This window comes from Kitasatospora sp. NPDC048545 (genome assembly GCF_040651155.1).
Lineage (GTDB): Bacteria > Actinomycetota > Actinomycetes > Streptomycetales > Streptomycetaceae > Kitasatospora.
On the sequence record NZ_JBEZIQ010000039.1, the window covers coordinates 1 to 96,640 of the forward strand.

A 96,640-nucleotide genomic window follows, 5' to 3' on the forward strand; every position below is an offset into this window, starting at 1 on the left:
GGCAGGCCCCCCTGGGTCTGCCACCGACCGGGGTGCCTGCGCCCCCTTCGGGGCGCAGGTGGGGTAAGGACTCCTTACCCCACAACTTGCTCCGCCAGGAGCCTGATCACGGTCACTTTCCGGTGCCTGCGTGGTGCCGTCCTGGTCGGAGGCGGTCACCGGCTCGCCTCGCTGTCGCGCTGGCGGACGTCGAGGAGGAGGTCCTCGACGAAGTCGAGGGCGAGGACGGGATGGTGGAGGGTCCAGGGGCGGGAGTTCGGGCCGCGCTGGATGCTGCGGGCACCGTCCGGGTTGGTCTCGACGCGGTCGAGGTGTCCGCGCTGGGTGAGGACGGCGAGCCAGGAGTCCGCCTCGGCCCAGGTGGCGGGGGTGGTGCGCATGGTGGGGTGCTCCCGGATGGTGGTGGTGCGGGCAGGTGACCGGCCGGGGTGACCTGGTCGGTCACCCCGGTGCTCGGGTGTCGGTCAGTTCCGGTCGGTGGTGACCGGCTGACCGGGTTGCGGCCGGAGCTGGGCCATCAGGTCGGTCAGCGTGGCGCTGGACAGGGGGATCTTCTGACCTCGGATCGCTTCGGCGACCACCTTGCGGGTCAGCCTGCCGTTCTCCGGCGAAGCCTGCCGTGCGATGGCCAGCAGGTCATCGGTGTCCAGGTCAGGACGGCGGTCACTGTCCCGGTCAGTGACCGGCGGGTCGGTCACCTCGGCGAGGCTGACCGTCGCGGTGGTGACCGGCATGTTGTCCACCGGTCGGCCCGTGACCGGTTGACCGCTCAGGTCAGAGGGTTTGCCCAGACTGACCGCGCTGACCGGGGTCAGCGCCGACTGACCACCGGCTGCGGTGGCCCGGCGGCCGACCGGCCGCTCTGCACCGGGGTGACGCCCGCTGCCCTGAGCGCCGGTCAGCACCGCCAGCCGCTCGGTCAGACCGGCCTCGACGCTGACCTGACCGAGGTCAGGGGTGACCTGACCTCGGTCGGCCTCGGCCAATCGGTCACCCTTGCCGTCCCGGCCGGCGGGGCTGACCGGTCCGCGGGCGATGAGGATGTAGAGGTGGACGGCGCCGGCCAGGGCGAGCGGGGCGATGGTGGAGAGGACCGCGACCACCGAGTCGCCGAGGCGCAGGCCCGTGGTGGCGCTCTGCTCGTTGAGCCGCACGGCGTGCAGGGCGTTGGCCCACAGGCTCGCTCCGGTGGCGGTGCCGAAGAGCAGCCAGACGTACATGCGGGCCCGCAGCGGGGCATCCCGCATCACGAGCAGGGCGCGCACCCCGTAGGCGATGAAGCCGTCGATCACGAGCGGGAACACGTAGGTGAGAAGGCCCCGCACATGGATGGCAACGGCCATCTGCTGCAGCGCGTCGTAGCTGAGCGCGCAGCCCGCGCCGCCGAGGGCGATGACGACGGCCCGGTCCCAGCCGGTGACGTGCGCGGGGTTCGGGGTGGTCGCGGTGGTGGCGCTCATGCGGCCGTCCCGAAGTCGTCGCGGTGCAGTTGGTCGGTGGCGCCCTGGTCAGCCGAGGCGGTGCGGGTGGCCTGTTCGGCGATCTGGCGGTGGCGGATCGCGCGGCGGGTCTCGCGGTAGAGCTTGAGGGCGTGCTCCGGGCTGATCTTGAGGAGCCAGGCGAGGCGCTCGACCGGCACGTCCTGGCGGTATCCGGCGAGGACGACCGCGCGGCGCTCGGCGCGGGTGATGTGGATGTCGCGCCCGGCCAGCACGGCGTTGACCCGGCTGTAGTCGAGGCGTTCATTGAGCCTGGTGTGCAGGGGTTCGCGCTCCTCCTCGGTGAGGCCGCCCCGGATGCCGTGGGTATCGCCCGTCTCCAGAGCGGCGTCCAGGCAGGCGCGGGCGGCCGGGCACTGGGCGCACAGGGCCTTGGCCGTGGTGATCGCGGCCGTGTCCTCCGGGCCGGGGAAGAAGACTTCGGGGTCGACGGGGTTGTACTCGGTCGGGATGCAGACGGCCTGGTCCTGCCAGGTCTGGTCGCCCAGTGCGCGGTGGCGGACAGGACGGGTCGTGGTGGTCATGCGGGGTTGCTCCGATCGCTCTCCGCGCGCAGGGCGGCGTCGGCGGAGAGGGCGCTGGGTCGGTGAAGGGTGGGCGGCTCGCCGTGGGGCGGCCGGGCGCGGCGGCGGCTCAGGCGGCACGCTGGAGGCGTCTGCGGTCGATCGGCTCGAAGCTGACCCGGGTGGTCATCTGTGCGAGCCGGGAGGTGACGCGGTCACCGAGGCAGGTGCGGAGGTCCTTGATCGGCAGGTTGCTGGTGATCAGGGTCGGGAGCATGTAGTTGTAGCGGCGGTTGATCAGCCGGTACGTCTGCTCTTCGACGAACTCGCTCGACTTGGCGGCGCCGAGGTCGTCGAGGATTAGCAGCGGCACCCGGCTGTAGGCGGCGAGGACCCGCTCGGCGTCGGTGTCCGAGCCGGGGCGGAGTTCGGCGTAGAGGTCCGCGGCGGTGGTGGCGCGCCAGCGCACACCGATGCCGGCCTCGACCAGGCGGCGGACCGCGCCGTACGCCTCGTGGGTCTTCCCGGCGCCGACGACCCCGGCCATCAGCAGGCTGGGGCCTGTGGCGACCTGGCGTCGAGCGCCCAGGCCCGGAGCAGTGGCCTCGGCGACGACCTGCCGCACCCAGGCCAGGACCTGCCGGTTCGTGGCGACCGCTTCACGGTAGCGCGGCGGCAGCCCGGCGGACAGGGCCTCCTCCGGAGAGTAGGGTTCCGGAGCGTCCGGGAGGGCGTCGACCGTGTGCTGCTCGATGCCCCGGGACGCGAGGATGCGGGCCATCCGGTCGAGCGCCGAGGGCGCGGTGGCGAGGGTCTGCGGGTCGCGGTGGGTGCGCATCACAGCTCCTCGGCGTAGGCGGCGACGGCGTCGACCGGGTTGGTCCACGCCTGGTGAGCGGGCACGTTAGGCCGGAATCCCGGTCGCGCCAAACCGGCGCTTCGTGCGTTCATGGCGTCGTTGACCAGGCTCGGCAGCCGCGAGGGGTGGCCCTGGATCTCGGCGAAGCGCCGCAGCCCGGCGCGGACGTGCTCGGCGGCGATGCCCTCGTCCAGAAGCTTCTTGACGACCTTGCCGAGGTGGCCGAGCACGTCGCCCGGCGGACGCTCGGCGCAGGCGGCGACGTACTCGCCGATCAGCTGGCCGCCCGAGACGATGTCCGCGTCAGGCGCCTCGCGCCCCGTAGGGAAAGAAGATCCAGGATCCAAGATCCTAGATCCAGGCGCCGAGGCCTCCGGGAGGGTTCGGCGAACCTTCAGGGAGCCTTCGCCGAACGCCCTCTGACCTGCGGTTTTCCTAGGGGCCGGAACCGGCTTGCGCTCGGCCTCGACTGCCGGGACGACCGTTTCCGCAGTGCACGGAACCGTCTGCGTAGCGGGTGCCGGGAAGGACTCGTGCGGCTGCTGGAGGGCTGCCGGAGTGTTCGCCGAGGTTTCGCCGAACACTCGGAGAGCGCTCGCGGCATCGTCGAGTCGGGGCCCTCGAGTGTCAGCGAGGGCGGCCTGCTGGATGCAGGGGCCCTTGCAGACGCCGCACCGCTCCGGCTCGCAGTGCGGGCACGCGGGCAGCCTCGACAGACTCGGCTTGTCGATCTTCTGGTGGTTGCGCCAGGTCGGGTAGTGGAAGTACTTCCGGCCGTCGCAACCGACGTACCGGCAGATGGCACCGGCGGAGGCGAGCTGCCTGAGGTGTTCCTCGACGTCCGCCCTGCCAATCTCGTCACGCATCGGCCAGATGACGCCGTAGACGATCGCCGCGTTGTCGCGGTGGCGGCCGTGGTCGTCGGCGTGGTTGGTCATCCCGAGGAAAGTGACCATCGCCGGGATGGAGACTTCAGCGAGGGTCTCGCTGACCCAGGTCTCCGGCTTGATCGAGCGTATGCGCGCCACGTCAGTAGCCCCGGGCGGACTCTACGGTGCCGACGCCGGGCCGTGGCCGGCTCGGGCTCGTCGCCGGGTCGTCGTGGGTTCCGTTCGGTTTGGCAGACATGCGATACTCCGTGGTTCGTAGGAGCGCGCGGGCGGTCTCTCGTGCAAAGAAGTCCCGCTGCTCGCGCGGTAGCGAATTGGCGCCCCTGGCGCCGGCCCGGCGTCCAGGAGTTGGTAGCTCCCGGACGCCGGTCGCATTTCCGGACGTTGCGACTCGGCAGCGCGCCCATCTCCACCATTCAGCTCGCTGACCAGCAGAGACGGACTTTGGTGCGTCACATCGCGATCAACGTACACCAAAGTACGCGAGGCGGGGAGACTAAAGTGCGCCCAGCCTGCGCGACGGCACCAGGGACGCACTAGAGTGCGTGTAACGCCACACCCTGATGGAGTACGCCATGGGAGAGATCCAGTCCAGACTGAACCGCCTGTTCGAGGCCTGCCCACACCCCAGCGGGCGACAGTTCACGAACCAGGAGGTGGCCGACCTGACAGCAGCTTGGGCCGCAGCGGCCGGCAACCCGTCGGCGAGCGTCAGCGCCAGCCTGATCCAGAAACTGCGCAGCGGCGCGAAGGGGAATCCGACGGCAGGGACGCTGAAGGCCCTCGCCGCGGTGTTCAAAGTGCGGGCGAGCTACTTCATCGATGACGAAGAGCCCGCTGCCCCCACGAGCGATGCGCCGGCCACCCGGCAGGACCTGGAGCAGCTGATCAAGGACGAGGACGTCCGGAACCTCGCCCTCCGCGCCAACGGCCTGTCCAAGGAGACCCTCTCCACCCTTGCCGGGTTCATTGAGCGCGCCCGCTCCCTGGAGGGACTTGAGGACGAAAAGGCTCCGCGCAACAACTAGGGCCACCCACCCCGCTTGATCATCTAATTCGAAATCAGATGACGTTTCGATAACGCAGGGCATCACTGTCAGTAGCCCTATATCGCCACCGCGTCGTTCCCCTCGCGCCCGCGCGAGTCGCGCCATAACGCTCCGCAGTCCCATGACCTCAAAAGTTGCACCGGTCACAATCGGTTGATCCGCCGCTCGCCTATGCTTTCAGCGCCGGGCCAAAGGGAGCGAAGAAGCAATTCAGGGCGGGAAAAGGATCATGCGTAACTGGCGCAGGAAGAGCGGCGACGATGACAGGGAAAGCACTGACTTCTCCGCCGTCGCAGCAACCCTCGACATACCGCTCCCGTTCACCATCGAGAAGCTGTGCGACAGCATCGCCGGCGCCCGCGAGCGGCCGATCCACATTCACGCGATAGAACACGAAGGCTCATCGAGCAAGGCGCCCTGCGGTGCCTGGATCGCGCTGGAAAAGGCGGATCACATCTTCGTGGAGAACGCGACGAGTCCACTGCACCGGTCCCACATCATCCTGCATGAGCTGTGCCACATGCTGCTCGGCCACTCCTGCCTTCCCACGGATACACACGAGGCGTCGCCCGTCAGCGCCGCGCAGCGCCATAGCCTCGCGGAGGTCCTCTCCGTCGAGGAGTGGGCCGGATTTCCGATCAACCGGATCGTCAGCCTTCTCGGCCGCACGAGTTACACGCACGCTGACGAAAAGGCGGCGGAGGGGCTTGCCGGCGTGCTCGCACGCAGAATTCGCCAGACGGAGGAAGCCGCGCAGCGCCCCACTGACCCCCTGTCAAGTCATCTTCTGAAAGCACTGACCGAGTAGCCGGACATGACTGTAATCAATCTGAGCGTGTGCATCGCTCTCTGGGCGATCACGATATGGCGGGCGCCAGGTGCTTGGCGGAACACCGATAAGCGGTCACTGTGGGCAGCCTTCTTCGTGCTCGCCTGCGAGATGTGCTTCTCCACCGACAGCGCTTCGAGGTGGCTCGACAGGACCTTCGGAATCCACAGCTTCTCCGCATTGCTGAAGCATGCGGCCGCGGTTAGCGCTGCGGCTTTCGTCCTGGAATTCCTGGCCGACGCGGCGGCGACTTCACGGCCGACCACCGTTGCGAACCGAAAGGGGCGGATGCGCGCCGGAGTCGTCATCCCGCTGGCCACGCTCACTGTGATGGTCACGCTGTTCGCACTGGCCGACCGGCCCGACGAAGCACTCGACCTGATGACCGCCTACCCCCACGACTCCCTGGTACTGGCCTACGTCCTGCTGTGGACGACGTACTTCGGCTGGGCCATGCTGACGGCCTCACGGCTCTCGTGGCAGTGGTCTCGCGGACCGGGACCCCTGTTGCTCCACCGGGGCCTGGGGCTGATCTGCCTCGGCACGAGCATCGGAATCGTCTATGCGGCGCACCGAGCCTCCATGCTCTTCTTCGCCCGGTTCGACCTCCACCCGGTGCCGGCAGCGACGGACATCGCATTGAACGGTCTGCTCGCCCTCGTGCCGCTGCTCCTGATCTCCGTCGGTAGCACCATGCCCACCTACCCCAAGGCGAGGGCTGCCGTCCGTCGATACCGCCACCTGACCGAGCTCTACCCACTGTGGGAACACCTCAGCGAGGCCGTTCCGCACGTCCGGTACCGGCACAAGCGGCACCGGATCCGCGACGCCCTCGACGTCCGCGGCGTTCGAGACCGCCTGTACCGACGCACCATCGAGATCCGCGACGCCATGCTGATACTGAACGGCCACGCACCGACGTCCCTGCGGCTGCGCGCCGCAGACCACGTCGAGGACGCAGGACTCACCGGCCCGACTGCGGTCACGGCTGCGGACGCGTGCTGGCTGCGGGCCGCCCGCGAGGCCCACACCGCCGGCCTCGCCCGATCAGGCAGTCCCGAGGTACCGGAACAGGCAGGAAGCGATCTCGACACCGAGGTCCGCCTTCTCCTCGCGCTGTCCGACGCCTACTTCACCGACATCGCCTGCACCTTCGCCCGAGACCACCTTGAGCGGCTCGGCAGCACCCGTCCCCTCTCTGCTGGAGCCACCCCGTGACCTTTGCACCACCCGCACCACCGGCCTTCTCGGACTGCACCCCGATCCAGAAGACCGCCAAGATCATCACGGACGTCCTCGCTCCGGCCAACCTGGTCACTGCACTCCTCCTGCTCGTGGGCTGGCACAGCACTCAGTCCTGGTCCGGCCTCGGCTGGGGACTGGTGGCCGCCCTGTTCTGCGGTGTCATCCCCATCAGCATCGTGCTGCTCGGGGTCAAGCGCGGAGGCCTGACCGACAAGCACATCCGGGTCCGTCGACAGCGGGTCGTACCGATGACCCTCAGCCTCGTCTCCGTCGTCGCCGGCATCATCCTGCTGTACGTCCTGGGCGCCCCCGCCGACGTCTCCGCGCTGGTGGTCGCCATGCTCGTCGGGCTCGTCTCCTCCCTGCTGGTCACCACCGGTTGGCAGATCTCGATCCACAACTCGGTCGCCGGCGGAACCGTCATGATCCTTCTGCTGGTCTTCGGCCCCTGGATGCTCCCCACAGCCCTCGGCGCGGCCGCCATAGGCTGGTCCCGCACGGTCCTCAAGGCACACACCATCGGGCAGATCCTCGCCGGCACCGCCCTGGGCGGAACGTCAGCGCTGGCGTTCGTGCTTCTTCGCTGAGAACAACGCCCGCGCACCGAGTCCTGGCAGCTCTGCCGCCCCGGGCGCTGCCGTCGTCCGCCGACGCATCACCGGACACCTACCACTGGGGGCGCCACGAGCTCGGGTGACAGAGAGCCACGGTCAGAGGATCACCGCCGGATCGACTCCTCGACCACCGTGAGAGCCACCTCCCACGGGTACGCCTCCGGTCGTCCCTGGCCAGGGGCGTTCGGGACGAAGCCTCCTTCGCCGAGCAGTACCGAACGCCGGCCTCGCGCAGGGTGGCGACGCTCCTCGGGAACTGGGGGTGCCCGGTGAGAGCGGTGTTCGTACACGGCATCACCGTCAGCGGAATGCCCTTGGCGATCGCCTCGGCCGCGAACCCTATGACCCAGGAGGTCGTGATGCCTTGGGCCAGGCTGTTGATGCTGTTCATCGTGGCGGAGGCGAACAGGATCGCATCGGCGGGCGGAAGCAGGTCCGGGTCGCCCGGGCGTCGCTGGCCTGGCCCTGCTGCCCGCCGGCATCCTGTTCGCCGTCGTACCGGTCCCGGCTGCCGAGGTCCACGCCGCGGCGCGAACCGACCAACCCCAGCAGATCGACCGCTATCTCAGCCGCGTGCTCGGCGGGTGTTCACCCGAGACCTGCTGGCGGCGGGCCTGGTGGCCCGCAGCGGCGCGGGCGACGTCCGCGTCGAACCCGCGGACTCCCGGCACGTCCACCTCGCCCTCGGTGACGGCGGCGGGGCGGTGGCCCTGCTCCGCGTCCGGAGGGATGACATCGCCGGGTTCCTGACGGGACGGGTGCATCGCCCTGCTGCTCGACCGCGGGGGCTCCCCCGCCTCCTGAGCGCACGCCGCGGCGAGGCTGCGGCCCGCCGTGTCCAGGCCGCTCACGCCCCGCACGAGAACGTGCCGGACGGCTGCCCGGCTGCCGGCCTCGGAAACAGGGACCGCGGCCGGTCCCGGCCGTCGAGGGGCCCGAGCATCCTTACCCGCCGCGTTTCCACCCCTCCGGCCCGGGCAGCCACGACCGACGGAGCCCGATCCGTGCACGCCTGCACCGCACGCCGGTGGCACCCACGGCCACGAGCGTCTCCTCACGTTCCCGCGTCGCGCGCACGGTGGCACCGCGCCTCCCGCCGAACCGCCCACGAACACCCGGCCGGGCCCGCCGCGACCAAGCGACCGGCACGCGCCGTACATGACCCCGGCCGTCACGGGCACCCGCAGGACATGGACACACATCAGGTGGAAGCGGAACGCAAGTACGGCGGGGCCGCGCTCCCGCCGAAGCTCGACCGGGTGGAGGGCGTCAGGACCGCCCGACCTGCTGCTCCCCAGGAACTCGACGCCGTCTACTACGACACCCCGGACCTGCGTCTCCTGCACCGACACATCACCCTGCGCCGGCGCACCGGAGGCGACGACGCCGGCTGGCACCTCAAGCTGCCGCGTACCGAGGACGAACGCCAGGAGGTCCGGTTGCCGGTGGGCACCGGCGGCCCCCGTGACGTCCCGGCCGAGCTCGCCGAGCGCGTGGCCGCCTTCACCCGCGGCACCGCGCTCTCCCCGGTGGCCCACCTGCGCACCCACCGGTCCCGGCTACGGCTGTGCGACGGCGGGGGGAACACACTCGCGGAGGTCACCGAGGACCGGGTCGCGGCGCAGGTCCTCGACGCGGACCGCGCCGGCCCCGTCCCGGCAAGCACTCGACCCACAGGACCGGGCGGGACGGACCCGTCTGCCGGGACGAGCACGGACGTCCGGACGTGGACGGAGTTCGAGGTCGAGCTGGACCACGGCACGCCGGCGCTCCTGGACCGGATCGAGGCCGTGTTCACCGACGGTGGCCTGACCCGCTCGCCCTGGCCCTCGAAGCTCTCCCAGGCGCTCGACGAGGCCCCCGCCTCCGGGGGTGGGTCCCCGTCCGGTCCGGCACCCGGAACCGCCGGTGCCCTCGTCATGGCCGGGTTCCGCGCCCAGCTCGGGGCGCTCCTGGCCCTCGACGCCGCCGTCCGCACGGGCGAGGAGGACTCGGTCCACCGCATGCGGGTCACCGCACGCCGGCTGCGGAGCCAGCTCAAGGCCCACAAACGGCTCTTCGACCGCAGGCAGACCGAACCACTGGAGGTCGAACTGCGCAGGCTCGGGCGGCTGCTCGGGCGGGCCCGCGACCAGGAGGTGCTCGGCGAGCTGCTGGTCGACGGGCTGGACGCGGTACCCGCCGGGCAGCACGGGGGCGAGCTCCGCGGCCAGCTCACCGAGCGGTACGCCTGCGGCTACCGCAGCGCCTGGCGGCAGGCCGTCGCCGAACTCGACGGCACCCGCTACTTCACCCTGCTGGAACGACTCGACGCCTTCGCCGCCGACCCGCCCCTGCGCGGCCGCGCCGATCGGAAGGCCCGCCGGTACCTGTCCGATGTCCTGCGGCACGAGCAGCGCCGGACCGTCGAACGCCTCGACCACGCGCTGCACACCGCCCCGGGCCCGGACCGCGACCGGGCGCTGCACGACGCCCGCAAGGCCGCCAAACGTGCCCGGTACACCGCGGACCACGCCCAACCACACCTCCCGCGGGACCGGGCGAAGCGGGTGGCGAGGTTCGGCGCCCGGATGAAGAAGCTCCACAAGGTCCTCGGCACCCATCAGGACAGCGTGGTGGCCCGCCACGAACTGATCGCCCTCACCACGAGCGGGGACAGGGCCGGCCGACGGCACGCCTTCGCCTACGGCCTGCTCCACGAACACCATCGCCACATCGCGGAGGCCGCACAGCGACGACTTCCGAAGCTGCGCCACCGGGCCGCCCGGCGCAAACTCAGCCGCCTGCCCTGACCTGCGGCCGACCGGCGTGAGGAGGCACGGTCGCGGAGCGGGTCGAAGTCCGGAGGCTGACCGATCAGGAGGACAGCAGTTACAGCGGATCGTGCGGCGGGGCAGCACCAGCCCGGTGCGCTTCCGGCGGGCGGCGGTGCTGCTGGCCTCGGCCGGCGAGAACCGGGCCCGGTGACCGCCCAGCTGGTGCAGGCCGACGAAGACACGGTGCGGGACGTGATCCACCGGTTCAACGAGAACAACAACGTCCACCCGTGCCTCACCCCGACCAACGCCTTCCGGGCAGAAGATCGAGACGCACTTCGGACCGCCGTGACAGCTCCCCCTCGCCAACTGCAACCATCCGAACCACACCGTCCGAACCCGCGAACCCCACCGCTACCCGAGATCGACGCCAGGCACTCCGCCTGAAGATCGCCGAGGAGCCGCAACAGTCGGCGTCATCTACGTCGCCCACGGCGGCTCAGTGGCCGCGTCAGGTACGGAACGCCGTGCCGCATCCCGAGACCGCCCGACCAGGTCCCGCCGTGAACGGGACAGGCGGAGGAGTCACGTCACGCTGTCGGTCCGCGTCCCGAGCCCGAGGGAGGCCACCCGCGCGGCCGCCGGACCACGCGGACCCCGCGCGAAACCGGCGAGGGCCGTACAGATCCGGGGTTGTCGTCGTGGCGCACAGTCGGGCCGGTCCCGCGCAGACGATCGGCATTCGTTGTTCGCCGGCCGCCGGATGCGGTCAACTCGAAGGGCAGAGAAGGCCTGACAAGGCTGCGGGTGCGCGAGCGGCGGTTCGCGATCGCCGAGCACGGCCGACGCCGTGATCTCGATCCCCGCGCGCACCCTTCCCTCCTCCGTCTGCTCGTGCTGCCCGTGGTCGACCGGGTGAGGGCCCGTCAGCGCGCGGGCTCGGATTCACCGGGGTGGTGGCGGCGGCCCGGGCGCCGGACGGGGCGGCTCGGGTTCTGGAGCGGGCGGACCGGGAGGTGCAGGCGGCTCGACCGGTCCGGGAGGACCGGGGGGCTCGACGGGCTCCGGCGGCCCGGGCGGCGCTGGCGGTGGGGGCGGCGGCACCGGGGTGGTGTCGGGGTCGGGCGGGACGGGAACGGTGCCCATGAGTGCTGCTCCTAGCGGCCGAGAGCGTGTTCGAGTTCCTTCTTGTTCATCGTCGAACGGCCGTGGATGTTGCGCTTCTTGGCCTCGTTGTACAGCTGCTCCTTGGTGGGGCCCTGCGGGCCGCTGTGCGAACGCTGCCCGCCGCGCCGGGAGGACGAGATGTCGTCGAGCGAGCTGCGGCTGGCGGTCTTCGACTCCCCGTGCCGGGCACGTTCCTTGTTCACCGTGCGGGCCGCGATCTCCTCGGCGCGCTTCTCGCTCTCGCCGCGATCCAGCACACTGTCCTTGATGTGCTCGTACTGACGTTCTCGCTTCTTGTTCGAACCAGCGGGCATGGCCGCTGACTCCTGACCTTGTGACTGCTGGAGGCGGGTGTCCCGCATCCGTGAAACGAATCCTGCGAATGGGCCCGGCCGTCGAAGCGGCCGTGCGCCCCGAAGTCCCGCAGGGTGCCCACCGGGGTGAAGAGGTTTCCCGGGTCACCGGTGGGCTGCCGTTCGTCGGTCTGCTGGGAGCCGCACCCGGTGCGGGCCGGGTAGCGGTCCAGCAGGCCCGGGACTACCGCATTGGCGATCAGGGCGAGCCGGTCGCCCCGGGCGGCGAACGCCAGCCCGCAGGCGCGCCCGATCCCTCCGCTCGCGCCGGTCACGACGACGGTGCGGTTCGCGGCGTTGGCGTGATTCGTCATGGGGCGCGGCTTTCCCGGATCCGCGACCGTAAACGGGCGATCGGGTGCGGTGGTGCGTGCGGGCGCGGCCTGGGGGCCGTAGCGTCGGACCGTTCGGACTTCGGTGACGAGGAGGCGGCTGATGCCGGCCACAGCGCTGTTCGATGTCGACGGAACCCTGCTGGACACCAGCTACTGGCACACGGTCGCCTGGACCGAGGCCCTCGCCCAGTTCGGCCACTATCCGGCGATGGCTCGCATCCACGGGGCGATCGGCATGGGCGGCGACCAGCTCTTGGACCACGTGCTCGGCGAGGACCGCGACCGCGGTGAGGACGACGCCGTCAGTACGGCTCACCAGGCCCTGTTCGCCCGCCTGTGGCCCGGACTGCGGGCCTTCGACGGCGCCGCGGACCTGCTGCGGGAACTGAACCGGCGTGGCTGGCGGATCGTCCTGGCCTCGTCCGCCTCCGGTCGCGACCTGGCGGTGATGCGCCGGGTCCTGGACGCTGACGAGGTCATCGACGCCGCCACCAGCGCGGACGACGTGGACGCCGGCAAGCCAGCCCCCGATCTCGTTCACGCCGCCCTCGACAAGGCCCGTGCCGAAGCCGGGCAGGCGCTGTTCGTCGGCGACACCCCGTGGGACGTGCAGGCCGCCGCCCAGGCCGAGGTGCCCCGCATCGCCGTGCTGTCCGGCGGCTTCGGCGAGCGGGCGCTGCGCGCGGCCGGCGCCCTCGAGGTCCACACCACGGTCGCCGATCTCCTGACCGGCCTCGACGCCAGCGCGCTCGCCGACCCGAGCCGCTACGCCGGGTCCCGGTAGAACACGCTCACGTGGACGGCACATCCGACGGGGCGTACACGGTCTCGGCCGAGTTCTACGACCTGCTCCAGGCCGAGACCGATCGCCGCCGGGCGCGGCGGTGGTTCGCCGAAGCCGCCCGCGGTGCCCGGCACGGGATCCTCGACATCGGCGCGGGCACCGGCATCGTCACCGAAGTCCTGCTGGACGCGGGCACCGCGCCCGTCCACGCCGTCGAGCCCTCCGCAGCGATGCGCACCGGCCTGCTGACCCGTGTGGCCGCCCTGGGCGCCGACCGGCGCGCCCGCCTGACCTTGCACCCCGAACCCGTCGAGGCCGCCGGCCTGCACGAGGTGGCGGACCTGGCGGTGGCCTCGAACGTCATCGCCTGCCTCTCCCCCGCCGTCCGCCGCGCCGTGTGGCCCGCGGTCCGTCGGGCCCTGGTTCCGGGCGGGCTACTGCTCTTCGCCCCGCCACCCGCGGACCTGCCCTCCGGGTGCGGGGGCGGCGGCCGGCTCGGCCCGGTCCGGGTGGGCCCCGACCTCTACTCGGCCCGCATCACGCGCGCGAGGGACAGGGGCGTCGTGCGGGTGGTCTTCACCTACCGCTGTGAGCGCGACGGGCGCGTGCTGCGCGAGGAGCGGGAGGTGTTTCGCATGTGGCCGGCCGGGGCGCGGCAGATCGGAGCGGAGCTCGAAGCCGGGGGTCTGCACGTGGTGCAGGCCCCCGGTCCCGATCTGATGGCCGCGTACCGGCCGTCACGATGAGGCGGACGGACGGCCCCGGGTGGCTCTGGTTCCCGCTGCTGTCGGCGGCCGCCGGGGCGCCGCGCACCGGTGCCCGCACCGGGCACGCGACCTCGGACGGTGAGGGCCCGGCACCGGTTTCGACTCAGTAGCCGAGGGTGGGCAGGACCAGCTCGCGGTAGGCATCGAAGAAGGCGCCCTGGTCGGGGCCCACCTGCCCGACGTACACCTCGTCGAATCCGGCCCGCGCATAGGCGCGCACCGTCTCCGCGTGCTCCTCCACATCGTCCCCGCAGGTGACCGCCCGCGCCACCTGCTCGCGTGTGACCAGCTCGGAGGCCTGCTCGAAGTGCGCCGGGGTCGGAAGGAGTTGGGCGAGCTCCCCGGGCAGCAGTTCGGTCGGCCACAGCCGGTGCACCGTGTCGACGGCCTCCTCGCGGTCCCTGCCCCAGCACACCTTCACCCCGCCCACCACCGCCTTGCCCTTGCCTCCGCCCTCACGGAACGCGCCCACCAGGTCCGCGTCCGGCGTCATCGTGACGAATCCGTCGCCGATCCGCCCGGCCAGTTCGGCGGCCTTCGGGCCGAAGCCCGACACGAGGACCGGCAGCGGGCCGTCAGGGGCGGTGTAGAGACGGGCGTTGTCGACCGTGTAGTGCCGCCCGCGATGGTTGACCAGGTCGCCGGTGAACAGCTTGCGCATCACCTCCACGGCCTCCGTCAGCATGTCCGCGCGTTCCTCGAAGGACGGCCACCGGTCGCCGAGGACATGCTCGTTCAGGGCCTCGCCCGTGCCGACACCCAGCGCGAAGCGCCCGCCGAGCAGGACGCTGGACGTCGCGGCGGCCTGCGCGGTGACCGCCGGGTGCAGGCGCACCGTCGGACACGTCACCAGCGTCGTGACCGGCATGCCCACGACCTGGGACAGAGCCCCGATCACCGACCACACGAACGCGCTGTTGCCCTGCGCGTCGTTCCAGGGATGGAAGTGGTCGGAGATCGCCAACCGGGTGAACCCGGCACGCGTAGCCCGTCGGGCCTGGTAGATCAGCTCCGCCGGCGTGAACTCCTCGCACGACAGGAAGTACCCGAATTCGGTCATCGGCGCCTGCTCCTCTGCGGTTGGTTCTTCCCCCTGCTCCCTGCGGGTGCCCGAGGCGGCACGCCGCTGTCATGCCGCTCCGGCCCGCGCCGCGTGTCCGCCCCGGGGCGGCCCTGCCCGCCTGCGCGGTCACCGCCACCGCTCGTCCCCGGCCGCCCCCGGCGGGTGTGGTCGATGGTCTGGGCCAGCGCCGCGCCGAGGTAGACGGTGAATCCGACTCCGACGAACCAGGACTGGATGACCAGGACCGTGCCCACCGCCCCGTAGGACAGCGCATTGGACACGATGAGGGGCGCGAACACCAGCCGGGAGAACATCCGCAGCCCCACCAGGAACACCATGGTGGCCACCGCCCCCGGGAGCAGCGCGGCCCAGCGCACCCGCCCGGACAGCAGCAGGCGGGGCAGCCACCAGAAGACCAGCACCCCTCCCGACACGCCGGCTGTGGTGCCCAGCGCGGGCTGGGCCGCCGAACGCGGCCACAGTGTGCTGCACCAAGCGGCCAGGACGACGTACCCGGTCAGGCCCGCCAGGGCCAGGACCTGGCGCCACGCGCTCAGCCAGTGCGCGCTTCGCAGGTCCCAGACACGCTCGTAGGCGCGCTGGAGGGACGCCATCATCGTGACCCCGAAGACGGCGAGCGCCGCCAGCCCGAGAGCCGTCGTGGTGCTCAGGACCTGGCCGGGAGCCACGAACAGCTCCTTCACCCGTTTGGCGGCGCGCTGGGGTAGCCCCAGACCGTTGGTGATCCAGTCCGCGATGCCGTTGCCACGGTTCGAGGAGGCGGCGGCGATGACGATGAGCAGCGGGACGAGTGTGACGAAGCAGAGCGCGGCGAACGCCATGGAGCGCTCCAGGATCTCCGCCCGGCGGCAGCAGGCCCACATGTGCCGCCCGAATGCCGGCAGTGCGCCCTGGATGGAGTCCGAGCCCTCCGGGCCGGTCTCCGAGCCGGGATGGGCAGCCGGTCCGTCGTCCGTGGACATGGGTTCCCTGCTTCCGACGACTGGAATTCCTGGGCCACGCGGTCGTCGCTGCGGCTCCAGCTGTACGGCAACGGCCGACCGGGGTGCCTCGGACGGTGTGCGCCGGTCGCCGACGCCCGGTGTCGCCGGTCCGGCAGCGGCGAGCACACAGCCCGTGCGGGCGGTCAGCGCTGCGGGAAGCGGTGCTGTTCGACGAGGTGTACGAAGCCGTCCCAGAACGCGGGGCCGGCCTGGTCCCGCGGGCCGGCCAGGGCCACCCCGGCGAGATCGCCCGGTGTGGCGTACCCGGCGCAGCGGCACAGCTCGCTTCCGGAGCCGAGGAGGGCCACGGGCTTGCCGTGACGCAGCGCCTCGGCCAGGAACCGGACCGCGTCGGCATCGGCGGCGAGTGCTCGGTCCGCGCCGTCCGGTACCACCACGGCGTCGTACAGCACCGAGGCGGTCGTGGGCAGCGCGCGGTCCACGTCCAGGGATTCGCCGTCGGCCGCCTGGAGCCGACCGCCGCGGGAGGAGAGGGTCTCGACGACCGCGCCCGCTGCTCCGAGCCGCTCGTGGGCGGCCAGCACCTGGCCGTGGTCGACGCCTTCCGCCGCCAGCACCGCGATCTTGCGCGTGCGGATGCCGGAGGCGAGCAGGTTGTCCAGACTCAGCGCCGGGGAGGACTGCGGCCCGGTCGCCTGCGCCCGATTGTCCTGGTCCTGGTCCTGGTCGGCCGCCGGTTCGGGCACGCCGATGCGCCAGGCGACGCCCGTGGCCAGTGCACGGTCCACGTGGGTCAGGTTGGCGACCGTGCGTCGCCGTACCTCGTCGTCGGCCACCTTGCCGAGTTCGAAGGCGAACGCGGCGGTGATGTGGTCCTGCTCCCAGTCCGCCATGCTGTTCCAGAACAACGCGGCCTGGCTGTAGTGGTCGGCGAAACCCGGACTGCGCCGCCGGACGGCCGCACCGTCGATCCGCTCCTGGTAGTGCTCGAACACTCCCTCGGCGAGCCGGCCGCCGCCCAGCGTGAAGGGGCAGCCCCCGCCGACCGAGTTCGGTGCGTAGGCGGTGCCGGAGTGGATCGTCTGCTGCCCGTAGCCGTCGCGCTGGTTGTTGCGCACCTCGGCGAGTGGCCGGTTGACCGGCAGCTGGGCGAAGTTGGGGCCGCCGAGACGGATCAGCTGGGTGTCGAGGTAGGAGAAGTTGCGGCCCTGCAGCAGCGGGTCGTTGGTGAAGTCGATACCGGGCACGATGTTGGCGGTGTGGAAAGCGGCCTGCTCGGTCTCCGCGAAGAAGTTCTGCGGATTGCGGTCGAGCACCATCCGCCCGACCGGGCGCACCGGCACCAGTTCCTCCGGCACGAGCTTGGTGGGGTCCAGCAGGTCGAACGGGTAGGCGTGCTCGTCCCGCTCCGGGATCAGCTGGACGCCGAGTTCCCACTCGGGGTACTCGCCGGCCTCGATTGCCTCCCACAGGTCGCGGCGGTGGAAGTCCGGGTCGCGTCCCGCGGTCAGCTGTGCCTCGTCCCAGACCTGGCACGCCACCCCCAGCTTCGGCCGCCAGTGGAACTTCACGAAGGTGCCGACTCCTTCGGCGTTCACGAGGCGGAAGGTGTGCACGCCGAAGCCCTGCATCATCCGGTAGCTGCGCGGGATGGCCCGGTCGGACATCGCCCACATGAGCATGTGGGTGGACTCGGGCTGCAGCGAGCAGAAGTCCCAGAAGGTGTCGTGGGCGGATCCGCCGGTGGGGATCTCGTTGTGCGGTTCCATCTTCACCGCGTGCACGAAGTCCGGGAACTTGATCGCGTCCTGGATGAAGAACACCGGCATGTTGTTGCCGACCAGGTCGTAGTTGCCGTGCCGGGTGTAGAACTTGGTCGCGAAGCCGCGGACGTCGCGCACGGTGTCGGCGGAGCCGCGCGGGCCCTGCACGGTCGAGAAGCGGACGAACACCGGGGTCCGCCGGCCGGGTTCCTGGAGGAAGTCGGCGCATGTGTACTCGGCCAGCGACTCGTAGGGTTCGAAGTAACCGTAGGCGCCGGCGCCGCGCGCGTGCACCACTCGTTCGGGGATCCGCTCGTGGTCGAAGCGGGTCAGCTTCTCACGCAGCTGGAAGTCCTCCAGCAGGGTCGGCCCGCGGTCGCCGACGGTCAGGGAGTTGTCGGTGTCGTCGGCTCGCACCCCCTGGTCGGTGGTCAGCGGTCCGTCCGGATCCGGGGCCCGGAAGGGGTCCAGGGCCGTGTCCTTGGCGTCGCGTCCGGCGGCGGGCGGCCCGGGATCGTGCGGGGTCTCGGTGACCGGCGGAGCGTGCGGGCGCCCCTGGGGAGGCCCGGGGTTGGTGGTCATCTCGACGCTTCTCCGTCCTGTGTCGGGCGCCGGGCGCGCCGGTGTCGCGCGGGGCGCAATCTGCCGAATCGGCTGCCCGACGGGCAACGGTGCAAACCGGTACGGAGACCACCATTTCGAGCCGGGTCGGCGGCACGGTCCGGGAGTCGGCCACCGGTGCACCCGGACGGACGTCGGACACGGACCGCCGAGTCCCGGCGCGGTTCCTCGTGCCGTTGCGCGACCGACCGACCGCGGCCGGGTCGGCCCGGAGCGCCCGGCTCCGGGCCGACCCGGCCCAGCGCCCCGTCCGGAACCGACGCGGCCACGGCACGGCCTCCGGATCAGGGCGCCTGGGCGTCGGCCGCGGGCGGCTCGGGCTCGTCGTCGTCCTCGGCCTTGGCGCGGACGTCGCGAGGCGTGGGTGTCACGATGTTCCGCTCCTCCGCGGAGCGCTCCCGCACCTGCTCGTCATCGTGGGAAACGTCGTCCTCGTCGGGCTTGCCCATGGCAGCCTCCTTTCGTCAGGTCCAGGGTCGGTGGGTGGCACCGGAGCGGCAACACGTGCCGGCGAGCGCGCCGCCGTCCCGAGCCCACCGAGGGGCTCTCGCGCACGACGCGGGTTACGGGTTCGTCGGCAGGGCCTGACCGGGTGAGGCCACAGCCGCCCCGGCAGGTGCGCCGTACCGCCGGGAGTGTCTGCGGGCCGTGACACCGGAGGCGATGTCGTTGACCCGGATCGCAAGGCGGCGGCCCGGCCGGTCCGGTCACGGGCCGGGTCAACGTGATCCGGTTACGGCCCGCGAACCCCCGACCCCGGATTCACGTCTGGTAAAACCCGAATCCGGGTTCATACTTGTGGTATGGCCTCCGAGCACGAGCCCCGTACCGGCTGGACATTCCTGACCCAGCACGCCAGGGTCCTGCTGATGATCTCGCGCGACCCGATGGTGCGCCTGCGGGACCTCGCCCTCACGTGCGGGGTGACGGAGCGGGCGGTCCAGGCCATCGTCACCGATCTGGAGAGCGCCGGGTACCTGACGCGCTCCCGGAACGGGCGCCGCAACCACTACCGCATCACCCGCCACGCTTCCTTCCGCCACCCCGCGGAGGCCGGCTTCGAGATCGCCGACTTCCTGGAACTGTTCGCCGAACTCCCGCATGCCTCCGGCGAGGAGGACAACCGCGACAACCCGCCCCACGGTGATCACCATGAACGCGACGACGATCTGTGATCCGGTGCCCGGCCGCGTGCCGGTCGGAGCCGCCGACCTCCCTTCCTGTCGCGGGCCGCAGCCGCGGCCCGACACCCGTTGCGCGACCCGTCCCGCCCGTCACACCGGCCGACGGCATCGTGCCGCGCCCGCCCCGCGGCTACAGCTGCGGTTGCGCCGGGCACGGCGGCTCCACCACCCGGGCTCCGGGAGGTGAGACCAGTGGCCGATCACAAGGTGGGCCCGGCCGACGAGGCGGTGCCCAAGGCTGCGGGTGCCGAGCCCGTCAGGACCCCCGGCTGTTTCCCCACCCCCGCCCCTCTACGGATCACCACCACGGAGGTCCCCGGCGCCGTGATCGTGCGCTTGGAGGGTGAGATCGACCAGGACCAGCGCCGCAGGCTGGAAGAAGCCCTCGACGCCGCCGTCGCCCGTGGATGCCCCCGACTGGTCGTCGACATGTCCGCCGTGGATTTCTGTGACTCCACCGCCCTCAACGCACTGCTCGAAGCCCGTCTGACCGCGAATGCGGCCGACATCGACCTGCTGGTCGCCGGGCCGCGCCCCCAGGCGCGGCGGCTGTTCGAGATCACCGGAGCCGACGAGATCCTGAACCTGAGCACCGTACGGGCTGCCCTGGCCGGCATCCGCGAGAAGGGCGGTTGAGGCCGGCACGGGCACACCTGCGGGGCCGACGAACGATGCCGCCCCGCCAGGGCGAAGCGCGAATCCACGGCGGTCGGGGCGGGTGCTCACCGGCGGTGGGCGAGTGTCGCAGCGGCTTCGAGCACGAGGGCGTGGACGAAGGCCCAGGGCAGTTGCCGCGCAGCTGGCGCTGGGCGACGTCGAACTCCTCCGCGTACAGGCCCGGCGGACCGCAGACGGCACGGTTGCGCTCGAACCGGCGCAGCGCCTCGGACTCGTGGCCCTGCTGGTGTTCGGCCAGCGCCATGGTGAAGCCGCACAGCAGGAACGCGCCCTCGGCGTCCTCCGGGGGACGCGGGTCGTGGCGGAACCGCTGGGCGTAGTGGTCCTGGACGAGGTCGGTGCGCACCGCGTGGAGGGTAGCGGTGGTGCGCGGGTCGTCGGCGGGCAGAGCGCCGCGGACGGCGGGCATCAGCAGCGCCGCGTCCACACCCGATTCGGTCGGGGAGCGCTTCCCAGGCGGCCGCCTGCCCGTCGCCTGATCGGGGGGTCGTGGTGCAGTGCGTAGTCGCGCAGGGCGGGGCGTGGGGCGCGGGCGGGCCGACCGTGGGGTCGTGTGCGGGGTTTCTCCTCTCGTCGGTGACGAGGCGTGAATCCGTAGCCGGTTGGGCAGACGCTCCGTGATCGAGGAGGTGACCGAGATGGCCGGGATCAGGGTGGTCAAGCGCCCGGCCCCGCAGCGCCCGCGTCCTCCGCTGGACCTGCGCACCCCCTCGGGACGCCCGCTGCCGTACTGAGCGGCTGCGCCGCGGGACGCGCTCGGGTGCTCACCCGGGCGCGCGGAACCGGTCGGCGGCGTCGCGACGTGCTGTCACGCCGAGACCGGGCCGGCGGCGACCTCCGCGCTCAGTGCCTCGGCGAGCGCCGCCGTGTCCAGCTCCTCGATCGACACCGGTCAGTTCCCCCCGCTGCCGGGCAGGAACTCCTGGACCTTCGCCTTCACGCCCTGCCGGATGACCGAGCCCCGGTCGCTGTCGCCCTTGATCACCGACATCGCCGCGGCCTTGATCTGGTCCCACGTGGCGTGCGGCGGGATCGGCGGCACGGCAGGGTCGGTACGGAAGTCGATGACGAACGGCCGCTCGGCGGCGAGCGCCTGGCGCCACACGGGCTCCACGTCCTCCGGCCGCTCCACCCGTGCCCCGTACAGGCCGAACAACTGGGCGATGTCGGCGTAGCGCACGTCCGGCAGGGCCTGCGAGGGCTCGAACTGCGGGGCGCCCTGCATCGCCCGCATCTCCCAGGTGACCTGGTTCAGGTCGTGGTTGTTGAGCACCGCCACGACCAGGCGCGGGTCCTCCCACTCCTGGTAGTACTTCGCAACGGTGATCAGTTCCGCCAGCCCGTTCATCTGCATCGCGCCGTCGCCGACGATCGCGATCGCCGGGCGGTCCGGGTGCGCGAACTTCGCGCCGATCACGTACGGCACCCCCGGGCCCATGGTGGCCAGCGTCCCCGACAGAGAGCCGCGCTGGCCGCCGCGGAAACGCAGGTGGCGGGCGTACCAGTTGGCCGCCGAGCCGGAGTCCGCCGCCACGATCGCGTTGTCCGGCAACAGGGCGTCCAGGGTGTGGACGACGTACTCGGGGTTGACCGGGTCCGCCGCCACCTCGGCGCGGCGCTGCATCACCTCCCACCAGCGCGCCGCGTTGTCCTCCACCGTCTTGCGCCACGTCCCGTCCGCCCTGGGCTCCAGCAGCGGGATCAGCCGGCGCAGTGCCTCGGCGGCGTCACCGACGAGGTTGACGTCGAACGGGTAGCGAAGCCCGATCATGGACGGGTCCAGGTCGATCTGCACCGCCCGCGCCTGGCCGAACTCGGGCAGGAACTGGGTGTAGGGGAAGCTGGAGCCGATCACGAGGAGGGTGTCGCAGTCCCGCATCATCTCGTACGAGGGCCGGGTGCCGAGCAGGCCGATCGACCCGGTGACGTACGGCAGGGTGTCCGGGAGCGTGTCCTTGCCGAGCAGAGCCTTCGCCACGCCGGCGCCGAGCAGGTCGGCGACCTGCTCGACCTCGAGGCGGGCGTTCCGGGCGCCCTGGCCGATCAGCATCGCGACCTTCTCGCCGGCGTTGAACACCTCCGCGGCCCTCACCAGGTCCGCCTCGGCGGGGACGGGCGCGTACCGGGGCACGCCGAGGCTGGAGGGAACGTGCTTGAACGCGTGCGCCGGAGGCTCGTAGTCGAGTTCCTGCACGTCGGCGGGGATGATCACCGCGGTCACGGTGCGGCGGGTCGCGGCGATCCGCATGGCGCGGTCCAGCACGTTCGGCAACTGGGCGGGGACGGTGACCATCTCGCAGAACTCGGAGGCCACGTCCTTGTAGAGGGAAAGAAGGTCGACCTCCTGCTGGTAGGAGCCTCCCATGGCGGAACGGTCGGTCTGCCCGACGATCGCGACGACCGGGACGTGGTCGAGCTTGGCGTCGTACAGGCCGTTCAGCAGGTGGACCGCGCCCGGCCCGGACGTGGCGCAGCAGACGCCGGTCCGGCCCGAGAACTTCGCGTAGCCGACGGCCTGGAAGGCGGCCATCTCCTCGTGCCGGGCCTGGACGAACCGTGGCCGGTCCCCGGCACGGCCCCACGCGGCGAGCAGTCCGTTGATGCCGTCGCCGGGATAGGCGAAGACGTGCTCCACCTCCCAGTCGCGAAGCCGCTGGAGCACGTAGTCGGAAACCTTCATCGCCCATCTCCTCCACAGCGCGGTTGTGGCGCGCCCCGACCGGACCGGGGCCCGAGGATGCGGGTAACCGCTCGTGCCGACGTGAAACCAGCCCTGCTACGGGGGCTGATCAGGGCCACGTCGGGGCCGCCCGGGTCCTGGGTGGGACCACCGCAGCGGACATTCGGCCCAGACGGACTTGCCGCAAGGCCTCACGTCGGTGCCCCATCGGGAGGACAGCCGCTCCACGACGACGAGGCCGTGCCCGCCCGGTCGGTCCGCTCTCGCCGGCCGCCGCGCGGGCACCGCCGCAGCGGCGGTGTCGGTGACCTCGACCCGCACCCGGTCGGCATCCAGGTCCACGCCGATCTCGCGGGGGCCGGCGGCGTGCTGGCGGGCATTGGCGACCAGCTCGCTGACGACCAGCACGACGTCCTCCCGCACCGGGGCACCGATGCCCCACCCACGAAGGACCTCATCGACGAAGGCCCTTGCCACACTCACGGGGTACCGCTCGTCGGACAGGTCGAGACACCAGTACCGCCCCGTCGGACTGCCGTGTCGTGCCGGGCCTTCCATCGGCGTCACCCCCAGAGTCGGTGGGCCGCGTTCGCACCGGAGCGGGTGCCCACAGGCCTCAGGTCGACACGCGGACCGACCCGGAGACGACGAGGCCGGGAGCGCGGTTGGACCGATCACAAGGGGGCAGACGCAAGGACCGCCGCTACCGGAGGGAGAAGTGTGATGAGTACCGTCCAGCAGTCGATCGACGTCGATGTCCCGGCGCGGATGTGCTATGACCAGTGGACCCAGTTCGAGGACTTCCCGCAGTTCATGGAGGGCGTCGAGCAGGTCACCCAGCTCGACGACCGCCACAACCACTGGAAGACCAGGATCGCCGGCGCGAGCCGTGAGTTCGACACCGAGATCGTCGACCAACTCCCGGACGAGCGGATCGCCTGGCGCACGCTGGAGGGCGACTCCTCCCAGCGCGGCGTCGTGACGTTCGTCCGCCTCGACGACAGCCACACCCGGGTCCGTCTCGTGATGGAGTTCGAGCCCCAGGGCATGGCCGAACACATGGGCGCCGCCCTGGGCATGATCGACCGGCGTGTCAAGGGCGACCTGGGGCGCTTCAAGGAGTTCATCGAGCACCGCAACAGCGCCAGCGGCGCCTGGAGAGGCCGCGTCACCCCCAACTGACCCCGTCTCCTCCTGGGGCCCGCACGACCCGCGCCGGCCACCCCCACCCTGGGCACGCACGCCACCGCCGACGGCGACGATCGTCACCTCGGCGGTGGCGCCCAGGGTGGGGGTGGCCCGGACTCGGATCCCCTACCACCCCTGGTCAGGGCTTCCGCTTGCCGGGCGGGTCAGCCCGGTCCGGTGAAAGCCCCGTTGTCTGCGCTCCATCGTGCACGCCGGACCCGGGCGGCCGCGGCCGACCACCCGACCGCGGCCGCCCGTCCAAGGGCGAGAAGTCCGAGGAAGTCGAGAGGTCCGGGACGTCGAGTCCACCCGGGCGAATTCGAGCGGGTGACAATGCGTCACTTCATCCACCATGATCATCTGGCGCACTGCCGAGCTCGCGGGGAAAGTCCTGCGGTCGCCGACTCCGTACCGATGTCCGTCCATCATGACACCGCGTCAGGACTGTGGACCCTGACGGCGCCCCACGAGACTCCGGGCGCGCCGGTCGTCTTCGCCGACCGGGTCCATCTCCCGCTAGACGGCCGGGTCACCGCGCTCGACTGCGCCACGGCCCGGGTGCTCCGGCAGACCCCGCACCGGGTCGAGTTCCACAGCGACTGTGTGAGCGTCGTCCCCGCAGCCGGCGAGCACCTCCTGGTGCCCAACTCCCATGCCTACATGACCGATGGCGACATGATCTCCTTTCGCTGTGCCGCCGGCGTCGCCCTGGACCGACGCGCAACCCTCGTCCGCAACCGACTCGAACGACTCCAGGACCGCCCCGACGTCCGCGACGGCTTCCTCACCGGAACCGGACTCTCCCCCGACCTACCACCCTGAAAGCCGAAGTCAGTAGCCCGTAGTAACCGAACGACGCCCCAGGCAGGCGACAAGCCGTCCGGACCGGGGATCCCGCAGCGGGACGGCAAGGGGACGACAACCTCCAGGGGCACGCGACCGCCCGCACCGGCGCGACACGATCGCGGTGCGGGCGATGATGAACGGCCCAACCGACGCACCGGGCGAGCACGCCACCCGGTACCACCAGCCTACGTCGGCGGCCACCCTAGCCAGGACGACCACGCCCCCACCCCGGTTCCGTGCCGACTCCATCGGACGCCTTCGGCACCGAGCGTGTGGCTTCCGCCCTGTAAGGAGACGTGGTGTTCACAGCGCCGAGCGGGGACCCTGCGGCCGTGAGTGGCGATCGGTGAGCACGGCGGCACTGACCGCACGGTGCCAGCCGTCGAGTGTGCGGGCCTGGACTGCGGCCCGGTCCGCGAGGCGGTCCAGCTCCCCCGCGTCGAGGCGCTGGTCGGTGTCCGCGATGGAACGCAGCGCCTGCCACACTGCGGCTTTGCCCTCGACTCCGGCACGCAGTGCTTCCAGCTCGATCAGGTCGCTGAGCGGGGCACGGCCGACGACGGTCCCGTTGGGCTTGAGCCGCCCCAGGCGTTCCCCGGCGAGACCGAGCCAGGTCCGGTAACGCCGCACCGGGACACCGAGCGTCTGCATGATCCTGACGAGGTCGTCGCGGTCCTGCTCGATTTCGCGGGCCAGACGGCGCAGGTCCTCCGCGCGACGGCTGTGCGGATGGGTCCGGGCCATGCGGTCGGCGAGAGCGCTGCCCGCGAACGCACCGGTGAGGTGGTCGTTCAGGTAGATGTTCAGGGGTTCGGCCAGTTGCTGCGGGGACACTGCGGATCCTCCGGGGTCGGGGGCCGGCAGCAGGCCCGTCATGCTGGTGGCGCATCGGACCCGAGTCGGCCGGGCGAAAGGGTTCGATCGGCCTCACCCGAAGGCGAGGAGGTCGCGCAGGCGCCGCCGGAGCGGGCGCTCCGGGGGCGGCAGCCGGTCGGCCGGGCTCGCGGTGGGACGCTGGTGACGGGGGCGGCCGGAGGCCCGTGACCCGGTCCGGCGGGACCGCGCGGCCAGCAGCCGCAACTCCTTCCCGGTGGTCACGGCCCGGACGGCCGGGAACAGCCGAGCCTCCTCCTCGCCGGCGTGCCGGGTGGCCTCCTCGGCCACACGGGCCACCAGGGGCGGTCGAAGTGCGGCGAGCTGACATGGGTGTGCCGCAGTTCCTCGAGGAGGGACTCGACGGCTCGGTGGTCCGCCAGCTCGCGTTCGACGACATCGCGGCCGTCGGCGAGCCGTTCTCGGGCGAGGGGGTAGAGATGCCTCTCCTCGACCTGGATGTGGCGGACCACCTGGTCGACGATCAGGTCGACGAGCTGCTTGCGCTGCTTGTCCCCGCTCGGGATTCCGCTGAGTTCGCTGAAGTGGACGCGCACCGACCGGTGGTCGGCGACGAGTTGCTCCAGCAGGTCCTGGTCGTGGTGCACGGGTGCCTTCCCTTCGTGTGCCCGCCGCGCAGAGCGGCGGGATCAGCCGCAGGCGGTCAGTAGTCCTCCAGCGCGGCTGCGATCCGGTGCAGCACTCCACCTCCGGTCGGCCGCCGAGGCGCCGTCTCCCGGACGACCCGCATCTGCTCGCCGATCTCCTGGAGTTCCTTGCGGCCGAGCGCGGCACGGATCTGGGGGAACCAGTCGTCCTCCTCCTCGGAGATGTGGCGATCCACGGCGTCGATCAGCACCGCGGCCTTGGCGTCGTAGCCCTCGTCGTCGGGGCTCATCCGGCTCAACTCTTCGCAGAGGAGGTCGGCGACGTGGTGCTGCTGGCGGGCTCGGTCCATGTCCGCGGCGAGGTCGGGTATCTCCCGTCGAACCCGGGGGTAGACCAGTTCCTCCTCCAGGTAGGTGTGGACGGTCAGCGCCTCGACGATCCGTCGGACCGTCTCGCCCCGGATCTTCGCGTCGCCGCTGCCGTCGCCGTCCCCGTCGGCCCGATCGCGGTACTGGCGGAACAGTCGGCGCACTTCCTTGTGGTCCTCCCTCAGCAGGACGATGGCATCGTTCGACATCGCTGCACTCCTCCTCGGTGTCTCCCCCGTCCGGCAGGGCGTGTCCCCGGCCTCCCTCCGGCCAAACTCCGCGACGGGCACGGACCGCTCCGCGGAAGTCGGGAGCCCATCGACCGTCCCGACCGATCGGTCCGGCTACCGTTTGAGAGGGCCTACGGGGGCAACCCGCAAAGGTATGGCGTACCTTGCAGAACCCGTCCCGGCCGTTCCGCCGACCGCATCGTCCCGTGGCCCCGTCGGACGGCCCGGCCCCTGGCTGTTCACCCGCCGTACGATAGACCGTCCTTCCGCCGACGGTGCGCGCGGAAGCTGTGCGACGGCCGGGCGTGCGACCGGCGCGGTGCTGTTCGAACGCGACGGCACGCTGATCCGGGACGTCTCCTGCAACGGCGATCCCGCCATGGTGCAACCCGCGGGCGGGATCCGCGCCGCGCTCGCGCTCCTGCGCGCGGCCGGAGTGGCGCTCGGCGTGGTCAGCAACCAGCCCGGCGTGGCCCGCGGCCAGATCGGGCGCGAGCAGGTCGAGGCCGTCCAGTCGAGGACCGAAGCACTGCTGGGCCCGTTCGACCTGTGGGCGGTCTGCCCGCACGGTCCGCACGACGGCTGCGGGTGCCGCATGCCCGGCGCCGTCCTGGTGGCGGAGGCCTGCCGGGCACTGGACCTGGCCCCGCCCCTCGTCACGGTGATCGCCGGCAGGAGCGCGGCGATCGAGGCCGCCTTGTCCGCCGGGGCCCACGCGATCCGCGTGCCGGAGCCGGATCTGCCGGCCGTCGGCCCCTGCCCGCCCTGCACCCTGTCCGCCTGCCGCACGGCCGAGTGTCCCGAAGCGGCAGCCGAGCTGCTGCTGACGCGCTGACTCCGGGCATGGGCGCAGCTCGTGGCCCCGCCCGTCGGGCGGCCGCCCACGGACGCATCCCGCGGGAACGCCGACCGGCTCTTCCGGCACGTCCCAGGACGGCGGGTGCCGGACCCGTCACTCGCCGAGTACAGATGTACCGAGTTCTTTCCAGGGCTCGGCCCACCGCACCCGTGTGCGTGTGTCGGTGGAGCGACGAACCGGTCCGGAGGCGCCGGGGTGTCTGCTGCGGCTCCACCGCACCGCGCAACCGGGCGCGTGTTGCCGTCGGCCGACGTCACCCCTGGCCGAACTGCCGGGGCGCGCAGCACTCAGCGGGGGAACCCGCCGAGCAGAACGGCGTCAGCGCCGAGAGCGACCCGAGCGACCGGCTTCGGCCGGCCGGTCGCTCACGGTTGGAAGAGCACCTTGACCACGCCGTCCTCCTTGCGCTGGAACATCTCGTAGGCGGTGGGTGCCTCGGTCAGCGGAAGGTGGTGGGTGGCGAAGCCGTCCACGCCGAGCGGGTCGTCGTCGGTGAGCAGCGGCAGCAGGTCGTCCGTCCACCGCAGGACGTTCGCCTGGCCCATCCGCAGCCGCAGCTGCTTGTCGAACATGGTGAGCAGCGGCAGCGGGTCGGTCATCCCGCCGTAGACGCCGGAGAGCGAAATGGTGCCGCCCCGGCGGACCATGTCCACCGCGAGGTGGAGCGCGTGCAGCCGGTCCAGGCCCACGCGGGTCATCAGCCGGGCGGCGAGGGCGTCGGGCAGCAGTGTGGTCATCCGCTGGGCAGCGGTGGCGGCGGGAGAGCCGTGGGCCTCCATGCCGACGGCATCGATCACGGCATGCGGGCCCCGGCCGCCCGTGAGTTCCCGGGCGCGATCGGTGACCCGCGAGCCGAGCCGGGCGAGATCGAGCACCTCGGCGCCGTGTTCCCGGACGCGCTCCAGCCGTTCGGGGACCAGGTCGACGCCGATCACGGTACCCGCCCCACGGTGGCGGGCGATGCGGGTGCACATGTCGCCGATCGGGCCGAGACCGAGCACCGCGACGCTGCCGCCGGGCGGCACCTCGGCGTACTCGACCGCCTGCCAGGCGGTGGGCAGCACGTCGGACAGCAGGACGTACCGGTCGTCGGGCGGTCCGTGCGGGATCACGACCGGCAGGGTGTTGCCGAACGGAACACGGAGCAACTCCGCCTGCCCTCCTGGCACTTGGCCGTAGAGCTTGGTGTAGCCGAACAGTGCCGCGCCCGTTCCGTAGGCGTGCACCTGGGTGGTCTCGCACTGGGACTGGAGGCCGTTGACGCACATGTAACAGGTGCCGCAGGAGATGTTGAACGGCACGACGACCCGGTCGCCGACGGAGACGGCATGCACCGCGCTGCCGGTCTCCCGCACCACCCCCATGGCCTCGTGGCCCAGGATGTCGCCCTCGTCGAGGAAGGCGCCGAGGACCTCGTAGAGGTGCAGGTCGGACCCGCAAAGCCCGGTGGTGGTGACCTCGACCAGGACGTCGGTGGGTTCCTTGATCACCGGGTCGGGTACGGAGTCGACGCGGACGTCTCGGCGCCCGTGCCAGGTCACGGCTTTCATGGGATCTCCCTTCGGCCGGACGGAGGTCGTGGGGGCGGCCCCGTCCGCGGTGTCGTTCAGGACGCCGTGGGTTCGTTGTGGTTGCGGCCCGCACGGCGGCCGAGGACGGTGAGCCGGTGGACCGGGCCGCCGCGGGGGTGCCGGGCCGCGGCCCGGTGGCCGGGCACGCCGTGCTCCGGGGCCGCCCCGGACGGCGGCAGCAGCCGCGCCGCCAGGCCGAGCAGCCGGTCCGTGGTGGCCGGCGCGATTCCGTGGGCGAGGACGCCCGCCTTGGCGAGCGGAGTCAGTACCAGTTCGCGTCGGCCGCTCTCCACCGCCCGGACGATCCTGCGGGCCGCCCGGCCGGCATCTGTCGACACCAACGGCAGCGACGCGGCGGTGGCGAACCAGGCGTACTCGCGCCCGACCTGCCCGGTGAACTCGGCGGAGGTGTGCGAGCCGGTGCGCATCAGTCCCGGCAGCACCGTGGTGACGCGGATGCCGTACTGCGCCAGCTCCGCGCCGAGGCCCTCGGACAGGCCGGTGAGCGCGAACTTGGCCGTGACGTAGGGCAGCAGGTGCGGCACCGGCACCCGGCCGCCGATCGAGGTGATCATGACGATGGAGCCGCTGCCACGGGCCCGCATCGAGGGCAGCAGCGCCTGGACCAGCCGCAGCGGTGCCATCGTCATCAGTTCGTGTGCCCGGCGGAAGTCCTGCTCCTGCATCGCGGCGACCGGGCCGACCTGGATCACACCGGCGTTGTTGACCAGGAGGTCCACATCGGCGCCGAAGCGGTCACGGACCGCTGCGAGCAGCAGGGCCGGGCCCTCGGGGTCCATCAGGTCACAGGCGGTCGCGGCGACCTCGCCGGGACGGCCGCGCAGCATGCGGAGCCCACGCTCCAGAGCCAGTTCGTCCCGGGCAGTGATCATCACCCGGCAGCCTCGGTCGGCGAGCTCGCCCGCGATCAGCAGGCCGAGCCCGCGCGAGGAGCCGGTGACCAGCGCCGTACGGCCGTTCAGACCCCCGTGGCGCACCGGAGCCTCGTGCACGGACGTGTCCTGGATGGGTGGCTTGTCATGCATCGGGGCGCGACCTCCTCGGTCGGGGATGCCGTCCTCCGGGCGTCTGTCCGCCGCCGGCCCGGGCAAACGGCCCGACGGTCAGGAGCCGCCCGGTCCGGCCCAGGCCAGCAGGCGTTCGCGTGGCCAGGTGGTGACCAGCCGGTCGGGGCCGAGGCCGAGCCGGGCGGCGCGGGCGTAGCCGGAGGTGAACCAGTGGAGCTGGTCGGGGGCGTGGGCGTCGGTGTCCACGGCGAACAGGCACCCCGCCCCGGCGGCCAGGCGCAGCAGTTCGTCGGGGGGATCGCGGCGCTCCGGACGGCAGTTGATCCCCACCGCCGTGCCGGCCTCGACACACGCGGCGAAGACCGCCTCGGCGTCGAACTCGGATGGCGGCCGGCCGCGCCCGGTGACGATCCGCCCGGTGCAGTGCCCGAGCACGTCGGTGCGCGGGTGGCGGACCGCCGCGAGCATCCGGGCGGTCATCGTCGCCGCGTCGGAGCGCAGCCCGGAGTACACGGAGGCCACCACGAGGTCGAGCCGGTCGAGGAGTTCCGGCTCCTGGTCGAGCGAGCCGTCCCGGAGGATGTCGCACTCGATGCCGGTCAGCAGCCGGAACGGGCCGCCGGCCGCGTTCCGGGCCGCGACCGCGTCGAGCTGTCTGCGCAGGCGTGCGGGGCTCAGGCCGCGGGCCATCGTCAGCCGGGGCGAGTGGTCGGTGAGCACGGCCCATTCGTGCCCGCCGAGGGCCTGCGCGGCCTCGGCCATCGCACCGATCGGGTGGCCGCCGTCGGACCAGTCGGAGTGCAGGTGGCAGTCGCCTCGCACGGCGGTGAGCAGCCGGCGTCCGGTCTCGGCGTCCGGCCCCGCCTTGGTCTCCAGCCGGGCGAGGTAGGCGGGGGTCGCACCGGCGGAGGCCTGGGCGATCACCTCGGAGGTGACCGGCCCCACGCCCGGCAGTCAACGGGCGTGCACGGCGTCCACCGGTCCGGGCGGCAGGGCCGCGACCGCGTCGGCGGCCGTGTGGAACGCCCGGACCCGGTAGGGCGAGGCGCCGTTCCACTCCAGGAGGAAGGCGATCCGCCGCAGCGCTTCGGTCGGGTCCATGGCCTTGTCGTCTCAGGGTGCCGTGAGGGTGGAGTGCCGCGAGTTCGTCGATCACGGTGGTCAGCCGGCCGTGGCGGTCCAAGGTGCGTCGCCGGCGGTCGGTGCCGGTGCCGTGGCGGTGCCGGTGCCGTGGCGGTGGACCCGGTCGACGCCGGCCCGTACACGGGTCGAGGCCGTCCCGCGGGAAGCCGCCCCGGGCAGCGAGCGCAGAACGTTGCCCGCTGACACCGGTCAACCGGCGCCGGGCAGCCGCACCTCCAGCTGCCCCGAAGCGACCCTGCTCTCCAGCACGGGCTGCGGCGCGGTGGCCGGACCGCTCACCACCTCGCCGTCCCGCAGCCGGAACTCGCTGCCGTGCCACGGACAGCGCAGGCAGCCGCCCGTGACGGTGCCCTCGGACAGCGGCCCCGACAGGTGGGCGCAGCGCTCGGCCAGGACGTCGCAGCGGTCGCCGTCCCGGACGACGACCACGGCGAGCTCGCCGGTCACCCGGCGGACGGGCTCTCCCTCCGGGAAGTCCTCCACCGAGCCGAGGCCGACCCAGTCGGGTGGTGCCAGCCGGGGGACGGCGGCGGCCCGGTCGGGCCCGGCGGCCTGCCGGTAGGACAGGTGCCCGCCGAGCACGCCGCCGAGCGAGACGGCGCTCAGCCCGGCCAGGCCGAGCAGTCGGCCACGGGCCCGGCGTCCCCGGCAGCGAGCCAGCAGCGACCCGCCGTACAGCAGCACGCCGGTGGTGTTGCACAGGGCGTGTACCAGGCCGGTGCGGCGGCGCGGCGGGTCGAGCCGGGCCCAGTCCACCCAGCCGGCCAGAGCGGCCGGCGCCGCCGCCAGCAGGCCGGTGGCCACCAGCGTGCCGGCCTGCCGGCGCCCACCCGGTGTGCAGTCCAGTACGGCGGCGGACATCCAGCAGCCGATCGGCAGTTGGACGAGGGCCGGGTGGAGCGGGTGGCCGAGCCACACTCCGTGCAGGGCGTCGCGGTACGGACCGAGCGGAAGGGCGTCGGCGGCTTTCGCGAGTGCCCCGGCCGGGGCGTCGAGGAAGGTCCAGTGCTCCGGCGCCTCAAGGGCGCGGCGCAGCTGTCGGGACCAGCGGTGGGTGTGCAGGGGTGAGGTGTCCATACCGGGGCGGCTAGCCAGAACCCGGTCGGCCAAACCCCGGGCCGAGGTGTGTCGGCGAACGGCCGGCACGGGACGACGGCGACCCCGTACCCGGTGGGACCGCCGACCACGGCCAGCTGGGGACGCGTCCTGCGGGCGGGCTACCGGGCCGGCGGCAACAGGGGTCCCAGCGGCCCCAGGTCGAGGTTGAGGTCCTGCATGGTCAGCCCGTAGCGGGTGCACAGATCGGTCATGCGGTCGTGCAGGGCCATCAGGGTGGCTCCCAGGGTCTCCTCCTGTTCCTCGGTGAGGTCGCCGGCTTCGACGCGGTGCAGCGCCTGACGCTCCATGAGCTGTCGCAGCAGCTCGACGAGGGTGAGGACGAGCTTCATCAGGTCCCGTTCGACCGTCTCGGGGTCGGTCGTGATCCTTCGGGGCATCTGTTGCGGGCGGCTCCGGCCTGCGGGCGCCCCGTCGCTCGTGGTGGCCGGCAGGACACGGAGCGCGCGCTCGGCCGCCTCGGCGACCTCTTTGCGACGGTCCGGGTGGGGGAAGCTGTCCTCGGTCACGGTGGTCCCGTTCTCCCGGCGGGGCGCGCCTCGGCCCACGGGGCGGGGTTGCGGTCGCTGATCGAGGTGATCAGGGCGCGCAGCGAGATCCGTACGAGGTCGATGTCGGCGACGGTCAGGACGAGGTCGCCGGTGACGACCACTCCACCGCTGAGCAGTCGATCCAGCAGATCGACGAGGGCGACCTGCCGCTGTGGCGGGGTCGTGCCGGCGCGGGCGACGGGGGTGCGGTCCGGGGTGATCACGGTGTGCTCGCGCCGGGCTCGGGAAGGGTGGCGAAGGAGTAGGGGGCCCATGGGCCGGTGACCTCGACGCGCAGGCCGTTGAAGCCGTCCGTGGCACGCAGGACCTCCTCCCGGAAGGCGTGGGCGTGGGCGATGGGCACCAGGTACGCGTCGTTGGTGACGTTCTGCCCGGGTCCGGTTGCCAGCTCTCCTTCCTGGACACGGTGCCGTGCCCACTGCACGGCGTGGGAGCGGGCGACGGCTGCGATCCGTTCTGCCGCCTGCTCGGCTGCCCGGTGGGCGTCGTCACGTGCGTCCTGCTCGCTGCGGCGACGGCGTAGGTAGGCGCGCCCTGGACTGAGCGCCGGCTCCGGCGGGGCCGTCGTTGCGGCCGAGGTGTCGGGTGCGGCTTCGATGTAGAGCTTGACGCCCAGCTCCACGTGGCCGTCCAGGCGCGCCAGGGCGTCCAGGAACAGTTCCTGGTTGTGGTCGAGCATGGCGCGCACCCGGTCCTCGTCGAGGTAGACCGTGGCCAGCCGCAGCGGGAGGAGGGTTGCGCAGGCCGTCAGGGCTTCGATGACGCCGTGGTGGGCGCGCGCCAGTACTTCGAGCCAGCCGAGGTCCTCCAGATGGCGGCGCAGGGCCTCCTCGTGGAAGTCCTCGGCGGGGACGGGGCTGACGACGGCCACCGGGGCAGTGGTGCGGTCGGACCTCAGGAGGTGGACGGGTGCGCCGGCGACGCCGGTGAGTGCGCCCGCCTCGGCGACCAGGGCGGGGGTGCGGTCCCGGGCGACGGCGTAGGCGTAGGTGAGGGAGGTGTCACTCATGTGTCACCTGGGCTTGGTCGTGGGCGAGTTGTCGGCCGCTTGGCCGGCCGGGCCGGGCGGCGCGCTGCGGCGCTTTCCTCGGGCGCGCTTGCGGGCGGAAGAGCGGCCTCGGCGCGCAGGGTCTCGATCTGTTCACGCAGGCGCCGGTTCTCCTCCTCCAGGTGGGATGTGGAGCGGTCGGCGCGGGAGGACAGCGAAGGATCGTGTTCCCACCAGTCGATGCCCATCTCCTTGGCCTTGTCCACGGAGGCGATGAGGAGGCGCAGTTTGATGGTGAGCAGTTCGATGTCGAGGAGGTTGATCTGGATGTCGCCGGCGATGACGATGCCCTTGTCCAGGACCCGCTCCAGGATGTCGGCGAGATTGGCGGAGGAGGAGGGCTGGTAGGGCGCGGATCGGGAGGGCAGCGAGCCCAGACGGTTCGCGAGGGAGTCACTCACGGTGCGCTGTCCTCCGTTCACTCATCGGGCTGCCGGTGCGGTCAGCGCGCGTGGCGCCGGGTGTGGGCCCGGATCTCGTCGAGGCGGTCGAGGAGTTCGTCCTCACGCCGGTCGAAGGTCTCCTCGTCGATCTCTCCGGCGAGGAGCGCTCGCTCCAGTGCGGCGAGTTCCTGTTGGACGGGCGCCGGGTCGTAGTACTCGTTCTCAGCGGTTTCGATGACGCGTTCGAGCACCCAGACGGTGCCGCGCACCGGCGCCAGCGGGAGGGTGAGGATCTGGGTGATCAGTCCCATGGCCCGGCTCCTTCAGATCCTTCAGACGAAGCTGTAGGGGGGCAGCGGCCCGTACAGCCGGACGTCGCAGTCGGCGCCGAGTTCGGCTGCAAGGCCCTTCTCCGCGGTGAGGAACAGTTCCCGGTGCTCGTGGTCCACGAGGAAGGAGATGTTCAGGAAGTCGTTCCCGACGGGATCGGACGCCTGTTCCTGGCGGGTGTGGGGGCGCAGTGCCTCGGTGATGCCTGCGGCCAGGGCCTGGTGACGGGCCAGGATCTCCTGCGCGACGAGTTCCCCGAGGGCGAGCGGCAGTTCGGGGCTGCCGCCGCCGGCCTTGATGTCGTCGTTGAGCTGTCGGGCCCGGGGCGAATCCTGCAGGATCTGCCGCAGCAGGACGTCCCCCTCGACGGCGGCCTTGATGTGGTATTCGGCGCAGCCTTCCAGCTGGTCCAGCCGCTGGAGGTACTCCTCGCGGTGCTGGTCGAGGGCCGCACGGACGGCGTCGTCGTCGGGTGCGGTGAGGCCGAAGCGCAGCGGCAGCACGGTTCCGTCGGCCATGAGGCGTTCCTGGACGCCCTGGTGGGCCGTCAGGTCGCGTCGTTTGGGACGCAGCTCCGCGGGTGCGTCGCTGACGACGGCCGCCAGCGGACCGGCGTCGAGGGATCGCAGTACGGCGGGGGCGGGACCGACCGTGTCGAGGCCGGTCAGGTCGAGGGGGTGGTCGGCTGCGGTGATGGAGTAGACGTAGACGGTCATCTCATTCCTCCCGTCGCCTGGTGGGCCGGCGGGTGGGCCGTGTGCGCTTGGGTGCGGGCTCCTCCTCTTCGTCCTCCTCCTTGTCGTCTCCGAGGTGGAGGGCATCGGTGACCGCCTCGACGGCGCCGGTCAGTGCGCCCTTGCTCTTGCCGCGGGCGCCGCCTTCGGTGACCTCACCCACGATGTCGGTGAGCTGGGCCGGTGCCTTCCGCCCGGACTCCAGGTCGAGGCGGTTGCACGCCTCGGCGAAGCGCAGGTAGGTGTCGACACTGGCGACTACGACACGGATGTCGATCTTGAGGATCTCGATGCCGACCAACGAGACCCGGACGAAGACGTCGATGACCAGGCCCCGGTCGAGGATCAGCTCGATGACGTCGTAGAGATTTCCGGTGTTCCCACTGCGGGAAACACTGGCTGCGCCTTGCGGCACCACAGTCACGGTGCCTCCCTTCACCGCCCGCTCTCGCGATGAACGCGGGCGTTTCTGCTTCGTCGCGAGGTCGGTCAGGTCGGGCGATCGACCTGACCACGGGTGTAGCGACGGATCCGCTCGTAGGACTGCAGTTCGCCGTCCTCGTCCAGCGTCACCCGGTAGCTGGCCAGCACGCTGGTGGTCTCGGGAACGCGTTCCAGCTCCACCACCTCCACGTCGGCTTGCCAGCCCCCCTCGACGGGCTTCAGGGCCGATACCGACTCCGGAACACGTCCGAGGAGTTCCTGCAGTTGTCGGGCGGCGTTACGCATAGCGTCCGGCGCGGATACGTGCCGCTTGCGCCGGGACGGTGACTCCGACTGGCTCTTCGTGCGGCGTACGGCGCCGGCCTGCGACCGGGTCGGGCGCGCGCTGACCTTCTTCGGTCCCGCGTCGTGCTCGTTGCCTGCGGTCATGCCTCTTCTCCCGGTCGGGGAAGGACTTCTGCGAACGCTCACCCATCACGCATGCCCGATATGCGGCAATAATATCGTTCGATTTTGTGCCCCTTGAGCGGCCGCGGCACCGCGGGACCGGGCTCGTAACGGGCTGTCTGCGTGCGGGCGCAGAGCGCGCGGCCGTGCGCCTGCAAGGCATCGATTCCAGGTGCGCGCACAGTGCGGCATGCCAGACTGGAAACGCTGGGCCCCATCTGCGGAGCCCGGCTGGAGCACGCACACTCGCTGGAGTTCGGAGTGCGTGTTCCGGCGCGGACTGCCGCGACCGATGCCGCAGCGACGGACCGGCACACTGCACGCCGACACACCGCACCAGCCGCACGATCGGCGTGTTTCGCGCTCGGCAACGACATAGAACGGCCCCTTCGCTGGTGCCGATCACTCGAGAAGGGGCGATCGCCGGAAGGGGATGCCCCATGAAGGACACCACCAAGATCGCCTTGGCGGCGGCTGTCGCCGGCGGCTACGTGCTCGGACGCGCCAAGAAGGGTCGTCTCGCGTTCGCCGTCGCCACCTACCTCGCAGGGCGCCGGTTCGGCCTCGACCCGCGCGAGCTCGCGACCGAAGGCATCCGCAGGCTCAGCGAGGTTCCGCAGGTCGCCGAGCTGAACGAGCAGGTCCGCGGCGAGCTCCTGGAAACGGGCAAGAAGGCGGTGGCCGCGGCCGCCGACCGACGCCTCGGCGAACTGGCCGACTCCTTGAGGGAGCGCACCCTCAACATCGGCAAGCCGAAGCCGGACGACGAGCAGGAGGCGGAGGAGCCGTACGACGAAACCGGGGAGGAGGAGTGGGAGGAAGAGCCGGAAGAGGACGAGGAGGAGCTCGACGAGGTGGAGGAGCCCGAGGAGGAAGCGGAGGAGGAGCCGGAGCCCGAGGAGGAAGCTCCTCCCGCGAAGCCGGCGCGACGCCGCCGCACCGCGGGCTCCGCCGATGACCGGCCGCGGCCCTCCCGTGCTGCACCGAGAAAGACCGCGGCCAAGACCGCAGCCCGCAAACCCGCCAGGAAGACGGCACCTCCGGCGAAGAAGACCGCACCGACGGCTAAGAAGACCGCGTCCAAGAGCACCGCACCCGCCAAGAAGTCGTCGACCCGGTCCACGACGTCGAAGACCGCCGCGAAGAAGACCACCGCGAGCAAGAAGGCGGCGGCTCCCGCGAGGAAGACCGCAGCGAAGAAGACCGCCGCGAAGAAGACCACCGCGAGCAAGAGCACCGCCGCCAAACCGTCGACGCGGACCCGACGGAGGTGAGCCATGGCCATCACGGGAAACAAGTCCGCGGACATGCCGGGTGTCGACCGACTGCGGGAGGAAGCCGTCAACTTCCTCGGCGCCCAGCTGGAGCACCTGGTGGAGAAAGCCGGCGACAAGGTCTCCGAACTCACCGACACCCTCGGAGACGTCGCCGAGAACGGCGGGGTCCTGCCCAAGGTCGGGGCCCGTGTCCTGCAGGGCGACTCCCCACTCAAGGCCTTCCTCTCCGAAAAGGCCAAGAGCATCAAGGACAACGTCGTCGAGAAGGCCAAGGAGACCTTCGGCGGAGGCGGAAAACCCGGCCGCAAGGCCGGCAAGAAGACGATGAACATCGTGGAGACGCTGGATGTCGGCGTGCCCGTGCGGACCGCCTACGACCACTGGACGCAGTACGAGGACTTCAGCGGATTCGCCAAGGGCGTGCAGAGCGTCTCACAGGGCGATGAGGTCACCACGGACTGGAAGGTCAAGGTCGGGCCGTCGAAGCGAAGCTTCAAGGCGACGGTCCAGGAACAGATTCCCGACGAGCGCATCGTGTGGACCTCCGAAGGAGCCAAGGGCAGCACCCGCGGGGCCGTCAGCTTCCACGAGCTCACCCCGAACCTGACCCGCATCGTCCTCGTCGTCGAGTACTACCCCAACGGCTTCTTCGAGAAGACCGGCAACATCTGGCGGGCCCAAGGACGGCGCCTGCGCCTGGACTTCAAGAACTTCCAGCGGCACGTCTCCCTGACGAACGACGAAGCGGAGGGCTGGCGCGGTGAGATCCGCGACGGCGAGGTCGTCCGCACTCACGACGAAGCCATGGAAGACGAAGCCGCCCAGGGCGACCAGCCCGAGGAGGACGAGTACGAGGACGAGCAGTACGACGAGGAGGAGGAACCGGCAGAGGACGAGTACGGCGAGGAGGAAGAACCCTACGACGAGTACGAGGAAGGCGAGGAGGAGCCGGCGGAGGGTGACGAGTACGAGGAGGGCGAGGAGGACGAGGAGCCGCTGGAGGAGGACGAGGAATACAGCGACGAAGCCCGCTGACCAGGACCGGTCGGGGCCGACGATCAGCACCGGCCCGCTCCCTGCGACTGCCGGGAGCGAGGTGGCCCGAAGATCGGGGGGAATCCACGAGCAGGATTCTCTCCGCACTCAGCCTACTTTCCGTAGAACCGGGAAGACGCGCCGCCGAGGGGGCAGCCAAGCACAGGAGGACGGCATGAGTGCGGGAAAGAAGATCAAGCACACGACCGACACCGTCAAGGGCAAGGTCAAGGAGACGACAGGCAAGGCCGTCGGCAACGAGAGCCTCGTCGTGAAGGGCAAGGCGGAGCAGGCGAAGGGCGACATGGCGCAGGCCGGCCAGAAAGTGAAGGACGCGCTGAAGCACTAGCCGCTCACGCAGCCCGACCCGGCGGCGGCAACCGGTCGCTGCCGGGCTACCGCACGGCGGGACGCTGTCCACCGGCCCGTCGATACAGCCCTCGCCGAACGCTACGACCCCGCCCCGTCGACTGTCGACCTCGTCGTGCGGGGCAGGCGCCACGGTTGCACGGGGTCGTGCCGGTTCAGCTCGCAGGAGGTAGCCATGTCCGTCCGGCATGTCCTGGTGGAACGTCCCCCCGAGACGGTGTGGCGGGTACTGGCCGATCCTTCGCAGTGCGAACAATGGGTCCCGCGGACCGCACGGATCCGGTCGAGCACGGGCCGATGGCCTCAGATCGGGTCAGGTCTCGAATACACCGCGACCATCGGTCCGTTGCGCTTCCACGGCCAGACCGTCGTACGGATCAACGAGCCGCGGAGCCGCCTGGAGCTGGAGACGTTCGCAGGCCGACTGGGCAGTGCCCGCATCACCGTCGAGCTCGTCGCCTGGGGCGCCGGCACGCTCGTCGTGATGGACGAACACCCACTGCACGGCCGGTGCGCAGGTCTCCACGGTCCGCCCGTCGCTCTGCTCCTGCACCTGCTCCACCGCCGGGCGCTCTCCCAACTGGTCGATGGTGTCGAGCAGTCCCTGCCCCGCGTACCCGAGGGGCCCGCCGACACGTCGTACATGCGACCGGCAACCGACGGTTCGCCGTGAGCTGTCGTCACCGGCGCGGGCCCGACGGGCCGGTCGAGACACGCCGGTAGGTCGAGGTGCCGGTCCGCCCGGCCCGCCCGTAGTGATCAGCACTGGTCCGAACCTCCGTGACCGCATGCCCGGGTCGAGGCCCGTGCCGGGCACTACAGCCGTTCCTCCATCCCGATAGCGGCCTTCAGGTCCTCATGGGCCTGCCCTCGTCTGCCCTCCTGCTGCTCCAGCATCGCCCGGGCGATCGCGTCGAGCTTGCGCTGGATGGCGTGTTCGGCCCGCCGCTCGGAGTTCTTCAGCATCGCGAGCAACAGCAGTGTCACCGCGCTCATCGCGTCCCCCGTCACCAGCCGCCACTCGGTCGACAGCCCGACCGCGTTCACGACGACGAACATCCCCACCAACAGGAAGCACAACAGCGCGAACAGCGGGGAGCTGGTGAAGTTGGACGCCAGCTCCGCGAACTCCTCGAACCGGCCTCGCCCGTCCTCTCCGCCCTTGCTCGCCGAATACTGGAACACCATGTCGACCACCCTCCTTCGTCCCGGCCACCGGGCGCGGCCACCGGTAGCCACCCTGGCGAACCCGACCCCGGTCGGCACGCATCATCCGGGGCGCGTCGACACACAAGGCGATCGACCGCGGCGGCGACGGCTCGGCTACGCACATGCCGCTGGCCGGCGGGCACACTGCGCGGCGCTCCTTCGCCACGCGCGCACCGACCTGAGGTCAGTCCAGCGGGTACCCCCGGTCATGCGCCACACCGTCATCCCCGGCGACCTGTCGAAGGATTCGGAGCTGGCTCGCAGAGCAGCCCGGTTCGGCCCGATGACCGCATCCCGATTGCTCTCGCCCTTGAATACGGCGAAAGTCGGCATGGCCTGAACCCCATACCTGTCGCCGATCTCAGGGATCTCGTCGATGTCGACGACCACGAAGTCGATCGACGGAATCCCCCTGCTGCACCGTGCGAAGAACCGCTCCGTCTCACCGGAAGCCCCATTCCGGGCGGCAGTGAAACGGACAACGAGATAGGCCCCCGAGGCCAGCTGCGCATCGAACCCGGCAAGGCTCTGGATCGCCTTGACCATGCGGGTTCCCCTGGCGCCGGACGGGTCGGCGCAGGCCGGCCTCGCACAAGCCTGTCAGCCCCTGTACGCCACCGCATGGCGCAGCGCCTGACGGCGTCGGATGCCGGCACCACGACCACCCCTTGTCCGCTCGACCTCCGGAGGAGCCCCAGTCGCCGCACCCTGGCGAGCCTGGCCCGAATGTGCACGCATAAAGCGGGGCGCGCCGGGCAGACGAGGGCCGAGGAAGGTGATCGACCATGATCGCGCTGTTGTTCGTCCTACTGGTCATCCTGCTGCTGTTCGGGGCAGGCTTCGCCCTTCACCTCCTGTGGTGGGTGGCGATCGCCGTACTGGTGCTGTGGCTGCTCGGGTTCGTGGCCCGCGGATCCTCGGGATCCAGCCGCGCCCGCTGGTACCGCTGGTAGCCGACCGCTCGTCCAACGCGATCCCTGTAGCCCGGGCACCCATGGGATCCGCCCGGACACGAGCCGGACGGCCCGCTCTCACCCGCCCGGGAACGACGGCGAACACCGGCCGGCCCGGGGGCACACCGACAGGAGGAACACGTGATGACCTGGGTGCTGCTGCTCGTTCTCGCGGCGATCGTCCTCGGCCTCATCGGAGCCGTCGTCCACGGCCTGCTCTACCTCCTCGTCATCGGCGTGGCAGTATTCGTCGTCGCGCTGATCCTCGGGGCCGCAAGGGTACGGCGCACGGGTCACCGCCCCGTGCGCTGAACCCACTCGGGGACAATCCGCCCCTCGTGCCGCCGACACGGGAACCCACACCACCGAGCGTCCGGAGCCGCCCGTCGTCGGCCCTCATCCGGCATCCCGGCCGGCTCGCAGCCAACGGCCGAGCGTGCTGCGCATCCTGACGACCCATCAAGAGCTACCCCACGGGACCAGGCGCTTCCACTGGGAGCAGGCAACCAGCCGACCAGCCCCCGTGAGGATCGTGTGCGGGACACCGGGAACAGTTGCTCACGCAGGGACGAGCGATGGTCACAGCACGGGCTGGCGTCCCGGACAGCACGCCGTGATCGGAACACCCGCCCTCAGCCGCCCGCTCCACCAGGTCTTCTGCGCGCCGGGCGCAAGCCGACCAGGGGCGGCGTGCCGGTCCGCCGCGCCGACCACGTCGGTCCGCTCACCCCGAGCCGCGCCGCCGACACGGAAGCACGGGTCGGGTTGAACAGCATCAACCCCGGACAGCCCGGGGCATTGACGCCGCACTCGGCACGATCCCGCCACCGGCGTTGCCCGGCGGGCGTCACTTGAGGGGCATCCCGTAGTAGGGGTCGTAGTAGAGGGCGTAGCGGTCCCGGTAGCCGGTGTCGGCCTCGTGGGTGTGCTCGTCGTAGTCGGGGCCGTTCTTGATCTCCTCCTTCGTCCGGTCGAGGTGGACCTTGCGTTCGTCGGGTTCGATCCGGGACACCGTCACTGCGGGCAGCAGGACGAGCTTGCCGAAGATCCACGGCCCGGTGTCGACGACCAGGAACTGCGTGCCGGCGTCCTCGGACAGCTTGTGGATCTTGCCGATCGGCCCGTCGGTGGCCTCGACGTGAAACCCGACGAGGTCGGTGTCGGCGGTGTGACCGGAGTCGGTGCGGAACTGCCAGATGTCCACGCGGTCGCCCATGCGCAGCCGCCCTTTCGCTCGGGACCGACCCGGTTCGGCCGGCCTGGGAGTCATCGTGTGCCCGCACGCCCGCCTTCCATGCCGCATCAGCCGCATCGACCGTTCCGGGCGTGTTCCGCGCTACAGACCGTCTCTACCGGCACCACCCGGCCCTCACCGGGGAACAGGTCGCGGGCCGGACGGGGAGCGCCATGTCGGCGGGCTCGCATGCAACGCGTCACCGCGGATTCCCGCACCGTCACCGGAGTTGAGGTTCGCTTTCGGGATGCCGGGACGTGACCGGTTCGCTCCAAGGGCTGCGGGAGGACAATCGAAGGAGCGATGGTCGGATGGACACCGCCCCGAGCACCACCCCGGCTGGAAGGACTTCGGGCATGCACACACCCCTGAGCGCCCACCGGTGCCCGGCACCCGCCGGCACCCGCGTCCTCGCGCTGACCGGTCACGCCGACCTGGACACCGCACCGGCCCTCGCCCACGCCCTGAGCAACGCCCTGTCCGACCCTCCCGTGCCCGGCACGCTCGTGGTCGACTGCTCCGCCCTGGGTTTCTGCTCCTCCTCCGGCCTCAACGAACTCCTGCACGCCCGCCAGTTCGCGATCGCGGCGGGAATCGGCTTCCACCTCGCCGCCCCTCCCGCCAGGTCACCCGGCTTCTGGACATCACCGACACCGCCGCCGTCTTCGACATCCTGCCCGCCCGGCCCTTGCCGTCCGACGCCGAAGCCGACTTCGCGGACGGACGCGCCTGACCGGCGCCGACGGCCACGGACGCGGTCCGGGCGCGTGCAGGCCGATCCGGCTCACCGCACGGGCCGAACCGGTGGGTCGCCACTGGACCGTGCAGCAGGGCTGCGGACGACAGCCGGTGGGAGCACAGTCCGGGGTCCATGTCCAGGCGGGCCCTGGTCCGGCTGCGCTGGTGCCGGGCGCCGATGCTGCTGAGTGCCAGGCAGCCGCGCGCGCAGGACGGCGGCGTCGCGCAGGAAATGGCCGACCAGCCCGCCGGAGACCGCCACCCTGACGCAGTCGCTGAGGTAGGTAATCGGCAACACAGCGCCCTGCCAGCCGACGACATCCCCGCGTTTTCCGCGACCTCCACACCCACCACTCGCGGGCCTCAAGGCCGAGGCCGCGAGCCGGTGGACGACGGTGGGCCCTCACCATCGACCTGCACCTTGCCTCCATGGAGGCCGCCGGCGCCGGGGGCAGCGGTCGGCGGTGGTCTCGCCGGAACTCGCCGGTCGGGGCCGAGGAAGACGGCCTCAGCAGGCGGAGGCGGTATGTCGCTGCGCACCGACCTTGCCGTCGTCTCGTTCTCCCGGCCGTAGTGTTCGCGCTTCCAGTTGGCGTGACGATCAGGTCCGTGGCCTCAACGAGAATCCTTTGGGGGCGTGTCGAGCGTGGTGGTGATGACCTTCGTGGCCAGGGTCAGGGCAGCGCTGATGCGGTCCTCGAGGTCGGTGGACAGGTGGAGTGCGCCCAGGCCGGCCGAGGTGACGAAAGCGGAGAGCTGCTCGCGCTCGGCTCCGGTGAGGTTGACCGAGCGGGGGTGCGCGAGCAGGTCGCGGGCGCTGTAGCCTTCGGCCCCCACGAGGACCGTACGGGCAGCGTCAGCGAAGATCCTCTCGGCGTCACCGGGGCGACCGGCCGCCGCAGCAAGATCGGAGACCGTCAGGGCGAGACGGAGGTCGAAGATCGGCATGTCATCGTGGCTGTCCAGGCAACAGTGGGCGTTGATCATCGCCTCGGCCTGCTCCGCGCACGGGCGGCCGGCGAGCAGCATGCAGGCGACGGTCAGCGAGGAGGCGACAACGGCTTCCCAGGGTTCCTCGGCCGGGGCTTCGGCAAGGACCCTGAGCGCCAGGTCAGTGTGCCCCTGGACGGTGAGGGCGATGGCACCGACTTGGCGGCCGTCGAACATTCTCCGGCCGCCCTCGCCCGCTTGCTTCAGGTGCAGGTAGGCGTCAACCCAGCGCCCGGCCCGGACGAGGGCACGCGCGCCGTCGTACACGCGCACGTTGTCCAGCCATTCACTGACATCTCCCTTCGCGGGGCCTGGAATGGTCAAGTCGGCGAGTGTGACCGTCCGGCCTTCCAGCACCGCGTCGTTCCCGCTGGCGACTGCGAGCGCGAGTTCGTCCATCACGGCGATTGCACCGCTGCCGTCACCCTCGCGGATGGCCAGGTTGGCGAGGTTGACCAACGGTTCGAGTGCGAGGCAGGCGTGTTCGGCAGCGAGCGGGCGACGGGCGAGGTACAGGTCCGCGTGGCTGAAGCACAGAGTCCGGGCCAAGTCGGGCAGGCCCCGGTCGGCGGCCAGGAGGGCCGCGAGGTTGTGGACGCCAGACGCGGCGACGAGGTCAGAGCCGACGTCGGCCGCCTTGGCAAGCTCGGTGAGCCGTCCTACCCGATGGTCGAGAGGACGGGCGAGAGCGCGCTTGCGGGGGACGAGCGGGTAGCGGTTGAGCGCACCGGCGAGCGGGCCAGTTGTGATCACGGGGCGGCTCCTGGAGTGGAGTACAGGTCGAGGACGGCCGTCGCGGCGGAGCCGGCAAGCAGGGCCTGCTCCTCATGGCTGAGCCCGAGCCGGTTGGCGTGGAACAGCTGCTGGTGCGCGAGGACCCGTCGAAGCCCGCGTTGGAGCCGACCGCTGTCGTTCAGCTTCCGGAGTCCGCGGCCGTAGTCCCCGAAGGCCTCGAACCATTCGGCGGCGAAGGCGAGTCGGCCACCTGACACGAGAGCCGAGTCCGGCCCGGTGTCCGTACTCAGCAGGGTCCGCACCGAATCGCGGAGTCGCGATCCGCCGGCCGTGGTGGTCGGACGGTTCTCGGCGACCTTCACCCACGTGTCGCCGATCTCGTACCAGTCCAGACCGGCTGCTCGCATCGCTGCGACGCCGAGGAGGACGGCCAGTTCGCGCCGCTGGTCGGGAAGTTGACCGGTGTGGACTGCGCGCAGATAGGCAAGGGCGCAGCGGCTGTCGAGGTGGAAAAGGCGGTGGGCGGCATCCATCCCTTCCAGGCCCCCGAAGGCGCGGGTCTCCGGCTCGTAGACCACGGTGGTCCAGGCCGTGATCATTCCGGCATCGCGGCACTGCTCCAGCGCCTCTTCCACCGCCGTCGTGCCGGTGGCCCCCTCCGCCGTGCCGGCCGGCTGGAAGCGCAGCCGCCAGCGGTCGCCCTTTCGCAGGAAGTGCCAGGTGGCGATTACGGCGTTGCCCTCCAAGGCGGCCAGGGCTGGGCCGAGGTACCGCGCCGCGTGGATCTCGGCGGTGGGGCCGGCCAGGTGCAGGTGGTGCTGGAACCAGGACGGTTCGTCAGGGCTGTTCACGGTGCCTCCTTCGGCTCAGATCAGCAGCAGGCAGGCATCCCAGTTGATGCCGGCACGGCCGGTGGTGAGGGTGTGCAGCGCCAGAGCGGTACCGGCTGCGCCTTCGAGCAGACCCGGTTCGACGGGTGCGATGTCCAGGAGGGGCACGGCGTCGGCGGCTGCGCGGAGTCGGTCCTCTGTCTCCGGGTTCGGCACGCGGTCGGCGAAGCGGTGAGCGAGCAACCGAAGTCCTGTGGTTCCGTGGCAGAGACTGTTGTCGGCGAGTCCTGCAAGCTGGGCGGAGTCGGCGAGGCAGTCGGCCAGGGCCTGCTCGGCGTTCCCGGCTCGCGCTCCATCCTCGGTGGCGAGTGCTGCCAGGTGCAGGGCGTGGGCGATACCCGGGGTGCCGTAGCACCAGGAGGGACGGAGTGGGCTCTGCTGGCGGGTACGGCCCGCGCGGATCTCGCTGGCGACGAGGGCTTCCGGCCACCACGATCCGGCGGGGACGTCCTGGCGCCAGGCGTCCAACCAGGCGGTGATCCGCTCGATCGCCTCTCGGTGGCCAGGCACTCGGATGCCGTCGCGGTAGGCGAGAGCCAGCAGCGCGAGGGGGCCGGGGATACCGTGGGCGAGGCCCAGATTGCCGTGGCCACCAGGGTAGTGCGGTGAAGGGTCCCCCGAAGGCGCGATATCGGTCCACCAGCCGGGGCGGTCCCGCAGCGGCTCGGTGAGCCGGACCAAGTAGGTGAGCACGTCGCGAAGCCGGTGGCTGTCGCCGCAGGACCGAAAATGGACCCCGAGGCCGGTCATTCCGTACAGCAGGTCGTACTCGGCGAAGATCGGCCGGTCGAGCTGGGTGACTCGTTGGTGCGCTGTCGCGAGGCGCCGCTCGGTCATCTTCTCGACCGTCGCATCCAGTTGGGCGATCTGCGACACATAGGCTCGGGGACCGTACGCGGCAGCGGTGCGCAGCAGGTGAGCCAGTGCAGGCGCGCCGAAGTACAAACCGGTGCCTGGGGTCGAGAGGACGGGGCGGCGAAGGCAGGCGGCGACCCAGGCGTGTGCGGTGTCCCAGTCGCCGCTGCCAGAGGCGGCGCGGGCGACGTGCAGCAGGGCGATGCCTGGCGCGCCCTTGGCCAGGGACTGTCCCCACTTCGCCGAGCCACTGTCGGGCGGCAGGAGGAGCGAAGCGGTCAGCGCAACTAAGGTGTCGTGGTCACGCTCGGCGGTGGTGGTCATCGGAGTGGTCCTTCCGGGCGGCGGGCGGTGTCGGAGAGGGCGACGGCGCGGGCAAGGCGGCGGCAAGCACGTTCGCTTTCCACGTCGATGCCGATCGCTCGTGCGTGATGGACATGGAGGAGCGCCCCGATCACGTCTTCCGGCTCCAACTCGCCTCGTTCGAGCAGGGTCTGGCGGTAGGTGCGGAGTTGGTGTGCACGCTCGGCCCAGGCGCGGGCCACCGCCCGGCCTGTGGCGGTGAGTTCCAGCGCAGGCCAGAGCCCGGGTTGCTCGGCCAGCGCGATCGCCTGCTGGCTGACGGAGCGAGGCATCCGCGAGTCACCAACAGGGGATGGCTGATTGAGCAGCCAACTACGGCCGGTGTCCGGCCCGAGCAGCGCGGTGGCGATGGCCGTCATGCTGGCCGCCGTCACCGCCGCACGGTCAGGCTTCTCGGCCGCCACGTACGCGAGCTGGGCGATGACGGCGCGAGAGTCGGCGGCGAACACGGCTTCGGCCTGGCGTAGTGCCGCGCCCTCCCCGTATCGGCCGGTCTCCGGCTGGTAGGTGTCCAGCTGGAGCCGTGTGATCAGGCCGTCGGCCCGCAGCTGGCTGGACCACTCGGCCATCCGCTCCCCAGCGAGCGTCCACGGGGCGGCGTCAGGCAGGAGCAACCGCAGGCGCAGATGGGGATCGGGGTCCGTGTGGCGCAGGAACCACCATTGTGGGGTGTCGGTCCACTGTCCGAGCAGCACCGGCATCCGTTCCAGCACGGCGTCGGCGCGGTTCGGGTTGCCGTACAGCCTGGCGTACAGCCATCGAGACGCTCCCGGCAGGTGCCCGTCGTGAGCCCCGGTGCAGCGCGCGGGCCGTCGCCGGGTGGCTGGCAACGGGGCCCGGGTCGAGCGCAGCTGAACGGTGATCTCGTGTGCCCGGCCGCCGCACCATCCGTTCGATCCCGGGATCGGGGCCTCGGTGAGGACGGCCGATGGCTCCCGGAAGAGGTGTTCACGCAGCAGGAATAGGTGTGCCGCTTGGTCAAGGTCGAGCGGCAGCTTCAGGTCACGTCGGGTCAGGTAGACCAGGGCCGGCACGCGGTACAGCGAAAGCCAGGCACGGGCCGCCTTCTCCCACTCCCCCCAAGGCGTCTCAACTGCAGGCAGATCGGTGGCGGGCAGGTTCCAGCGAGCCGGAGACAACACGATCCGTCCGTGGCGAAGTCGGGGCAGGAACGGCAGTCTGCCGGCCGCTCCCCAGTCGAAGCCGGTGAGCACCGGTGTGAAGGCGTTGGTGATCTCGCAGAGAAACCTGGCTATCGGCTGGGTGTGCGCCCGGAACTCCACGGCGTTCAGCACGCGGACCTCGACCGGGCGGCGATCGGCCAACGTGACGAGCCACATGCGGTGTTCGTCCGCGCACACCCCCAGTTCGTCCAGCTGCAGACCCGGCCGACCTGGTGCCGAGTACTCCCCCAGCGACAACACCGGGAGGAGCGCAGGCACGCGGGCGACGTTCTCCACCTTGGTGAACAGCGGTGGTACGGACAGCTGGACCGGCAGGGCATCGGCACGTAACGTCGGCACCCCACAGATCGCGTCTTCGAGGTCCTCGCGAAGAGCGCCGTCGATCAGGTGCAGGAATCTGGCTGTGGTGGTGCCGGCCGCACGGGGCACGGCAACGACCGTCACCGTGAACTCCCTGCTGTTCAGCGCGGCCGGACTGGCGGCGCCCAGGTGGACTGTGAGTTCCGCGCTCGGCTGCACCAGCTCCGGGTCCTGGTCCACTGCCAGGCGCTCGATGATGCGCTTGTCCATCGCGATCTCGACCGTGCCCTCGACGGTAGCCTTCTGGGCCATGGCCAGCAGTCGGCCGTCGCGGCGCCCGAGCCGAGCAGGTACATCCGGCAACGACGAATCCCGGTACCGGGCAGGGAGCCCGAGTCCGGTGTCGGGGTTCACCAGCTCGGTGACGGGGATGACGGCACCGGGCCCGTACCGCTCGATGTAGCGCGCGTGGTAGTCAAGCCAGGACGGGTTTCCTCGCGGCTGGGGGCTCAGGCGGGTCAGGAGCTCTGCCGCTCGCGCCGTGTAGGCGGCAACCTGTTCGGGCAGCGCCACCGGGCCGACATCCAGCCGCAGGTCCACCATCAAGGGCCGGTCATCTCCAGACTCGGCCATGATCGAGGTGAGTACCTGCCGTACCTTCCGCTGCACACCGGGCTCGCAGAGGCGGTTGTGCCGGTCAAGGCTGTCCGCCACCAACCCGAGATCATCGACGACCCAGGCCGCCTGCGGGACATCGTGAGCGCCGAGCTCTGCCAGTCCCGCCAGAAGGTGGCCGAGCGGGTCGACGGCGGTCATCGGCGGGTGCAGCGCGCTGATCAGCAACCGCTGACGCAGCAGTTCGCCGAGCATCAGCCGGATCTGGCCCGGCTGCGCGCGAGGTAACTGGTCGGCGACCCGATCGGCCAAGGTGCCGAGTCCGATGGCGGTGGAAGCCTCGTGCAGTGCCGCGCGGACCGCTCGGGTGGCGCGTACGGATACCTCTACCGGCATTCGGTCCGCCGGATGCGGGGTGACCGGCAGGACGATCCGTCCTGCCGCTTCGACGTGGAGGTTGTTGGCGATCACCGGCAGCCGTTCAGCCAGCAGCTCTTCCAGAAGCTTCGACTTTCCCTTCAGCCATCTGGAGTCCGGCCGGGCGACGGCCCGGACCGGCCCCCACTCGGGGGCGACGGCTTCGCGCCCGAAGGGGACGGCGGTGACCCCGGCGAACAACCCGAACGGCGTGGCCCTGCCCTGCGCACGCAGGACGTAGTGCATCACGGAGGTCGTCAGCCGCCGAAGGCGGGCACTGCCGATCTCCTTCCCCGCAATCACCGCCCGAACGCGGCTGCCCAGCTGCGCGCCGGCGGCCACCTCCACCGCCGATACCAGCGCGGGATCGGCCCAGGCGACTTGCAGCCAGGAACGCAGCTCCGCAGCGGAGCCGCTCGCAAGGTCGGGCCAGGTGACTGTCTCACGCGACCAGGCCGATGCGCGAAGCACGGCAGGGCCCACGGCTCGGTACACAGTGGTTCACCTCGTTTCCGGGAAGGGCGAGGCCCGGTGTGCGGCAGCGTCAGCCGCACGCCGGGCCTCTGTCACGCAGGTGGGAGCGGTCAGACGTTGCCGCCACCGCTGGCGCAGGCCGACCCCGAGCAGGTCGATCCGCAGTTGTCGTCGGTCGACCGCAGGAGCGCGGCCACCGGATCCGAGCCCTCGACGATGGTCAGGTCCAGATCGAAGTCGCCGTCGACCGTGGCAGCGGCCACATCGATTCCCTTGGCCATGGCGTGATTCCTCCTTGTGGGTGGTGGTGCTCTGCAACCTGGGCGCGGGTTACGGCCAGGTGATCAGGAGCCGGACGTGGCGCTTGTCGATGACCGGCCCGTCCGGCAGCTGGTCGTCGGTGGTGCACGCCGGGTAGGCGGTAAAGGTCGGGCCGCCGTACGCGCGGTTGTCGCTGTGCCAAACCTGCACTTGGTCGATGACCAGCTCGGCCAAGCGCTTTCCGTTGAGCCCGAACCCGTGCGCCCCGAACTCGTACGTCGCCGGGCTGTCGCCGGTCTTCCTGAGCGCGAGATAGGCCAGGCTGTCACCGTCCACGATCACCGGGCACGCCATCCGGTTCGCGGGGACGACCGTCCCGGTGTCCAGTGCGGAGTCGACGGAGATCAGGCCGAAGCCAGGGAGCGCGCAGGCCAGCCACAGGTACAGCGAGTCGAACGGCTCCTGGTTGCCGACCGTCACCTCGGCCCAGAGCTCCGTCCGCGGCCCGTCCAGGACTCCGGCCATGCCGCTGGTGTCCGGCCGGTCGAGCTCGTCGAAGCGCAGACCGACCTCCTTGGTGCCGCGCGGCAGCACCAGGTACTCGTCGTGCGAGTCGGCACCCTGCATCTTGACGAAGCCGCACACCTCGGCGGACAGGCTCACCAACCGGTCGCCCTCCCTGCGGAAGGTGATGGAGCGGGTGAGACCGTGCATCCGCAGTGGAACGGTGATCGTGCCGCCGTCGGCGAGTCCGTCCGTCCACGCCGGCGACAGGTCCCACGCACCGACCGTGACGATGATCCGATCGAACGGCCCTCCGGTCACCTGCTCCGAGCCGTCGGCCAGCACCACCCGCACCCGGCCGTACCCGGCCGCGTCGAGGTACTCGGCCGCGCGGTCGGTGACGAACGGGTCGATGTCCACCGTCACGACGTCGCCGTCCGGTCCGACGAGTTCGGCGATCAGCGCGGCGTTGTATCCGCCGGACCCGATCTCCTCCACGCGCATCCCCGGCTGCACGTCCGCCTGCTCCAGCATCAGCGCCTGGATCTGCGCCGCCGACACCGAGCTCACGGCGAGACCGTGCTCGTCGCGCTTGGTCACCAGGGCTCGGACGGGCTCGTACGCCTCCTCAAGCGGCACCTCGGGAGCGAACACGTGCCGGGGAACCGCCAGCAAGGCGGCCTCGACGCGGTCCGTCCGCACCGTGCCGTCGCCCCGCAGCGCCTCGACCATCCCAGCGCGCAGCCGCTCCACGGTCTCCTGTGAGGACTGACCGGTCGTACCCGAGAAGGTGGACATCGCAACTCCTAGTTGTCGGTACTGCTTTCACCTGCAGTGTCGTGCTCGGCGGAACACCGGCACGCGCCAGGCATCCCGCCCTCCCCCGGTTCGACATCGGCGCAGCCGCGTCGGCGGGAAGTGGGCCACTCACGGCCCGGCATCACCTCGTGGCGAGCGGCGACCGTCCCGGGAGCCGGGGCTCCGCCCCCGTGCTGGCGGCCGCAGAGAGGACGTACACCACGCCGCTCACGGTGACAGTGAGCGTGAAGACCTGCCCGAACACCATCTCCGCCATCGCCGCCTCCTGGTCCTCCTGGGTGGAGAGCAACGACCTGACCCGGTGACCATCCTGCGGGTCGAACTGCTCGGACATGGCTCGAAGGCGAGCGAGGGTCCAGTGGACCGCGACCCGCGGCGTGCTCGCCTCGAAGGTGGCGAGCACCAGCTTTCGACCGGCACCGTCGGTGAAGCCGGTCACCTCGCACCAGTAGCCGTCGGCGACCCGGTCCGGGACCACGGACGGGCCCGGACTCGATCCGATCACGGGAGTCTCCCAGCCGGGTCGGACCGCAGCCCCAGGAGTGTCGGGTACGCCGGCAACTTCGCTGCTAAGGCACCGTCGGCGGAACACCGCCCTCATCGTCCCTCCATCGCCGGGGCAGCCACCTTACGCACCCACACGTTCTTGCCCCTCCCACGCAGAAGCTCCACGCCGAACTCGTCGGACAGTCCACGAACCAGCAGCAACCCTCGACCACCGGTCGCCGCGGCGCCGGCCTCGGTCGGCTCCGGCAGAGGCCGGCAGAGCGGGTCCTGCACCTCCAGCTGCCAGATACCGCCACATGTCCACAGCCGGACAGTGGCGACGTCCCCGACCGCACAGGCGTGAACAATCGCGTTGGTCACCAGCTCCGAGGCCATCACCATGAGCTCGCCCAACGCATCACTGTCCTCTTCCAGCCCGTAGCGAAGGAGGCGGGCCCGAACTGCGCGCCGCACCTGTCCGACGGCACTGAGTTCCGCCTTGTAGTCGGCCTGCCAGCGTCGCTGAGCTGCATGAACGATGTCATTCACGGATGCTGCACCCGCTCCCGTCGTATGGAGCAGCGCGGGCTCCGTGGGCTTCGGTTCGCTTTGCGGAGGTACAGCGTGTCGTCCGAGGGCCGACACGACCATCTCTTTCCAGCCGTCACTTGATGCACGATCGGGTGACGGATCGCGTCCATGGCCACCACTTGGCCACCACTTCGAGGCAGTGCCTTTGGGATCGCGGGCCTTGGTGGTAGGCACATAGGTGACGGCCACGTGCAGCCTCTCGCGCTGCCACCCAGCGGAGGGACAAACCTGATGACGTCGCCTCAGACGCTCTTGCACCAGTTAGTCGAGCGCGACGGACTGACGTTCGCCGAGTTCGCCGACGACTACCAACGCACCGCGAACCTCCTGTTCCAGGAGACCGGAGACCCGATCTACCGCGGCGCGGCGGTCTCCGAGATGAGCTTCCAGCGATGGAAGAAGGGCGACACCAGCATGCCGCGCAGGCCGGCCCCGAAGATCTTGAAACGGATGTTCGGGCGAGCCGCCAAGGAACTGTTCGGGCCATGCTCCGACGAGCAGGCGTCGGCGCTACCCGCGAGGCCGATGCCCGATGAAAGTGAACTTCGAATGACCGCACGAGACGCCCGCGCACACGCCACGGAGGCGGCAGCACAGATCCTGCCCGACCTCAGCATCGACCAGCTCGAAGACGACCTGGCCCGGCTGGTCCGGGCGCACACCAACACTCCGCCGCACGACATCTACCTCCAGGTGAAGGAGGTGTTGGAGCTTGCGAAGGTAATGCTCGACCGGACGCAGCGCCTGTCGCAGCGCGGACGCCTGTACCTGGCCGCCGGTGAGGCGTCCGCCCTCCTGGGGGGCTGCGCCTTCGACCTCGGTCTGCCGTCGATCTCCGTCGAGCTGCTGCGCGCGGCCGCATTGTACGGAGAGCTTGCCGAGCATGACGCGCTCCAGGCGTACTCCTACGGCTATCTGGCCATCCTGGCCTACTGGAACGGCAACCCCACGCAGGCGGTCCGGCACGTCACAACGGCTCAGCAGTTCGCGGACGTCGGCGACGCCGGCAAGGCGCGACTGGCAGCCATCGCCGCTCGCGCCCACGCGCACCTGGGCCGCGTCGGGGAGACACAGCGGGCCATACGGCTCAGCCTGGAGGACCGCGGCCGCCGACGCGACGCGATCCACGATGACCTGGCCGGGGAGTTCGCTTTCAGTCAGGAGCGGGTCGCGATGTCGAACAGCTCCAGCTACCTGCTCCTGCGTGACGGGGCGGGCGCGGAGAACTCAGCGAGGCAGTCCCTCCAGTTGATCGCGGAGAGCACGACGAACACGGTTCCCTTCGTCGTGGCCCCTCAGGCATCCTCCGACCTCGCCATGGCCCTGTTGCTGGGGCGAGACCTCGACGGGGCGGCCGAGGCACTGGCCCCGGTGCTCGCGATTCCCCGTCAATGGCGTGGGGCGGGTCTGGTGGAGCGGCTCGACGCGGTGCGCGGCGAGCTCGTCTCACCGACGTTCCGTGACTCGGTCGCCGCGACGTCACTTGCCGAACAGATCGAGGAATTCACCGCGGTGGCCGCACCTCGCCTTCTGGGCCCGGGCGTGGCGCGGCTCGCGATCGGCAGCGGTGACGTCAGCTGACCCGTTCCAGGATCCGGAGCTCCTTCTCCGGAGCGATGCCGTGCTCCGCCCAGCGAGGGTGCGGCACGGGCAGGTTGCCCTCCTGAAGCCAGGCCCAGGTGTCCGCCACGGTCTCAGCGAGGGGCCGGCTGCGGAATCCGGCAGCGAACGCCGTGGACGAGTCAATGGCCCACGCTCCGGCGTGGGTCCGCCACAGGGGGACCTCGGTCCACTGGCGCACGCCAGCAGCGATCAGCACCTCGTCCGGTGTCCAGACCAGCGTCCCCGTGCTGCCCGTGCTGCTAAGGCAGGCATCGAGGAAGCCTGCCATGGTCTCCCGCCCCACGGGCGCCGTTACGTTGTGCACCTGGAGCCCTGTCCGGGTCACCTGCTCGAGCGCGAACTCGGCGACATCGCGCACGTCCGCCGGCTGGATGCTTCGCCCGGGATCACCCGGCGCCATGATGTCGCCACCGCGCTCCGCCCGGCGCAGCCACCAGGGCAGGCGTCCGACGTACTCCCCTGGACCGAGGAGGACACCCGGCCTCAGGACAGACGCCCGGCCGTCGCCGAACATGCGGAGCACGGCACGCTCGGCGCCCGCCTTCTGCCGCCCGTAGTAGTAGTCGGGGCCGGTCCAGTCATCCGGCAGACGGCCGTACTCGGCATCTGCATCCGCTGGCCCGTCCAGCACTTCGGAATCCACACTCAACGGCTCGTCCGGCCACCCCCGGTACGCCGAGACAGTGGAGACGTAGACGTATCGACCCACGAACGGGGCGAGGATCTCCGCCCCGGCCAGCACGGTACGCGGCGCCAACTCGGACGCGGAGGTGTCCACCACAGCATCGAACGGGCCGTGGGCGGCCAGCCGCGCGATGTCGTCCGGCCGCTCCCGATCCCCGTGCACCGCCACCGCGCCGGCCACCGGGATGCCCGACTTCCCACGGCTGAAGGTCGTCACCTCCCAACCCCGGGCGAGCGCACCACTGACAATTGCCCGGCCGAGGAACCAGCCCCCACCCATCACGAGAATCCGCATGCCGACGATCCTGCCCTGTGATCTCCGGTCGGCGCCAGCTGCTCGGCTCAAGCGTCAGGGCGCAGTCTGAAGGCCTCGCCAGCATCGGGGATGGGAGATCAACCACCCGGCTTCGTCCCCTACCTCGCGAAGGGTCCGCGTCGCTCTGCCAGGATCAGCGTGCGAGGTCCACCGTGTCGGCGCCGTCGAACACCTCAACCCCGACGGGCCGCGCGCTTCCGCAGGGTGTCTACAGCCAGAGCGATCCCGGCGCGTGCAGGGCCGACCTCGCCAGGGCCAGCGGCCACCCCCTGAACAAGGAGCAACCCCCGCGAGCGCGGGGCCGACACCAGGACGCGTACCCGAACGGCCCGTCCGGTGGAGCGGCCGCCGGGGTGCAACCCCCACGCTCGCGGGGTTGCTCCCCCGGCTTCCACCACCAGGCCCTCCAGTCCCGGTCGGCCCCTCGCTCGCAGGGATTACTCAGCGGTCGGGTTCCTCAGCTGTCTTCGCCTAGTAGTGCTCTGTTAGGTGGTGTCGTAGGGCTGCCATGGGATGGGTTGTCGGCATGTGGGACAGGTTCCGGTCCAGGTGGCGATGAGGTGTTGGAGGAGGTCCAGGGCCTGGTTGAAGGTCAGGCCCTGGCCAGGGCTTTTGGGAGGGCGCGCTGTTCGGTGAGGAACAGGTGGGCGGCGCTGACGAGGGTGACGTGGCGGTGCCAGCCGATGTAGGAACGGCCCTCGAAGTGGTCCAGGCCCAGGCGGGTCTTCAGCTCTCGGTAGTCGTGTTCGATCCGCCAGCGTGACTTCGCCAGCCGGACCAGGTCCTTGGCGGGGATGTCGGCGGGCAGGTTCGAGATCCAGTACTTGACCGGCTCCGTCTCGCCCTCGGGCCACTGGGTGATCAGCGAGGTGAGCGGGATCGTGCCGTCGGCGGCGGGCTTGGGCCGCCGCCCGGCGAGGCGGACCCACAGCAGGACGAAGTGCGAACTCATCGCCGCTTTGGAACCCTTGCGCCAGGTCACGATCCGCCCGGAGCGGCGCCCGGCGGCCAGCACGTGCTCGCGCAAGGGCACGGGGCGGGACCGGTAGCGCGGCAGCGGCCGCGGCCCCAGACCGCCGTAGGGCGGCTGATACGGCTCGGCGTCCTCGGCGTAGGCGGTCATCTCGCCCTTGGCCTGCAGCGCGTAGGCCACGTGGCGCTCCTCCAGACCGTGGCGGAAGTCGGCGTTCGCCCCGTAGGCGGTGTCCGCGACCAGCACGGCGGGCCGCAGCCCCGCGCCGGCGAGTTCGTCGAGCATGTCCAGCGCCAGACGCCATTTCGGCCGGTGGTGCTCGTCCTCGGGGATCCGGCAGGCCGCCCGCCGACCGGCGGCCTCGGGTCCGTCCTAGGACTCGGGCAGGAACAGGCGCCACGACAGCGGGCAGGAAGCGTTGCCGGAGACCGCGTGGACGCTGACACCGATCTGGCAGTTGGCGACCTTGCCCAGGGCCGGTATTTCAATTACTGCTTGCTCTGGTGGAGTTGGTGCGATGGTGGACCATGCCTGTGCGTCCCCCGGTCACCGCACGGCGCGTCGTCCAGACCCTGGTCCGGGTGGTTTCGCCGCAGGGGCGTGGCGGCGATGATCGCGGCGATCAGCGCGAGGGCGAGCGCCTTCGGGTCGGCCGGGTCGGCGACGGTGCGTCGCCACCCCTCGCCTGATCCTCACCAGCGGTGCGGGCTGCCGCGCGGGGTTGACGCCCGCGCGGTACCAGAAGGGGCTGCCGGGGCTCTCGTCGCCGAGGGCGTGCCCGTCGTAGCGGTTGCGGCGCAGCAGGATGTCGACGGCGTAGATCGCGGTGCTGGGGCCGAGCAGGACGACGGTCAGTTGAAGGACGTTGCTGACGGTGTCGAGGAAGTTGGAGACCAGCAGCGCGTACAGGGTGAGCGAGACCGCGACCGCGCCGTCCACCAGCACGCTGAGGGTGCGGCGGATCCGGATGCCGACGGCCTGCAGGGCGAGGCCGGCGCTGTAGGCGGTGAGCGCGTTGACGGCGATGGTGCCGACGACCAGGGAGAGCAGGAAGACCGGGTTGAACCACCCGGGCAGGATCCGCTGCAGGGCGGCCTGCGGGTCGGTCATGTCGACGGCGGTGGCGCCGAGCACACCGAGGCCGCCGACCAGGACGCTGGGCACGAATCCGCCGAGGGCGGTCCAGCCGAGGACCGCCCGTGGGGAGGTGGTCGCGGGCAGGTAGCGGGAGAAGTCGGCGCTGGTGGTGTACGAGAGCGGACCGGAGGCGATCAGGGTGACGCCGGCCAGGACGGCCGCCCAGAGCCGGCCGCCGCCGAGCGGTTCGGGCTGGGTCCAGCCGAAGTCGGCGTGCCGGACGATCGCGTAGCCGACGACCGCGAAGGCCGCGGCGAGCGCGAGGGTGATCGGCAGGTAGAGCCGGACGATCACGGCGTGGCCGTACACGCTGATGGTGAGGGTGACCACGACGATCGCGATCACGATGGTGACCTTGATCGGAGTGGTCGGGGTGAGGCCCGCCCGCTCGACCAGCGAGAAGGCGGCGACGGCGGCCGCCGCGAGGTTCAGCGCGAAGTAGCAGACGGAGATCATCCAGCCGGTGACCGGGTTGTTCGCGCGGTTGCCGCGCACGCCGTACATCGCGCGGGTGATGACCTCGCTGGGCGCGCCGGCGGCCGGTCCGGAGACGGCGAGCAGACCGGTTCCGAGCCAGAACAGGTTGCCGACCACGACCACGGCGAAGGCCTGCGGGAGGCTGAGTCCGGTGAGCACGAGTGCGCCGCCGACCACCAGGTTGAGGTAGTTGACGTTGGCCGCCGCCCAGACGGAGAAGAGCTCGCGGGCGCGGCCGCGCCGTTCGGTCTCGGGGATGTGGTCGATGCCGTGGACCTCGACCCGACCGTTCCGCTCCAGCTGGGGCGGGGCTGCGGTGTGCGGTGCAGCGGCGTGCGGGGCTGCGGTGTGCGGGACTGCGGCGGGCGGTGCAGCGGCCTGCGGGGCCGCGGCCTGCGGGGAGAGGTCGGGGGAACTGTGGGGGTGGTCCGGGAGCGTGGACGCCATTGGGGGCCCTCCATGGGGGGTGTCGTGCCCACCTGCTTGCTTATTGGTCGCACACTCAATAGCATCCGCCACATGACGTCAAGCGTTCAGCGCAAAAGGGTTCGCAAGTCCCCCGACGACCGGCGGGCGGAGATCGTCGGGGCCGCCGCCGAGGTCGCCCTCACCGAGGGACTGGAGTGCATCACCCTGCGCCGGATCGCCGAGCAGCTCGACGTCCGGCCCGGCCTGATCAGCCACTACTTCCCCGCCGTGGAGGACCTCGTCGCCGAGGCCTTCGGCAGCGCCGCCACCGCCGAACTGGAGACGCTGCTGCCCGTCGGCCCCCGGGACGGGTCCGCGCAGGAGCACCTCGCCCGCTTCTTCGCCCGCGCCACCGGCCCGGCCTACGACGACATGAGCCGGCTCTGGCTCAACGCCCGCCACCTCAGCCGGTACCGCCCCGTCCTGCGCGACCGGGTGCTCGACCAGGAGAAGGACTGGCGCGGCCGGCTCAGCGGCGTGATCGCCGCCGGGGTCGACCGGGGCGAGTTCCGCACCGAGGACCCGGTGCTGACGGCGGTCCGGATCCTCGTGGTGATCGACGGCCTGGCCGGTCACGCCAACACCGGGCTGGGCAACCACCCGGCCCCCGTCACCCGGCTCGCCGCCGCCACCGCGGAGCGCGAACTGGGCCTGCCCGACGGCGCACTGGCCACCTCCGAGGCCACCGGAGAACCCGCCGCGGCCACGGCCCCCGACTCCCCCGCAGCGGCACCCGACTCCCGTGCCGCGGAGCCCGACTCCCCCGTCGCCGAGCCCACCGCTCCCACCGATGAGCCCGCCCGCGTCACTCGCGCCACCGAACCGTCCTGACCCCGCCGAACCCACGCCACCGCCCCCGCCCCCGGCCGGTCCCGACCCGAACTCCCCCGCCCCGCACCACCGCTGGAGCTGAAGTGCGCACCTCCCTCGTCCTCCTCTCCGCCCGTCTGCTCGACCCCGCCTCCGGGGGCTTCCTCCCGCAGACCGCGCTCGCCGTCACGGACGGCCGGATCGCCGTCCTCGGCGACGACCGCACGATCCGCGAACTCGCCGACCCCGCGACGACGGTGATCGACCTCAGGGGCGCCGTGGTCACCCCCGGCCTGGTCGACGGCCACCTGCACCCGGTCACCGGCGCCGAGCTCACCCACGGCCTGGACCTCTCCGGCTGCACCGACCTGGACTCCGTCCGCGCCGCCCTCGCCACCGAGGTCCGCCGCCTCGACCGCGGCGCGTGGCTGCACGCCTGGGGCCTGGACCCGAACGTCTTCGGCGACCGCCCGGTGGAGTCCGCCGCGCTCGCGCCCGTCCTGGACGGCGTCCCGGCGCTGCTCCAGCTCTTCGACGCCCACTCCATGCTCGCCAGCCCGCGCGCCCTGGAACTGGCCGGAGTGGACGGCCCGCGCACCTTCGACCAGGCCGCCGAGGTGGTCTGCGACGCGGACGGCCGCCCCACCGGCCTGTTGCTGGAGGACGCCGCCTGCGAGCTCGTCGAGCGCGCCGCCCCGCAGCCCACCCGCGCCGAGCGCCGCGAGCGTCTGGCCACCGCCCTGCGCGCCATGGCCGCCACCGGCCTCACCGGCGGCCACGCGATGGACGCCAACGGCGACAGCCTCGACCTCTACGCCGAGCTGGACGAAGCCGGCCGGCTGCCGCTGCGCCTGCGGATCGCCCCCTGGTGCCAGCCCGGCGTGGACGCGGACGGCCTGCGCGCGCTGATCGAGCAGCAGGGCCGGGGCGGGCGGCTCTGGCGGGTGGACGGCATCAAACTGTTCATGGACGGCACCATCGACAACGGAACCGCCTGGCTGGAACGCCCGGACTGCCACGGCGAGTCCACCCACGCCTTCTGGCCCGACCCGGCGCACTACACCCACGTCATCCAGGAGCTGGACCGGGCCGGTGTGCCGACCGCCACCCACGCCATCGGCGACGCCGCCGTCCGGCACGCCCTCGACTCGATCGAGCGGGCCTCGGGCGGACTGCCGCCGGCCGGCGGAGCACCGGCCGTCCGGCACCGGATCGAGCACATCGAGACCGTCCCCGACGAGGCCGTCCGACGTTTCGCCGAGCTGGGCGTGACGGCGTCCATGCAGCCCACCCACTGCTGCGACTTCACCCGGGCCGACCACACCGACAACTGGTCGCGCCGCCTCGGCGAGGAGCGGGCCGACCGCGCCTGGCGCTGCCGCGACCTGTGGGACGCGGGCGCCACCGTCGTCCTCGGCTCGGACTGGCCGATCGCGCCGTACCCGCCGCTGGCGGTGATGGCGGGCGCCCGCCACCGCCGTCCCACCCGCGACCTCGACCGGCCCCCGCACAACCCCGGTCAGGCGCTCACCGCCCTGGAGTCGCTGCGGGCGATGACCGTCAACGCCGCCCACGCGGCGGGCGAGGAGCAGCTGGCAGGCCGGATCGCGGTCGGACACCGCGCGGACCTCACCGTGCTGGCCGCCGACCCGCTCACCACCCCGGCCACCGAACTGGTCGGCCTCCCCGTCCTGCTCACGGTCCTCGACGGACGGCCCACCCACCGGGCCGACTCGCTCTGACCGTCGCGCCCTGACCGGCTCACGCTGACGGCCCGGGCCACGTCCCACCCCGACCCGACCCGACCCGTCTGAGCACCGGGCGGCTCCGCCGCGTACCCCTGAACGGGGGCGCGGGGCCGCCCGGTCCCGCGTACGTGCCCGACCGAGGAGACACGATGCTCCGCACCGCAGCCACCGGGCTGCTCGCCGGACTCCTCTGCCTGGGTGGCGCGTCCGCCGCATTCGCGAACCCCACCCCGAACCAGCCGGGGCCACCGAACCAGACCTGCCAGGACTTCCTGGCGGCCGGCGGACACGCCCCGGGCCACACGGCTTCGTCCCCCGGTTCCCCCTTCGACGAGCCGGGCTTCGGCAGCCAACCGAACGGCGGCACGGGCGGCCAGGCCTACGGCAACGCGGGCGCGCCGTCCCAGTACGACGTCGCCTGCTACGAGCAGTTCGTCCACTCGACCTGATCCCGCCGACCGGATCCCACCGCCCCACCGGCCTGATCCCCGCTGATCCCGGCGGCCTGACGCCACGAGCGGCCGGGCCGCCCCGGGGGTTATCCCCCGCCCCGACCCGGCGGGTCGCCTCAGCGCGCAACGACCCCTCGGTGACCGACGATTCGTCTACGGCGTTCGCCGGCGAACCATTCCCGCCGACGGCCGCCCGTCACCGGTGCCACCGAGTCGAGGAGCAGTCGAGAATGACCGTACGCAGCACGCCCGTCGGCCGACGGTCCCTGCTGACCGCCACGGCGGCCGTCGCCGCCACCGCCCTGCTGGCCCCGGCCACCGAAGCGGCAGCGACCGCGGCAGCACCGCCGGCCGACCGACCGGAGGCTCCCGCTGCTACTGCCACGGACCGTCAGACACCGTCTGTCATACGCGAGTTGGACACGATCACCCACCCCCTGTGGTCCACCGACCCCGGCGGCCGGAACGCCGACCTGCGGGCCCTGGGCGCGATGATCGGCGACGCCACGGTGGTCGGGCTCGGCGAGGCCACCCACGGCACCCATGAGTTCTTCGCCCTGAAGCACCGGGTCCTGCGCTACCTCGTCGGAGAGAAGGGCTTCACCGCCTTCGCTCTGGAGACCAGCTGGTCGGCCGGCCTGCGGATCGACGACTACGTCCAGGGCCGCACCGGGGGTGACGCCCGGCGGATCGCCGATCAGGCATTCGCCCAATCCCCCTGGCAACGCGAGGAGTTCGCCGACCTCATCGCCTGGATGCGCGCCTACAACCGCGAACACCCGCAGCGCCCGGTCCACTTCGTCGGCGACGACATGAACGTCCCCGGGATCGGCGACCAGCTCTTCGACCGGGTGACCTCCTACGTACGCGCAGCCGCCCCCGCTTCGCTGCCGCGCCTGGAGCGGCTGTACGCCGAGCTGCGCCCGTTCGAGGACGCCGTCGCCTACCTGACCACCACACCGCTCGCCCAGCGCCGCCGCAATGCCGAACTGGCGCAACAGACCCTGGCCCTGGTCACCGGGGCCAGGGGTGAGGACGGCGAGGCGTACGCCTGGGCCCTGCAGCACGCCCGGTCCATCGCCCAGACCTTCGAGTTCACCGGCATCAACCTCGACGACCCGGCCGACGTCGCCGAGAAGCAGAACCTCCGCGACCGGGCGATGACCGACAACACCCTCTGGTGGCAGCGCCGCACCGGCGGCAAGGTGCTGCTCTCGGCACACAACGGCCACGTCGGGTACCGGACCACCCACCCCGAGCTGTACCCCAAGACCCAGGGCTCCTACCTGCGCGACGCCCTCGGCACGGACTACCGCGCCATCGGCCTCACCTTCGGCCAGGGGTCCTTCCTCACCAAGGACGCCCCGCTCGCCCCCGACTGGAAGAAGGTCACCGTTCCGCCGGCCGCCCCCGGCATGAACGAGCACACCCTGGACCGGGTCCGGCACCGCGACTACTACCTCGACCTGCGCTCCGCCCCGCCGACCGCCCGCGCCTGGCTGGACGCCGCCCGCCCGACGTACGACGCCGGGACGGTGTTCGAGCAGGACCCGCTGCCCGCCCTGGCGATCGGCGGGGCCTACGACGTCCTCGTCCACCTCCACCGGACCACCGAGGCCCACCTGCTCTGAGCTGCGCGAATTGTCAGTGGTCGCTGCTAGCGTGCCTCTCCGTCAGCACGTGGACGCGGAACAGGTGTCCGCGCCATCGACGGAGAGGCAGCAGCAAGTGGTGGAAGCAGTGACGTGCCACACCGTGGTCGACCAGCGGATCCGGGACGCGCTGGGGGACGTGCGCAGCCGGGCCCTCGGCCACTGGTACGACATCGAGGACGACCTGACCATAGGGTCCGTCCGCGCGATGGGCGAGGACCTGCTCGACCACCTCGGCGCCCTCACCCCGGAGGATCCGACGCTCGCCGGCGCCGACGCCCGCGCCGCCCTGCGGACGGCCGCCGAGTGCGTCCTCGGCGTGCTCCAGCTCGGCTGCTTCCCCCGGGGTGACTTCGAGGTCCCCTTCCCGTACATCGGCAGGACGCTGGAGAGCGACTCCATCCGCTTCGGCGCCACCATCGACTTCGCGCCGACGGCGGCGACGTGGGTGGAGGCCTTCGCGATGGGCATGATCAGCGGTCTGCTCCGGCAGCGCGACCGGTTGTTCGGCCCGCTGCTCGCCGAGGACTACGCCCCCGCTGTCCGCGACGGCCTGCCCCACTCGGACCTGTCCTCCCTCTCCGACCCGGCCGGCCTCGCCGAGATGGCGGCGCTGAGCTCCTACCTCTTCACCGTGCTGACCGAGTGGTCGCGCTGGATCGGCCCCAGCCCGGTCCCGATGCGCAAGCCGGGGGCAGTCGAGCGCGCGGCCGCCGCGCGGGCCCTGGACGCCGCCGGCGAGGCGGCGGGGCTGAGCCCGGACCAGCAGCTGCTCCGGGTACTGCTGGAGGACGACCAGGCAGCCTTCGAAAAGGCGCTCGCCGCCCGCCTCGCCCTGCACCGCGACAGCACACCCGCGACGGCCCGGCCGCGCACCCTGCTCCCGGTCGTGCCGATCGCCCTCGCCGCACTCGCCGTCCAGGCGCACGGCTGGGAGCTCGGCATAACCTCCGGCTACCTCCCGGCGACGCTGATCTACGCGGGCTGATCAGCGCGGGCTGAGCGACGCGGGCCGAGCAACGCGGGCCGAGCAACGCGGGCCGAGCAACGCGGGCCGAGCGCCACCGGCTGAGCGCCCCGGGCCGAACCACGCGACCGGCCCCGGCCGCACCGCTCAGCCCGCGAACCGGCCGTCCCGGGCGACCACCCGGCCCGCCCGGACCACCAGTTCGCGCTGCGGCAGGTCGACCACCACCTGCGGCAGGCACTCCCCCGTCACCAGCATGAAGTCGGCCGGGGAGCCCGGCCGCAGGGTGACCGGTGGCAGGTCCAGCAGTTCGGCACCGCCGTCGGCCGCCAGGGCGAAGCAGTCGGCGAGCTGCTCGTCGGTGCGGGCATCGGTGGTCCAGCCGAGCAGGTGAACACGGTGCAGCATGTCGGCGTTGCCGTACGGGCTCCACGAGTCGCGCACGCCGTCCGAGCCCAGCCCGACCTTCACCCCGTGCGCCCGCAGCTCGCGGAACGGCAGCACCTGGTGGGCCGAGGGCGCGGCGGTGGTGAGCCCGACGCCGGACTCGGCCAGCTCGGCGGCGAGTTCGGCGAGCGGGGCGCCGGCCAGCTCGGGGACGCAGAAGGCGTGGCTGACCACCACCCGCCCGGCCAGTCCGGCCGCCCTGGTCCGGGCGGCGATGTCGCGCAGCGGGCCGAGGCCGCGCTCGCCCCGGTCGTGCAGGTGGACGTCGAGCCGCAGTCCGTACCGCTCGGCCAGCCCGAACACCAGGTCCAGCTGCGCCGGCCCCTCCGCGTCCGCGGTTCCGTCCCCGCTCCTGTTCGTGCTCCCGTCCGCGACGGTGTCGAAGCCCGCCGGGTCGATCCCGCCGATCGCGTCGATCAGCCCGCCGGCCGCCGCCTCCGCGAACAGTGCGCCCGCGCCGGGCATCCGCCGCACCCCGTGCTGCGGGAAGGCCACCAGCTGGACGTCCAGCACCCCGGCCAGCCGCTCGCGCACCTCCGCGAGCCCGGCCACCCCGGCCAGCCCGTACGCGGGCGCCACGTCCACGTGGGCCCGCACCGCCCGGGTGCCGCGGGTGACGGCGTGGGCCAGCAGCCGGTGGGCCCGCTCGGCGAGCGGGGTGCGCTGCCGCCGGTGGAGGTCGACGTCGCCCTGCACGTACTCGGGCAGCGAACCGGCCGGCCGGCGGCTGTACCAGGGCTCGCCCCAGGCGGTCTTGTCCGGGTGGATGTGCGCGTCCACCAGGGTCGGCAGCGCGATCCGGCCCCCTCCCTCGACCACCTCCGGCACCACCCCGTCCGGCACCCCCTCGGCCAGCAGGCCGTCCACGGCGACCAGGTCGACGGGCTGCGCCGAGCCGAAGGGGCGGACCTCGCGGAAGACGGTCACGGACGGTGTTGTCACGGACGGTGTGGTCACGGACGGCGTGGTCATGGGGTGCTCGCTCTCGCTCCTCGGGCGGGACGAATGTGCCCAGCAGGCAATACATCCCACCTTTCACTCAACAGTCTGTTTATCATCTCCGAGTCCCCGTCCCCCATCCGGAGCACTCGCGCATGCCCACGCCACCATCCGCCGCCACGCCCAGGCCGCACCCGCTGCACGTCCTGCGGGCCACCGTCTTCGCCATCGGCGCCCTGCTCCTGCTGGCCGCGGTCGGCGTCGTGCTCCACCAGCCGCTGCTGATCCCCCCGTTGGCGGCCAGCGCGGCCCTGGTGCACGGGGCGCCCGGCCTGCCGATCTCCCAGCCTCGCAACCTGGTCGGCGGCCAGCTGATGTCGGCGCTGATCGGCTTCGCCACCCTCGCCGTCACCGGCAGCACCGCCTGGGGCGCGGCCGTCGCCGCCGGGCTCTCGCTGGGCGCGATGATGCTCACCCACCTCTCGCACTCCCCGGCGGCGGCCACCGCCGTCATCGTGGTCCTGCAGGCGCCGCATCCCGTGCCGTTCCTTCCCCTGCTCGTGCTGGCCACCACTCTCCTGGTCCTCATCGGCCTGCTCCCCGGCCGGATCGGCGGCCACCCGGTCCGCTACCCGCTGTCCTGGTGACCGCTGGCGAACCGCGCTCGCAGCCGCTCCCCGACCGTCCCCGGTGATCGCCGGCAGCGTCCCGATGATGCCGGTCCTGCTCCCCGGCGGCCGCTGAGCGCGGAGCGCCGGGCCCTCAGGACCCCAGGTACGTGAGCACCGCCAGCACCCGGCGGTGGTCGTCCGGCGCCTGGGGCAGGTCGAGCTTGGTGAAGATGCTCGCGATCCGCTTGGACACGGTGGCCTCCGTGACCACCAGCCGCCGGGCGATGGCGGCGTTGGACCGGCCCTCGGCGATCAGTCCCAGGACCTCCAGCTCCTTGGGACTCAGCCGCTGGAGCGGGTCGTGACGGCGGGTCAGCAGCTGGCGGACCACCTCCGGGTCGACCACCGTACCGCCCGCGACGACACTGGCGAGGGCGGAGACGAACTCCTGCACCTCGCCGATCCGGTCCTTGAGCAGGTACCCCGTGCCCGCGCCCTGTTCGCTGGAGGCGATCAGCTCCGAGGTGTACCCCTGCGAGACGTACTGGCTGAGCACCAGGACCGGCAGGCGCGGGTCGTCGGCGCGCAGCCGGCGGGCCGCGCGCAGGCCGTCGTCGGTGTTGTCCGGGGGCATCCGGACGTCGACGATCACGGCGTCCGGCCGGTGCTCCCGGACGGCCTCGATCAGCGACGGCGCGTCGCCGACGGCGGCGGCCACGGTGTGCCCGAACCGTTCCAGCAGGGAGACCAGTCCCTCCCGCAGGAGCACCGAGTCCTCGGCGATGACTAGGCGAAGTGCTTGCACGGGATCTCCACTCGCAGAACGGTCGGCCCGCCGGCCGGGGAACGCAGGGACAGGGTGCCGTCGATCACGGCGAGGCGGTCGGTGATGCCCAGCAGGCCGGTCCCGGCGGCGGTGTCGGCACCTCCGGCCCCGTCGTCCCGGATCTCCAGCACCAGTCCGCCCGCCGCCGCCCGGCCGCGCACCGAGGCCCGCCCGGCGCCGCTGTGCTTGACCACGTTGGCCAGGGCCTCGCAGACCACGAAGTAGGCGGCGGCCTCGACCGGCGCGGGCGGCCGCCCGGGGAGCTCGATGTCGACGTCCACCGGCACCGCCGAGCGGCCCGCGACGTCCCGCACCGCAGGTTCCAGGCCCCGGTCGGTGAGGACCTGCGGGTGGATGTTGTGGATCAGCTCGCGCAGTTCCCGCAGTGCCAGCTTCACCTCCTGCTGGGCCTCCCGGACCTGCCGCCCGCCGGCCGACTCCTCGGGCAGGTCGAGGCCGGCCAGACCGAGTTTGACGGACAGTGAGACCAGCCGCTGCTGGGCTCCGTCGTGCAGGTCGCGCTCGATCCGCCGCCGCTCCACCTCGTAGGCGTCCACCAGCCGGGCGCGGGAGGCCACCACCCTGGTCAACTCGTCCTCGGCCGGCTCCAGGACGGCCTGCGCGGTCACCGCCCGTACCCCCGCCCAGGCCGCCACCGGATAGGCGGCGACGGGGACCAGGACCAGCCCGGCGAGCGGCCCGAGCCAGGAGACCGCGGGGTTCGCGGTGGGCTGCAGCGGCGCGGTCAGCAGGAACAGCGGGGCACCGAGGCCGACGGCGGTCAGCCCGAGGTCGATCCACCAGAGCAGCAGCAGCGACACCAGGCCGTAGCCGAGGTCGCGCAGCGTCCCGGGCGCCCGGACCAGTTCGCGCAGCCGTGCCCACGCCCCGGCCGGGGCCGGCTCCGGCGCGGCGGCGGCCCGTACGGGCGTCACCAGCCGCAGCCGCCACCGCTCGTACCCGGCGGCGGCCCACCCCGCCACGGCCACCGGCGGCAGCAGCACCGCCACCGCCCCGGGCCCCAGCCCGCCCCACAGCAGCACCAGCAGCGCCGCCAGCCCCAAGGCACCGGCGCCCACCGCGGCCCCCGCGAGCAGGAAGCCCAACGACCGCCAGGGCCACGAGGATCCGAGGAACGCCAACGGCCGCTGCGCCAGGGCCTCCAGCGTATTGCGAACGATCACCCTGCGACCCTAGCCGCTGGCACCGACGGCCGAAGGGGTGCTGGCACTACCGCCGGCGTCGAGCCTGCCCCCAGGGCGATGTCCCGTGGATCCCGTCGGACCGGGCGAAGATCCACCTGACCCGCCTACGGCGTCCCGCCGCCGGTCACCGCCCGGGGCCCGGCGCCGCGTCCGGTGACCAGTACGCTCTCCCCGGCCGCGAGCGCCACGGCGACGCGCCGTGCGCCGCGGTCCTGCCAGGGCCGCGGTCGGCCCTCGCCGTCCAGGACGTCGACCGGGCCCTCGATGCCGTGCGCGAGCACCAGCGGCTCGCCGGCCTCGCTGCGCACCCGGACCCAGTCGGTGCGGCCGCCGGAGCGGGCGGCGTCCACCAGGAACGCGCCATGGGCCCGCAACCCGGAGAACGCGGCCTCGGACCACCCGGACGGCACCGCGGGGAACACCTCCAGCGTGCCGGAGCGGCCGTCCAGCAGCAGGTCCAGCAGGGCCTGCCCGGCCGCGAGCGGCACCGCGACCCCGGCGTCGGGATCTTCGCCCACGCCGGGCCGGTAGAGCGCGTTCGGCCCCACCGCACCGGCGTCCGTTCCGGAACCGGGGCCACCGCGGCTGGCGCCGTCGAGGAAGTGCGTCAGGTGCTCCAGGGCCCGCTCCGGCTCCCGCAGCGCCGCCGCCAGCGCAGCCGCCGCGACGGAGGAGGAGCCGTACCAGTCCTCCCGCATCGAGGTCCAGTGCGCGTAGCTGTGCCGGGCGGTCGCCTCGTCCACTCCCCGTGCGGACAGCTCCTCGCGCAGCGGGTGCAGCCAGGCCAGGTGGGAGGCGTACGGGTGGGAGCGGGTGAGCCCGACGCCGGCGCCGACCATCACACCCGAGGCGTCCCGGTGGTAGGGCGTCAGCCGGGCGGCGACGTCCCGCCAGCGGTCGGCCTCGGGGTCGGAGAGGCCGAGCCGGGCGGTCGCGTCCAGCAGCGCGCGCAACGACCAGCGCAGCAGGGCGAGGTCGTGGCTGGAGTCGGGGGCGTCGGCGTAGCGCGGCGAGTGGGTCGCGGGCAGGTGCAGCCGCCGTTCGTGGTCCTCGACCAGGAAGCCGCTCCAGAACCGGACGGCGGCGCGCAGCGCGGGGTGCAGGACCTCGGACAGGATCCGGCGGTCCATGCCGAGGCGGTGCACCGAGTCGACGGCCGGCAGGCCCCAGGCCGCCACGGGGTTCGCGGTGCGGCCGCCGCGGGAGCCGGTGCCGGGGAGGGCTCCGTACACGTGGTGGTGGGCCAGTGCCGACGGCAGGCCCTGGGCGCCGCGGGCGACCGGGTCGAGGTCGAGGTGGTCGGTGGTGCCGAGCAGCGGGTGGCCGATGCCGGTCACCGCGCGGTCGGGGTCCAGCAGCGCGGCCGCGGCGTAGACCTGGGCCCAGTAGAAGCGCTGGGCGCGGGGGTCGGGGACGGCGATCAGGCCGCGGCCGAAGTGGGCGTTCCACCACTGCCGGTGCTCCGCGTCGAGTGCGGCCCGGTCCGCGGTGAGCGCGCGGCGCACCGCCGCCTCGTCGCCGGCCGCGGCGAGGGTGCGCACCGACCCGGCGGTGTGCTCCTGCCAGACGATGTCGCCGCCGCCGTGCGGGCCCGGTTCCAGGGTCCAGTCGACGCCGGGCCGGTCCGCGCCGTCGGTCAGCCGCACCAGCAGGACGCCGCGCCGGCGGTGGACCAGGGCCGAGAACCGCAGGTCACCGCCGGTGGTGGTGACCGTCCCGGTGAGTTCGGCGTTCCACAGGTCGAGCTCCCAGTGGGCGCCGGTGGGTGTGCCCGGCAGCGTGAGCAGCAGCCGCGCGGAGGGCTGCGACCGGCTGCCGGCGGCGGTGACGAGCGCGAACGCGAGGGTGTCGCGGGGGCCCCGGTGGACGTGGGCGATCAGCTTGCCGTCGCCGAGGGCGGGTGCGTCGTGGTGGTCCTCCGGCAGCCGCTGCCAGCTCATCCGGGCGTCCAGTACCGCGTCGCGGTGGAGCTCCGGTGCCGGGCCGGCGGAGTCGGCCCGGGCGGGGCCGGAGCCGGCGCCGAGCACCGCTCCGCCCAGTCCGGCGGCCACGGAGGCCTGCAGGACGGTTCTGCGGGTGGGACCGCTCACGAGGCTGCCCCGCGGCGGTGCGGGCGGTCGGCGGCGAGCTTCTCCAGCAGCTCGGCGGCGGCGGCGGGGCCGCCCCGCCGGTCCATCCGCTCGGAGAGCCGGTCGAGGGTGGCCCGCACCTCCTGGTCGGCCACCACCCGCTCGACCGCGGCCAGGAAGCTGCCGCCCTCGCTCTCCGCGGGGACCACGATCCCGGCACCGGCCGCCTCCAGCCGCCGGGCGATCTCCTTCTGGTCGGAGGCGCGCGGCACCAGCACCATCGGCAGGCCCAGGGCGAGGCCCTCCAGCGCGGAGTTCATCCCGGCGTGCGAGAGGAAGGCCTGGCAGCGCTCCAGCACCGCGGACTGCGGGACGTACCGGCGGGCGATCACGTTGTCGGGCAGGGTGCCGAGTTCGGCCGGGTCGGTGTGCGAGGTGGCCATGATGACCAGCCAGTCGGTGCCGGCGAAGGCGTCGGCGACCTTGCGGAAGAACTCGGCGCCGCGGGTGAACATCGTCCCGGTCGAGACGTAGAGCGCCTTCTCGCGTTCGATGCGGTCCCACGGCAGGTCGTCCCCGTCGTGGGCGGCGGTGTCCGCCACCTCCTGGCGCAGCGGTCCGACGAACTGGTAGCGCGCGTCGAAGGACTCCCGGGCGGGCTGGAGTTCGGGCACGGTGTTGACCAGGGCGAGCGCGGCGCCGCGGGTGACGCTGCGGCGCAGCCCGGGCTGGACGCGGGCGATGCCGAGGGCCCGCACCACGGCGGCCGCCCGGGGGCCGAGCTGCTGCCTGACCTCGTCGAGCAGCACCTCCTCGCTCACGGCGTAGGTCACGAAGAAGGAGACGAACGGCACCCCGGCCGCCTCCGCGGCCCGGATCCCCCAGATCGCCATGATGTCGGCGACCACGACGACCGGGTCCAGTTCGCCCCAGCGGGCGACGAGTTCGCCGGTGAGTCGGCGCTGCTCGCGGAAGACGTCGTACATCCGGCGCAGCCGCCGGACCTTGTGGCCCACGGTGGCCTTCTCGGGTACCCCGCCGCGCGGCCGGATGGCGATCTCGGTGACCGTGCAGCCCACCTCGCGGAACACCCCGGCGAACTCCGGGCTGATGACCACGTCCACCCGGTGCCCGCGCTCGGCCAATTCCTCCGCGAGCGCGACCATGGGCACCACATGCCCATGCAGCGGAAAGGGCGCCAACAGGTATCGCGTCATGCTCCGGCCTTCCCACTCGGGAATTCACGAGAATTCTCACCGACTTCGCCGACCCTAACAGCGAGCGGAATCCCGGGGCATCGTCATTAAGTCTGGGCCGAAAGACCCACGGCATACCACCCTTCCCGCATTCGCCTGCCGGGCAAGGCGGTTGACGTCGCCGGTGATCGGCGGCAGGGTGGCCTGGCACAGCCGTGAGACCCGGCCAGGACGAGGGGGAATCCAGCAATGACCGCTCCCGGCACCACGAGCCTAATCGATCTGTTCGGTGCCGAATGGGCGTCCGATCCCTATCCGTTTTACGCCCGGCTGCGGGCCGACAATCCGGTCCAGTGGGACGAGTGGATGCAGTCCTGGGCGGTGCTCGGGCATCCCGAGATCGTCGAACTCTCGAAGGATCAGCGACTTTCCGGTGCCCGCATCTCGGACTTCCATGAAAGCCTTCCGGCGCAGTCCCGGGGAAATGTCGACCTGCTCGCCCGGACGCTCTCCGACATGATGCTGTTCAACGAGCCGCCCCGGCACACCCGGCTGCGCCGGCTGATCAAGCCGGGGCTGACGCCGCGGTTCGTCCGGGAGATGCGGCCGCTGATCGAGGGCCTGGCGAACGACCTGCTGGACGAGGTCGTGCCCGCCGGGCGGATGGACGTCATCCACGACTTCTCCGAGCCGCTCAGCCGGGGAATCATCGCCCGGCTGGCCGGGGTGCCGGACGACGCCGCGCACCTGCTGGAGGGCTGGCAGGGGCTGCTGCACGAGTTCTTCACCCAGTCCGACGCGCAGAACCCGCGGATCGAGCGGCTGCGGGAGGCGTTCGACCGGGGCACGGCGGGGCGCCGCGACGGCACGGGTGAGGACCTGTTCAGCCGGATGGTCTCGGACCAGCTGCGGGACGCCGACTACACCGAGGGCGAGGTCTTCGCCAACTTCCTGCTGCTGATCGACGCCGGCCAGGCGACCACCACCCACCTGATCGGCAACGCGGTGCTGGCGCTGATGCGCGACGAGGGGCAGACCGAGCTTCTGCGCGAGCGGCCGGAGCTGACCACCAACGCGGCGCACGAACTGATGCGCTACGACAGCTCGGTGCAGTTCACCACCCGGATCGCGCTGAGCGACCTGGAGATCGGCGGCCGCACGATCCGCGCGGGGCAGTCGGTGACGCTGGTGCTCGGCGCCGGGAACCGCGATCCGCGGCGCTACGCCGACCCGGACGTCCTGGACGTCACCCGCCGGGCCGCCGACCACCTCTCGTTCGGCCACGGAATCCACTACTGCCTGGGCGCGGCCCTCGCGCTCTCCGAGATCGACGTCGCGATCCGCACCCTGCTGCGCCGGGTGTCCGGCTGGCGGCTGGAACAGGCCGAGCCGGAATGGCTCGACAGCATCAACTTCCGTTTTCTGAAGAGTCTGCCGATCACGTTCGAGCAGCGCGGCTGAAGGGGCCTGCATGTCCTACCTCGGGTTCCCCCGGCTCAATTTCGCCGGGACGTTCCAGGCCGACGTCGCGACGGCCAACAACCTCCCGCCGTACTTCGACAACGACGTCTTCGAGCCCCGGTTCCAGTGGCGGATGAACCTGCCCGACCCCAACGGCCTGTGGAATCCGCGCGGTTCGGGCGCCATGCGGCTGACCGACATCGCGGTGACCAGCGTCTGCCAGGCCGACGGGCGGGTGCTCACCGATCCGGCCGCCGACCCCGTGATCAACGGGAGGCTGGCCGACGACGACCGGCGGGCGCACGGCAAGTTCGCCGACCTCGACCCGCAGAACCAGATGGTGGCCGAGATCCACGGCCTGCGGATGCGGCTGCTCGACGCCCAGGGCGCGGAACTGCTGCGCGCCGACCTGGAGACCACGGCGATGGAGGACGTCTGGATCCGGGCCACGCTGCCCTCCGGGCGCGGCGACCCCTCCGCCACCTACCAGTCCGTCCTCGGCAACCTGCAGTGGGCCGACCGGCTCGGCTCGCCGTTCCTGCGCACCCTGCGCCAGACCACCCAGGGCGGACTGCTGTCGATCAAGTTCACCCTGGACGCCGTCGAGGACGGGGTGGAGAGCTGGCCGGCGAACCTCACCTACGGCCGGATGGTCGGCGCCGTCGGACCGTACGTCACTGGCGAGCCGCACCACCTGGTCGCCGGGCGCAGGCTGCGCACCACCTCCGCCGACAGCGCCTACCAGCACGCCCCCTGCCGGGTCGACGAGGCGAGCGGCACGGTCTTCGTGGACCTCGGCAACAGCATCCGGGCCGGCTCGCGCGGCGGTCCGCTGGTGCCGGTGGGCCCGCTGCGGCTGGCCGCGCTGCGCGCCGACGGCTCCCCGGAGGACCTCGCGCCGTTGGAGGGCCTGGAGACCGGATTCTACGAGCGCGCCGCCGGCATCGTCACCGCGAAGCTGACCCCGGCCCAGCGCACGGCGGTGCGGGAGCGCCGGCTGGCGGTGGTGGACCCCTCCGGCGGGCAGCCCGCGGTGGTGCTCGCGGAGAACGCGGACGGTACCTTCCTGCGCGCCGACGGCGGCGTCTTCCGGCTCTACCCCGAGGCGCCGCACGACACCGCGCGCACCGTCCTGTACGCCACCCGCTACGGCCGGCCCGCCGCCGGGGTGACCATCGCCCTGGACGGCGCGCCACCCGTGCTGGAGGTGCCGAGGACCGTGACCACCGGCGCCGACGGCCGCGCCGTGGTGACCCTCACCGGACGCGACCCGGGCAATCCGCGCGGGGCCGTCGACGGCATCGCGCCCCAGGTCGGCTACGCCTTCGCGGACCGGCCCAAGGAGCCGGAGGGCCAGCTGAGCGTCCGGCTGTTCAGCCACTCGCCCGTCCCCGCCCGGCCCACCTGGGTCCGCGACGTGCATCCCGTCCTCCAGCAGTACGCCAACCTCTACCCGGCGATGAAGGACGTCTTCGACCTGGCCGACCCGAACCAGGTGATCGCCGGCGCCGAGTACGTCAAGCGCTCGCTGCTGGCCCCCCTCGACTCCCCCAACCACATGCCCGTCACACGGGACCTGTCACCAGGAAAGCGGGACACCATCGTGAAATGGCTGGACACAGAGCCGTCGCCGCCGATCCTCGAGATCGTCTCGGCCGACGACCTGCGGGCGGCGCTGCAGCAGGCGCTGAACGTCGAACTCGCCACCATCCCGCCCTACCTGGCCGCCCTGCTGTCCGTCAAGGCCGGGACCAACGTCGAGATCGCCGAGATCATCCGCAGTGTGGTGCGGGAGGAGATGCAGCACCTGGCCCAGGTGGCCAACCTGCTGAACGCGGTCGGCGGGCAGCCGCGGATCGGCCGCCCCGGCCTGGTGCCCACCTACCCCGGCCGGCTGCCCGGGCCGGTGCTGCCGGATCTGACGGTGCGGCTGCGCCGGCTGTCGGTGGAGCACGTGCGGGACGTCTTCATGGCGATCGAGCAGCCCGAGCACCCGCTGGTCGACGGCAAGCCGTTCACCGGCTCGGTGATCGCCCACGACGCGGTGAAGACGGACGGGCGCGGCAAGGTGCAGTCCGCGGACGGCCCGGCGATGGACCGGTTGGAGAGCTGGTTCGGCAAGGCCGAGTACCGGCCGCAGACGATCGGGTGGTTCTACAACCAGATCGCGCGCGGGATCATCCGGCTCAGCCAGGGCGGCAAGCTCTTCGCCGGCGACCCGGCCCGCCAGGTGAGCTGGCCGGGGGCGCCGTCCGTGCTCTACCAGGTCACCGACAAGCGCTCGGCCCTGCTGGCGGTCCACCAGATCATCGAGCAGGGCGAGGGCAGCCCGCACGACCTCAACGGCAACGGCATCGCCGACATCGGCGAGCTCGGCCACTACTACCGGTTCAAGGAGATCGTCGAGGGCCGCCGGCTGGCCCGCGGCGCCGACGGCACCTGGTCGTACACCGGCCCCCCGGTGCCCTTCGACCCGCAGGGCGTCCTGCCGATGGCCGACGACCCGGACACCTACAAGCTGCCGGCCGGATCCGCCGCCCGGCGCGACTCCCTCCAGTGCGACACCTCCTACACCAACGCCCTCACCTCGCTCAACCGGGTGTTCAACGGGCACCCCGGGGAGATGGACGACGCCGTCGGCCTGATGTACCAGATGCAGGTCCAGGCCAAGAAGCTCCTGGACACCGCCAGTCCGGGCGGCGGCGGGACCGTGCTCGGCCCCGCGTTCCAGTCCCCCGGGGTCCCGTTCTGACCGGGCGGAGCCGCCAGATGACCACCAGAAGGGGAACCGCGATGAACGACGACGGAATGCTGCGACTCCACTGCAACGAGAACCCGTACGGCCCACCGGCCCAAGCCCTCGCGGCGGCCGCCGAGGAGCTGCGGGCCCGGACGGCCCACTATCCGGACCCCGGCTCCCCCGGGCTGCGGGAACGGCTGGCCGAGTTCCACGAGGTCGAGCCGGACATGGTCGTGGTCGGCAACGGCCTCGACGAACTGCTGCTGCTCACCGCCCTCACCTTCCTGGGCCCCGGAGACGGCGCGCTGGTCACCGACTCGACCTTCCCCGGCTACGCCACGGCCACCGCGGCCGCCCGGGGCGAGGTCCGGACGGTGCCGCTGGCGCCGGGCCTGCGGCTGCCGGTCGAGGCGCTCACCGCCGCACTGGCCGAGCCGGGCCTGCGACTCGCCTTCGTCTGCAACCCGCACAACCCGACCGGGCAGGCCCTCGGCCCGCAGGAGGTGGCGGGGATCCTCGACCGGGCGGAGGCCGCCGGGGTGGTCCCGGTCTTCGACGAGGCGTACATGGAGTTCGCCGCGCCCTCGTTCGAGTCCGCGCTGGCCGCCGTCCGCGAGGGCCGTCGGCTGCTGGTGCTGCGGACCTTCTCCAAGGCCTGGGGCCTGGCCGGACTGCGGACCGGGTACGCGGTCGGCCCCCGCGACCTGGTCGGCCGGATCGCCCGGACCAAGGCGGCGGTGCCGTTCAGCGTCAACCGCGTGGCTCAGCGTGCCGCGGCGGCCGCCCTGGCGCACCCCGAGCACCTCGCGCAGGCCCGCCGGAACAACGCCGAGGCGCGCGAGCGGCTCTACCGCGGCCTCACCGAGCTGGGCGTCGGCTACCTGCCGTCGCAGGCCAACTTCGTGCTGATCGAAGTGCCCGGGAACTCCGCGCGGACCGCCGAGCGGCTCGCCGAGGAGCACCGGATCGCGGTGCGCGACCTCGGGATCTTCGGGCTGGACCGGCACCTGCGGGTCACCGTCGGCACGCCCGCGGACGTCGACCGGTTCTGCCGCGCGCTGGCCGCCGTGCTGCCCGCACCGGCGGCCGGCCGGGCCGGCAGCGGGCTGGGCGCCCCGCGCGACGCCCAGGGCTACCCCACCCTGGCGCCGCAGGAGCCGGCCGCGCTGTTCAACGGCTACGTCGGCGCCAACCTGGTGCTCGCCTTCACCGACCTCGGCCTGTGGGAGGCGCTGGAGGGCGGCGCGGTGGCGGTGGACGCCCTGCTGCGGCGCTCGGGCGCGGAGGAGGTCAAGCTGTCGGCGCTGCTGCGCACCGCCGCGCTGCTCGGCTACCTCAAACTGGCCGACGACACCGCCGAGCTCACCCCGGCCGGGCGTGAACTCGCCCGGCACTCCGGCTACTTCACCTGGGGCGTGGGCGGCTACGGCGAGCTGATGGGGCAGCTGGCCGGGGTGGCGTCCGGCCGCGTGGCCTTCGGCCGCGACGTGAGCCGCGACGGCCGGCAGATCGCGGCGGGCTCCGGCTCGGTGGGGCGGCTGATGATGCTGCCGGTCGAGGAGAAGGTCACCGCGGCGCTGGACTACTCGTCGGTGGCCGACCTCGGCTGCGGTGACGCGTCGCGGCTGATCCGGCTGTGCGCCGAGCCCGGCCGGCGCGGGGTCGGCATCGAGATCGACGCGGCCGCGTGCGCCTCGGCCGGGCTGCGGATCGCCGAGGCCGGACTGGCGGACCGGTTGGAGGTGGTGCGGGCGAACGTGCTCGACCACGTGGACCAGCGGACCTTCCCGGGCATCGACCTGGTCACCAGCTTCCTGATGATGCACGACCTGTTCGAGTCCACCGGGGACCCGGCCGGCGTGATGCGCCTGCTGCGCGAGGTGTTCCCGGACGCCAAGCAGTTCCTGATCGCCGACACGGTGAGCCAGGACTGGCCCGCCCTCCGCGGTGAACTCCCGGTGTTCTCTCTGGAGTTCGAGCTGGTGCACGCGTTCATGGACACCCCGATCCTGACCGCCGACACCTATGAGAAGGCCTTCGCCGAGGCGGGTCTCCAGGTCGAGCGCCGGGAGCCGTTCGGCTCGCCGTCGACCTGGCTGTGGCTGCTGCGGGCGAGCTGACCGGGACGACCCCCGACGGCTCCGGCCGGACGCCCGCAGCACGCCGGAGGGCCGGTGCGGATCCCCCGAACCAGGGGATCCGCTCCGGCCCTCCGGGCGTTCGCGGTGCGGCTCAGCCGACCGCCAGCACCGCCTTCATCACCGTGCCGCCGGTCACCGCGGCCAGCGCCTGCTCGACGGAGTCCAGCGGGTAGGAGGTGACCAGCGCCTCCAGGTCGAAGCGGGCCGACAGCGCCGGCAGCAGCCGCAGGTAGTCCACCAGGTGCGCCCCGGTGAAGGCCCAGGAGCCGATCACGTCGAGCTGCCGGTGGACGATCTGGTGCGGGTTGAGCAGGGTGTCACCGGCGTCGGTGTACTGGCCGACGATCAGGTACGCACCGCCGCGCCGGGCCAGTCGCAGCCCCTGGGCGACGGCCGCCGGGACTCCGGCGCACTCGATCACCAGGTCCGCACCGCGCCCGCCGGTGAGCTCCATGACCTGCTTGAGCACCTCGTCCCGGTCGCCGCCGACGATGTCCAGGTGGTCGTCGCCGATGCCCGCCGCGGCGGCCAGCCGCAGCCGGCCCTCCGGTCCGCCGACCATGACCACCCGGGCGGCGCCGGAGAGTTGGGCGAGCGCCGCGGCGGCCAGGCCGACCGGGCCGCTGCCCTGGACCACCACCGTCTCACCGACCCGCACCGGCCGCCGGTCGTACAGCGCGTGCACCATCGTCGGACCGGCGCAGGCCAGCGACATGGCGGCCGGCTCGCTCACGCCATCGGGGACCTTGACCACGGTCGTGCCCGGCTGCAGGTGGATGTACTCGCCCCAGGAGCCGGAGAGTCCGGGCCGCTGGGTGGTGGGGCGGTTGACCCCGTACGTGCGGCGGTTCTCGCAGAGCGTCGGCTCCCGGTACTGCCGGCAGGGCACGCACAGGCCGCAGGCGATCGAGGACGCCCACATGACGGTGTCGCCCTCGCTCAACGGGCGGCCCTCGGCGTCGGCCGCCGCGCCCGGGCCGAGCGCGTGCACCCGGCCCAGGCCCTCGTGGCCGAGCACCAGCGGCACCGGGATGTCCAGGTGTCCCTGGCGGAGGTGCACGTCGGTGCCGCAGACACCGCCGTAACGGCCGGCCACCACGATCTCGCCGTCGCCGGGCTCGGCGACCGGGAACTCCCGCAGCGCCAGCGGCTCGCCGAAGGCCTCCAGGACCACGGCCCGGCCGGTCAGCGCGCCGGCGCCGGGCCGCCCGCTGGAACGCTGCCCGCTCATCGGGCACCCCCGGGCGTGAGCTCCCCGCCGAGTTCCAGCGGGGCGGTGTCCCGGCCGACGACGTGCGCCGGCCGCGGTTCGCCCACCGGCATCGGCGGGTTGGCGCAGTCGTTGTAGGTGGCGATCAGCAGCCGCCGACGGAACGGTGACATGTTGGGGGCCGAGCCGTGCACGATCTCGGGGTCGAAGAAGACCACCGAGCCGGCCGCGCCCTTGGGGCTCACCATGCCGTACTGGTCGACCAGTTCGCGCATCTGCCCGGGCTGCAGCGCGATGTCGTCCGGGTCGAGGTGCTGTTCGGAGCGGTGGTCGTGGCTGCGGGCGTCCCGCAGCAGGCCGGAGCGGTGCGAGCCGGGCAGGAAGATCAGCGGCCCGTTGAACTCGGTGACCTCGTCCAGGTAGAGCCCGACGTTGACCATCCGGGGCGCGGCCAGGTTGTCCGCGATCCGCCAGGCCACGAAGTCCTGGTGCCAGGCCCACTTGTCGCCGCCGAAGGCCGGCTTGGCGTTGATCTTGAACTGGTAGACGTAGAGCTTGTCGGAGACCAGCTGACGGGCCGGTCCCAGCAGGCGCGGACTGCGCACCAGCGCGGCGAACTCGGGGCTGCGCTCGTGCGAGGCGTACACCGCGCGCACGCCCTCGCCGTCGTCCTCCAGTACGCGGTGCGGTCCCGGGACGAGGCTGTCCAGCTCGTAGGCCTCGGACAGCGCCGCCACCTCGGAGGGATCGAACAGCGAATCGAGGACCAGGAAGCCGTCCTCCTGGTATCGGTCCATCTGGTCAGGGGTGAGTTTCACAGTGTGTTTCCTCCGCTCGCTGCTTCACGACCAGTACAGGAGCCGGCCGCTGGCGGTCACGCCCAGGAAGAAGGACAGGCTGACCCGCCGCCCCTCGCCCGCACAGGGCCGGACCAGGTGGTAGTTCCGGGGGTCGAACAGCACCGCGTCCCCGGCGGCGGGGCGCACCGCGGCGGTCGGCTCGCGCTCGACCATCCGCTCCGCCCAGCCGTAGCCGTCCCGGTGGTCCTCGTCGGCCGGGCTCCAGCGGCGCTTGTAGACCTGGGTGTCGCCGCCCCGTTCGGGCATCGACAGGTACCAGTTGAAGGCCAGCTGGGCGACCGGCTCCTCGTCCAGGGCGCCGGGCAGTTCCCGGACGATCTCGTCCCAGTGCATCTTCATCCCCGTGGTGACCTCCCGGATCATCCCGGCGAACAGCGGCCGCCCGGCGCAGGAGGCCGGCGCCACCGGGCCGGGCCACACCGACCGGAACCGGTCCACCGCGTACTCCAGCGGGTCGGCGCCATCCAGCAGCGTCGAACGGATCGCCCGCGCCTGCTCGGCGTTGCCCCAGTACTCGGCGTTCAGCTCGCGGGCACCGTAGAAGTCGTAGGCCGCCGGGCCGAGTTTGGCCACCGGCGGGAAGACCACCGCCTCGTCGTAGGCGCCCAGCGGGTGGTCGTCCAGCCCCTTCATCACCGCCGCGCACAGCTCGGCGGGCGCGAAGCCCTCCACCAGGACGGCGCCGAGCACACCGGAGGCCAGGCGCAGCAGGTGCCCGCCGTCCAGGTCGGTGGTGCGCTCGGCGTCGAAGAGGGTGTAGATCGGGGAGCCGTTGCTGCTCACGTCCTCCAGTTGCCGAACATTCAGATCGCCCACGCAATCCCCCTGATTCCGCACTCCGTGTGCTATTTGTCGGGTCTTCCCGGTGTCGGACCCTAACAGTGCGGGAAGCGGCCGTCACCATGGTTAAGCGGGGGCCGAATGAGGCACTGCGCGCATTGACGCGCACCGCGCCGTGTGCCAGGCTGCGCGAGATGTCGGGGAATTCACGGACACCCAGAAGGGCGGATTCCGCAGTGAACGACATAACCGTCTGCATCGCCACCATTCCGCCGCGCGGCGAGCAGCTGGCCGCCGCGCTCGCCTCGGTCGCCGCGCAGAGCCGCCAGCCGCAGGCCATCGTGGTCGAGTACGACCACGGGCGCACCGGCGCGGCGGCCACCAAGAACCGCGCCCTGGCGCGCGTCAGCACGACCTGGACGGCCTTCCTGGACGACGACGACGCCTTCCTGCCGCACCACCTGGAACGCCTGCTGTGGTGCGCCGAGACCACCGGCGCCGATGTCGTCTACCCGATCCCGCACGTGCCGCGGTACGAGAGCGGGCGCGACCCGATGGGGCGCTACGAGGCCCCGTTCGACGAGGCCGAGCTGCGTCGGCGCTCCTACATCCAGACCACGACCCTGGTGCGCACCGAGCTGTTCCACAAGGCCGGCGGGTTCCAGTTGCCGAAGCAGTTCCCGGGCTGCCCGTTCGACGACTGGGGGGCCTGGCTGGCGCTGCTGGACGTGGGCGCGAAGTTCGTGCACCTGCCGGAGACAACGTTCGTCTGGAACCACTGGGGGAAGGGCGAGCCGGGCATTCCCGGAAACACCTCGGGAATGTCCTCGCGATGGTGATCGAAGATCTGTCGAACCGGATGTGAAATCAAGGAGTGCCGCCCCGGCCGGGGCGGCACTCCTTTTTTATCGGATCACCCGGCGAAGAATTCGAGAATGCTCTCGTTCACTTCCTCCGGGCGTTCCAGGTAGCCGAAGTGGCCGGCCCGTCCGATCAGCTCGAAGCTCGCACCGGGGATCGCACCGGCGAGTTCCCGGCCGCGCGCCGGCGAGGTGATCAGGTCGTCCGCGAAGGCGATCACGTGGCAGGGCACCCGGATGCCCGCGCAGGCGGCGAGCCGGTCCCGGCCCGGCTCCAGGGCCTGCTGGGCGCGGATGCCGGGGCCCTCCCTCTCGGTCATCTCGAACAGGTCGATCCAGTCCGTGACGGCCTGTTCGTCGTCGAGGGTGTGCGGGGACAGCGTCTGCATCGCCCGGACCACCGCCCGGTAGCGGGCCGGCAGGCGCACCCCGCCCTCGGAGAGGGAGTGCTCGGCGTGCGCCAGCGCGGTGCGCAGCGCGTCACTGCGGGCGGCGGCGGCCATCAGCACCATCCGGTGGAGCAGTTCGGGCCTGGACAGGGCGAGTTCGCGGCCCACGTGCGCCCCCATCGAGGTCCCGACCAGCCGGACCGGGCCGAGGCCGAGGTGGCGGATCAGCCCGGCGACGTCGGCCGCGAGGTCCTGGACGGTGAAGCCCTCCGGGCACTCGTCGGTGGGCGGGATGCCCCGGTTGTCGAGGGTGATCACCCGGTAGCCGGCCGCCTTGAGGGCCGGGACCTGGTGCATGTGCCAGATCCGACCGCTGCCGGCCGTGCCCATCACCAGCACCACCGGCTCGCCCGAGCCGACGTCCTCGTAGTGCAGACGGATGCCGTTCACCGCGGCGAAGGGCATGGCTTCCCTCCTCGTCGCTCGGGCGCGCGGTGCGCGCGGTCCGTGGTCACCGGCGGCCGTTCAGCACGGTGACCGCCAGGTCGGGCGAGGCGAGGATCTGCGCCTCGGTGAAGCGCTCGCTCACCCAGCGCCCGGCGGAGAACAGCGCCGTCTGGTCGGCGTGGTGCGGGGAGGTGGGGTCGCTCGACTGCGAGTACGTCAGCAGCGTGGTGACGCGCGGCAGGCCGGCGCCGGCCGGGAACTCCACCACCTGGACGAAGCTGGAGCCGTACCGGACCTCGGTGTTGCCCGCCGCGGAGTCCCAGACCGGCTCGACGACGTTCAGCACGCCCAGCAGGTCCGGCGCGCCGTGCACCGGGATCCGCCGGTCGGCGCGGGTGACGTACTGGTGCTCGCCGAGCGGGGCGTCGAGCGGGATCCCGGCGGCGCGCAGCTCGGCGGCCGCGTCCCCGAAGGCCTGGCGGACCTCGGGCCGGGCGACGGCCAGGGTGTTGGGGGTGGCGATCGGGTCGGCCGGGTCGAAGGGCTTCTGCCAGGGCCCGCCGGGGATCCGGGCGAGCCGCAGGGCGAAACGTTCGAACAGCAGTGAGCCCCGGCTGTCCTCGGTGTAGCGGCCGTCCCAGCCGCGCAGCGCCGTGCAGCCGGCGGTGACGTCGACCGGGCCGGCGGCGGAGGGCGCGGTGCCGTCGGTGAAGCCCGCGCACATCCGTCCCGTGTCAGCCAGGGCGAGTTCGGCGACCCTGCTGTGGTCGGAGAAGAGGGTCTGCTGCATGGTGCGCAGCGAGAAGCCCCGGCCGGGCAGTCCGTCGGTGCCGGCCAGCCGGCGCTCGGCCGCGGTGACGGCTTCCTGGGTGCGGGTGGAGCGTTTGGTGCCGGTGTCCCCGACCACCCGCGGGTAGCCGGTCAGCGGGGCGGCCGGGTTGGTCAGCCACGGGCTGTTGTTGGCGTTGGCGACGTAGTCGGTGCGGGCGAGGACGGGCAGCCGGGCGGGGCCGAGGATGCCGGGCTGGACGGCGTCCGGGTCGCTGCCCCACGCGCAGTCGCCGCGGCCGCCGTCGAGCACGGATATCCCGCTGGAGGGGAACACCGCACGGCCGAGCCCTGTGCTGCACCGGGCGGCGAGTTCGTCGGTGACGTTCGGGACGACCTGGAGGTCGGCGTAGAGCGCCTGACCGGCCCGGTCGGTGGCCACGGTGTTCAGCCACGGCAGGCCCTGGGTGCGGGCGAGGGCCGTGCGGACACCCTCGGCGGAACGCGAACGGCCGAGCGCGAGCCAGGTGTTGAGCGTCCGCAGGTTGCCGGCGTTCGGGTCCTGCAGGGTGTAGGCGGTGGTGCCCCACGGCAGTGGGACGCCCGGGCCGGCGTTGATCACCGGTCCGTAGCGGGTGGACCACAGGGTGCGGTGCACCGTGGCGAGGGTGCCGTCCGGCTGCCGGGCCTCGACCGCGACCTCGGTGGCGGTCATCCGCTGCGGGACGCCGTCCACCAGGTAGGAGGTGGGGTCACCGGGGACGAGCGGCACCTCGTGCAGGCCGAAGCGGGCCGCGGTGGACACGGTGTGGCTCCAGGCGACGTCCGTGTTGTGGCCGATGGCGACGACCGGCAGGCCGAGCAGCGAGGCCCCGGAGACGTCCAGGCGCCCGGGGACGGTCAGTTGGCTCTGCCAGAACCGGTTGGTGCCCTGCCACGGGTAGTGCGGGTTGCCGAGCAGCACGCTGCCGCCGCCGGTGGTGCCGCGGGAGCCGGCGGCGATGGCGTTGCTGCCGAGCGTACGGGCCGCCGCCGCGTCCTCGGCGGCGCGCACCATCCGCTCGGCGGACGGCGCGGGGGCGGGGGCCGGGGCGCCGGCCGGGGGCTGGGCGGTGACGATGCCGTCGATGTCGCTGCCGCCGCCCTGCAGGGTGGCGAGCGCGTACACGTGCCGGTAGACGTCGAGTTCGGTGATCGGGCGCAGCCAGGCGGCGCCGCGGCAGGCGGGGTCGCGGACGCCGTCGGGGCCGGTCTCGGCCAGGTAGCGGTTGTACCCGGCGGCGTAGCCGCGCACCAGGTCGGCGACCTCCGGGTCGGGCCCGACCGGCGCCGGGCTGTGGGCGAGCCGCTCGACCGTGCCGGAGACCGCGATGCTCCGGTAGTAGAGGTCGCTGTTGAGGTTGGTGGACGCCGAGCCGAGGTCGGAGTTTCCGGGGGCGTCGGGCCCCAGGTAGCGCGAGCGCTCGCCGGCGACGGTCAGATAGGTGTCGGCGAGGACGCACAGGTTGTCCTTGGCCGCGGCGTAGCCGTAGCCGAGGCCGAGGCCGCGGAAGTCGGCGGCCATGATGTGCGGGATGCCGTACTCGGTGTAGCGGATGACGGCGCCGCCGAGCCGGGTCTCCTGCGCGGGCCGGGCGGTCGCCGGCGCGGGGCCCGCCACCGCGGCGGCGAGGGTGAGCAGGCCGACGAGGGCCGCGCGGGCCGGCCGCGTCAGGGGGAGTCTTCTGAGGAGTGCCATGGGCGGGGAGGCCTCTCTGCCGGGTGTTCGTGGGGTGGCGTCCGGCGGGCCCGGGGCGGTGGTGTCCGCCCCGGGGTACCGGGCGTCCGGGTTCAGGCCGCGTCGGCCGCGCCCGCCATCGCCGCGATGAGGCTCTTGGGGCGCATGTCGGTCCAGTTCCGCTCGATGTGGTCGAGCGCGCTCTGCCGGTCGGTCTCGGCCAGCGCGGTCTCCCAGCCCTGCGGGATCTCGGCGAAGGCCGGCCAGAGCGAGTACTGGCCCTCGTGGTTGACCAGCACGAGGTAGCGGCCGTCGGCGTCCTCGAAGGGGTTGGTGCTCATGGTGGTGTCTCCTTGTCCGGTGTTCCGACGGTCCGGTGTTCTGACGGTCGGTGTTCTGACGGCCCCGCGTTCTGACGGGGTGCCGGCCGGTCCGGGCCGCGCCGTGGCGGCCCGGACCGGAGGTCTAGAGGGTGTCGGCCAGGGCCCGTCCGATGGCGGTGACAGCCGCCTGGTCGGAGAGCATCGCGCCGTGGGTGGTGTCCACGCCGTGGTCGCGGACGGCGCCGGTGACGTACGGGCGCCAGGCCTCGGCGGTCATCCGGCCGCGGATCTCGGGCGGCAGTTCGGCGCCCGGGGCCTGCCGGGTGGCGGTGAAGAACAGCACGTCCCCGTCGAAGAGGCCGGGGCGGAAGGTGCCCATCAGCCGCTCGTTGTTGGCGAAGACGCCCATCACCGCCTTGAGCGCGCGCGGTCCGAGGGCGGCCAGCCGGTGGTCCTGCTCCTCCAGGTAGCCGGCGTACCGGCTCACCAGTTCGTCCAGGTCCTCGACCGGCTCTCCCCGGTCGGCCCCGAAGCCGGGCAGCAGCGCCTTGGCGATCAGTTCGCGGTCGGACTGGAAGGGCACCTCCTGGTCCAGGTCGGGCGGGAAGGCGTCGACCAGGGTCAGCCCGGCGACCGTCTCCCCGGCCTCCTGGAGCAGGGTGGCCACCGCGTGCGCGACCAGGCCGCCGAAGGACCAGCCGAGCAGGTGGTACGGGCCGGCGGGCTGGACCGAGCGGATCAGTTCCAGGTAGTCGCGGGCCATCTCGTCGACGGAGGCCGGGAGCCGCTCCGGCCGTTCGCCGAGCCCGCGGGCCTGCAGGGCGTACACCGGCTGCTCCCGGTCGAGGTGGGTGAGCAGGCCGGAGTAGCTCCAGCCGGTGCCGGAGCCGGGGTGGAAGCAGAACAGCGGCGGGCGGCTGCCGCTGCCGCGCAGGGGCAGCAGCGGGGCGTACGGGTCGCGGTCGGTGTCGGCGGCCAGCTCCCGGGCCAGGCCGGCGACGGTCGGTGCCTCGAAGACGCTGCGCACCGACAGCTCGACGCCGAAGGTCGCCCGGATCCGCTTCACCAGCCGGGTGGCGAGGAAGGAGTGCCCGCCGAGCTGGAAGAAGTCCTCGTCGGCTCCGACCCGGGGCAGTTCGAGCAGTTCGGCGAAGAGGCCGCAGAGGATCTGCTCCTCGGGGGTGCGCGGTTCGCGGCCGGGCTCGGCGGCGTCCGGCTCGGGCAGCGCGGCTCGGTCCAGCTTGCCGTTCGGGGTCAGCGGCAGGGCGTCCAGGACGACGAAGGCCGCCGGCACCATGTAGTCGGGCAGGCTCGCCGCGAGGTGGGCGCGCAGCTCGACGGCGTCGGGCTCGGCCGCCGCGGCGGCCACCAGGTAGGCGACCAGCCGCTTGCCGGCGCCGTCCGCCCGGGGGACGACCGCGGCCCGGGCCACCGAGGGGTGGCGGGCCAGGGTGGCCTCGATCTCGCCGGGTTCGACCCGGAAGCCCCGGATCTTGACCTGCTGGTCGGCCCGGCCGGCGTACTCCAGCCGCCCGTCCGCGTTCCAGCGCACCAGGTCGCCGGTGCGGTACATCCGCTCCCCCGGCGCCCCGAACGGGCAGGCGACGAACCGCTCGGCGGTCGCGCCCGGGCGGCCCAGGTAGCCCCGGGCCAGACCGGTGCCGGCCAAGTGGAGCTCGCCCGTGACGCCCGGGGCGACCGGGCGCAGTGCCTGGTCGAGGACGTACGCGCGGGCGTTGGCGATCGGGCCGCCGATGGCCGGCGCGGCCGCCCAGTCGGACGGGTCGTCGGGGAGCACCCAGCCGGTCATCACGTGCGTCTCGGACGGGCCGTACTGGTTGTGCAGGTTCCGGCCGGGGCGGGCGAAGAAGGCGCGGACCGCGTCGTTGGGGACGAGGGCCTCGCCGGACTGCACCACGTCGGTCAGGTGGGGCAGTTCCAGGCCGAGTTCGAGCGCGGTCCGGCAGACCGCCTCCACCACGAGGTTGGGGGCGAACAGTTCGGCGACCCGGTGCCGGTCGAGCCAGGCGACCAGCTGCTCCGGGTCCCGCCTGGTCTCCTCCGGGCACTCGGCCAGGGTCTTGCCGTGCAGCAGGGCGGTGCAGATCTCCTGCACCGAGCCGTCGAAGCTGATCGGCGCGTACTGGGCGGTGACCGTGCCCGGCGCGCCGGTGAGCAGCGGGTCCTGCCAGCCGACCAGGTTGGCGATGCCCTCGGCCCGCATGTGGACGGGCTTGGGGCGGCCGGTGGAGCCGGAGGTGTAGATGACGTAGAGCGGTTGGTCGGGCAGCAGTGGGGCGGGGCGCTCGTCGGCCCGCAGGTCGACGGCGCTGCGGGCGGCCACCGCGGCGGCGGTCGCGGGGTCGTCCAGCAGCAGCAGCGGCGCGGGGCCGGCGGGCAGGGCGGCCGCGGTCGGCCGGGTGCTGAGCAGGACGGCCGGGGCGGCGTCGTCGAGCATGTAGGCGAGCCGCTCGGCCGGGTAGGCCGGGTCGACCGGGACGTACACCGCGCCGGCCTTGATCACCGCCACGACCGCGGTGACCAGGTCGGTGGAGCGGGGCAGCGCGACGGCGACCCGGTCCTCCGGGCCGATGCCGCGGGCGACCAGCTCCCGGGCCAGCCGGTTGGCGGCCGCGTTGAGTTCGGCGTAGCTCAGGGTCCGCTCGCCGTGGACGACGGCCGGGCGCAGCGGGGTCCGGGCCGTCTGGGCCTCGAACAGTTCGGGCAGCGGCCGCCAGGGCCGCGGGGTGCGGGTCGCGTTCCAGCCCTCGACCACCCGGTGGCGGTCGTCCGGGCCGAGGACGTCGACCTGCCCGACCCGCAGCGAGGGCTCGGCGACGACGGCCGTCAGCACCCGCAGCAGCCGCTCGGACAGCCCCCGGGCGGTGCTCTCGTCGAAGAGGTCCGCGCTGTAGCCGACCGCGCCGGCCAGTCCGGCCGGGGCGGCGCCGGCGTCGTGCTCGTCGAAGGAGAACACCAGGTCGAACTTGGCGGCCTCGACGGCGACCGCGCGGCGGGTCGAGCTGACGCCCGGTCCGGCCCGCTCCGGACGGGCGGCGGCCACGTCCTGGCGGTTGTTGTCGAAGGAGAGCTGCACCTGGTAGAGCGGGTGGCGGGCGAGCGAGCGGGCCGGGTTGACCGCCTCGACCAGCCGGTCGAACGGCAGGTCCTGGTGGGCGAAGGCGGCGAGGTCGGTCTGCCGGACCCTGGCGAGCAGCTCGGTGAAGGTCGGGTCGCCGGAGGTGTCGGTGCGCAGCACCAGCGAGTTGACGAAGAACCCGACGAGGTCGCCGAGGGCGTCGTCGGTGCGGCCGGCCACCGGGGTGCCGATCGGCAGGTCGGTGCCGGCGCCGAGCCGGGTCAGCAGCAGGGCGATAGCGGCCTGGAGCACCATGAACGGGGTGGTGCGGCTCTCCCGGGCGAGCTTGGCCAGGGCCGCGTGCAGCTCCGCCGGTATCTCGAACTCGACGGTGCCGCCGTGGTGTTCGGAGACGGCCGGGCGCGGACGGTCGTACGGCAGGGCCAGCTCCTCCGGCAGGCCGGCCAGGGTCCCGGTCCAGTGGCGCAGCTGCCGGGCGATCGGCGAGTGCGGGTCCTCCTCCGTTCCGAGCAGGGCGCGCTGCCACAGGGTGTAGTCGGCGTACTGCACGGGCAGCGGCGCCCAGGCGGGGGCGGTGCCGGCCCGGCGGGCGGTGTAGGCCTCGGTCAGGTCGCGGACCAGCAGCGGCATGGACCAGCCGTCGCCGGCGATGTGGTGGACCAGGACGAGCAGCACGTGCCGGTCCGGGCCGAGCCCGAACAGGGTGACCCGCCAGGAGGGTTCGGCGCCCAGGTCGAAGCGGTGCCGGGCGGCTTCGGCCAGCCGGGCCTCCAGGTCCTCCTCGGTGACCGCGACGGTGTGGAGTCCGGGCCGGGCCGCCGCGCCGTCGAGCACGACCTGGTGCGGGCCCTGCTCGTCCTCGGCGAAGACCGTGCGCAGCACCTCGTGCCGCTCGGCGACGTCCGCCAGCGCGGCGCGCAGCGCCCCGGTGTCGACGGCGCCGTCCAGCCGCAGCGCGGCGGGGATGTTGTAGGTGGGATTGGCGCCCTCGATCCGGTGGAGGAACCAGAGCCGCTGCTGGGCGTAGGAGAGCGGCATCCGCCCGGGGCGCGGGTCGGCCGGCCGGACGCCGGCCCGGGCCGGGCCGCTCGCCCGGTCGAGGACGGGCCCGAGGGCGGCGACGGTGGACGCCTCGAAGAGCTCCTTGACGGACAGTTCGGCCTTGAGGACGGTGCGGATGCGCCCGGCCAGGCGGGTGGCGAGCAGGGAGTGGCCGCCGAGGTCGAAGAAGTCGTCGTCGATGCCGACGCTCGTGGTGCCGAGGACCTCGGCGAACAGGCCGCAGAGGATCTCCTCGCGCGGCGAGCGCGGCCGGCGGCCGGCCGCGTCGCCCTCGTAGACGGGCGCGGGCAGGGCCTTGCGGTCGAGTTTGCCGTTGGGGTTGAGCGGCAGCGCGTCCAGGGTGACGAAGGCGGACGGCACCATGTACTCGGGCAGTTCGGCGGCCAGGTGGGCGCGGAGCCCGGCGGCCGGAGCGGCCGCGGACCGCGTGACCAGGTAGGCGACCAGACGGCGGTCGCCGGGGCGGTCCTCGCGGACGGTCACCGCGCACTGGGCGACGGCCTCGTGCCGGGCCAGTACGGCCTCGACCTCGCCGAGTTCGATCCGGAAGCCGCGGACCTTCACCTGGTCGTCGGCCCGGCCGACGAACTCCAGGTCGCCGTCCTCGTTCCAGCGCACCACGTCGCCGGTGCGGTACATCCGCTCCCCCGGTTCGAAGGGGTTGGCGACGAAGCGCTCGGCGGTCAGCCCGGCCCGGCCGCGGTAGCCGCGGGCCAGGCCCGCGCCCGCCACGTACAGCTCGCCGGCCACGCCGACCGGGACCGGCCGCAGGCCGGCGTCCAGCACGAAGGCGCGGGTGCCGGCGATCGGGCGGCCGATCGGCGGCGGGCCGGCCACCGTCTCGCGGGTCGACCAGGCGGTGGCGTACACGGTGGCCTCGGTCGGGCCGTAGATGTTCGCCAGCCGGCCGGCGCCGAGCGTCTTCTGGATCTCCAGCGCGGTGTGCTCGGGCAGGCCCTCCCCCGCCAGCACGACCGTGTCGGCGGTGAGCCCGCCGCCCTGGGCGAGCACCTGGGCGAGCGCCGAGGGGACCGCGCTGACCAGGGAAGCGGCGGGTGCGCCGGCCGGGCGGTCGGCGAGCGCCAGCACGTTGGTCAGCACCTCGACCGTGCCGCCGGACAGCAGTGGGGCGAACAGTTCGAAGACCGAGACGTCGAAGTTGAGCGAGGTGGTGAACAGCACGTGGGACAGCGTCTGCGGGCCGAACTCCCGGGCCGCCCAGCCGGCCAGCCGCACCGCGTTGGCGTGCGGGACCACGACTCCCTTGGGGCGCCCGGTCGAACCGGAGGTGTAGAGCACGTACGCGGGGTGCAGCGGGTGCAGCGGCGCGCTCCGCTCGGCGTCGGAGGGGTCGGTGGCGGGGGCCTGGGCGAGCGCGGCGAGCAGCCCGGGGTCGTCCAGCAGCACCGGCGGGCGGTGGCCCTCGGGCAGGGCGGCCGCGGTGTCCCGGGTGGCGAGCAGCAGCGCCGGCTCGGCGTCCCGCAGCAGGTGGGCGATCCGCTCCCGGGGGTGGGCCGGGTCGACGGGCAGGTAGGCGGCGCCGCTCTTGAGCACGGCGAGCAGCGCGACCACGGCCTGCGCCGAGCGCGGGACGCACAGCGCCACGGTGCGCTCCGGGCCGGCGCCCAGGCCGATCAGGTGGTGGGCCAGCCGGTTGGCCCGCTCGTCGAGCTGCCGGTACGTCAGGGCGGTGTCGCCGTCCACTACCGCGGTGTGTCCGGGGGTGCGGTCGGTCTGCTCCCGGAACCGCGCCGGGAGGGTGGCGAGCGGGCCGACGGCCGGGGCGCCGGCGCCGAGCCCCAGGACGGCCTCGCGTTCGCCGGGCAGCAGCAGGTCCAGCGTCGCCACCGGCCGTCCGGCCGCCGGGGCGAGTTCGGCCAGCACCCGGACCACCCGGTCGAGCACCCGTCGGGCGGCCTCCGGGGCGAAGGCGTCCGGGCGGTGGTCCAGGCGCAGCGCCAGCCGCTCGCCGGGCGACGCGATCAGGGCCAGCGGGTAGTGGGTGGCGTCGTGGCCGGCCGCGCGGGTGACCTTCAGGCCGGGGCCGCGCCGGGCCGGGGCGCCGTCCGCGGCGGCGGTCGGGTAGTTCTCGAACACCATCAGGGTGTCGAACAGCGGGGTGCGGCCGCCGTTGCCAGAGAGGGCCTGGATCTCGGCCAGGCCGAGGTGCTGGTGGGCCATCATCCGGGTGGCGTCGTCCTGCAGCCGGCGCAGGAAGTCCGCCACCGGCTGGGCCGGGCGCAGCCGGGCCCGCAGCGGCACGGTGTTGATGAAGAGCCCGACCATGCCCTCGATGCCGTCGACCTCGGTGGGCCGGCCGGAGACGGTCACCCCGGTGGTGACGTCGTCGCGGCCGGTCAGCGCGGCCAGCACCAGCGCCCAGGCGCCCTGGACCAGGGTGTTGACGGTGATCCCGTGCTCGCGGCCCCAGCGGGTCAGTTCGGCGGTCGCCTCGGCGGGCAGCTCGGCGTGCAGCTGCCGGGGGGCCACCGGGGTGGTGGGCGCGTCGGGGGCGACCAGGGTGGGCCCGTCCGTCCCGGCGAGCGCCTCCCGCCAGGCCCGTTCGGCGACCCGCCGGTCCTGGCGGTTCAGCCAGGCCAGGTACTCCCGGAACAGGCGCACCGGCGGCAGCTCGCGGGCCACCCCCTTGCCCGCGTACAGGGCGAGCAGCTCGCGCCAGACGATCGGCAGCGACCAGCCGTCCATCAGGATGTGGTGGAAGGTCAGCACCAGCCGGTGCGCGGACTCGCCGAGCCGGACCAGGGTGAAGCGCAGCAGCGGCGGGTCGGCGAGGTCGAAGCGGCGGTGCCGCTCGTCGGCGACCACCCGGTCCGCGCCCGCGGCGCGCTCCTCCTCGGGCAGGGTGGTCAGGTCGACGTCCCGCCAGGGCAGCTTGACCTCGCGCGGCACGATCTGGACGGACCGGCTCAGACCCTCGTAGCGGAAGCCGGCCCGCAGGTTGCCGTGCCGCGTGAGCAGGCCGCGGGCCGCGGCGCGCAGCGACTCGTGGTCCAGCGGTCCGTCGAGGTCCACCACGAGCTGCGCGGCGTAGACGTCCGTCGCGGTCGTGTCGTACACGCTGTGGAAGAGCATGCCTTCCTGAAGCGGGGACAGGGGCAGGATGTCCTCCAGGCCCGACTGACTCATTCGGTGCTCCTCCACTCGGCTTCCAGCAGGTCGATCTCGCTCTGGCTCAGTTCGGACAGCGCCACGTCCGACGGCGTGTGACCGCCGGCCTCGGGGCGCCGGGCGTGCTCGGCGAGGGCGCGCAGGGCGCGGATCCACGCCTCGGTGAGGGCTCGGACGTCGGCCTCCGCGAACAGTCCGCGGGGCCAGACCCAGTGCGCCTCCAGCTCCGGGCCGCTCGCCCGGTCCCGGGTCATGGCGGCGATCTCCAGTTCGTGCGGCATCCGCATGTCCGGGTCCTGGCCGCCGATGCCGGCCAGGTCGCCGAGCACCGCCCAGTCGGCGGCCTCGGTGGCCGCGCGCCCGGTGTGCCCGGACTCGGCCTCGGCGCTGCGGCCGAGGTAGTTGAAGCCGATCTGGGCCTGCGGCAGCCCGGCCAGCCGGGGCGCCGTCGCCGGGTTGAGGTAGCGCAGCGCCCCGTACCCCAGGCCGTGGTCCGGCGCCGAGCGGCGCCGCTCCTTGACCCGTCGCAGGACGTCGCCCGCGGCGCGGCCTCCGGCCAGGGCGTCGGCGAGGTCGAACGGGCCCGGGTCGATGCCGATCGGGGCCATCGCGGCGAACCATCCCATGGTGCGGGAGAGGTCCACCCCGCCGATCACCTCCTCCTCCCGGCCGTGCGACTCGACGTCCACCAGGACGGCCGGACCGGGGCCGTGGCGCCAGTCGGCCAGGGCGATGGCCAGGGCGGCGAGCAGGACGTCGTCCACGCTCGCGTAGAAGGCGCCGGGCAGGGTGGTCAGGACGGCTTCGGTGACGTCGGACGGCACCGTGACGGAGACCACCGCGGCGTTCTCGTTGGTCTCGGCCGAGCGGTCCCGGCCGGGGTCCTCGACCAGCGGCCTGGCCGAGGCCAGCATCTGCTCCCAGTACGGGAGTTCGGCCTCGCGCTCGGGCGCCCGGGCCCACTCGGCCAGTCGCCTGCTCCACTGCCGGAAGGACGTCCCGGCCGCCTGCAGGGCGGGCGTGCGGCCCTCGGTGACATCCTGCCAGGCCTCGGCGAAGCCCGGGAGCAGAACGGCCCAGGAGACCGGGTCGACCGCCAGGTGGTGGGCGTGCACCAGGACGGATCCGGGGGTGTCCGGCCCGTGGTCGAACCAGACCACCTGGAGCATCAGGCCCCGCTCGAAGCTGAGCCGCTCGCGGGCGGCGGTGGCCTGGGCCGCCATCTCGCGCAGCGCGGCCCGCTCGTCCAGACCGCCGAGGTCGACCCTGCGCACGCAGTCCTCTGCCCGCACGGTGCCCGGCTCGGTCACCTCCATCCGCCAGGCCTCGCCGGCGCCGGCGCCGGAGGTCGGCGCCCCCGGGTCGGTGGTGACCCGCAGGCGCAGCACGTCGTGGTGGTCCAGCAGGGCCTGCACCACGGCGGTCAGCCGCTCCCGGTCGCAGTCCCGGGGTGCCCGCAGCACCCGCCACTGGCTCAACCGCTCGATGGGGCCGCCGAGTTCGGCGAAGTAGTGGATGATCGGCGTGAGCGGGGTCGGGCCGAGTCCGGCGCCCTGCTCCTCCTGCTCCCGGTCGTCCACCTCGGTGGCGACGGCGGCGAGCACGGCCACCGTGCGGTGCTCGAAGACCTCCTTCGCGGAGACCACCAGACCGGCCCGGCGGGCCCGGCTGGCCAGCTGGATCGACATGATGCTGTCGCCGCCGAGCGCGAAGAAGTCGTCGTCGATGCCGACCCGTTCGCGGCCGAGCACCCCGGCGTAGAGCTCACAGAGCACCTGCTCCCGGGCGTCCCGCGGGCCGCGGCCGGTGGTGACCGCCGCGAAGTCGGGCTCGGGCAGCGCCTTGCGGTCGATCTTGCCGTTCGGGGTGAGCGGGAAGGCCGCGGGCTCCACGAAGGCCGCGGGCACCATGTACTCCGGCAGCCGCTCGGCCAGGTGGCGGCGCAGGGCGTCCGCCCCGGCCGGCTCGGCGGACGGCACCGCGTACGCGACCAGGCGGCGGCTGCCCTGCCGGTCGGTGTGCACCACGACCAGGCACTGGGCCACGGCCGGGTGTTCGGCGAGCACCGATTCGATCTCCCCGAGTTCGATCCGGAAGCCGCGGATCTTGACCTGCTCGTCGGCCCGGCCGACGAACTCCAGGTTGCCCTCCCCGTTCCAGCGGACCAGGTCCCCGGTGCGGTAGAGCCGGTCGCCGGGGGCTCCGAACGGGTCGGCGACGAAGCGCTCGGCGGTCAGCACCGGCCGGCGCAGGTAGCCGCGGCCGAGCCCGTCGCCGGCCAGGTAGGCCTCGCCCACCACGCCGGGCGGCACCGGGTTGAGACCGGGGTCCAGCACGTAGATGCGGTCGTTGACGATCGGCCGGCCGGCGTCCGGGGCGCGCTCGCCGGTCAGCGGCTCGCTCATGGTGGTCAGCACGGTCGACTCGGTGGCGCCGTACACGTTGACCACCCGGACCCCGTGGCGGGCCCACAGGGCGGCCAGCTCGGCGGAGAAGGACTCCCCGCCCATCAGCACGCCGCGCAGCGACGGGGTGGTCGCCGGGTCGAGGGTGCTGAGCAGGGTCGGCGGGATGGTCACGTGGGTGACGCCGTGCCGACGGACCAGCTCGGCGAGCTCCTCGCCGCCGACGTGGCCGCGGACCGGGCCGAGCACCATGGTGGTGCCGGTGAGCAGCGCCATCACAAAGTCGCCGATCGCGGCGTCGAAGTTGGGCGACACCAACTGCAGCAGCCGGCTGTCCGCGTCCAGGCCGAACCGTTCGACGTGGCCCTCGGCCAACGCGGCCAGGCCGGCGTGCGGGACCACGACGCCCTTGGGGCGGCCGGTGGAGCCGGAGGTGTACACCGCGTACGCCGTGTTGGTCAGGTGCAGCGGCGCGGTGCGGTCCCGGTCGGTCGGGTCGTGCTCGGGTTCCTTGCCGATCCCCTCGGCGGTGGCCGGGTCGTCGACCAGCAGCGGCAGGGCCTCGGTGGGCGGCAGGGCCGCGGCCAGTTCGGCGGTGGTCACCAGCAGGTCGGGCCTGGCGTCCGCGAACATGAACTCGATCCGGTCCGCCGGGTAGTTGGGGTCGATGGGCAGGTAGGCGGCGCCGGCCTTGAGCAGCCCGAGCAGGGCCGCGACCAGGTCCGCGGTGCGCGGCAGGGCGACGGCCACGAACCGCTCGGGGCCCGCGCCCAGGGCGATCAGCCGGTGCGCGTAGCGGTTGGCCCGCGCGTTCAGCTCGGTGTAGGTCAGGGCGCGTTCGCCGTCGACCACCGCGATCCGGTCCGGGGTCCGCGCGACCTGCGCCTCGAACAGCTCCGGCCAGGTGCCCTGCGAGAGGTCACGGCGGGTGTCGTTGTCCTCCTCCAGGATCCGCCGGCGCTCGCCGGGGTCGAGCACGTCGATCCTCGCCACCGGCCGGTCGGGTTCGGCGAGCGCCGCGCGCAGCAGCCGTTCCAGGCGAGTGGCGATCCCGGCGGCCGTCGCCTCCTCGAACAGGTCGCTGCCGTACTCCACCAGGGCGGACATCCCGGCCGGCCGGCCGTGCTCGTCCCGCCGCTCGGCGAAGCCGAAGAGCAGGTCGAAGTTGGCCGTCCCGGTGCCCACCGGGTGGCCGGTGACGGTGAGTCCGGGCAGCGCGGCCGACGCGCCGGAGGCGGCGCCGTCCGGGCTGTTCAGCGACAGCATCACCTGGAACAGCGGGTGCCGGGCGAGCGAGCGCTCCGGGCGCAGCGCGTCCACCAGGCGTTCGAAGGGGACGTCCTGGTGCGCGTAGGCGGTCAGGTCGGTCTCCCGGACCCGGTCCACCAGCTCGGCGAAGGACGGCGCCCCGGAGAGGTCGGTGCGCAGGACGAGGGTGTTGACGAAGAAGCCGACCAGGCCGTCGAGCGCGTCGTCGGTGCGCCCGGCGATCGCGGTGCCGATCGGGATGTCCTCGCCCGCGCCGAGCCGGGACAGCAGCGCGGCCACGGCGGCCTGGAGCACCATGAAGGTACTGGCGCCGCGCTCGCGGGCGAAGGCCGTCAGGCGGGCGTGCAGTTCCCGGTCGAGGCCGAAGGCGACCTGTCCGCCCCGGTGCGAGGCGACCGGCGGCCGGCGCCGGTCGGCCGGCAGCTCCAGCTCCTCCGGCAGATCGGCCAGCACCTCGGTCCAGTGGGCGAGTTGGGCACCGATCGGGCTCTGCGGGTCGTCCTCGGCGCCGAGCACCCGGCGCTGCCAGAGCGTGTAGTCCGCGTACTGCACCGGCAGCGCGTCCCACCCGGGCGCCCGGCCGGCGACCCGCGCGGTGTAGGCCTGCACGAGTTCGCGGGTCAGCACCGGCAGCGACCAGCCGTCGGCCGCGATGTGGTGCATCAGCAGGAGCAGCACGTGGTCCTGCGCACCGAGCCGGAACAGCCG

The 96,640-nt window shown here is 72.5% G+C and carries 84 protein-coding genes and 4 pseudogenes; 33 read left to right on the plus strand and 55 right to left on the minus strand.

Features of this window, described 5'->3' with window-relative positions:
• Positions 1-155: 155 nt before the first annotated feature.
• From AB0D10_RS30540 to AB0D10_RS30560, 5 genes are all read right to left on the minus strand, one after another.
• Entirely contained in the window at positions 156-380 is a 225-nt protein-coding gene (locus AB0D10_RS30540; protein ID WP_360262183.1) for a hypothetical protein, read from the minus strand.
• A gap of 84 nt (positions 381-464) precedes the next feature.
• Positions 465-1,460 (minus strand): DUF2637 domain-containing protein, encoded by a 996-nt coding sequence (locus AB0D10_RS30545; RefSeq protein ID WP_360262184.1) that lies wholly within the window; start codon positions 1,458-1,460, stop codon positions 465-467.
• Entirely contained in the window at positions 1,457-2,023 is a 567-nt protein-coding gene (locus AB0D10_RS30550) for a WhiB family transcriptional regulator (protein ID WP_360262185.1), read from the minus strand. Before AB0D10_RS30550 ends, AB0D10_RS30545 begins: the two co-directional genes overlap by 4 nt.
• Before the next feature lie 109 nt (positions 2,024-2,132).
• Positions 2,133-2,840 (minus strand): ATP-binding protein, encoded by a 708-nt coding sequence (locus tag AB0D10_RS30555; RefSeq protein WP_360262186.1) that lies wholly within the window; start codon positions 2,838-2,840, stop codon positions 2,133-2,135.
• Positions 2,840-3,889: a hypothetical protein gene (locus AB0D10_RS30560; protein WP_360262187.1), complete on the minus strand. Its 1,050-nt coding sequence runs from the start codon at positions 3,887-3,889 to the stop codon at positions 2,840-2,842. The genes AB0D10_RS30555 and AB0D10_RS30560 overlap by 1 nt, the downstream gene beginning before the upstream one ends.
• Before the next feature lie 437 nt (positions 3,890-4,326).
• Here AB0D10_RS30560 and AB0D10_RS30565 point away from each other — a divergent pair, with 437 nt between their 5' ends.
• From AB0D10_RS30565 to AB0D10_RS30595, 7 genes and pseudogenes are all read left to right on the plus strand, one after another.
• The gene (locus AB0D10_RS30565) at positions 4,327-4,779 is read left to right on the plus strand and encodes a transcriptional regulator (protein WP_360262188.1); all 453 of its coding nucleotides are present in this window, start codon (positions 4,327-4,329) and stop codon (positions 4,777-4,779) included.
• A gap of 250 nt (positions 4,780-5,029) precedes the next feature.
• Positions 5,030-5,608 carry a hypothetical protein gene (locus AB0D10_RS30570; RefSeq protein ID WP_360262189.1) on the plus strand — a complete coding sequence of 193 codons (579 nt, stop codon included), beginning with the start codon at positions 5,030-5,032 and terminating at the stop codon, positions 5,606-5,608.
• A gap of 6 nt (positions 5,609-5,614) precedes the next feature.
• Complete coding sequence (locus AB0D10_RS30575; RefSeq protein WP_360262190.1) at positions 5,615-6,847, plus strand: MAB_1171c family putative transporter; 1,233 nt, start codon at positions 5,615-5,617, stop codon at positions 6,845-6,847.
• Positions 6,844-7,461 carry a hypothetical protein gene (locus tag AB0D10_RS30580; protein WP_360262191.1) on the plus strand — a complete coding sequence of 206 codons (618 nt, stop codon included), beginning with the start codon at positions 6,844-6,846 and terminating at the stop codon, positions 7,459-7,461. Before AB0D10_RS30575 ends, AB0D10_RS30580 begins: the two co-directional genes overlap by 4 nt.
• Positions 7,462-7,868: 407 nt before the next feature.
• Positions 7,869-8,180, plus strand: a pseudogene (locus tag AB0D10_RS30585) (SsgA family sporulation/cell division regulator); the annotation flags it as partial.
• Between the two features lie 498 nt (positions 8,181-8,678).
• Complete coding sequence (locus tag AB0D10_RS30590) at positions 8,679-10,280, plus strand: CYTH and CHAD domain-containing protein (protein ID WP_360262265.1); 1,602 nt, start codon at positions 8,679-8,681, stop codon at positions 10,278-10,280.
• 56 nt (positions 10,281-10,336) lie between these two features.
• A pseudogene (locus tag AB0D10_RS30595) lies at positions 10,337-10,517 on the plus strand (helix-turn-helix domain-containing protein); the annotation flags it as partial.
• Between the two features lie 884 nt (positions 10,518-11,401).
• Here AB0D10_RS30595 and AB0D10_RS30600 read toward each other — a convergent pair.
• The gene (locus tag AB0D10_RS30600; protein WP_360262192.1) at positions 11,402-11,725 is read right to left on the minus strand and encodes a plasmid stabilization protein; all 324 of its coding nucleotides are present in this window, start codon (positions 11,723-11,725) and stop codon (positions 11,402-11,404) included.
• A 474-nt stretch (positions 11,726-12,199) separates the two neighbouring features.
• On the opposite strand from AB0D10_RS30600, the gene AB0D10_RS30605 reads away from it, so the two are divergent.
• On the plus strand, positions 12,200-12,883 hold the full coding sequence (locus AB0D10_RS30605; protein ID WP_360262193.1) for an HAD family hydrolase: 684 nt from the start codon (positions 12,200-12,202) through the stop codon (positions 12,881-12,883).
• 11 nt (positions 12,884-12,894) lie between these two features.
• Positions 12,895-13,629 carry a class I SAM-dependent methyltransferase gene (locus AB0D10_RS30610; protein WP_360262194.1) on the plus strand — a complete coding sequence of 245 codons (735 nt, stop codon included), beginning with the start codon at positions 12,895-12,897 and terminating at the stop codon, positions 13,627-13,629.
• A 124-nt stretch (positions 13,630-13,753) separates the two neighbouring features.
• Here the strand turns inward: AB0D10_RS30610 and AB0D10_RS30615 are convergent, their stop codons facing one another.
• From AB0D10_RS30615 to AB0D10_RS30630, 4 genes are all read right to left on the minus strand, one after another.
• Entirely contained in the window at positions 13,754-14,710 is a 957-nt protein-coding gene (locus AB0D10_RS30615) for a TIGR03557 family F420-dependent LLM class oxidoreductase (protein ID WP_360262195.1), read from the minus strand.
• A complete protein-coding gene (locus AB0D10_RS30620; protein ID WP_360262196.1) occupies positions 14,707-15,696 on the minus strand; it encodes a YhjD/YihY/BrkB family envelope integrity protein in 990 nt (329 codons plus the stop codon). The genes AB0D10_RS30615 and AB0D10_RS30620 overlap by 4 nt, the downstream gene beginning before the upstream one ends.
• 164 nt (positions 15,697-15,860) lie before the next feature.
• Positions 15,861-18,023 carry a catalase gene (locus AB0D10_RS30625; protein WP_360262197.1) on the minus strand — a complete coding sequence of 721 codons (2,163 nt, stop codon included), beginning with the start codon at positions 18,021-18,023 and terminating at the stop codon, positions 15,861-15,863.
• Positions 18,024-18,346: 323 nt separating this feature from the next.
• Complete coding sequence (locus AB0D10_RS30630) at positions 18,347-18,511, minus strand: hypothetical protein (protein ID WP_360262198.1); 165 nt, start codon at positions 18,509-18,511, stop codon at positions 18,347-18,349.
• 354 nt (positions 18,512-18,865) lie between these two features.
• Here AB0D10_RS30630 and AB0D10_RS30635 point away from each other — a divergent pair, with 354 nt between their 5' ends.
• The 3 genes from AB0D10_RS30635 (at position 18,866) to AB0D10_RS30645 (ending at position 20,658) form a co-directional block, all read left to right on the plus strand.
• Positions 18,866-19,237: a helix-turn-helix domain-containing protein gene (locus AB0D10_RS30635; RefSeq protein WP_360262199.1), complete on the plus strand. Its 372-nt coding sequence runs from the start codon at positions 18,866-18,868 to the stop codon at positions 19,235-19,237.
• A 201-nt stretch (positions 19,238-19,438) separates the two neighbouring features.
• Complete coding sequence (locus AB0D10_RS30640) at positions 19,439-19,882, plus strand: STAS domain-containing protein (protein ID WP_360262200.1); 444 nt, start codon at positions 19,439-19,441, stop codon at positions 19,880-19,882.
• Positions 19,883-20,526: 644 nt separating this feature from the next.
• Positions 20,527-20,658 (plus strand): hypothetical protein, encoded by a 132-nt coding sequence (locus tag AB0D10_RS30645; RefSeq protein WP_360262201.1) that lies wholly within the window; start codon positions 20,527-20,529, stop codon positions 20,656-20,658.
• A gap of 158 nt (positions 20,659-20,816) precedes the next feature.
• Here AB0D10_RS30645 and AB0D10_RS30650 read toward each other — a convergent pair whose 3' ends face one another.
• Positions 20,817-22,604: a thiamine pyrophosphate-requiring protein gene (locus AB0D10_RS30650; protein ID WP_360262202.1), complete on the minus strand. Its 1,788-nt coding sequence runs from the start codon at positions 22,602-22,604 to the stop codon at positions 20,817-20,819.
• Between the two features lie 96 nt (positions 22,605-22,700).
• Entirely contained in the window at positions 22,701-23,087 is a 387-nt protein-coding gene (locus AB0D10_RS30655; RefSeq protein ID WP_360262203.1) for an ATP-binding protein, read from the minus strand.
• Between the two features lie 240 nt (positions 23,088-23,327).
• Between AB0D10_RS30655 and AB0D10_RS30660 the strand changes: the two genes are divergently transcribed.
• Together AB0D10_RS30660 and AB0D10_RS30665 are read left to right on the plus strand one after the other, a co-directional pair.
• A complete protein-coding gene (locus tag AB0D10_RS30660) occupies positions 23,328-23,786 on the plus strand; it encodes an SRPBCC family protein (protein ID WP_360262204.1) in 459 nt (152 codons plus the stop codon).
• Between the two features lie 420 nt (positions 23,787-24,206).
• Positions 24,207-24,614: a hypothetical protein gene (locus tag AB0D10_RS30665; protein WP_360262205.1), complete on the plus strand. Its 408-nt coding sequence runs from the start codon at positions 24,207-24,209 to the stop codon at positions 24,612-24,614.
• Positions 24,615-24,941: 327 nt separating this feature from the next.
• Here the strand turns inward: AB0D10_RS30665 and AB0D10_RS30670 are convergent, their stop codons facing one another.
• From AB0D10_RS30670 to AB0D10_RS30685, 4 genes are all read right to left on the minus strand, one after another.
• A complete protein-coding gene (locus AB0D10_RS30670) occupies positions 24,942-25,472 on the minus strand; it encodes a hypothetical protein (RefSeq protein WP_360262206.1) in 531 nt (176 codons plus the stop codon).
• Positions 25,473-25,565: 93 nt separating this feature from the next.
• The gene (locus AB0D10_RS30675; protein ID WP_360262207.1) at positions 25,566-25,736 is read right to left on the minus strand and encodes a hypothetical protein; all 171 of its coding nucleotides are present in this window, start codon (positions 25,734-25,736) and stop codon (positions 25,566-25,568) included.
• Entirely contained in the window at positions 25,733-26,119 is a 387-nt protein-coding gene (locus AB0D10_RS30680; protein WP_360262208.1) for a hemerythrin domain-containing protein, read from the minus strand. The genes AB0D10_RS30675 and AB0D10_RS30680 overlap by 4 nt, the downstream gene beginning before the upstream one ends.
• A gap of 56 nt (positions 26,120-26,175) precedes the next feature.
• The gene (locus tag AB0D10_RS30685) at positions 26,176-26,697 is read right to left on the minus strand and encodes a hemerythrin domain-containing protein (RefSeq protein WP_360262209.1); all 522 of its coding nucleotides are present in this window, start codon (positions 26,695-26,697) and stop codon (positions 26,176-26,178) included.
• Positions 26,698-27,037: 340 nt separating this feature from the next.
• On the opposite strand from AB0D10_RS30685, the gene AB0D10_RS30690 reads away from it, so the two are divergent.
• Positions 27,038-27,553: an HAD-IIIA family hydrolase gene (locus AB0D10_RS30690; RefSeq protein ID WP_360262210.1), complete on the plus strand. Its 516-nt coding sequence runs from the start codon at positions 27,038-27,040 to the stop codon at positions 27,551-27,553.
• A 389-nt stretch (positions 27,554-27,942) separates the two neighbouring features.
• Here the strand turns inward: AB0D10_RS30690 and AB0D10_RS30695 are convergent, their stop codons facing one another.
• The 12 genes and pseudogenes from AB0D10_RS30695 to AB0D10_RS30750 all read right to left on the minus strand — a co-directional run bounded on the left by AB0D10_RS30695 (position 27,943) and on the right by AB0D10_RS30750 (position 36,354).
• Entirely contained in the window at positions 27,943-29,127 is a 1,185-nt protein-coding gene (locus AB0D10_RS30695; RefSeq protein WP_360262211.1) for an alcohol dehydrogenase catalytic domain-containing protein, read from the minus strand.
• A gap of 56 nt (positions 29,128-29,183) precedes the next feature.
• Positions 29,184-30,194: an SDR family NAD(P)-dependent oxidoreductase gene (locus AB0D10_RS30700; protein WP_360262212.1), complete on the minus strand. Its 1,011-nt coding sequence runs from the start codon at positions 30,192-30,194 to the stop codon at positions 29,184-29,186.
• 78 nt (positions 30,195-30,272) lie between these two features.
• Positions 30,273-31,277 (minus strand): annotated as a pseudogene (locus AB0D10_RS30705) (PHP domain-containing protein).
• Between the two features lie 231 nt (positions 31,278-31,508).
• Positions 31,509-32,396, minus strand: coding sequence for a Rieske (2Fe-2S) protein (locus tag AB0D10_RS30710; protein ID WP_360262213.1), 888 nt, complete (start codon positions 32,394-32,396; stop codon positions 31,509-31,511).
• 140 nt (positions 32,397-32,536) lie between these two features.
• The gene (locus tag AB0D10_RS30715) at positions 32,537-32,944 is read right to left on the minus strand and encodes a gas vesicle protein K (protein ID WP_360262214.1); all 408 of its coding nucleotides are present in this window, start codon (positions 32,942-32,944) and stop codon (positions 32,537-32,539) included.
• Entirely contained in the window at positions 32,941-33,186 is a 246-nt protein-coding gene (locus tag AB0D10_RS30720) for a gas vesicle protein (RefSeq protein ID WP_360262266.1), read from the minus strand. Before AB0D10_RS30720 ends, AB0D10_RS30715 begins: the two co-directional genes overlap by 4 nt.
• On the minus strand, positions 33,186-33,995 hold the full coding sequence (locus AB0D10_RS30725; protein ID WP_360262215.1) for a GvpL/GvpF family gas vesicle protein: 810 nt from the start codon (positions 33,993-33,995) through the stop codon (positions 33,186-33,188). Before AB0D10_RS30725 ends, AB0D10_RS30720 begins: the two co-directional genes overlap by 1 nt.
• The gene (locus AB0D10_RS30730) at positions 33,992-34,435 is read right to left on the minus strand and encodes a gas vesicle protein (RefSeq protein ID WP_360262216.1); all 444 of its coding nucleotides are present in this window, start codon (positions 34,433-34,435) and stop codon (positions 33,992-33,994) included. Before AB0D10_RS30730 ends, AB0D10_RS30725 begins: the two co-directional genes overlap by 4 nt.
• Before the next feature lie 41 nt (positions 34,436-34,476).
• Complete coding sequence (locus tag AB0D10_RS30735; RefSeq protein WP_360262217.1) at positions 34,477-34,728, minus strand: gas vesicle protein GvpG; 252 nt, start codon at positions 34,726-34,728, stop codon at positions 34,477-34,479.
• 21 nt (positions 34,729-34,749) lie between these two features.
• Positions 34,750-35,463, minus strand: coding sequence for a GvpL/GvpF family gas vesicle protein (locus AB0D10_RS30740; RefSeq protein ID WP_360262218.1), 714 nt, complete (start codon positions 35,461-35,463; stop codon positions 34,750-34,752).
• A gap of 1 nt (position 35,464) precedes the next feature.
• Positions 35,465-35,905 (minus strand): gas vesicle structural protein GvpA, encoded by a 441-nt coding sequence (locus tag AB0D10_RS30745; protein WP_360262219.1) that lies wholly within the window; start codon positions 35,903-35,905, stop codon positions 35,465-35,467.
• A gap of 65 nt (positions 35,906-35,970) precedes the next feature.
• Positions 35,971-36,354 carry a gas vesicle protein gene (locus AB0D10_RS30750; RefSeq protein ID WP_360262220.1) on the minus strand — a complete coding sequence of 128 codons (384 nt, stop codon included), beginning with the start codon at positions 36,352-36,354 and terminating at the stop codon, positions 35,971-35,973.
• A gap of 458 nt (positions 36,355-36,812) precedes the next feature.
• On the opposite strand from AB0D10_RS30750, the gene AB0D10_RS30755 reads away from it, so the two are divergent.
• The 4 genes from AB0D10_RS30755 (at position 36,813) to AB0D10_RS30770 (ending at position 39,726) form a co-directional block, all read left to right on the plus strand.
• Positions 36,813-37,646, plus strand: coding sequence for a histone protein (locus AB0D10_RS30755; protein ID WP_360262221.1), 834 nt, complete (start codon positions 36,813-36,815; stop codon positions 37,644-37,646).
• A 3-nt stretch (positions 37,647-37,649) separates the two neighbouring features.
• Positions 37,650-38,684, plus strand: coding sequence for an SRPBCC family protein (locus AB0D10_RS30760; RefSeq protein WP_360262222.1), 1,035 nt, complete (start codon positions 37,650-37,652; stop codon positions 38,682-38,684).
• Between the two features lie 175 nt (positions 38,685-38,859).
• Positions 38,860-39,033 (plus strand): CsbD family protein, encoded by a 174-nt coding sequence (locus AB0D10_RS30765; protein ID WP_360262223.1) that lies wholly within the window; start codon positions 38,860-38,862, stop codon positions 39,031-39,033.
• Positions 39,034-39,228: 195 nt separating this feature from the next.
• Complete coding sequence (locus tag AB0D10_RS30770) at positions 39,229-39,726, plus strand: SRPBCC family protein (protein WP_360262224.1); 498 nt, start codon at positions 39,229-39,231, stop codon at positions 39,724-39,726.
• A gap of 143 nt (positions 39,727-39,869) precedes the next feature.
• Here the strand turns inward: AB0D10_RS30770 and AB0D10_RS30775 are convergent, their stop codons facing one another.
• Entirely contained in the window at positions 39,870-40,241 is a 372-nt protein-coding gene (locus tag AB0D10_RS30775) for a low affinity iron permease family protein (RefSeq protein ID WP_360262225.1), read from the minus strand.
• A 135-nt stretch (positions 40,242-40,376) separates the two neighbouring features.
• Positions 40,377-40,808 (minus strand): thioredoxin domain-containing protein, encoded by a 432-nt coding sequence (locus AB0D10_RS30780; protein ID WP_360262226.1) that lies wholly within the window; start codon positions 40,806-40,808, stop codon positions 40,377-40,379.
• Positions 40,809-41,047: 239 nt separating this feature from the next.
• Between AB0D10_RS30780 and AB0D10_RS30785 the strand changes: the two genes are divergently transcribed.
• Both AB0D10_RS30785 and AB0D10_RS30790 read left to right on the plus strand, forming a co-directional pair.
• Positions 41,048-41,215, plus strand: a complete 168-nt coding sequence (locus AB0D10_RS30785) for a hydrophobic protein (RefSeq protein WP_360262227.1) — start codon at positions 41,048-41,050, stop codon at positions 41,213-41,215.
• Between the two features lie 144 nt (positions 41,216-41,359).
• Positions 41,360-41,527, plus strand: coding sequence for a hypothetical protein (locus AB0D10_RS30790; RefSeq protein WP_360262228.1), 168 nt, complete (start codon positions 41,360-41,362; stop codon positions 41,525-41,527).
• 535 nt (positions 41,528-42,062) lie between these two features.
• Here AB0D10_RS30790 and AB0D10_RS30795 read toward each other — a convergent pair.
• Positions 42,063-42,431, minus strand: coding sequence for a PRC-barrel domain containing protein (locus AB0D10_RS30795; protein WP_360262229.1), 369 nt, complete (start codon positions 42,429-42,431; stop codon positions 42,063-42,065).
• Between the two features lie 374 nt (positions 42,432-42,805).
• Here AB0D10_RS30795 and AB0D10_RS30800 point away from each other — a divergent pair, with 374 nt between their 5' ends.
• Positions 42,806-43,375, plus strand: coding sequence for an STAS domain-containing protein (locus AB0D10_RS30800; RefSeq protein WP_360262230.1), 570 nt, complete (start codon positions 42,806-42,808; stop codon positions 43,373-43,375).
• A 427-nt stretch (positions 43,376-43,802) separates the two neighbouring features.
• Here the strand turns inward: AB0D10_RS30800 and AB0D10_RS30805 are convergent, their stop codons facing one another.
• From AB0D10_RS30805 to AB0D10_RS30840, 8 genes are all read right to left on the minus strand, one after another.
• Positions 43,803-44,930: a hypothetical protein gene (locus AB0D10_RS30805; protein ID WP_360262231.1), complete on the minus strand. Its 1,128-nt coding sequence runs from the start codon at positions 44,928-44,930 to the stop codon at positions 43,803-43,805.
• Positions 44,927-45,763, minus strand: a complete 837-nt coding sequence (locus tag AB0D10_RS30810; RefSeq protein ID WP_360262232.1) for a thiopeptide-type bacteriocin biosynthesis protein — start codon at positions 45,761-45,763, stop codon at positions 44,927-44,929. Before AB0D10_RS30810 ends, AB0D10_RS30805 begins: the two co-directional genes overlap by 4 nt.
• A gap of 15 nt (positions 45,764-45,778) precedes the next feature.
• On the minus strand, positions 45,779-46,981 hold the full coding sequence (locus AB0D10_RS30815) for a lanthionine synthetase C family protein (RefSeq protein ID WP_360262233.1): 1,203 nt from the start codon (positions 46,979-46,981) through the stop codon (positions 45,779-45,781).
• Complete coding sequence (locus AB0D10_RS30820; protein WP_360262234.1) at positions 46,978-50,031, minus strand: lantibiotic dehydratase; 3,054 nt, start codon at positions 50,029-50,031, stop codon at positions 46,978-46,980. Before AB0D10_RS30820 ends, AB0D10_RS30815 begins: the two co-directional genes overlap by 4 nt.
• An 89-nt stretch (positions 50,032-50,120) precedes the next feature.
• A complete protein-coding gene (locus AB0D10_RS30825; RefSeq protein WP_360262235.1) occupies positions 50,121-50,291 on the minus strand; it encodes an FxLD family lanthipeptide in 171 nt (56 codons plus the stop codon).
• 49 nt (positions 50,292-50,340) lie between these two features.
• The gene (gene fxlM, locus AB0D10_RS30830) at positions 50,341-51,573 is read right to left on the minus strand and encodes a methyltransferase, FxLD system (protein WP_360262236.1); all 1,233 of its coding nucleotides are present in this window, start codon (positions 51,571-51,573) and stop codon (positions 50,341-50,343) included.
• Positions 51,574-51,715: 142 nt separating this feature from the next.
• On the minus strand, positions 51,716-52,099 hold the full coding sequence (locus AB0D10_RS30835) for a hypothetical protein (protein WP_360262237.1): 384 nt from the start codon (positions 52,097-52,099) through the stop codon (positions 51,716-51,718).
• Positions 52,100-52,191: 92 nt separating this feature from the next.
• Positions 52,192-52,629 carry an ATP-binding protein gene (locus AB0D10_RS30840; protein ID WP_360262238.1) on the minus strand — a complete coding sequence of 146 codons (438 nt, stop codon included), beginning with the start codon at positions 52,627-52,629 and terminating at the stop codon, positions 52,192-52,194.
• A gap of 273 nt (positions 52,630-52,902) precedes the next feature.
• Here AB0D10_RS30840 and AB0D10_RS30845 point away from each other — a divergent pair, with 273 nt between their 5' ends.
• Positions 52,903-54,252 carry a hypothetical protein gene (locus AB0D10_RS30845; protein WP_360262239.1) on the plus strand — a complete coding sequence of 450 codons (1,350 nt, stop codon included), beginning with the start codon at positions 52,903-52,905 and terminating at the stop codon, positions 54,250-54,252.
• Here AB0D10_RS30845 and AB0D10_RS30850 read toward each other — a convergent pair.
• From AB0D10_RS30850 to AB0D10_RS30860, 3 genes and pseudogenes are all read right to left on the minus strand, one after another.
• Positions 54,245-55,273, minus strand: a complete 1,029-nt coding sequence (locus tag AB0D10_RS30850) for an NAD-dependent epimerase/dehydratase family protein (RefSeq protein WP_360262240.1) — start codon at positions 55,271-55,273, stop codon at positions 54,245-54,247. The two genes, AB0D10_RS30845 and AB0D10_RS30850, sit on opposite strands and share 8 nt — an antisense overlap.
• A 613-nt stretch (positions 55,274-55,886) precedes the next feature.
• Positions 55,887-56,786 (minus strand): annotated as a pseudogene (locus tag AB0D10_RS30855) (IS701 family transposase).
• Positions 56,787-56,813: 27 nt separating this feature from the next.
• Positions 56,814-58,328 carry a cytosine permease gene (locus AB0D10_RS30860; RefSeq protein ID WP_360262241.1) on the minus strand — a complete coding sequence of 505 codons (1,515 nt, stop codon included), beginning with the start codon at positions 58,326-58,328 and terminating at the stop codon, positions 56,814-56,816.
• Between the two features lie 72 nt (positions 58,329-58,400).
• Here AB0D10_RS30860 and AB0D10_RS30865 point away from each other — a divergent pair, with 72 nt between their 5' ends.
• From AB0D10_RS30865 to AB0D10_RS30885, 5 genes are all read left to right on the plus strand, one after another.
• Positions 58,401-59,180, plus strand: a complete 780-nt coding sequence (locus AB0D10_RS30865; RefSeq protein ID WP_360262242.1) for a TetR family transcriptional regulator C-terminal domain-containing protein — start codon at positions 58,401-58,403, stop codon at positions 59,178-59,180.
• Between the two features lie 83 nt (positions 59,181-59,263).
• Complete coding sequence (locus AB0D10_RS30870) at positions 59,264-60,901, plus strand: amidohydrolase (protein ID WP_360262243.1); 1,638 nt, start codon at positions 59,264-59,266, stop codon at positions 60,899-60,901.
• A gap of 155 nt (positions 60,902-61,056) precedes the next feature.
• Entirely contained in the window at positions 61,057-61,356 is a 300-nt protein-coding gene (locus AB0D10_RS30875) for a hypothetical protein (RefSeq protein ID WP_360262244.1), read from the plus strand.
• Positions 61,357-61,589: 233 nt separating this feature from the next.
• The gene (locus tag AB0D10_RS30880; RefSeq protein WP_360262245.1) at positions 61,590-62,990 is read left to right on the plus strand and encodes an erythromycin esterase family protein; all 1,401 of its coding nucleotides are present in this window, start codon (positions 61,590-61,592) and stop codon (positions 62,988-62,990) included.
• Between the two features lie 109 nt (positions 62,991-63,099).
• The gene (locus AB0D10_RS30885) at positions 63,100-63,999 is read left to right on the plus strand and encodes an immunity 49 family protein (protein WP_360262246.1); all 900 of its coding nucleotides are present in this window, start codon (positions 63,100-63,102) and stop codon (positions 63,997-63,999) included.
• Positions 64,000-64,125: 126 nt separating this feature from the next.
• On the opposite strand, the gene AB0D10_RS30890 is transcribed toward AB0D10_RS30885, so the two are convergent.
• Positions 64,126-65,352, minus strand: coding sequence for an amidohydrolase (locus tag AB0D10_RS30890; RefSeq protein WP_360262247.1), 1,227 nt, complete (start codon positions 65,350-65,352; stop codon positions 64,126-64,128).
• A 167-nt stretch (positions 65,353-65,519) separates the two neighbouring features.
• On the opposite strand from AB0D10_RS30890, the gene AB0D10_RS30895 reads away from it, so the two are divergent.
• Entirely contained in the window at positions 65,520-66,011 is a 492-nt protein-coding gene (locus AB0D10_RS30895) for an HPP family protein (protein WP_360262248.1), read from the plus strand.
• Positions 66,012-66,126: 115 nt separating this feature from the next.
• Here the strand turns inward: AB0D10_RS30895 and AB0D10_RS30900 are convergent, their stop codons facing one another.
• The 4 genes from AB0D10_RS30900 to AB0D10_RS30915 form a co-directional block, all read right to left on the minus strand.
• Complete coding sequence (locus tag AB0D10_RS30900; protein ID WP_360262249.1) at positions 66,127-66,780, minus strand: response regulator transcription factor; 654 nt, start codon at positions 66,778-66,780, stop codon at positions 66,127-66,129.
• On the minus strand, positions 66,762-67,985 hold the full coding sequence (locus AB0D10_RS30905) for a histidine kinase (RefSeq protein ID WP_360262250.1): 1,224 nt from the start codon (positions 67,983-67,985) through the stop codon (positions 66,762-66,764). Before AB0D10_RS30905 ends, AB0D10_RS30900 begins: the two co-directional genes overlap by 19 nt.
• 125 nt (positions 67,986-68,110) lie before the next feature.
• Complete coding sequence (locus AB0D10_RS30910) at positions 68,111-70,096, minus strand: glycoside hydrolase family 95-like protein (protein WP_360262251.1); 1,986 nt, start codon at positions 70,094-70,096, stop codon at positions 68,111-68,113.
• Positions 70,093-71,292: a nucleotide disphospho-sugar-binding domain-containing protein gene (locus tag AB0D10_RS30915; protein ID WP_360262252.1), complete on the minus strand. Its 1,200-nt coding sequence runs from the start codon at positions 71,290-71,292 to the stop codon at positions 70,093-70,095. Before AB0D10_RS30915 ends, AB0D10_RS30910 begins: the two co-directional genes overlap by 4 nt.
• Before the next feature lie 228 nt (positions 71,293-71,520).
• Between AB0D10_RS30915 and AB0D10_RS30920 the strand changes: the two genes are divergently transcribed.
• Genes AB0D10_RS30920 through AB0D10_RS30930 form a run of 3 tightly spaced genes read left to right on the plus strand, consistent with a single transcriptional unit; the run spans position 71,521 to position 77,592 of the window.
• Complete coding sequence (locus AB0D10_RS30920; protein ID WP_360262253.1) at positions 71,521-72,732, plus strand: cytochrome P450; 1,212 nt, start codon at positions 71,521-71,523, stop codon at positions 72,730-72,732.
• A gap of 10 nt (positions 72,733-72,742) precedes the next feature.
• Entirely contained in the window at positions 72,743-75,484 is a 2,742-nt protein-coding gene (locus tag AB0D10_RS30925; protein WP_360262254.1) for a ferritin-like domain-containing protein, read from the plus strand.
• 41 nt (positions 75,485-75,525) lie between these two features.
• Positions 75,526-77,592, plus strand: coding sequence for an aminotransferase class I/II-fold pyridoxal phosphate-dependent enzyme (locus AB0D10_RS30930; RefSeq protein WP_360262255.1), 2,067 nt, complete (start codon positions 75,526-75,528; stop codon positions 77,590-77,592).
• A gap of 112 nt (positions 77,593-77,704) precedes the next feature.
• Here AB0D10_RS30930 and AB0D10_RS30935 read toward each other — a convergent pair whose 3' ends face one another.
• From AB0D10_RS30935 to AB0D10_RS30945, 3 genes are read right to left on the minus strand one after another with little or no spacing between them, the layout of a single operon-like run.
• Entirely contained in the window at positions 77,705-78,844 is a 1,140-nt protein-coding gene (locus AB0D10_RS30935; protein WP_360262256.1) for a zinc-binding dehydrogenase, read from the minus strand.
• The gene (locus AB0D10_RS30940; RefSeq protein ID WP_360262257.1) at positions 78,841-79,641 is read right to left on the minus strand and encodes a phytanoyl-CoA dioxygenase family protein; all 801 of its coding nucleotides are present in this window, start codon (positions 79,639-79,641) and stop codon (positions 78,841-78,843) included. Before AB0D10_RS30940 ends, AB0D10_RS30935 begins: the two co-directional genes overlap by 4 nt.
• Positions 79,642-79,665: 24 nt before the next feature.
• Positions 79,666-80,499, minus strand: a complete 834-nt coding sequence (locus AB0D10_RS30945; RefSeq protein ID WP_360262258.1) for a 2OG-Fe(II) oxygenase — start codon at positions 80,497-80,499, stop codon at positions 79,666-79,668.
• Between the two features lie 200 nt (positions 80,500-80,699).
• On the opposite strand from AB0D10_RS30945, the gene AB0D10_RS30950 reads away from it, so the two are divergent.
• Positions 80,700-81,302, plus strand: a complete 603-nt coding sequence (locus tag AB0D10_RS30950) for a glycosyltransferase (RefSeq protein WP_360262259.1) — start codon at positions 80,700-80,702, stop codon at positions 81,300-81,302.
• Between the two features lie 74 nt (positions 81,303-81,376).
• On the opposite strand, the gene AB0D10_RS30955 is transcribed toward AB0D10_RS30950, so the two are convergent.
• From AB0D10_RS30955 to AB0D10_RS30975, 5 genes are all read right to left on the minus strand, one after another.
• Positions 81,377-82,177: an alpha/beta hydrolase gene (locus AB0D10_RS30955; protein WP_360262260.1), complete on the minus strand. Its 801-nt coding sequence runs from the start codon at positions 82,175-82,177 to the stop codon at positions 81,377-81,379.
• A 46-nt stretch (positions 82,178-82,223) separates the two neighbouring features.
• Positions 82,224-84,665, minus strand: a complete 2,442-nt coding sequence (locus AB0D10_RS30960) for a penicillin acylase family protein (RefSeq protein ID WP_360262261.1) — start codon at positions 84,663-84,665, stop codon at positions 82,224-82,226.
• 92 nt (positions 84,666-84,757) lie between these two features.
• On the minus strand, positions 84,758-84,985 hold the full coding sequence (locus AB0D10_RS30965) for an MbtH family protein (RefSeq protein ID WP_360262262.1): 228 nt from the start codon (positions 84,983-84,985) through the stop codon (positions 84,758-84,760).
• 124 nt (positions 84,986-85,109) lie between these two features.
• Entirely contained in the window at positions 85,110-92,276 is a 7,167-nt protein-coding gene (locus AB0D10_RS30970; RefSeq protein WP_360262263.1) for an amino acid adenylation domain-containing protein, read from the minus strand.
• On the minus strand, positions 92,273-96,640 hold a 4,368-nt coding region (locus AB0D10_RS30975; RefSeq protein WP_360262264.1), incomplete at its 5' end, for an amino acid adenylation domain-containing protein. The genes AB0D10_RS30975 and AB0D10_RS30970, both read right to left, overlap by 4 nt.

Coding starts and splice junctions, on each gene's coding strand:
- AB0D10_RS30815 (WP_360262233.1), bottom strand. CDS start 46,981: ATGACCACCACCGCCGAGCGTGACCACGACACCTTAGTTGCGCTGACC.
- AB0D10_RS30970 (WP_360262263.1), bottom strand. CDS start 92,276: ATGAGTCAGTCGGGCCTGGAGGACATCCTGCCCCTGTCCCCGCTTCAG.
- AB0D10_RS30575 (WP_360262190.1), top strand. CDS start 5,615: ATGACTGTAATCAATCTGAGCGTGTGCATCGCTCTCTGGGCGATCACG.
- AB0D10_RS30605 (WP_360262193.1), top strand. CDS start 12,200: ATGCCGGCCACAGCGCTGTTCGATGTCGACGGAACCCTGCTGGACACC.
- AB0D10_RS30800 (WP_360262230.1), top strand. CDS start 42,806: ATGCACACACCCCTGAGCGCCCACCGGTGCCCGGCACCCGCCGGCACC.
- AB0D10_RS30545 (WP_360262184.1), bottom strand. CDS start 1,460: ATGAGCGCCACCACCGCGACCACCCCGAACCCCGCGCACGTCACCGGC.
- AB0D10_RS30845 (WP_360262239.1), top strand. CDS start 52,903: ATGACGTCGCCTCAGACGCTCTTGCACCAGTTAGTCGAGCGCGACGGA.
- AB0D10_RS30795 (WP_360262229.1), bottom strand. CDS start 42,431: ATGGGCGACCGCGTGGACATCTGGCAGTTCCGCACCGACTCCGGTCAC.
- AB0D10_RS30775 (WP_360262225.1), bottom strand. CDS start 40,241: ATGGTGTTCCAGTATTCGGCGAGCAAGGGCGGAGAGGACGGGCGAGGC.
- AB0D10_RS30700 (WP_360262212.1), bottom strand. CDS start 30,194: ATGCATGACAAGCCACCCATCCAGGACACGTCCGTGCACGAGGCTCCG.
- fxlM (WP_360262236.1), bottom strand. CDS start 51,573: ATGTCCACCTTCTCGGGTACGACCGGTCAGTCCTCACAGGAGACCGTG.
- AB0D10_RS30760 (WP_360262222.1), top strand. CDS start 37,650: ATGGCCATCACGGGAAACAAGTCCGCGGACATGCCGGGTGTCGACCGA.
- AB0D10_RS30770 (WP_360262224.1), top strand. CDS start 39,229: ATGTCCGTCCGGCATGTCCTGGTGGAACGTCCCCCCGAGACGGTGTGG.
- AB0D10_RS30740 (WP_360262218.1), bottom strand. CDS start 35,463: ATGACCGTCTACGTCTACTCCATCACCGCAGCCGACCACCCCCTCGAC.
- AB0D10_RS30850 (WP_360262240.1), bottom strand. CDS start 55,273: ATGCGGATTCTCGTGATGGGTGGGGGCTGGTTCCTCGGCCGGGCAATT.
- AB0D10_RS30600 (WP_360262192.1), bottom strand. CDS start 11,725: ATGCCCGCTGGTTCGAACAAGAAGCGAGAACGTCAGTACGAGCACATC.
- AB0D10_RS30860 (WP_360262241.1), bottom strand. CDS start 58,328: ATGGCGTCCACGCTCCCGGACCACCCCCACAGTTCCCCCGACCTCTCC.
- AB0D10_RS30925 (WP_360262254.1), top strand. CDS start 72,743: ATGTCCTACCTCGGGTTCCCCCGGCTCAATTTCGCCGGGACGTTCCAG.
- AB0D10_RS30875 (WP_360262244.1), top strand. CDS start 61,057: ATGCTCCGCACCGCAGCCACCGGGCTGCTCGCCGGACTCCTCTGCCTG.
- AB0D10_RS30825 (WP_360262235.1), bottom strand. CDS start 50,291: ATGGCCAAGGGAATCGATGTGGCCGCTGCCACGGTCGACGGCGACTTC.
- AB0D10_RS30625 (WP_360262197.1), bottom strand. CDS start 18,023: ATGACCACCAACCCCGGGCCTCCCCAGGGGCGCCCGCACGCTCCGCCG.
- AB0D10_RS30915 (WP_360262252.1), bottom strand. CDS start 71,292: ATGACGCGATACCTGTTGGCGCCCTTTCCGCTGCATGGGCATGTGGTG.
- AB0D10_RS30685 (WP_360262209.1), bottom strand. CDS start 26,697: ATGTCGAACGATGCCATCGTCCTGCTGAGGGAGGACCACAAGGAAGTG.
- AB0D10_RS30590 (WP_360262265.1), top strand. CDS start 8,679: ATGGACACACATCAGGTGGAAGCGGAACGCAAGTACGGCGGGGCCGCG.
- AB0D10_RS30780 (WP_360262226.1), bottom strand. CDS start 40,808: ATGGTCAAGGCGATCCAGAGCCTTGCCGGGTTCGATGCGCAGCTGGCC.
- AB0D10_RS30735 (WP_360262217.1), bottom strand. CDS start 34,728: ATGGGACTGATCACCCAGATCCTCACCCTCCCGCTGGCGCCGGTGCGC.
- AB0D10_RS30750 (WP_360262220.1), bottom strand. CDS start 36,354: ATGACCGCAGGCAACGAGCACGACGCGGGACCGAAGAAGGTCAGCGCG.
- AB0D10_RS30930 (WP_360262255.1), top strand. CDS start 75,526: ATGAACGACGACGGAATGCTGCGACTCCACTGCAACGAGAACCCGTAC.
- AB0D10_RS30790 (WP_360262228.1), top strand. CDS start 41,360: ATGACCTGGGTGCTGCTGCTCGTTCTCGCGGCGATCGTCCTCGGCCTC.
- AB0D10_RS30710 (WP_360262213.1), bottom strand. CDS start 32,396: ATGGACACCTCACCCCTGCACACCCACCGCTGGTCCCGACAGCTGCGC.
- AB0D10_RS30660 (WP_360262204.1), top strand. CDS start 23,328: ATGAGTACCGTCCAGCAGTCGATCGACGTCGATGTCCCGGCGCGGATG.
- AB0D10_RS30755 (WP_360262221.1), top strand. CDS start 36,813: ATGAAGGACACCACCAAGATCGCCTTGGCGGCGGCTGTCGCCGGCGGC.
- AB0D10_RS30965 (WP_360262262.1), bottom strand. CDS start 84,985: ATGAGCACCAACCCCTTCGAGGACGCCGACGGCCGCTACCTCGTGCTG.
- AB0D10_RS30615 (WP_360262195.1), bottom strand. CDS start 14,710: ATGACCGAATTCGGGTACTTCCTGTCGTGCGAGGAGTTCACGCCGGCG.
- AB0D10_RS30785 (WP_360262227.1), top strand. CDS start 41,048: ATGATCGCGCTGTTGTTCGTCCTACTGGTCATCCTGCTGCTGTTCGGG.
- AB0D10_RS30540 (WP_360262183.1), bottom strand. CDS start 380: ATGCGCACCACCCCCGCCACCTGGGCCGAGGCGGACTCCTGGCTCGCC.
- AB0D10_RS30550 (WP_360262185.1), bottom strand. CDS start 2,023: ATGACCACCACGACCCGTCCTGTCCGCCACCGCGCACTGGGCGACCAG.
- AB0D10_RS30920 (WP_360262253.1), top strand. CDS start 71,521: ATGACCGCTCCCGGCACCACGAGCCTAATCGATCTGTTCGGTGCCGAA.
- AB0D10_RS30650 (WP_360262202.1), bottom strand. CDS start 22,604: ATGAAGGTTTCCGACTACGTGCTCCAGCGGCTTCGCGACTGGGAGGTG.
- AB0D10_RS30935 (WP_360262256.1), bottom strand. CDS start 78,844: ATGAGCGGGCAGCGTTCCAGCGGGCGGCCCGGCGCCGGCGCGCTGACC.
- AB0D10_RS30765 (WP_360262223.1), top strand. CDS start 38,860: ATGAGTGCGGGAAAGAAGATCAAGCACACGACCGACACCGTCAAGGGC.
- AB0D10_RS30695 (WP_360262211.1), bottom strand. CDS start 29,127: ATGAAAGCCGTGACCTGGCACGGGCGCCGAGACGTCCGCGTCGACTCC.
- AB0D10_RS30635 (WP_360262199.1), top strand. CDS start 18,866: ATGGCCTCCGAGCACGAGCCCCGTACCGGCTGGACATTCCTGACCCAG.
- AB0D10_RS30880 (WP_360262245.1), top strand. CDS start 61,590: ATGACCGTACGCAGCACGCCCGTCGGCCGACGGTCCCTGCTGACCGCC.
- AB0D10_RS30865 (WP_360262242.1), top strand. CDS start 58,401: ATGACGTCAAGCGTTCAGCGCAAAAGGGTTCGCAAGTCCCCCGACGAC.
- AB0D10_RS30630 (WP_360262198.1), bottom strand. CDS start 18,511: ATGGGCAAGCCCGACGAGGACGACGTTTCCCACGATGACGAGCAGGTG.
- AB0D10_RS30620 (WP_360262196.1), bottom strand. CDS start 15,696: ATGTCCACGGACGACGGACCGGCTGCCCATCCCGGCTCGGAGACCGGC.
- AB0D10_RS30570 (WP_360262189.1), top strand. CDS start 5,030: ATGCGTAACTGGCGCAGGAAGAGCGGCGACGATGACAGGGAAAGCACT.
- AB0D10_RS30960 (WP_360262261.1), bottom strand. CDS start 84,665: ATGGCACTCCTCAGAAGACTCCCCCTGACGCGGCCGGCCCGCGCGGCC.
- AB0D10_RS30955 (WP_360262260.1), bottom strand. CDS start 82,177: ATGCCCTTCGCCGCGGTGAACGGCATCCGTCTGCACTACGAGGACGTC.
- AB0D10_RS30555 (WP_360262186.1), bottom strand. CDS start 2,840: ATGCGCACCCACCGCGACCCGCAGACCCTCGCCACCGCGCCCTCGGCG.
- AB0D10_RS30725 (WP_360262215.1), bottom strand. CDS start 33,995: ATGAGTGACACCTCCCTCACCTACGCCTACGCCGTCGCCCGGGACCGC.
- AB0D10_RS30565 (WP_360262188.1), top strand. CDS start 4,327: ATGGGAGAGATCCAGTCCAGACTGAACCGCCTGTTCGAGGCCTGCCCA.
- AB0D10_RS30895 (WP_360262248.1), top strand. CDS start 65,520: ATGCCCACGCCACCATCCGCCGCCACGCCCAGGCCGCACCCGCTGCAC.
- AB0D10_RS30665 (WP_360262205.1), top strand. CDS start 24,207: ATGTCCGTCCATCATGACACCGCGTCAGGACTGTGGACCCTGACGGCG.